The sequence below is a fragment of the Rhodococcus sp. Ni2 genome (assembly GCF_021352185.1).
Lineage (GTDB): Bacteria > Actinomycetota > Actinomycetes > Mycobacteriales > Mycobacteriaceae > Rhodococcus_F > Rhodococcus_F qingshengii.
Window position 1 is genome coordinate 1,935,428 of sequence record NZ_WOXZ01000001.1, and the last position, 113,088, is coordinate 2,048,515.

At 62.3% G+C, this 113,088-nt stretch carries 118 protein-coding genes and 2 pseudogenes (2 of these 120 only partly in view); 74 read left to right on the forward strand and 46 right to left on the reverse strand.

Annotated features, from left to right (window positions below; all coding sequences use genetic code 11):
- Positions 1 to 55 carry the 3' portion of an RNA polymerase recycling motor ATPase HelR gene (gene helR, locus GN300_RS09490; protein ID WP_082845709.1) on the forward strand. 2,168 nt of this gene lie to the left of the window's left edge, so 55 of the gene's 2,223 nt are visible here — the last part of the coding sequence; its start codon lies off the left edge, out of view; its stop codon occupies positions 53 to 55.
- On the opposite strand, the gene GN300_RS09495 is transcribed toward helR, so the two are convergent.
- Positions 17 to 778 carry an IclR family transcriptional regulator gene (locus GN300_RS09495; RefSeq protein ID WP_003942865.1) on the reverse strand — a complete coding sequence of 254 codons (762 nt, stop codon included), beginning with the start codon at positions 776 to 778 and terminating at the stop codon, positions 17 to 19. The two genes, helR and GN300_RS09495, sit on opposite strands and share 39 nt — an antisense overlap.
- 69 nt (positions 779 to 847) lie before the next feature.
- Here GN300_RS09495 and GN300_RS09500 point away from each other — a divergent pair, with 69 nt between their 5' ends.
- The 5 genes from GN300_RS09500 to GN300_RS09520 all read left to right on the forward strand — a co-directional run bounded on the left by GN300_RS09500 (position 848) and on the right by GN300_RS09520 (position 4,989).
- Positions 848 to 1,675 (forward strand): 2-keto-4-pentenoate hydratase, encoded by an 828-nt coding sequence (locus tag GN300_RS09500; RefSeq protein ID WP_007735684.1) that lies wholly within the window; start codon positions 848 to 850, stop codon positions 1,673 to 1,675.
- A complete protein-coding gene (locus tag GN300_RS09505; protein WP_003943168.1) occupies positions 1,672 to 2,616 on the forward strand; it encodes an acetaldehyde dehydrogenase (acetylating) in 945 nt (314 codons plus the stop codon). Before GN300_RS09500 ends, GN300_RS09505 begins: the two co-directional genes overlap by 4 nt.
- Positions 2,613 to 3,641, forward strand: a complete 1,029-nt coding sequence (dmpG, locus tag GN300_RS09510) for a 4-hydroxy-2-oxovalerate aldolase (RefSeq protein ID WP_020909650.1) — start codon at positions 2,613 to 2,615, stop codon at positions 3,639 to 3,641. Before GN300_RS09505 ends, dmpG begins: the two co-directional genes overlap by 4 nt.
- Before the next feature lie 159 nt (positions 3,642 to 3,800).
- A complete protein-coding gene (locus GN300_RS09515; protein WP_063315997.1) occupies positions 3,801 to 4,517 on the forward strand; it encodes an NUDIX domain-containing protein in 717 nt (238 codons plus the stop codon).
- 19 nt (positions 4,518 to 4,536) lie between these two features.
- Entirely contained in the window at positions 4,537 to 4,989 is a 453-nt protein-coding gene (locus tag GN300_RS09520) for a DUF6389 family protein (protein WP_063315456.1), read from the forward strand.
- Positions 4,990 to 5,086: 97 nt separating this feature from the next.
- On the opposite strand, the gene GN300_RS09525 is transcribed toward GN300_RS09520, so the two are convergent.
- Both GN300_RS09525 and GN300_RS09530 read right to left on the reverse strand, forming a co-directional pair.
- On the reverse strand, positions 5,087 to 5,581 hold the full coding sequence (locus tag GN300_RS09525; RefSeq protein WP_063315996.1) for a DinB family protein: 495 nt from the start codon (positions 5,579 to 5,581) through the stop codon (positions 5,087 to 5,089).
- A gap of 133 nt (positions 5,582 to 5,714) precedes the next feature.
- Positions 5,715 to 6,209: a hypothetical protein gene (locus tag GN300_RS09530; protein WP_063315455.1), complete on the reverse strand. Its 495-nt coding sequence runs from the start codon at positions 6,207 to 6,209 to the stop codon at positions 5,715 to 5,717.
- Between the two features lie 123 nt (positions 6,210 to 6,332).
- On the opposite strand from GN300_RS09530, the gene GN300_RS09535 reads away from it, so the two are divergent.
- The gene (locus GN300_RS09535; RefSeq protein ID WP_197487712.1) at positions 6,333 to 6,674 is read left to right on the forward strand and encodes a VOC family protein; all 342 of its coding nucleotides are present in this window, start codon (positions 6,333 to 6,335) and stop codon (positions 6,672 to 6,674) included.
- Positions 6,675 to 6,847: 173 nt separating this feature from the next.
- Entirely contained in the window at positions 6,848 to 7,219 is a 372-nt protein-coding gene (locus tag GN300_RS09540; protein ID WP_063315453.1) for an SdpI family protein, read from the forward strand.
- Between the two features lie 44 nt (positions 7,220 to 7,263).
- Here GN300_RS09540 and GN300_RS09545 read toward each other — a convergent pair whose 3' ends face one another.
- The 4 genes from GN300_RS09545 to GN300_RS09560 all read right to left on the reverse strand — a co-directional run bounded on the left by GN300_RS09545 (position 7,264) and on the right by GN300_RS09560 (position 10,239).
- Complete coding sequence (locus tag GN300_RS09545; protein WP_063315452.1) at positions 7,264 to 8,298, reverse strand: HEAT repeat domain-containing protein; 1,035 nt, start codon at positions 8,296 to 8,298, stop codon at positions 7,264 to 7,266.
- A 13-nt stretch (positions 8,299 to 8,311) separates the two neighbouring features.
- The gene (locus tag GN300_RS09550; RefSeq protein ID WP_197487711.1) at positions 8,312 to 8,977 is read right to left on the reverse strand and encodes a HEAT repeat domain-containing protein; all 666 of its coding nucleotides are present in this window, start codon (positions 8,975 to 8,977) and stop codon (positions 8,312 to 8,314) included.
- Between the two features lie 82 nt (positions 8,978 to 9,059).
- Positions 9,060 to 9,530 (reverse strand): DUF2269 family protein, encoded by a 471-nt coding sequence (locus GN300_RS09555; RefSeq protein WP_063315451.1) that lies wholly within the window; start codon positions 9,528 to 9,530, stop codon positions 9,060 to 9,062.
- 34 nt (positions 9,531 to 9,564) lie between these two features.
- On the reverse strand, positions 9,565 to 10,239 hold the full coding sequence (locus tag GN300_RS09560; protein ID WP_063315450.1) for a DJ-1/PfpI family protein: 675 nt from the start codon (positions 10,237 to 10,239) through the stop codon (positions 9,565 to 9,567).
- Between the two features lie 205 nt (positions 10,240 to 10,444).
- Between GN300_RS09560 and GN300_RS09565 the strand changes: the two genes are divergently transcribed.
- Positions 10,445 to 11,389, forward strand: coding sequence for a GlxA family transcriptional regulator (locus GN300_RS09565; RefSeq protein WP_063315994.1), 945 nt, complete (start codon positions 10,445 to 10,447; stop codon positions 11,387 to 11,389).
- A gap of 5 nt (positions 11,390 to 11,394) precedes the next feature.
- Here GN300_RS09565 and GN300_RS09570 read toward each other — a convergent pair whose 3' ends face one another.
- The gene (locus tag GN300_RS09570; RefSeq protein WP_063315449.1) at positions 11,395 to 12,066 is read right to left on the reverse strand and encodes a DNA alkylation repair protein; all 672 of its coding nucleotides are present in this window, start codon (positions 12,064 to 12,066) and stop codon (positions 11,395 to 11,397) included.
- Positions 12,067 to 12,188: 122 nt separating this feature from the next.
- On the opposite strand from GN300_RS09570, the gene GN300_RS09575 reads away from it, so the two are divergent.
- Together GN300_RS09575 and GN300_RS09580 are read left to right on the forward strand one after the other, a co-directional pair.
- Positions 12,189 to 13,559 (forward strand): APC family permease, encoded by a 1,371-nt coding sequence (locus tag GN300_RS09575; RefSeq protein WP_233405609.1) that lies wholly within the window; start codon positions 12,189 to 12,191, stop codon positions 13,557 to 13,559.
- A gap of 25 nt (positions 13,560 to 13,584) precedes the next feature.
- Positions 13,585 to 13,953 carry a hypothetical protein gene (locus tag GN300_RS09580; protein WP_007735659.1) on the forward strand — a complete coding sequence of 123 codons (369 nt, stop codon included), beginning with the start codon at positions 13,585 to 13,587 and terminating at the stop codon, positions 13,951 to 13,953.
- A gap of 50 nt (positions 13,954 to 14,003) precedes the next feature.
- Here GN300_RS09580 and GN300_RS09585 read toward each other — a convergent pair whose 3' ends face one another.
- Together GN300_RS09585 and GN300_RS09590 are read right to left on the reverse strand one after the other, a co-directional pair.
- Complete coding sequence (locus GN300_RS09585) at positions 14,004 to 14,708, reverse strand: SDR family oxidoreductase (RefSeq protein WP_003943023.1); 705 nt, start codon at positions 14,706 to 14,708, stop codon at positions 14,004 to 14,006.
- Positions 14,709 to 14,816: 108 nt separating this feature from the next.
- The gene (locus GN300_RS09590; RefSeq protein WP_223257969.1) at positions 14,817 to 16,151 is read right to left on the reverse strand and encodes an aminotransferase class I/II-fold pyridoxal phosphate-dependent enzyme; all 1,335 of its coding nucleotides are present in this window, start codon (positions 16,149 to 16,151) and stop codon (positions 14,817 to 14,819) included.
- A gap of 79 nt (positions 16,152 to 16,230) precedes the next feature.
- Between GN300_RS09590 and GN300_RS09595 the strand changes: the two genes are divergently transcribed.
- On the forward strand, positions 16,231 to 16,857 hold the full coding sequence (locus tag GN300_RS09595) for an FMN-binding negative transcriptional regulator (RefSeq protein ID WP_030537447.1): 627 nt from the start codon (positions 16,231 to 16,233) through the stop codon (positions 16,855 to 16,857).
- Positions 16,858 to 16,896: 39 nt separating this feature from the next.
- Here GN300_RS09595 and GN300_RS09600 read toward each other — a convergent pair whose 3' ends face one another.
- A complete protein-coding gene (locus tag GN300_RS09600) occupies positions 16,897 to 17,793 on the reverse strand; it encodes an SDR family oxidoreductase (protein ID WP_007735622.1) in 897 nt (298 codons plus the stop codon).
- A 283-nt stretch (positions 17,794 to 18,076) separates the two neighbouring features.
- On the opposite strand from GN300_RS09600, the gene GN300_RS09605 reads away from it, so the two are divergent.
- Positions 18,077 to 19,042, forward strand: coding sequence for a hypothetical protein (locus GN300_RS09605; protein ID WP_063315448.1), 966 nt, complete (start codon positions 18,077 to 18,079; stop codon positions 19,040 to 19,042).
- Positions 19,043 to 19,136: 94 nt separating this feature from the next.
- Here GN300_RS09605 and GN300_RS09610 read toward each other — a convergent pair whose 3' ends face one another.
- Positions 19,137 to 19,745 carry a TetR/AcrR family transcriptional regulator gene (locus GN300_RS09610; RefSeq protein ID WP_007735618.1) on the reverse strand — a complete coding sequence of 203 codons (609 nt, stop codon included), beginning with the start codon at positions 19,743 to 19,745 and terminating at the stop codon, positions 19,137 to 19,139.
- Between the two features lie 77 nt (positions 19,746 to 19,822).
- Between GN300_RS09610 and GN300_RS09615 the strand changes: the two genes are divergently transcribed.
- Complete coding sequence (locus GN300_RS09615) at positions 19,823 to 20,506, forward strand: SDR family oxidoreductase (RefSeq protein WP_007735616.1); 684 nt, start codon at positions 19,823 to 19,825, stop codon at positions 20,504 to 20,506.
- Between the two features lie 25 nt (positions 20,507 to 20,531).
- Here GN300_RS09615 and GN300_RS09620 read toward each other — a convergent pair whose 3' ends face one another.
- Positions 20,532 to 20,936 carry a DUF4259 domain-containing protein gene (locus GN300_RS09620; protein WP_003942974.1) on the reverse strand — a complete coding sequence of 135 codons (405 nt, stop codon included), beginning with the start codon at positions 20,934 to 20,936 and terminating at the stop codon, positions 20,532 to 20,534.
- Positions 20,937 to 21,045: 109 nt separating this feature from the next.
- Positions 21,046 to 22,131: a sorbosone dehydrogenase family protein gene (locus GN300_RS09625; RefSeq protein ID WP_063315447.1), complete on the reverse strand. Its 1,086-nt coding sequence runs from the start codon at positions 22,129 to 22,131 to the stop codon at positions 21,046 to 21,048.
- A gap of 178 nt (positions 22,132 to 22,309) precedes the next feature.
- On the opposite strand from GN300_RS09625, the gene GN300_RS09630 reads away from it, so the two are divergent.
- The gene (locus GN300_RS09630; RefSeq protein WP_063315992.1) at positions 22,310 to 23,518 is read left to right on the forward strand and encodes an MFS transporter; all 1,209 of its coding nucleotides are present in this window, start codon (positions 22,310 to 22,312) and stop codon (positions 23,516 to 23,518) included.
- A gap of 27 nt (positions 23,519 to 23,545) precedes the next feature.
- Here the strand turns inward: GN300_RS09630 and GN300_RS09635 are convergent, their stop codons facing one another.
- Entirely contained in the window at positions 23,546 to 24,442 is an 897-nt protein-coding gene (locus GN300_RS09635; RefSeq protein WP_063315446.1) for a helix-turn-helix transcriptional regulator, read from the reverse strand.
- Between the two features lie 134 nt (positions 24,443 to 24,576).
- Here GN300_RS09635 and GN300_RS09640 point away from each other — a divergent pair, with 134 nt between their 5' ends.
- The 3 genes from GN300_RS09640 to GN300_RS09650 all read left to right on the forward strand — a co-directional run bounded on the left by GN300_RS09640 (position 24,577) and on the right by GN300_RS09650 (position 28,338).
- The gene (locus GN300_RS09640) at positions 24,577 to 25,599 is read left to right on the forward strand and encodes a zinc-dependent alcohol dehydrogenase family protein (RefSeq protein WP_063315445.1); all 1,023 of its coding nucleotides are present in this window, start codon (positions 24,577 to 24,579) and stop codon (positions 25,597 to 25,599) included.
- Positions 25,600 to 25,996: 397 nt separating this feature from the next.
- Positions 25,997 to 27,832, forward strand: a complete 1,836-nt coding sequence (locus GN300_RS09645; RefSeq protein WP_063315444.1) for an acyl-CoA dehydrogenase — start codon at positions 25,997 to 25,999, stop codon at positions 27,830 to 27,832.
- A 20-nt stretch (positions 27,833 to 27,852) separates the two neighbouring features.
- A complete protein-coding gene (locus GN300_RS09650) occupies positions 27,853 to 28,338 on the forward strand; it encodes a hypothetical protein (RefSeq protein WP_063315443.1) in 486 nt (161 codons plus the stop codon).
- An 18-nt stretch (positions 28,339 to 28,356) separates the two neighbouring features.
- Here GN300_RS09650 and GN300_RS09655 read toward each other — a convergent pair whose 3' ends face one another.
- The 3 genes from GN300_RS09655 to GN300_RS09665 are packed head-to-tail and all read right to left on the reverse strand — an operon-like array spanning position 28,357 to position 31,334.
- Positions 28,357 to 29,061 (reverse strand): hypothetical protein, encoded by a 705-nt coding sequence (locus tag GN300_RS09655; protein ID WP_063315442.1) that lies wholly within the window; start codon positions 29,059 to 29,061, stop codon positions 28,357 to 28,359.
- Entirely contained in the window at positions 29,058 to 30,086 is a 1,029-nt protein-coding gene (locus GN300_RS09660; protein ID WP_063315441.1) for a nitronate monooxygenase family protein, read from the reverse strand. Before GN300_RS09660 ends, GN300_RS09655 begins: the two co-directional genes overlap by 4 nt.
- Positions 30,087 to 30,131: 45 nt before the next feature.
- The gene (locus GN300_RS09665; RefSeq protein WP_042448243.1) at positions 30,132 to 31,334 is read right to left on the reverse strand and encodes a YbfB/YjiJ family MFS transporter; all 1,203 of its coding nucleotides are present in this window, start codon (positions 31,332 to 31,334) and stop codon (positions 30,132 to 30,134) included.
- 95 nt (positions 31,335 to 31,429) lie between these two features.
- Here GN300_RS09665 and GN300_RS09670 point away from each other — a divergent pair, with 95 nt between their 5' ends.
- The 3 genes from GN300_RS09670 (at position 31,430) to GN300_RS09680 (ending at position 33,567) form a co-directional block, all read left to right on the forward strand.
- Positions 31,430 to 32,350 carry a LysR family transcriptional regulator gene (locus GN300_RS09670; protein ID WP_063315440.1) on the forward strand — a complete coding sequence of 307 codons (921 nt, stop codon included), beginning with the start codon at positions 31,430 to 31,432 and terminating at the stop codon, positions 32,348 to 32,350.
- Entirely contained in the window at positions 32,347 to 33,033 is a 687-nt protein-coding gene (locus GN300_RS09675; RefSeq protein WP_063315439.1) for a hypothetical protein, read from the forward strand. The genes GN300_RS09670 and GN300_RS09675 overlap by 4 nt, the downstream gene beginning before the upstream one ends.
- Positions 33,034 to 33,129: 96 nt before the next feature.
- On the forward strand, positions 33,130 to 33,567 hold the full coding sequence (locus GN300_RS09680) for an SRPBCC family protein (RefSeq protein WP_046379623.1): 438 nt from the start codon (positions 33,130 to 33,132) through the stop codon (positions 33,565 to 33,567).
- A gap of 19 nt (positions 33,568 to 33,586) precedes the next feature.
- Here GN300_RS09680 and GN300_RS09685 read toward each other — a convergent pair whose 3' ends face one another.
- Positions 33,587 to 34,054, reverse strand: coding sequence for a hypothetical protein (locus GN300_RS09685; RefSeq protein ID WP_020971317.1), 468 nt, complete (start codon positions 34,052 to 34,054; stop codon positions 33,587 to 33,589).
- Between the two features lie 128 nt (positions 34,055 to 34,182).
- Positions 34,183 to 34,809 (reverse strand): class I SAM-dependent methyltransferase, encoded by a 627-nt coding sequence (locus GN300_RS09690; RefSeq protein ID WP_197487710.1) that lies wholly within the window; start codon positions 34,807 to 34,809, stop codon positions 34,183 to 34,185.
- 105 nt (positions 34,810 to 34,914) lie between these two features.
- Here GN300_RS09690 and GN300_RS09695 point away from each other — a divergent pair, with 105 nt between their 5' ends.
- Positions 34,915 to 35,163, forward strand: coding sequence for a DUF3253 domain-containing protein (locus GN300_RS09695; RefSeq protein WP_063315438.1), 249 nt, complete (start codon positions 34,915 to 34,917; stop codon positions 35,161 to 35,163).
- Positions 35,164 to 35,205: 42 nt separating this feature from the next.
- On the opposite strand, the gene GN300_RS09700 is transcribed toward GN300_RS09695, so the two are convergent.
- From GN300_RS09700 to GN300_RS09720, 5 genes are all read right to left on the reverse strand, one after another.
- Positions 35,206 to 36,072, reverse strand: coding sequence for an NmrA family NAD(P)-binding protein (locus GN300_RS09700; RefSeq protein WP_063315991.1), 867 nt, complete (start codon positions 36,070 to 36,072; stop codon positions 35,206 to 35,208).
- Positions 36,073 to 36,127: 55 nt separating this feature from the next.
- On the reverse strand, positions 36,128 to 36,628 hold the full coding sequence (locus GN300_RS09705; RefSeq protein WP_063315437.1) for a hypothetical protein: 501 nt from the start codon (positions 36,626 to 36,628) through the stop codon (positions 36,128 to 36,130).
- A 121-nt stretch (positions 36,629 to 36,749) separates the two neighbouring features.
- The gene (locus GN300_RS09710; RefSeq protein ID WP_003943230.1) at positions 36,750 to 37,268 is read right to left on the reverse strand and encodes a MarR family winged helix-turn-helix transcriptional regulator; all 519 of its coding nucleotides are present in this window, start codon (positions 37,266 to 37,268) and stop codon (positions 36,750 to 36,752) included.
- A 54-nt stretch (positions 37,269 to 37,322) separates the two neighbouring features.
- Positions 37,323 to 38,783, reverse strand: coding sequence for an amidase (locus tag GN300_RS09715; protein WP_063315436.1), 1,461 nt, complete (start codon positions 38,781 to 38,783; stop codon positions 37,323 to 37,325).
- Positions 38,784 to 38,821: 38 nt separating this feature from the next.
- Positions 38,822 to 40,048: an MFS transporter gene (locus GN300_RS09720; RefSeq protein ID WP_063315435.1), complete on the reverse strand. Its 1,227-nt coding sequence runs from the start codon at positions 40,046 to 40,048 to the stop codon at positions 38,822 to 38,824.
- Positions 40,049 to 40,167: 119 nt separating this feature from the next.
- Between GN300_RS09720 and GN300_RS09725 the strand changes: the two genes are divergently transcribed.
- Together GN300_RS09725 and GN300_RS09730 are read left to right on the forward strand one after the other, a co-directional pair.
- Positions 40,168 to 41,067, forward strand: a complete 900-nt coding sequence (locus GN300_RS09725) for a LysR family transcriptional regulator (RefSeq protein WP_063315990.1) — start codon at positions 40,168 to 40,170, stop codon at positions 41,065 to 41,067.
- 67 nt (positions 41,068 to 41,134) lie between these two features.
- Positions 41,135 to 41,623 (forward strand): hypothetical protein, encoded by a 489-nt coding sequence (locus GN300_RS09730; protein WP_063315434.1) that lies wholly within the window; start codon positions 41,135 to 41,137, stop codon positions 41,621 to 41,623.
- A 60-nt stretch (positions 41,624 to 41,683) separates the two neighbouring features.
- On the opposite strand, the gene GN300_RS09735 is transcribed toward GN300_RS09730, so the two are convergent.
- From GN300_RS09735 to GN300_RS09745, 3 genes are all read right to left on the reverse strand, one after another.
- Complete coding sequence (locus tag GN300_RS09735) at positions 41,684 to 42,544, reverse strand: acetylxylan esterase (protein WP_047272388.1); 861 nt, start codon at positions 42,542 to 42,544, stop codon at positions 41,684 to 41,686.
- Positions 42,545 to 42,730: 186 nt separating this feature from the next.
- Complete coding sequence (locus tag GN300_RS09740) at positions 42,731 to 43,657, reverse strand: LysR family transcriptional regulator (RefSeq protein WP_063315433.1); 927 nt, start codon at positions 43,655 to 43,657, stop codon at positions 42,731 to 42,733.
- Positions 43,654 to 44,544 carry a LysR family transcriptional regulator gene (locus GN300_RS09745; protein WP_003942975.1) on the reverse strand — a complete coding sequence of 297 codons (891 nt, stop codon included), beginning with the start codon at positions 44,542 to 44,544 and terminating at the stop codon, positions 43,654 to 43,656. The genes GN300_RS09740 and GN300_RS09745 overlap by 4 nt, the downstream gene beginning before the upstream one ends.
- A 234-nt stretch (positions 44,545 to 44,778) precedes the next feature.
- On the opposite strand from GN300_RS09745, the gene GN300_RS09750 reads away from it, so the two are divergent.
- The 6 genes from GN300_RS09750 to GN300_RS09775 all read left to right on the forward strand — a co-directional run bounded on the left by GN300_RS09750 (position 44,779) and on the right by GN300_RS09775 (position 50,830).
- Positions 44,779 to 45,651 (forward strand): ABC transporter permease, encoded by an 873-nt coding sequence (locus GN300_RS09750; RefSeq protein WP_063315432.1) that lies wholly within the window; start codon positions 44,779 to 44,781, stop codon positions 45,649 to 45,651.
- Positions 45,652 to 45,662: 11 nt separating this feature from the next.
- Positions 45,663 to 46,436 (forward strand): ABC transporter ATP-binding protein, encoded by a 774-nt coding sequence (locus GN300_RS09755; RefSeq protein WP_233405610.1) that lies wholly within the window; start codon positions 45,663 to 45,665, stop codon positions 46,434 to 46,436.
- 90 nt (positions 46,437 to 46,526) lie between these two features.
- A complete protein-coding gene (locus GN300_RS09760; RefSeq protein ID WP_030537154.1) occupies positions 46,527 to 47,483 on the forward strand; it encodes an ABC transporter substrate-binding protein in 957 nt (318 codons plus the stop codon).
- Between the two features lie 52 nt (positions 47,484 to 47,535).
- A complete protein-coding gene (locus tag GN300_RS09765; protein WP_063315430.1) occupies positions 47,536 to 48,633 on the forward strand; it encodes a hypothetical protein in 1,098 nt (365 codons plus the stop codon).
- Entirely contained in the window at positions 48,630 to 49,766 is a 1,137-nt protein-coding gene (locus GN300_RS09770; RefSeq protein ID WP_063315429.1) for a CaiB/BaiF CoA-transferase family protein, read from the forward strand. The genes GN300_RS09765 and GN300_RS09770 overlap by 4 nt, the downstream gene beginning before the upstream one ends.
- 80 nt (positions 49,767 to 49,846) lie before the next feature.
- Positions 49,847 to 50,830 (forward strand): nitronate monooxygenase family protein, encoded by a 984-nt coding sequence (locus GN300_RS09775; protein ID WP_063315428.1) that lies wholly within the window; start codon positions 49,847 to 49,849, stop codon positions 50,828 to 50,830.
- Here GN300_RS09775 and GN300_RS09780 read toward each other — a convergent pair whose 3' ends face one another.
- The gene (locus GN300_RS09780; RefSeq protein ID WP_156511704.1) at positions 50,831 to 51,007 is read right to left on the reverse strand and encodes a hypothetical protein; all 177 of its coding nucleotides are present in this window, start codon (positions 51,005 to 51,007) and stop codon (positions 50,831 to 50,833) included.
- Between the two features lie 418 nt (positions 51,008 to 51,425).
- Here GN300_RS09780 and GN300_RS09785 point away from each other — a divergent pair, with 418 nt between their 5' ends.
- Both GN300_RS09785 and GN300_RS09790 read left to right on the forward strand, forming a co-directional pair.
- Positions 51,426 to 52,442 carry a hypothetical protein gene (locus tag GN300_RS09785; protein WP_050654928.1) on the forward strand — a complete coding sequence of 339 codons (1,017 nt, stop codon included), beginning with the start codon at positions 51,426 to 51,428 and terminating at the stop codon, positions 52,440 to 52,442.
- Between the two features lie 1,002 nt (positions 52,443 to 53,444).
- Complete coding sequence (locus GN300_RS09790; RefSeq protein ID WP_063315427.1) at positions 53,445 to 54,614, forward strand: iron-containing alcohol dehydrogenase; 1,170 nt, start codon at positions 53,445 to 53,447, stop codon at positions 54,612 to 54,614.
- 79 nt (positions 54,615 to 54,693) lie between these two features.
- Here the strand turns inward: GN300_RS09790 and GN300_RS09795 are convergent, their stop codons facing one another.
- Complete coding sequence (locus GN300_RS09795) at positions 54,694 to 55,356, reverse strand: TetR/AcrR family transcriptional regulator (RefSeq protein ID WP_063315426.1); 663 nt, start codon at positions 55,354 to 55,356, stop codon at positions 54,694 to 54,696.
- Positions 55,357 to 55,360: 4 nt separating this feature from the next.
- Complete coding sequence (locus GN300_RS09800; RefSeq protein WP_233405611.1) at positions 55,361 to 57,007, reverse strand: class I adenylate-forming enzyme family protein; 1,647 nt, start codon at positions 57,005 to 57,007, stop codon at positions 55,361 to 55,363.
- Positions 57,008 to 57,160: 153 nt separating this feature from the next.
- Between GN300_RS09800 and GN300_RS09805 the strand changes: the two genes are divergently transcribed.
- From GN300_RS09805 to GN300_RS09880, 16 genes are all read left to right on the forward strand, one after another.
- Positions 57,161 to 59,110, forward strand: coding sequence for an NAD(P)/FAD-dependent oxidoreductase (locus GN300_RS09805; protein ID WP_063315425.1), 1,950 nt, complete (start codon positions 57,161 to 57,163; stop codon positions 59,108 to 59,110).
- Positions 59,111 to 59,112: 2 nt separating this feature from the next.
- Positions 59,113 to 60,303, forward strand: a complete 1,191-nt coding sequence (locus GN300_RS09810; protein ID WP_063315424.1) for a CaiB/BaiF CoA-transferase family protein — start codon at positions 59,113 to 59,115, stop codon at positions 60,301 to 60,303.
- Between the two features lie 40 nt (positions 60,304 to 60,343).
- On the forward strand, positions 60,344 to 60,997 hold the full coding sequence (locus GN300_RS09815; protein WP_050654926.1) for a TetR/AcrR family transcriptional regulator: 654 nt from the start codon (positions 60,344 to 60,346) through the stop codon (positions 60,995 to 60,997).
- Positions 60,998 to 61,075: 78 nt separating this feature from the next.
- Positions 61,076 to 61,981 carry a metal-dependent hydrolase gene (locus GN300_RS09820; RefSeq protein WP_063315423.1) on the forward strand — a complete coding sequence of 302 codons (906 nt, stop codon included), beginning with the start codon at positions 61,076 to 61,078 and terminating at the stop codon, positions 61,979 to 61,981.
- Positions 61,978 to 63,114 carry a PDR/VanB family oxidoreductase gene (locus GN300_RS09825; protein ID WP_063315422.1) on the forward strand — a complete coding sequence of 379 codons (1,137 nt, stop codon included), beginning with the start codon at positions 61,978 to 61,980 and terminating at the stop codon, positions 63,112 to 63,114. The genes GN300_RS09820 and GN300_RS09825 overlap by 4 nt, the downstream gene beginning before the upstream one ends.
- Positions 63,115 to 63,158: 44 nt before the next feature.
- Positions 63,159 to 63,551 (forward strand): limonene-1,2-epoxide hydrolase family protein, encoded by a 393-nt coding sequence (locus tag GN300_RS09830; protein ID WP_223257862.1) that lies wholly within the window; start codon positions 63,159 to 63,161, stop codon positions 63,549 to 63,551.
- 191 nt (positions 63,552 to 63,742) lie between these two features.
- Complete coding sequence (locus GN300_RS09835; RefSeq protein WP_054188352.1) at positions 63,743 to 63,922, forward strand: hypothetical protein; 180 nt, start codon at positions 63,743 to 63,745, stop codon at positions 63,920 to 63,922.
- Between the two features lie 54 nt (positions 63,923 to 63,976).
- The gene (locus GN300_RS09840; RefSeq protein WP_139799842.1) at positions 63,977 to 64,405 is read left to right on the forward strand and encodes a hypothetical protein; all 429 of its coding nucleotides are present in this window, start codon (positions 63,977 to 63,979) and stop codon (positions 64,403 to 64,405) included.
- A gap of 57 nt (positions 64,406 to 64,462) precedes the next feature.
- On the forward strand, positions 64,463 to 64,963 hold the full coding sequence (locus tag GN300_RS09845; RefSeq protein WP_063315420.1) for a helix-turn-helix domain-containing protein: 501 nt from the start codon (positions 64,463 to 64,465) through the stop codon (positions 64,961 to 64,963).
- Positions 64,964 to 65,099: 136 nt separating this feature from the next.
- On the forward strand, positions 65,100 to 65,477 hold the full coding sequence (locus GN300_RS09850) for a hypothetical protein (protein ID WP_063315419.1): 378 nt from the start codon (positions 65,100 to 65,102) through the stop codon (positions 65,475 to 65,477).
- Between the two features lie 30 nt (positions 65,478 to 65,507).
- Positions 65,508 to 65,987 carry a hypothetical protein gene (locus tag GN300_RS09855; protein ID WP_143542718.1) on the forward strand — a complete coding sequence of 160 codons (480 nt, stop codon included), beginning with the start codon at positions 65,508 to 65,510 and terminating at the stop codon, positions 65,985 to 65,987.
- Positions 65,988 to 66,717: 730 nt separating this feature from the next.
- Positions 66,718 to 67,413 (forward strand): MspA family porin, encoded by a 696-nt coding sequence (locus GN300_RS09860; protein WP_156511703.1) that lies wholly within the window; start codon positions 66,718 to 66,720, stop codon positions 67,411 to 67,413.
- Between the two features lie 120 nt (positions 67,414 to 67,533).
- Positions 67,534 to 67,938 carry a hypothetical protein gene (locus GN300_RS09865; RefSeq protein WP_063315417.1) on the forward strand — a complete coding sequence of 135 codons (405 nt, stop codon included), beginning with the start codon at positions 67,534 to 67,536 and terminating at the stop codon, positions 67,936 to 67,938.
- A 119-nt stretch (positions 67,939 to 68,057) separates the two neighbouring features.
- Positions 68,058 to 68,462 carry a hypothetical protein gene (locus tag GN300_RS09870; RefSeq protein ID WP_233405612.1) on the forward strand — a complete coding sequence of 135 codons (405 nt, stop codon included), beginning with the start codon at positions 68,058 to 68,060 and terminating at the stop codon, positions 68,460 to 68,462.
- Positions 68,459 to 70,693: a hypothetical protein gene (locus GN300_RS09875; protein ID WP_197487708.1), complete on the forward strand. Its 2,235-nt coding sequence runs from the start codon at positions 68,459 to 68,461 to the stop codon at positions 70,691 to 70,693. Before GN300_RS09870 ends, GN300_RS09875 begins: the two co-directional genes overlap by 4 nt.
- The gene (locus GN300_RS09880; RefSeq protein WP_139799841.1) at positions 70,690 to 71,211 is read left to right on the forward strand and encodes a hypothetical protein; all 522 of its coding nucleotides are present in this window, start codon (positions 70,690 to 70,692) and stop codon (positions 71,209 to 71,211) included. Before GN300_RS09875 ends, GN300_RS09880 begins: the two co-directional genes overlap by 4 nt.
- A 196-nt stretch (positions 71,212 to 71,407) precedes the next feature.
- On the opposite strand, the gene GN300_RS09885 is transcribed toward GN300_RS09880, so the two are convergent.
- Positions 71,408 to 71,593: a toxin gene (locus GN300_RS09885; protein WP_374229161.1), complete on the reverse strand. Its 186-nt coding sequence runs from the start codon at positions 71,591 to 71,593 to the stop codon at positions 71,408 to 71,410.
- Between the two features lie 50 nt (positions 71,594 to 71,643).
- Positions 71,644 to 71,785: pseudogene (locus GN300_RS09890) on the reverse strand (ribbon-helix-helix protein, CopG family); the annotation flags it as partial.
- A gap of 285 nt (positions 71,786 to 72,070) precedes the next feature.
- Between GN300_RS09890 and GN300_RS09895 the strand changes: the two are divergent.
- The gene (locus tag GN300_RS09895) at positions 72,071 to 72,598 is read left to right on the forward strand and encodes an AAA family ATPase (protein ID WP_063315415.1); all 528 of its coding nucleotides are present in this window, start codon (positions 72,071 to 72,073) and stop codon (positions 72,596 to 72,598) included.
- 1,936 nt (positions 72,599 to 74,534) lie between these two features.
- On the opposite strand, the gene GN300_RS09900 is transcribed toward GN300_RS09895, so the two are convergent.
- Positions 74,535 to 74,831, reverse strand: coding sequence for a putative quinol monooxygenase (locus tag GN300_RS09900; RefSeq protein ID WP_020971354.1), 297 nt, complete (start codon positions 74,829 to 74,831; stop codon positions 74,535 to 74,537).
- Between the two features lie 350 nt (positions 74,832 to 75,181).
- Between GN300_RS09900 and GN300_RS09905 the strand changes: the two genes are divergently transcribed.
- The 14 genes and pseudogenes from GN300_RS09905 to GN300_RS09970 all read left to right on the forward strand — a co-directional run bounded on the left by GN300_RS09905 (position 75,182) and on the right by GN300_RS09970 (position 89,404).
- Complete coding sequence (locus tag GN300_RS09905; protein WP_063315413.1) at positions 75,182 to 76,321, forward strand: glutathione-independent formaldehyde dehydrogenase; 1,140 nt, start codon at positions 75,182 to 75,184, stop codon at positions 76,319 to 76,321.
- Positions 76,322 to 76,406: 85 nt separating this feature from the next.
- A pseudogene (locus GN300_RS09910) lies at positions 76,407 to 76,538 on the forward strand (DJ-1/PfpI family protein); the annotation flags it as partial.
- Complete coding sequence (locus GN300_RS09915; RefSeq protein WP_063315412.1) at positions 76,535 to 76,948, forward strand: heme-binding protein; 414 nt, start codon at positions 76,535 to 76,537, stop codon at positions 76,946 to 76,948. The pseudogene GN300_RS09910 and the gene GN300_RS09915, both read left to right, overlap by 4 nt.
- Positions 76,949 to 78,020: 1,072 nt before the next feature.
- Positions 78,021 to 79,895: a molecular chaperone DnaK gene (gene dnaK, locus GN300_RS09920; protein ID WP_007735554.1), complete on the forward strand. Its 1,875-nt coding sequence runs from the start codon at positions 78,021 to 78,023 to the stop codon at positions 79,893 to 79,895.
- Between the two features lie 8 nt (positions 79,896 to 79,903).
- Positions 79,904 to 80,428, forward strand: a complete 525-nt coding sequence (locus GN300_RS09925; RefSeq protein WP_063315411.1) for a nucleotide exchange factor GrpE — start codon at positions 79,904 to 79,906, stop codon at positions 80,426 to 80,428.
- Between the two features lie 6 nt (positions 80,429 to 80,434).
- Positions 80,435 to 81,340, forward strand: a complete 906-nt coding sequence (locus GN300_RS09930; protein ID WP_007735552.1) for a DnaJ C-terminal domain-containing protein — start codon at positions 80,435 to 80,437, stop codon at positions 81,338 to 81,340.
- Positions 81,337 to 81,666 (forward strand): chaperone modulator CbpM, encoded by a 330-nt coding sequence (locus tag GN300_RS09935; RefSeq protein WP_054781457.1) that lies wholly within the window; start codon positions 81,337 to 81,339, stop codon positions 81,664 to 81,666. The genes GN300_RS09930 and GN300_RS09935 overlap by 4 nt, the downstream gene beginning before the upstream one ends.
- Entirely contained in the window at positions 81,648 to 84,281 is a 2,634-nt protein-coding gene (gene clpB / locus GN300_RS09940) for an ATP-dependent chaperone ClpB (protein WP_063315410.1), read from the forward strand. The genes GN300_RS09935 and clpB overlap by 19 nt, the downstream gene beginning before the upstream one ends.
- Before the next feature lie 16 nt (positions 84,282 to 84,297).
- The gene (gene trxA / locus GN300_RS09945; RefSeq protein ID WP_063315409.1) at positions 84,298 to 84,750 is read left to right on the forward strand and encodes a thioredoxin; all 453 of its coding nucleotides are present in this window, start codon (positions 84,298 to 84,300) and stop codon (positions 84,748 to 84,750) included.
- Complete coding sequence (locus GN300_RS09950; protein WP_007735548.1) at positions 84,747 to 85,013, forward strand: UBP-type zinc finger domain-containing protein; 267 nt, start codon at positions 84,747 to 84,749, stop codon at positions 85,011 to 85,013. The genes trxA and GN300_RS09950 overlap by 4 nt, the downstream gene beginning before the upstream one ends.
- Positions 84,991 to 86,718: an FAD-dependent oxidoreductase gene (locus GN300_RS09955; RefSeq protein WP_063315408.1), complete on the forward strand. Its 1,728-nt coding sequence runs from the start codon at positions 84,991 to 84,993 to the stop codon at positions 86,716 to 86,718. Before GN300_RS09950 ends, GN300_RS09955 begins: the two co-directional genes overlap by 23 nt.
- Before the next feature lie 13 nt (positions 86,719 to 86,731).
- Positions 86,732 to 87,172: a DUF1931 family protein gene (locus tag GN300_RS09960; protein WP_024487875.1), complete on the forward strand. Its 441-nt coding sequence runs from the start codon at positions 86,732 to 86,734 to the stop codon at positions 87,170 to 87,172.
- A 1,255-nt stretch (positions 87,173 to 88,427) separates the two neighbouring features.
- Positions 88,428 to 88,889: an Hsp20/alpha crystallin family protein gene (locus GN300_RS09965; protein WP_047272442.1), complete on the forward strand. Its 462-nt coding sequence runs from the start codon at positions 88,428 to 88,430 to the stop codon at positions 88,887 to 88,889.
- 164 nt (positions 88,890 to 89,053) lie between these two features.
- A complete protein-coding gene (locus tag GN300_RS09970; RefSeq protein WP_039973505.1) occupies positions 89,054 to 89,404 on the forward strand; it encodes a hypothetical protein in 351 nt (116 codons plus the stop codon).
- Between the two features lie 98 nt (positions 89,405 to 89,502).
- Here the strand turns inward: GN300_RS09970 and dnaB are convergent, their stop codons facing one another.
- The 5 genes from dnaB to rpsF all read right to left on the reverse strand — a co-directional run bounded on the left by dnaB (position 89,503) and on the right by rpsF (position 94,301).
- The gene (gene dnaB / locus GN300_RS09975) at positions 89,503 to 92,160 is read right to left on the reverse strand and encodes a replicative DNA helicase (protein ID WP_063315407.1); all 2,658 of its coding nucleotides are present in this window, start codon (positions 92,158 to 92,160) and stop codon (positions 89,503 to 89,505) included.
- A 508-nt stretch (positions 92,161 to 92,668) separates the two neighbouring features.
- Complete coding sequence (gene rplI, locus GN300_RS09980) at positions 92,669 to 93,124, reverse strand: 50S ribosomal protein L9 (RefSeq protein WP_007735531.1); 456 nt, start codon at positions 93,122 to 93,124, stop codon at positions 92,669 to 92,671.
- A gap of 18 nt (positions 93,125 to 93,142) precedes the next feature.
- On the reverse strand, positions 93,143 to 93,385 hold the full coding sequence (rpsR, locus tag GN300_RS09985; protein WP_003941245.1) for a 30S ribosomal protein S18: 243 nt from the start codon (positions 93,383 to 93,385) through the stop codon (positions 93,143 to 93,145).
- A gap of 39 nt (positions 93,386 to 93,424) precedes the next feature.
- On the reverse strand, positions 93,425 to 93,949 hold the full coding sequence (locus GN300_RS09990; protein ID WP_003941248.1) for a single-stranded DNA-binding protein: 525 nt from the start codon (positions 93,947 to 93,949) through the stop codon (positions 93,425 to 93,427).
- Positions 93,950 to 94,013: 64 nt separating this feature from the next.
- Positions 94,014 to 94,301: a 30S ribosomal protein S6 gene (gene rpsF, locus GN300_RS09995; protein WP_003941237.1), complete on the reverse strand. Its 288-nt coding sequence runs from the start codon at positions 94,299 to 94,301 to the stop codon at positions 94,014 to 94,016.
- Positions 94,302 to 94,511: 210 nt separating this feature from the next.
- On the opposite strand from rpsF, the gene GN300_RS10000 reads away from it, so the two are divergent.
- The 3 genes from GN300_RS10000 to GN300_RS10010 are packed head-to-tail and all read left to right on the forward strand — an operon-like array spanning position 94,512 to position 97,276.
- The gene (locus GN300_RS10000) at positions 94,512 to 95,867 is read left to right on the forward strand and encodes a glycosyltransferase family 87 protein (protein WP_007735530.1); all 1,356 of its coding nucleotides are present in this window, start codon (positions 94,512 to 94,514) and stop codon (positions 95,865 to 95,867) included.
- On the forward strand, positions 95,867 to 96,451 hold the full coding sequence (locus GN300_RS10005) for a GNAT family N-acetyltransferase (protein ID WP_063315406.1): 585 nt from the start codon (positions 95,867 to 95,869) through the stop codon (positions 96,449 to 96,451). Before GN300_RS10000 ends, GN300_RS10005 begins: the two co-directional genes overlap by 1 nt.
- Positions 96,452 to 96,496: 45 nt before the next feature.
- Positions 96,497 to 97,276, forward strand: coding sequence for a DUF4190 domain-containing protein (locus GN300_RS10010; RefSeq protein ID WP_030537127.1), 780 nt, complete (start codon positions 96,497 to 96,499; stop codon positions 97,274 to 97,276).
- 6 nt (positions 97,277 to 97,282) lie between these two features.
- Here the strand turns inward: GN300_RS10010 and GN300_RS10015 are convergent, their stop codons facing one another.
- From GN300_RS10015 to GN300_RS10025, 3 genes are read right to left on the reverse strand one after another with little or no spacing between them, the layout of a single operon-like run.
- Positions 97,283 to 100,399, reverse strand: coding sequence for a WD40 repeat domain-containing protein (locus tag GN300_RS10015; protein ID WP_233405613.1), 3,117 nt, complete (start codon positions 100,397 to 100,399; stop codon positions 97,283 to 97,285).
- Positions 100,400 to 100,420: 21 nt separating this feature from the next.
- Positions 100,421 to 100,723 (reverse strand): hypothetical protein, encoded by a 303-nt coding sequence (locus tag GN300_RS10020; protein WP_353505261.1) that lies wholly within the window; start codon positions 100,721 to 100,723, stop codon positions 100,421 to 100,423.
- On the reverse strand, positions 100,666 to 101,124 hold the full coding sequence (locus GN300_RS10025) for a helix-turn-helix transcriptional regulator (protein WP_233405615.1): 459 nt from the start codon (positions 101,122 to 101,124) through the stop codon (positions 100,666 to 100,668). Before GN300_RS10025 ends, GN300_RS10020 begins: the two co-directional genes overlap by 58 nt.
- 186 nt (positions 101,125 to 101,310) lie before the next feature.
- On the opposite strand from GN300_RS10025, the gene GN300_RS10030 reads away from it, so the two are divergent.
- The gene (locus tag GN300_RS10030) at positions 101,311 to 101,610 is read left to right on the forward strand and encodes a LuxR C-terminal-related transcriptional regulator (RefSeq protein WP_082845708.1); all 300 of its coding nucleotides are present in this window, start codon (positions 101,311 to 101,313) and stop codon (positions 101,608 to 101,610) included.
- Between the two features lie 2 nt (positions 101,611 to 101,612).
- On the opposite strand, the gene GN300_RS10035 is transcribed toward GN300_RS10030, so the two are convergent.
- The gene (locus GN300_RS10035) at positions 101,613 to 103,190 is read right to left on the reverse strand and encodes a glycosyltransferase family 87 protein (protein WP_054826678.1); all 1,578 of its coding nucleotides are present in this window, start codon (positions 103,188 to 103,190) and stop codon (positions 101,613 to 101,615) included.
- 39 nt (positions 103,191 to 103,229) lie between these two features.
- Entirely contained in the window at positions 103,230 to 105,377 is a 2,148-nt protein-coding gene (locus GN300_RS10040) for a transglycosylase domain-containing protein (RefSeq protein ID WP_007735524.1), read from the reverse strand.
- Between GN300_RS10040 and GN300_RS10045 the strand changes: the two genes are divergently transcribed.
- Positions 105,361 to 105,540: a hypothetical protein gene (locus GN300_RS10045; protein WP_156511702.1), complete on the forward strand. Its 180-nt coding sequence runs from the start codon at positions 105,361 to 105,363 to the stop codon at positions 105,538 to 105,540. The two genes, GN300_RS10040 and GN300_RS10045, sit on opposite strands and share 17 nt — an antisense overlap.
- Positions 105,541 to 105,963: 423 nt before the next feature.
- Here the strand turns inward: GN300_RS10045 and GN300_RS10050 are convergent, their stop codons facing one another.
- Positions 105,964 to 106,383, reverse strand: a complete 420-nt coding sequence (locus GN300_RS10050) for a DUF5318 family protein (RefSeq protein WP_042448217.1) — start codon at positions 106,381 to 106,383, stop codon at positions 105,964 to 105,966.
- Positions 106,384 to 106,511: 128 nt separating this feature from the next.
- Between GN300_RS10050 and GN300_RS10055 the strand changes: the two genes are divergently transcribed.
- The 6 genes from GN300_RS10055 to GN300_RS10080 all read left to right on the forward strand — a co-directional run bounded on the left by GN300_RS10055 (position 106,512) and on the right by GN300_RS10080 (position 111,941).
- On the forward strand, positions 106,512 to 107,351 hold the full coding sequence (locus tag GN300_RS10055; RefSeq protein ID WP_007735521.1) for a DUF1707 domain-containing protein: 840 nt from the start codon (positions 106,512 to 106,514) through the stop codon (positions 107,349 to 107,351).
- 9 nt (positions 107,352 to 107,360) lie between these two features.
- Positions 107,361 to 108,182: a DUF1707 domain-containing protein gene (locus GN300_RS10060; RefSeq protein WP_063315405.1), complete on the forward strand. Its 822-nt coding sequence runs from the start codon at positions 107,361 to 107,363 to the stop codon at positions 108,180 to 108,182.
- Between the two features lie 9 nt (positions 108,183 to 108,191).
- The gene (locus GN300_RS10065; protein WP_054827438.1) at positions 108,192 to 108,962 is read left to right on the forward strand and encodes a DUF1707 domain-containing protein; all 771 of its coding nucleotides are present in this window, start codon (positions 108,192 to 108,194) and stop codon (positions 108,960 to 108,962) included.
- A gap of 116 nt (positions 108,963 to 109,078) precedes the next feature.
- Complete coding sequence (locus tag GN300_RS10070; protein ID WP_003946014.1) at positions 109,079 to 109,642, forward strand: PadR family transcriptional regulator; 564 nt, start codon at positions 109,079 to 109,081, stop codon at positions 109,640 to 109,642.
- Entirely contained in the window at positions 109,635 to 110,738 is a 1,104-nt protein-coding gene (locus GN300_RS10075; protein ID WP_003945979.1) for an inositol-3-phosphate synthase, read from the forward strand. The genes GN300_RS10070 and GN300_RS10075 overlap by 8 nt, the downstream gene beginning before the upstream one ends.
- 144 nt (positions 110,739 to 110,882) lie before the next feature.
- Entirely contained in the window at positions 110,883 to 111,941 is a 1,059-nt protein-coding gene (locus GN300_RS10080; protein WP_223304565.1) for an isopenicillin N synthase family oxygenase, read from the forward strand.
- A 7-nt stretch (positions 111,942 to 111,948) separates the two neighbouring features.
- Here GN300_RS10080 and GN300_RS10085 read toward each other — a convergent pair whose 3' ends face one another.
- Positions 111,949 to 113,088 carry the 3' portion of an FAD-dependent oxidoreductase gene (locus GN300_RS10085; protein ID WP_063315404.1) on the reverse strand. It continues 978 nt past the right edge of the window, so only the last 1,140 of its 2,118 coding nucleotides appear in the window; the start codon falls outside the window, past its right edge; the stop codon is at positions 111,949 to 111,951.

A 113,088-nucleotide genomic window follows, 5' to 3' on the forward strand; every position in this document is an offset into this window, starting at 1 on the left:
GGTCGGGACGGCCAGATCACCGCAGTCGTTCGCGGCGAGCGATGGTGCTGTGTAGGCCTTCGGCAGCGGCGCGAACGTAGGACACCTGGCTCTCGGGGACGAAGCGACTGGTGGGACCGGTGACACTGATGGCCGCGACGGGTTTGTCATTGGTTCCGAATACCGGCGCCGCAACGCATGCGAGACCCGGCGCTGATTCCTCGCGCTCGAACGCAATACCGGTCTCGACCACTCGGTTCAGTTGGGTGTTGAGAATGCCGGGCGCAACAATTGTGTGCGGGGTCCGGCGCGTCATCGGCTCCGACAGCACCTCGCGGCGAAACTCGTTGTCGGAGAATGCCAGGAGCGCCTTGCCGATTGCGGTGCAATACAGCGGTATCCGGCCACCGGTCCGGGACGGCGAGTTGGCTTGCCGGTGTCCGCCGATCTTCGCGACGTATACGACGTCGTGGCCGTCACGGACCCCCAGGTGGACTGTCTCGTGGGTCCGCTCGTACAGGTCCTGGAGGAACGGCATCGCCATCTCCAGGAGGCTACGTTCGAGAGAGGCGAGCATGCCGAGTTCGAAGAGGCCGCCGCTGAGCCGGTAGCCACCGTCGATACGGTCGAGTAGCCGGTTCGCGACCAGTTCGTTGGCCAGGCGGTGCACCGTCGCCTTGTGCAGGCCCGTCCGCTGGACCAGGGTGGCCAGAGGCAACACGTGGTCGTCGGCCCGGAAGGCGCGCAGGATCGTCACCGCCTTGCCGAGCACGGTGTCGAGGTTTGCGCTGCCAGTCACCTCCCCAGCGTATCGCTGAGTGAGACAGTTCCCTGGCGCAATCTCGGTGCCGCGGCGAAAGTAGTGGCCATGAGCCAGCCCACGAATACCAGTACAGCTAGCGAGACCGACATCGCAGCTGCTGCGGACCGCCTCGCAGCCGCCATCGCGAGCGGCACTCCCTGCGCGCCCGTGCGCGATCTGATCGGCGCCGACGACCTCGTCGCCGCCTATGCCGTCCAGCGCCGCGTCGACGAAATCCGTCGGCAGGCGGGGGCCGTGGTCGTAGGCCGCAAGATCGGCCTGACCTCGGTGGCAGTCCAGCAGCAGCTCGGTGTCGACCAGCCCGACCTCGGCGTGCTGTACGCCGACATGGAGTTCCCCGCCGGCGGCGCCATCCCCATGAGCCGTTTGATCCAGCCCAAGGTCGAAGCGGAAGTTGCCTTCGTGCTCGGTGCCGACCTCGTGGACGGACCGCTGGACAGTGCGCAGGTGCGCGGTGCGATCGACTACGCCGTCGCCGCGATCGAGATCTGCGACAGCCGCATCGAGTCGTGGGACATCAAGTTCGGTGACACCGTCGCCGACAATGCGTCCTCGGGCGTGTACGTCCTGGGAACCGAACGACGCACCCTCGACGAGGTGGAACCCGCCGGCGTCGTCATGTCGATGTCCGTCGACGGCACCGAGGTGTCCACCGGCGTCGGAACCGCCTGCCTGGGCGATCCGATCGAAGCCGTCGTCTGGCTCGCCCGCACTGCACGTGAGTTGGGGCAGCCGCTGACCGCAGGGCAGGTGATCCTGTCCGGCGCTCTCGGCCCCATGGCACCGGTCACCGCAGGCAACGTAGTCACCGTGACCGTCTCCGGGCTCGGTTCCGTCACCACCAGTTTCTCCAGCGAAGAGGACAACGCATGAGCAAGGTCAAGGTCGCGATCATCGGATCGGGCAACATCGGCACGGATCTGATGATCAAGGTGCTGCGCAACTCCGACTACCTGGAGATGGGCGCGATGGTCGGTATCGACCCCGCGTCCGACGGCCTCGCTCGCGCCGCGCGTCTGAACGTGCCGATCACGGCAGAAGGCGTCGAAGGCCTTGTCGGTCTGCCGAACTTCGACGAGATCGAGATCGTCTTCGACGCCACCTCGGCAAAGGCTCACGTGGCCAACAACGCGCGGCTGGCTCCCCTCGGCAAGCGCATGATCGACCTGACGCCTGCCGCGATCGGACCGTACGTCGTACCGGCTGTCAACGCGGACGAGCACTTGGACGCACCCAACGTCAACATGGTGACGTGTGGCGGCCAGGCCACCATCCCGATGGTTGCCGCTGTTTCTCGGGTCGTCCCGGTGGCGTATGCGGAGATCGTCGCGTCCATCGCCTCCAAGTCGGCCGGTCCCGGAACGCGCGCCAACATCGACGAGTTCACCGAGACCACGTCCGAGGCGATCGTGGCAGTCGGCGGCGCTCGTCGCGGCAAGGCCATCATCATCCTCAACCCCGCTGAGCCGCCGCTCATCATGCGCGACACGGTCTTCTGCCTCGTCGACGCACCGGACCCGGCTGTTCACGACGAGATCCGTCAGTCGATCGAGAAGATGGTCGGCGACGTCTCCGCGTATGTCCCCGGCTACCGGCTCAAGCAGGAAGTCCAGATCACCGAGATCCCGGCCGACCAGCCCGTCGAGACGTTGCTCGTCGACGGCAATCGCCCCACCCACCAGGTGTCGGTGTTCCTCGAGGTCGAGGGCGCGGCACACTACCTGCCTGCGTACGCCGGCAATCTCGACATCATGACGTCCGCCGGAATGCAGATCGCGGAGCGCATCGCCCAGCAGAAGGAAGCAACCAAGTGAGCAACCGCAAGATCTTCGTCCAGGACGTCACCCTTCGTGACGGCATGCACGCTGTCCGCCACCGCATTTCGCCCACCGACGTCAAGCGGATCGTCACAGCTCTCGACGCTGCCGGCGTCGACGCGATCGAAGTAGCACACGGTGACGGCCTCGCCGGCGGCTCGCTCAACTACGGCCCCGGCTCGAACACCGACTGGGAATGGATCGAAGCAGCGGCCGAGGTACTCGAGCACGCTCGTCTCACCACGCTGCTACTTCCGGGTGTCGGCACGATCAGTGAACTCAAGCATGCCTACGACCTCGGTGTGCGCTCGGTTCGCGTTGCCACGCACTGCACCGAGGCCGACGTCTCCGCGCAGCACATCGAAACCGCCCGCGAGATCGGCATGGACGTCTCGGGCTTCCTGATGATGAGCCACATGGCGCCTGCCGAGGAACTGGCCAAGCAGGCCAAGTTGATGGAATCGTATGGCGCGCACTGCGTCTACGTCACCGACTCGGGTGGACGTCTGGTGATGAACGACGTCGCGGATCGTGTTCGTGCATATCGCGACATCCTCGACGAGGGCACCGAAATCGGTATCCACGCCCATGAGAATCTCTCACTCTCGGTTGCCAATTCTGTTGTGGCCGTGCAGAACGGCGTCACCCGCGTCGATGCTTCGCTTGCCGGTCACGGCGCCGGTGCCGGCAACTGCCCCCTCGAGGCCTTCATCGCCGTCGCCAACATCGAGGAGTGGGAGCACGGCTGCGACCTGTTCGCCCTGCAGGATGCCGCCGACGACATCGTCCGACCGCTGCAGGACCGGCCGGTCCGCGTCGATCGCGAAACCCTCACTCTCGGCTACGCCGGCGTGTACTCGAGCTTCCTGCGCCACGCCGAAGCTGCGTCGGAGCGCTACGGAATCGACGTTCGCACACTGCTGCTCGAAGCTGGACGCCGCCGTCTGGTGGGTGGTCAGGAGGACATGATCGTCGACATCGCGCTCACCCTCGCAGCGCAGGCGACAAAGGAAGCAGTCTGACGCGCTGCCGAGTTCGCTGACACCCGAGTCCCGCTCCCGTCTCCGGACGGGGGCGGGACTTCTCAGTTGGACTGAGAGTTTCCGCCGCGACGCCGCTCAACTCTGAAGCTGTTGTTGCCCAATAACGGCGAGGTGCCGATCTTCGCTACGGTGGATGACATGACCGAACCTGACAGCGACAGGCAGATACACCCGTCTGCAACGGCGGGATGTGCCGGCGTCGACATTCCGGACAGCCGGGGTCGCACCGGCCTCGACCGAACAGGTCTCGGGCTGCACGGTAATCCGAACGTCGAGGTCGAACGAGTCGAGGTCACCTCAGACGGTTGGCATGTGTTGCGTCGCAGCACCTTCACGTACCGGCGACGGGACGGCACTGTCGAGACACAGCAACGAGAAACCTACGACCGTGGGAACGGCGCGACGATCTTGCTGTACGACCCCGAACGGCGCACCGTCCTGTTGACGAAGCAATTCCGCTTTCCCGCTTACGTCAACGCACACCCCGACGGAATGCTGATCGAGACCGCAGCCGGTTTGCTCGATGCCGACACGCCGGAAGTACCCATTCGGCGAGAGACTAGCGAAGAGCTCGGCGTCGCGATCGGCGAGGTGCAGCATCTGTTCGATCTGTACATGAGCCCCGGATCCGTCACCGAGAGAGTGCATTTCTACGCCGGCCGATACAGCCCGGCGGACAGAACCGGCAGTGGTGGCGGGGTGCCAGACGAAGGCGAGGACATCGAAGTCCTGGAGTTGCAGTTCGACACGGCACTCGACATGATCTCCGGCGGAGAAATCGTCGACGGTAAGACGGTTATTCTTCTTCAATGGGCGGCCATGTCGGGGGCACTGACTTCGAAGTCGATTGCCTGAATTTCTATATCCTGTGCCGATGGAACCTGCTGAGTACAGCGACGCGCTGAGGTCTGTCCTCGATACCGTGTCGGCGGTAGTGAGCGATCGACTGGCTGCGATTCACCACGCGGCAACCCCGCGCACCGAAGGGATCGTCATCGATGTCTCGGTCGATCAGGACGGCGAGGGAACATTCGGCGTCTGGGCACGATTCGAGGGTCCTGACGCATTCAGCCTGAATCAGCAAATCGGTGACGAGAGGGAGCTATTCGGCGTGATCTGGGGCGAGGAAGGCTGGGAACCGCCGGTTCCGCATCGACCGCGAAAGTGGTCACGTGTGGAACTCGAGAAAGCTGTCGTCGGTGTCGTGGCCAAATGGATCGACGGGCTCATTCCCTCGGCCGCCACCGGACTAGCTTGGGAAGTAACGACTCCCGACGGAACTGTCGACGCTGTACCAGTGGGCGGTCGTGGACATCTGCCTCGATGAAGCGCGGAAGCTGTGGGCGGGATGGAAGACCTCACCGCCACGGTTGTCGTCCAGGATCTGCCACTTGTACCGACGGATTCTATCCATTGTTGCGATGTCACCGACCGGTCGCACCGTCGATCAGTTCGCGGAGGATGTCAGCGTGCCCGGCATGGCGCCCGGTCTCTTCGATCATGTGCACGAGCGCCCAGCGGACACTGGGAGCGGGTCGTTTCGCCCCCGGTCGCGGGATGGGCGCGGCAAGATCTGTGCATCCGTCGAGAACTGCGTTGGCACGCTCGACCGTCTCGCGATAGCGACTGACGACACCGTCCACGCTGTCTTCCGATGACGGCTGAAACGTCGCTTTCCAATCCGTCACGTTTTCTGCGAGAAACATCGATCGTTCGACAAAGATCAAGTGATTGACCAGCCCGAGCAAGGTTGTCCCCGACGGAACAATTGTGGTGCGCACCTGAGGTTCCGGAGCACCCTCGACCTTGGCAGCGATCGAATCACGCAAGTAGTCGAGAAACGCGCGTAGCGTATCGACCTCGCTGTTTCCGGCCCGGGGCGGTGGGGCATCACGGCGGCTGCGACGCGACGCTGCCATGGTGGTTCTCCTTCCTCGGTGAAGAACGACATAGAGGCTTCGTTCCTGGGTGGGCAGAAGCGATCCTTCCGAATTCACTCCGATCCCGCATCAAATTTTGCCGTTGCGGCAAAGGCAGGCTTCATCGCCGGTATCACCGCGCCGAATGCAGGTCGTGCACAAGTTGGGGCCTCCGCAACTTGCCGACCTCGAAAGGCCACCGCCGCAGCGGGTAGGCGAGACGAGCCACGAAGTAGTTGGCGTACTCGGCGACGCCGAAAGCCCACACCGCCACCACGCCCACAGCCCCGCCGGAGTGATCTGGTAGCCAGATGACAACGCCGAGAAGAGCTATCGCCAACAAGAGAACATCGAGGACCCGAAACACGCGGTAGAGCGCTGCGAGGCGGGCCGGCATCGGTGCCTGCTCGACCCAGCCTCGGGCAAGCAGCCAGTAGACACCTGCTTGCACGAGTATCACAAGCAGTGGGGCCAGCGCCGACCACAACGCAGCGGAGTCTTTCGGACCTTCGAGCCGAGGCATCACGACGCCGACAGCCACAGCGGCAAATACGACCGCGGCCGCCAGTTCGCCGAGGCCGAGGCTCAGGTACCTGCGTCGCAAACTCTTTCGCCGTTGATCTACCACGCAAGAAACCCTATCCGCCGATCACTCCGCAGCGGGTGCGCAGCAGCTGCAGGGCTTTGCCTAAGATCGATCGAAAGGCAGTCACGTGTAAAGAGGTTGTGGAGTGTGATGGTGCGATTGGCCATGGTTACGTTCGATGCAACGGATGCCCGATCACTTGCCACCTGGTGGTCGGAGCGATTCGGCGAGGCGAGTACCGATGGCGACGAAGATTTCCTGACGGTGACGGCCCCGGATCTCCCACTCACTCTCGGTTTCCAACGGGTCGATCAGGCTCGCAGCCAAAGGAATACGGTTCACCTCGACTTCGACCTCGAACCGCAGGATCCTCCGCGGGACGAGGTCGTCGCGACGTTTGTCGCGGCAGGAGCAGCCCACATCGAGCGCCATGAGTCGGGCGGATCAATTGGGGACGTGTTGGCGGATCCGGCGGGAAACCTTTTCTGCGTAGGTGATCCGCATTAGGGTCTGTCCGACAACCAGTCCGAGATCGAGTCCACTGCTCATTCGGCAAAGCTTGAAAGTGCGTCACCCGCACAGCCGTACATGCATTCGTTCGCATACGGTCGGGTGTGTCCCAGCGGCAACCCAGACTGGAATGTCCGCTGTGTCAAATCTGCCGATAGGGGGCTGGACGGGTGGGATCGCCTGATTTGCTGGGTCTGACGGCCTCGATGTCGTCGTCGACGCTTGTCCTCGCGTTCGTTGCCGGGATTCTTCCGCGAGTCGTCGGTGATGAACCGAATCCCGTTGTCGGCATACGCACGAAGGCGACGATCTCGAGCCCCGAGGCGTGGCAATTGGCCCATCGGATTGCGTGGCCCCTTCTACGCCGGACGGTGTGGACAGCCGTAGTGGGACTGTGCATGCAGGTCACCATCGGTGTCGTGACAGGTTTCGGATCTGTGGTGTCGGCTGTCGCCTCAACAGTCGTGTTTCTAGCGGTGCTCCTTGTCCTGCTCTGTGCAGCGTTGAAGGGCAACGCTGCGGCAAAATCGTTGCGGCGCTGACCGCCCGGGCCCGCAGTTGTCAGAGGTGCCCTAGTTCTCCGATTTCAGTTCCCGATACGCGGTCGTTCGCGCCGGCGTGGTCCACGGTCCCGCATCGCGAGGATCGCCGCTGCCGTGGACGCGACCGTCTTGTCGTCGTCGCGTGTCAGCCGGGCGAGCGCTTCCCGGGCCGCCGCGCCGGGAATCTCAGCGAGTGCCTGCGTGATTCGCAACCTCGTCGGGGCGTCGTCAGTGCCGTCGAGCCTTGCCTGCACGGCATCGACGACCTCACCGCTTGTCGGTGAGTGCTCCGCGAGAAGACCGAGCACCTCTCCGGCCTCGACGTCGCGTCGCCCGTCGGCGACCATCTCGAGGAGAGCGGGCATCGAGACGGCCTCTCCGCGAGATCCGAGGGTGAGAGCGGCATCAGCGCGGACTATCGCGTCCGAATCATCGAGAGCTCGCTTCAGCGCCCGAGTTGCTTCCTCGGTGTGGATCCCGGAGATGGCCGACGTCGCGCGGCGTCGAACCTCGACGTCCTCCGATTCGAGCCCCTTCGTGAGACCTGCAAGGCCCGCACCTTCGGTCCTCGCCAACGCCCACTGCAACGCTCCGGCCACGTTGGCATCCTTCTCCGACAGGATGGCCTCGACGAGTGCGTCGACGGGCAACGCCGCATTCAGCTCCTGCGACAGGATCGCTTGCTGACGGTGGGCAGCGAACTCGGATTCGAGTGCACGCAACAGCGAGACCATGCGCAGGACGTCGTCCCACTCCGAAGGGGCGCTGGCATCGACCCTTTCGAGTTTGGTCAGCAATTCCTCCTCCGCCGCGATCCGTTGCCGAGTGTGTTGCATGAGTTCACCCACCAAATCGGCCGGCGCGAAGTCGGGTTCGTCCAGTGCACGCTTGGCCTCGTTCAACGAGAGCCCCAACGTCCTCAAGCTCTCGACGTGGAAGAGTCGACGGATGTCGTCGGCGGAGTACTCCCGGTAACCGCCGGACGTGCGGCCCGTCGGCTTCACCAGTCCCAAGGTGTCGTAGTGACGCAGCATCCGTGTGCTGACACCACAACGCCGCGAGACCTCGCCGATCAACATCCGTCTCCCCTTCCTACGCGTCCGGGCCGATTGCCGCGACGCGCTTCGCCAACTCGTGAGAGAGTGCGAACCCACCGTCGGGGTCGTGCCAGAGTTGCTTTGTAGCATCAGCATGCGCCCGGACACGCGGATTCGGGCTCATACCGGCCGCGTCGAGCACCGGGAGTACAGCCTCGCCGAGTCCTGTCAGAGCTCGACTGAGACTGAGCTGCATCTGCAGTTCACCCCGCCCGAGTTCGGTCGCCAGATCCGCTGCGAGTGCACCCTCGACTCCTGCCGGCACGAGTGCCACTGCGGCGCGCCACGCACTGCGCACGACCTCGTCGTCCTGGTCGTGAACCAGCGCAGAGACCGCGGGCCAAGCGGTCGGATCGCCGATCTTGGACAAGGTGTGGAGCGCCTGACTGCGGGCTTGCGAACCATCGGACCCGAGCTCACGGATCAGCTTCGGTACCGTGATTTCGGCCGGCAGGCGGCACAACGCCCAGGTCAGCATGTCGCGGACGAAGAAATCCGGCTCGACGGCACACCGATCGACCAGGGCAACCGTCAGCTCAGGGTCCGGGCGTGTGCCGGCGGCTAGCGCGGCGCGCAGCCTAACCGAGGGATCAGCTGCGGCCAATGCGTCGACGAGGTGAGCATTCTGCCCATCGTGGTTGGTTGTGTTCACGACAACCACCTCCTTCGTCGACCATTGGAGTCCTTGTCACTGTGTCAAGGTCAAGCGTCGCTGTCTCCGACACGGGAAATATCGCCTCGGATCACACGCCGGTTGTCGATCCTGGCCGAAAGATCATCAGCACGACGACAACGACCCAGAGCAGATTGAAGATCCCCGTCGCTGTGCCCAGTCGACGGGTGAGCCGCGTTGCGACATCCACAACGGACCCGGTTCCTTCGATCGCCGCCATTGTCAGCCGTTGGGCGGGAAGCACGACCGCGGTGAGTATCACGGCGGCAACGAGGGTGAGTGCGATCGAGGTGAGGATCCACAGGTCACCGAGCACTCCGAGATTGACGGCGGTGGCGACACCGAGCATCGGAACGACAACGCCGATCGTGGCATACACCCGAACGATGCGATGCAGCATGCCCGTCGTCGCAACACTGGCGCTGTCCGGATCGGCGAGCGCGGCGCGGCTCGCCACCGGGAACATACTCGCCGCCACAGCGACGGGGCCGATGGCAAGAATGGCCGCAATCACGTGGAGGGACAGCAGGATTCCGGTCATGGGATTTCTCGCGTTTCGGTACGCACAAGCGTATTCACGCAGCGTCCGGGGCGAAGGTGATTACAGGCTCGGCGCCCTTGGCCGACCACACCGTTCCACGACGCTCGTAGTCGAAGAGCGCTTCGACCTCGAGACTTATCCGGGGCCCGAGGCATCGTTCCAACAGGTACAGGCCAAGGTCGAGACCGGATGTCACACCGCCGGCGGTGATCAGGTCACCGTCGTCGACGATTCGCGCCTGGATCGGAATAACGCCGCCGGCCGCCAGTGCGTCCACGGCAAGATGGTGTGTTACGGCGCGGCGCCCTTCGAGAAGCCCCGCCATCGCCAGCGCCAAAGATCCTCCACAGACGGTCGCAACAAGAACACCAGGATCGTCGAGTGCACGCCGCATCATGACAGGCAGTTCGGTTTCCGTTGTGGCCGCGAGTCTTTCCGGCAAACTGGTGCCCGGCTGGTCCGCATCGGGTTCGAAGAGACCCGATGCTCCGGGAACGATAATCAGATCCGCGTGTTCGACATCGAGGGTTGCAGTGGCGGTCATAGCGAGTTCACCACTTCCGCTCAGGACGGTCCCAGGCTTCTCCGCACTGACGAGTTCGACACTCAACGCCCCACCGCTGGCGAGACCCCCGGCGTAGAGCACCTCGTACGGACCCACGACATCCATGGGATCGAATCCGTCGAACAACACGATCTGCGCGTGCACTGCAACCTCCGATTTTGTGCGACGCGCTCCTGTGCGCGTCGCTGTTCCTACGACAGTAGGAGGAAGTTGACCCCTGCGGCGACGGCTGAAAGCCAACCTTCGACGGCTTTCAGCCAACCTCACATATTCTGTGAAATACCAGTTGAGAGGATATTTCACGACACGAGATCACAGAATCTCGCGCCACATACGCTACGTTTCAGACATGCATGACGTTGCAGTTCTCGCGTTGCCCGGAGTGGTGCCGATGGACCTGGCAGCACCCCTCGAAGTCTTCGGACGATGCAGGCTTCCCTCAGGCGCACCGGGCTACCGCACCGCCGTGTGCGCGCTCACCGAGGAGGTGGAGACCGGAACGTTCACGATGCGCGTACCGCACGGACTGTCACGTCTCGCCCAGGCCAGCACGATCATCATCCCGGGCACCGCCGATCTCGATGTGCCGATCGACCCCGAGATCATCGAAGCCCTCAGATCAGCCGCAGATCGCGGCACACGCATCGCATCACTGTGCGTCGGCGCATTCACGCTCGCCGACACCGGCTTGCTCGACGGACTTCGCGCGACGACGCACTGGGCGGCCGCCGCAGAGTTGGCGCGTCGGCACCCGGCTGTCGACGTCGATGCTGCCGTTCTCTACGTCGACAACGGGCACATCTTGACTTCGGCGGGCGCTGCGGCCGCACTCGACCTCTGTCTGTACATGGTGCGTCAGGACTACGGGTCTGCCGTCGCCGCCGACACGGCACGTCTGAGCGTGATGCCGCTCGAACGTGCCGGAGGGCAAGCACAATTCATCGTTCACGAGCCTCCCGTACCCAGCGGGACAACCCTCAGGCCGCTACTGAACTGGATGGAAGAGAACCTCGGGGAGCAACTCGACATCACGACAATCGCGGCCAAGGCAACGATGAGCACTCGCACGCTCAACCGCCGATTCCAGGAACAAATCGGTACGACGCCGTTGCAGTGGCTCCATCACGCGCGGCTCCGCCAAGCGCAATTTCTGCTCGAGACTACCGACCACTCGATCGAACGTGTTGCGGGACAAGTCGGATTCAATGCCGTCACGACATTCCGCGAACGCTTCCGAGACCTGGTCGGTACCAGTCCACAGCGATACCGGACGCAGTTTCGAACGTCGCGGTAGTCGACCTACTTCTCACTCTGTCTGCTCACCATCTCCGAGATCCAGATCGGCGCAAACGGCGAGGTACAGTTCGGCGGAGTCGGGTAATCCTCGAGCACTCGCAGACGCTCACCGATGTCGATTGCGCGGGCCCGGAACTCGGCATGTTCGATCCCGATCTGAGCCAGGCAGTGGTTCATCGCCCATTGCAGGCGATCAGGAGCATCCTTCATCTCCGTCTCGATGACGTCGAGCAATCCTGAAAGATCAAGTCCCTCAGGCTTCTTCGCTGCGCGCTCGGTAGTCAGGGCCCAGCCGGCGCTCGCAACCACAGGATCGGAGTCTGCGGTCCAGGCCACCCGCAATTCCTCCGCGTGCGGGTTCTTCTTCACCACGTAGTTGACGAGCCAGTCCTGCACCTTGGGAGTACGGGCCTCACGCAACATGACGTCCAACTGGTCACGCTCGAACACCTTCGGGCGGCAGATCAGAAGGGCAAGCAGTCTCGCTGCGGTGTCGCCCGTTGCCCAAAGCTGTTGTGCGAGTTCTTGCTGAGTCTTCAATCGCTTCGCAACAGCGCGCAGCTTTGAAAGGTTCACACCGTGATCGTCACCGTGTTTCTCGTTCACCGCGCGCGCCTTCGGATCCTCGAGCGCAGCCAGCTCGTCCATCACCGCCGCAACCGTCGTTTCAGCCACATCGTCCTCCAGTCACTATTTCTGCGATTCACCTACAAGCAAAGCACGAGAAAGCGAGCGACCCACGTTTGAAACTTCGACCACTGGGTACATGTCTGCTCCTGAGGTGGCGGCACGCCACCATGAAGACAGGACGAACCTTGCATATGCGACGCGCCGCGGGTGCTGAGAACGTGGACGAAACCGCACGCGGAGATGAAGGCGGCGGTAAGAACGTTCTCACTCGGGCCATAACCGGCCCACTCCTTTTCGTGTTCATCCTCGGAGATGTTCTGGGCGCCGGTATCTACGCGTTGGTGGGCGTCACCGCCGGTGAAGTTGGTGGAGCCGTCTGGGTACCACTGCTCGTAGCGCTCGTCATGGCATTGCTGACAGCAACGTCGTATGCCGAACTGGTCACCAAATATCCGCGAGCGGGCGGCGCAGCAGTATTCGCCCAACGGGCGTATCGGAAACCACTGATCTCGTTCCTTGTCGGCTTCTCGATGCTGGCGGCCGGCGTAACCAGTGCGGCGGGACTCGCCCTCGCATTCTCGGGCGACTATCTCAAAGCCTTCATCGACGTCCCAACCGTTCCAGCGGCGCTCGTCTTCCTGCTCCTGGTGGGACTTCTCAATGCCAGAGGCATCAAGGAGTCGATGCGCGCCAACGTCGTCATGACAGTCGTGGAGGTCACCGGGCTCGTCCTCGTTGTCGTCCTCGCTTGCATAGTTCTCGGGCGCGGCGACGGAACCCTGAGCCGCGTCGTGGAGTTCGACGACAGCCGATCGCCTGCACTCGCGGTGCTGGCTGCGGCACTCCTCGCGTACTACTCTTTTGTCGGCTTCGAAACGTCCGCGAACGTCGCCGAAGAAGTGAAGAACGTGAGCAAGGTCTACCCACGCGCACTGTTCGGAGCATTACTGACAGCCGGCGCCGCCTATGTCCTTGTCGGCCTGGCTGTCTCGGTGGTCCTGCCCGCCGACGAACTTGCCGCATCCTCCGGGCCACTGCTGGAAGTTGTGTCAGCTGCCGACGTCGGCGTTCCGCCTCGCCTGTTCAGCCTGATCGCGTTGGTCGCCGTCGCCAACGGCGCACTGCTGACAATGATCATGGCGAGCAGGCTGACATACGGGATGGCATCGGAAGGCTTGCTCCCGAGCGTCTTCGCTCGGGTACTGCCGCAGCGACGGACCCCCTGGGTGGCGATTATCGCGACCACAGCAGTTGCCATGGCTCTCTGCGTCACCGGATCGCTGTCAGCCCTGGCGGAGACGGTGGTACTCCTGCTGCTTTTCGTATTCATCAGCACCAACATCGCCGTCCTGGTTCTGCGCCGTGACGCAGTGCAACACAAACACTTCCGAACGCCGATCATCTTCCCGATCCTCGCTCTCGGTACGTGCGTTGCGTTGCTCACCCAGCAGAGCGCTGCGACGTGGTTACGCGCATCATTACTCTTGGCCGTCGGAGTAGTGCTGTACGCCATCTCCCACCGCCGATCCACGAAGTGAGGTGCGATGTACAGGAGCCGGTGTGATGACCGACAGTTCTGACGCGTCAGATGTAATTCAGCGTCGAGAGCGAAAGATCAACAGGCGAACCCTGACGTACGGCGTGTCAGTCGTTCTGGCTACCGCGGTTTTGGTTATCGCGATCGTGTGGTTGGGCTCCCGGCGGGGCGAATGCTTCGGTACCGACACCTTGCTGTGCTCACAGAAGGATCGCCGACTGGCGGTCTTCGTCCCGAGCCTGATGTTGCTGCTCGGGACCGTGGGCGCGTTCTTGCGAGCCTCCCTGCGATTGCACCGCCTGCGGCGCCTCTACATCCGGCCGTACATGGCGTGGGCCTTGGCGGGCCTCACCCTGACGTATCTGACCGGAGCTTACTTCTTGATCGGGGTTTAGATTCTCTGAATACGTCTGTTCAGCAACCAGATTGAGTCGACAGCCGCAAATCAGAATCGCGGATCGTCGATCGCAGTGAGGACTACTTCCCGCACTGACGTCGAAGACGACAAACTCGAGATCGAGCGCACCGTATCCACAACGTCATGTACCGGGACCAGAGATCCCTCTCCCCTGGCGGCAGCGACGTCTCGGGGCACGTCGAGTCCGTCTTCTGTATTGAGATATCCGAGATGAAGGACAGTCACGGCGAGTCTGTCCTTCCGGTAGCCCTCTCTCAACGCGTCGGCAATGCCGTTGATCGCGAACTTCGATGCACCGAACGCAACCTCCGGCCTACCGCTTCGCGGGAGTCCCGAGGTGGACCCGGTCAAGATGATCCGAGGTCGAGGACGGCCGATCATTCTCGGGATCAGGCGCTTGAGCAGGAGAATTGTGGCCGTGATGTTGGCGTTGATCATTTCGAGCATTTCCATGTCCGATTGTTCTGCGAATGCATAGTCAGTGGTGAAGGCGTCCCCTTCCCAAATCCCGACGTTGCAAATCAGGGTGTCTACACCTCCGACAAGCTCCTGATCGATCGAGTTCGCCGCCGTAACAGGGTCGGTCAGGTCTACTTCGATCCACTCGGAGACGTCGAACCCGTCAGGGCGCCGCCGAGAGATGCCGAGAACTTCGTGGCCGTCGCTCCTCAGTCCCTCGATCAAAGCACGACCGAGACCTCGGCTCGCACCGACAACAACCGCCCTCGCCACAATTACACCCTTCGTCGTCGCTCGAACCGATCCTATCGATCCAGCCGTCGCCGGTAGTTTCGTCGAGAAGCGAGAGACTCAGATTCGCACCGTAGTGCAGCTGGACAACTACGGGCTCGCCAATATTTCAGCCAGGGCACTGGCGAACTCGCGTGCTTGGTCAGAGGTGATGGTGGAGGCGGTCACACGAAGTGCCCGGTGGCACTGACCCGGCGTCGCCGAGAACTGACTTCCGTCCCGCACGAGCCAGCCAGACTCGGCGAGTCGCTCGACAATCGGTTCGGAATCCCGATCCAGCGGAACCCAGACATTGAGTCCGTCGAAAGTGTCAGGAACCTCGATATCATGTTCTGACAGTGCAGATTTCAGAAGGGTTCGGCGGCGCTCGTAGACAGCGCGAGCATTGGCGAGGCCGTCGATCACCGTCGGATCACTCAGCAGTTCAGCACTCAAGCGCTGCTGCAGGTGACTGACCCAGTTGGCGCCCGACCGGAGATGAGTGCTCAGCCGAATGCCGGTGTCGAGGTCCGAGGCGACCACTGCCACGCGCAGGTCGGGCCCGAGAAATTTCGACACGGAACGAACAAGCGCCCACCGCGTCGTGCTCATCGGAGCGAGCCGACAGTACCGATTGCTGGACACGGCAGAGAAGTGATCGTCCTCGATTACCAGAACGTGAGGGAACTCGGCCAGGATGCTTCCGAGAATCGCCGCTCGGTCGGCGCTCATGCTGACCCCGGTGGGGTTGTGCGCACGAGGGGTGCAAATAATCGCGCGCACACCACTTTCGAGAGCACGCAGCAGCCCTTGCGGGGTAATACCCGAAGTGTCGATGTCCATCGGTACCGCTCGGAAGCTGTTGGCTTTGAGCGTTCCGATGCTCGCCAGGAAGCACGGATCCTCGATCGCGACGGCGTCACCTCGGGTCAAATGAGCGGTCAACAGTCGCTCGACCGCGTCAACGGCACCGTTGGTGATGGTGATCGAGCACGGCCTTGGAACCTCGTCCTCGATCGAGGAACGTGCCCAGGAATCGAGTAGAGGCTCGGTGGCTGCGGCGCCGTACAACCGGGGCGTGTAAGTGGTCCGGTCCAACGAGGCTCTGAGATCAGGCAGCAATGCCGGATCAGGATTTCCGCTGGCGAGATCCACGCTGCCAGGAAGAGCGATACCGCCTTCTCCTTCCAGGAACGGTATGGCTCGCACGAAGCTGCCGCGCCGGCCCTGTGTCTCCACAACTCCCGCCGCCACGAGCAAGCGATAGGCTCCGGCAACTGTGTTCCGGTGAACCTCGAGATCGTCGGCCAAGGCCCGTATGGGCGGCAACGCATCCCCTGGAGCCAGTACCCCAGCACTGATGAGATTGCGGATGCCCTCGGAAATCTCGCCCGCTGTCCCGCGGACGACATAGAGCCTCACCTGGTCCGCCACAGTGCTGGTCACAGGCTCACTCTATTAGCACATGACAAAACCTCCACGCTGTGACACATTGTCACATGACAAAAAATCTGTGAGGAGACACATGATTCTGCCCGGACAATTCCGCCTCTCCGACGACGCGGTCGCCGACTCTCTCCACGCCGGTGGATTCGGACACCTGGTCACACCGGGCCCCGAGACCCTCGAAGTCACGTCGATGCCACTGCTGTACAACGCCGAAGGAAACGTGTTGGAGGGGCATCTCGCCCGGACGAATCCGCATTGGCGATACACCGGGACATCGGAGTCTCTAGTGATCCTCCCCGGCGCCGACGCCTACGTGAGCCCCGAGTTCTACCCGAGCAAGAGCGTCCACGGGAAGGTCGTCCCGACGTGGAACTACGAAGTTCTCTACGTCTACGGCCAACTGGTTGCGCACGACGACGAGCAGTGGCTGCGTGCGCACGTCACCGCACTGACAGCTCGACATGAATCCGGCCGTGAGAACGAATGGAAGGTCACCGACGCGCCGCCGCAGTTCGTCGATGCGCAGCTGCGAGGGATTGTGGGGATCGAACTGCACGTGGCCCGTGTCTACGGAAAAGCGAAGTTGAATCAAAACCGTTCCCCCGCTGATCGCTCCGGCGTCATCCGGGGTCTGGAGAAGGGCTCATTCTCCGAACGAGAGACCGCCGCAGCGATGGTCGCCGCGGGCCTCGACAACGGTTGACCGTTACGCCGTCGTCGTACGCCTTGTCTAGTCGCACATTCAGGTGAGCGGTTTTCCACCCGTCACGCCGATGACTTCCCCAGTGGTGTAACTGGATTCGCCAGAGGCGAGAAATACATAGGCGGGAGCAAGCTCGGCCGGCTGACCTGCCCGCCCGAGCGGAACGTCGTCCCCGAACGTCTCGAACTTCTCCTTGGGCATCGTCGCCGGAATCAGTGGCGTCCAAATCGGTCCAGGTGCAACGGCATTGACCCTGATTCCCTTCCGTGCGACATCGGCGGCCAGCCCCTTGGTGAAGTCGATGATGCCCGCCTTTGTCGTGGCGTAATCGAGCAGCTCGGGCGACGGGGACGCACCTTGGATGGACGAGGTATTCACGATCGTCGATCCGGGCTCCATCTGCGCGATCGCTGCTTTGGAGAGCCAAAATAGTGCGTAGAGGTTGGTTTTCATCACACGGTCGAATTGTTCGGTGGTGATATCGGCGATGCCGCCCATCTGCACCATCTGAAACGCGGCGTTGTTCACCAAGATGTCGAGTCCGCCGAGTTCACGCACCGCGGTTTCGACCAAAGCAGAACAATGTTCCTCGCTTCGGAGATCTCCCGGCACCGAGACGGCTTTGCGACCTGCCTCCTCGACCCAGCGAGCGGTTTCCCGAGCGTCCTGTTCTTCCTCGTCGAGATAACTCAGGACAACGTCCGCGCCTTCTCTGGCAAATGCAATCGCGACCGCACGTCCGATGCCCGAATCCGCTCCGGTGACAATCGCACGCCTTCCTTCGAGTCGACCACTTCCTCGATAGGTGTTTTCACCGTGGTCGGGAGGAGAAATCATGTCTGCGGTGAGACCGGGGTGTGCGATCTCCGCCTGCCGCTCACGCACAGGAGCGGGGAACCGCGTGGTCGGGTCCTGCATTGCGTACTGGTCCGGCATATCGATACTCCTCGGGTGACGCAGTTTCTCGCGGGCTTCTGGATGGATGCACTGCACATGCCTCCTTCCCGCCGAATAGAAATCGAAACCTCGGGGTGGCCGGGGTCTCACTCATCCTGGTGCCGACGATCTCGATGCGTCGACCCCACTTGTTCGTTGTGGTTACTACGCGGTAGGTCGGGGTAGCCCGCGTAGCGGCGGTGGCTCCGCGACCCGCGGAGCACTCGTCGAGCAGAAGCTGAACATCACGTAAAGCACGCACCGACGAAGGGACGACCCCGATATGAGCAACTCCGAAACCACGTCCGCCTTGATCACCCAGTTACGCATCCTCCTCGGTCTGACGCACACCGAGATCCAGGTCGCCGAAACGCGCGTCGCACAGGCCAGAACCGAGGCTGTTCGACGCGAATTGACGGAAAACGCAGAGAACGGCCGTGAAAGGGCGAGTTCCATAGAGTCCACTGTTCGCGATCTGGGGGGCGTGCCGGAATTGGTCGGTCCGTTCATCGGACGCGCGACAGCCGGAGTGAAAGCGATGGTCGAACAGGCTCAGCTCTTCGACGAAGCGGTATTGGGAGACCTTGCGCTCGAACATCAACTCCTCGACCGCTCCCGCTACCTCAAGGCCCTGGCCACTGCCGGCGGCGATCAGACCGTCGCGGCGTTGGCCGACCGCCTCATCGCTGCACACTCCGCGACCGTGGACTGGCTCACGACTGTCTTGGCCGAAGAGGCACTCGGTGGACCGGCAGCTTTGCGCCGCACACCGATGCAAGCTGCCACCGGCGCGGCGATACGGCTGGTCAACGTTCCGGTCTCCTGGTCCACCCGCAGTCTCGACCGTGCCATCGACGCTGTTCGCACCTCACCGCCGGTACTGGGTGAGCTGATCAGCTGGGGCGCATATGCCGGTGACGTGACTGTGAAAACACTCTCGGCCAGTAGGGATGCGGCCATCGCCACGGCTGAGAAGGTCACTCGCCGAGAAGGTGCTGACGGTGCCGCCGACGTCTTCCGTTCGGTACGGAAGTCGAGTGGGCTACTCGACCCCACTGAACTTCCCATCGAAGACTTCGACGAACTCAACGTCACCCAAGCCGTCTCCGCTGTGAAGGAACTGACCGACGCCGCACAGGTGCGGGACATCGTTGCGTACGAGGAAGCGCACAAGAACCGCCACGGCGTCGTATCCGCTGCCCAGGCAAGACTCGCAGCGATCGCCCAGGAAGTCGTCGGAATCAACTAGAGCGTTCAATCGACATATCGAGAGTCCGACTCTCGGAACCGCGAGCACTGGACCTCGTGAAAACGGGATTCGCGGCCAGGGGCACCCGAGACCGTCAAGAAGATGACAGCGGCTCTCGAAGCCCTCTGATCAGTTCGACGCGCGCGGAATCGAGAATTTCCTCGGAGAGCGGGGAACCCTTGGTAGCTCGCGAAAGAACCAGTGCACCGAGCATGGTGGAGAGCCGGAGGAGACCGACAGCTTCGTCGTCGGCAAGAGCTGCGGCAAAATCCCCCACTCCCTCCGTGTAAACCCGACGGGCCTCGCTGTCTGCAGGCTCGCGCGCCATGTCGGCGGCGAGCGCAGCAGCGGGGCATCCGTCTGCCGGGTTGTCGCGATGCGCCACCGAGAGATAGGTATCGATCAAAGCTTTTCGGGCGGAGTCACGTTGCCCTGCATGCTCTTCGAGTCCCGCAGAGTGCAGCTGAGCCAGTTCCTTGAAGGCGTGGGTGGTCGCTTCGTCGATGAGAGCGTCCTTGGACGCGAACTGCTTGTAGAAGCCACCGTGGGTCAGCCCCGACGCCTTCATCAGGTCGGCGACGCTGAGGTGAGTGCCCTTCTCTCGGAACAGTCGGGCTGCGGTTTCCACGACGCGCCGACGGTTCTCTTCCGCTTGTTGCTGCGATACGCGGCCCATCACAACGCCTTCCAGTTTGGATTTCACTTGACATCTATCCTAGCCGACACTTAGATTTGATTCATAATCTAAACGTCACGAGCAATCACAACACTGGGAGAATCATGGACCTGAACAAGACGGTTGCGGTCGTCACAGGAGCCAATCGCGGGCTCGGACGCCATCTGGCTGCGGGACTCGTCGAGCGCGGCGCAAAGGTGTACGCGGCTGCGCGCAATCCGGAAACTGTCGATCTACCCGGCGTCATCCCCCTGAGGTTGGACGTGACGGACGCCGAATCGATAACCGCCGCCGCGCAAATCGCATCGGATGTGACCTTGCTGGTCAACAACGCAGGTATCTCTACCTCGGCGCCCTTGATCGGGGGCGACATCGATGACATTCGACGAGAGATGGACGTCAACTTCTACGGCCCGCTCGCCGTGACCCGGGCGTTTGCTCCCGTCATCGAAAACAACGACGGCGGAACAATACTCAACGTTCTGTCGGTGCTGTCCTGGTTCCATCCAGCCGCGCTCGGGTCTTACGCGTCGTCGAAGGCAGCGGCCTGGGCGATGACCGACGCCGTTCGAGAAGAACTTGCGCCGCGCAAAATCTCCGTATCGGCACTGCATGTCGCATACATGGATACCGACATGGCCGCTGGCGTACCCGCCGAACAGAAGATCGATCCTGCCGACGTCGCCGCGCAAGCACTGGACGGTATCGAAAGCGGGCTCGCCGAGATCCTCGCTGACGACACCACCCGGTACGTCAAGGGGAGTCTGTCCTCGTCGAACTCCGAGTAAGCAAGGGACTGCAGACGAGTGACGCTTACCCCACCGTTTTGAGGCTGGCCAATCTGCTCAGGATCGGTGCCCGCCAAGCTGCGAGGTCTTCCGGACCGTTCTCTTCCCACAACTCGTACAACTCCGAAGTGTCGCTGTCGGAAACTGCACGCTCGAGTGCGGAGAGGACCCAACTCTTCTGCTCCGGGCTCAAGGTGCTGACGTACCCGGCGGCGTCAATTCCATCCAGCTGCACAGGCTTCGGCGCAACGCCGTGCGCAACCGCAAGAATCTCGGCGACGGCGATTGCTGTTTGAGCATCATCGGCATCGAGATAACCGCCATCGGGGTGGCTAGCGTAATCGTCGATGTCGTAGTCACCCGCCTGTACTGCGCTGAGCAGGTCGCCCGCTACGTCGTTGTCGAAAGGTCCTGAACCCCAAGTCCCCATGCTGTCTCTCCGATCCGTACCCGGCGCACCTGTCGTAAAGATATTAGTGAATCACAGGCTTCGGCCAGGACCCTCGGGCTGGAAGTACTGCGTTCGCCGGAAATCGACATCAGCGCAACGGCACGCGAAGGATGCGGTCATCACCGGGGTTGGGGTCGCCACGACCGTCGGTGTTGTTCGTCAGTATCCACAGCGACCCGTCCGGTGCGACTACAACATCACGGAGGCGCCCGTATTCGTCGACGAATTGCTCGTCGGCGGTCGCGGGATCGGTCAAGGGCACCGTGCGGAGTCGCTCACCACGAAGATTGGCGATGTAGATCGTGCCGTCGTGGATGGCGATTCCGCTGGGGCTGGCGTCGTCAGGTGACCATTGTTGGAGCGGGTCGATGAATCCGTCTTCACCCACAATCCCTTCGACCTCGGGCCACCCGTAGTTTCCGCCTGCTTCGATCCGGTTGAGTTCGTCCCAGGTGTCCTGCCCGAACTCGCTGGCGTACATCGTGCCGTCCTCGGTCCAGGCAATGCCCTGGGAGTTGCGGTGGCCGTAGCTGTAGACAAACGAGTTCGGAAATGGATTATCTAGCGGCACATCGCCATCCGGAGTCATTCGAAGGATTTTCCCGGACATCGAGTCGAGGTCCTGAGCTCTGTCTCGACTACCGGCATCACCGACGGTCACGTACAGCATCCCGTCCGGGCCGAACGCGATGCGACCACCGTTGTGGTAGTTGGCCGAAGCGAGCCCGTCGAGAATCGTCTCGGCCGGCCCGAGCGCGAATTCCCCCGGAGCACCGATGATGTCGAAGCGTTCGATCCGGTTCTCCCCGTTCGCGGTGAAGTACGCGTACAGGCGGTTTTCACGTACTGCGATCCCTAGTAAACCGCCCTCACCTCTTGGGCTGACGCCGTCGACGACTCCCACCTCGCGGCTGTTTCCGCCGGCGTCGAGTTCGAGGATTCGCGCGCTGTCGCGCTCACTGACAAGTGGTGTATCGCCGTGGAATGCGATCGACCAGGGCGCGTCCAAGCCGTCGGCGACGGTCTCGGGTTCGCCGAAGGCCGCGGCGGGCGCCGATCGTGTTGTCGTGCTTGCCTGCGGACCGGGCCCTTCAGGATCCTCGCTACCGCAGGCAGTCAGGAAGGCCGAAAGGAGCACTGCGGCGCCAAGCCCTCGGATCTGTCGTCGTGTCATGGGCGCGCCTCCCGGGTTCAGGCAGTCTTTGCGCCGACGGTAGCGCGCAATCGGTCACATCGGGAGTCCCTTCGAGTACCCCCAACGACCGGGACTCCCTCGCAGGCGACGGGCGTGATGCCCTGGACGGGTGCGCCACGACATGCGCGTCGTCAACAGAAAGAGAACTGACCACCTCATGATTTCCGCCCCGACCGTCGAAGAAACCGGCCGCCTGCCGCTCGTGATCTACGTGCTGGCCGTCGGAGTTTTCTTGATGGGCACAACCGAATTCGTCGTCGCCGGCATTCTTCCCGAGATTGCGGGTGACCTCGGGACGTCGATCGCGAACGTCGGCTTGATGATCACCGTCTTCGCGATCGGGATGATCGTCGGCACGCCGGCGATGGCGATCTTGACACTCAGGGTTCCCCGACGCGTGACCTTGAGCTCGGCCCTGATTGTTTTCGCGATCGGACACGTCATCGTCGCGCTCTCGTCCAACTTCGGACTCATTCTCGGCGCCCGCTTCCTCACAGCCGTGGCGACGGGCGCCTTCTGGGCAGTCGCTGCAGTGGTCGGAGCAAAAGCGGCAGGCCCGGCGTCTTCCTCGCGCGCGCTCGGCATCGTCTTGGGCGGAGGCATGCTCGCGAACGTCATCGGTGTTCCGCTCGGCGCTCTGGCCGGTCAGAGCATCGGGTGGCGTGGTCCTTTCTGGGCCCTCGCCGCCCTCGCACTCGTCGCCGCGGCCGTCGTCCACCGATTGGTACCCGCCGACACCGAATCCGGTGCGGTGCCGTCCTGGCGAGCGGAGATCGCGAGCCTACGGGACGGACGCATCTGGCTCGTTCTGTCCGGTTGCGCCGTCGTGTGCGGGTCGTCGCTGGCGGCGTACAGCTTCATCTCTCCGCTGTTGACCGAGAACACGGGACTTGCTGCGTCGGCAGTGCCGCTAGTGCTTGTCGGCTACGGACTCGGTGCGTTCGTCGGCTCCAATCTCGGCGGTCGACTCGGTGCGAAGCATCAGTACGGGGTCTTGTTCGTCTCGGCAGCGATGACGTTTCTCGTGCTCGGGGCGCTCTGCCTCTTCTCGCACAACGTGATCGTGACGGTGTTTCTCGTAGTCATGCTGGGACTATTCGGCATGTCGACCAATCCCATCCTGATCGGGATGGCTGTGCGTTATGCCGATCAGGCGCCGACGATGGCTTCTGCTCTCAGCACCTCGTCGTTCAATCTGGGCACCGCGGTCGGCTCCTGGATCGCCGGGTTTGCGTTCGCCTCGAGTCTCGGTGCCACTGGGCCGGTGTTGGTAGGCACCGGCGTTGCCGCTCTCTACTTTCCGCCGCTGATGATCCTGTTGCGCAAGGAACGCACGAAGCGCACCACCGTCGAAGTCGTCAACTGACGACCCGATCAACCGTCGCGCAGTTCGTCAGCCGTCCGTCAGCGACCGCTCCGACACGTGAGGCGAAGAGTCCGCATTCTCACTGGCTGCCAACGAGGCGAGTAACTGCATCCGTTCCGCGGACGGCGATCCCGGCTCTGCGGTGTAGATCGTGAGCGTCAACCCCGGCTCGGCGGCCATCTCCAAACCTTCGAAGGCAAGCGTCAGCTCCCCCACGGCGGAGTGGTGAAATGTCTTGAATCCGGTGCCGTGATGGCGGACGTCGTGCGCGCCCCACCGACGCCGGAATTCCTCACTCCGAGTGCTGAGTTCACCGATCAGATCGTGCAATTCCTTGTTGTGAGGATCTCGCCCAGCCTCGGTTCGCAGAATCGAGACAGTCACCTCGGCAAACGCGTTCCAGTCCGGATAAAACTCGAAAGCCCTTTCGTCGAGGAACGTAAAGCGCGCGATGTTCGGGGGCTGCCCCGGCATGTCGTACAGGTCCTTGTAAAACGCACGCGCGAGTGGGTTGACCGCAAGAAGATCCATGCGACCGTTCCGCACGAAAGCGGGTCCTGCGGTGACTGCATCGAGCGCCCACTGCAGGCTCTGATGGGGCTTCCAGCCCTTCGCATTTCGCCGACGCGGGGGCCTGGCCACCGGGCTTGCCGCGTGCGCGAGATCAAATAGGTGGGCGCGCTCGGCGTCGTCGAGTCGTAAGGCCTTCGCGATACTGTCGAGTACACCCGGCGATGCGCCGCTGATCGCTCCGCGCTCGAGCCTCGTGTAGTACTCGACGCTCACGCCGGCGAGGGTTGCCACTTCACTTCGACGTAGACCGTCCACGCGGCGGTTCGATCCGGCCGGAAGTCCAACTTGTTCGGGCGTGACTCGGGCGCGCCGCGAGGTCAGGAATTCGCGTACTTGCGCTCGATCGTCCATGCCATCGAGCGTAAGTCAGTGACCGGTAGCGAGGGAGTCCCTCGCAGTACCACTATCGCGCGGGACTCCCGCACGCCGCCAAATCGTGATCAGGTTGAAGTGACACGAGAAAACCGATGGTGAGGAGACACGTCATGCGCGCTGTCGTCATGCATGCCCCCGGCGACGTCCGGGTCGAAGAGATCGAAGCGCCGGTGATCGTCGAACCGACCGACGCGATCATTCGCGTTACAGCCACCTGCGTCTGCGGTTCCGACCTCTGGCCGTACCGCGGCATCGAAGAGCTGAATGGCCCGACGCCGATGGGACACGAATACGTGGGCGTCGTCGAACAGGTCGGCCCCGACGTCAACGACATCGAAGTTGGGGACTTCGTCGTGGGCTCGTTCGTCGCGTCGGACAACACCTGCGAAATCTGCGAGGCCGGCTTTCAGTCTCGCTGTATCCACCAGGTCATGATGGGCTCGGTCGGCACCCAATCCGAATACGCTCGCATCCCGCTCGCGGACGGCACCCTCGTCCCTGTCCACGGAGAGCCGACCGAGCGGCAGGCCCGCAGCCTCCTTGCAGCCTCCGACGTGCTCGGCACCGGTTGGTTCGCCGCAGTAGCTGCGGAAGCCGGACCTGGCAAAACGGTCGCCGTCGTCGGCGACGGCGCAGTCGGACTTTTGGCGATCCTCGCTGCCAGACAACTCGGCGCCGAGCGGATCATCGCCATGTCACGTCACGCCGACCGGCAGGCACTCGCCACACAATTCGGCGCCACCGACATCGTCGAAGAGCGGGGCGACGCGGGCATCGCGAAGATCAAGGAACTCACCGGCGGCTACGGCACCCACTCGACCGTCGAAGCCGTAGGTACCCAAGAATCGATGATGCAGGCTATCGGAGCTACCCGCCCCGGCGGACATGTCGGCTACGTCGGGGTATCCCACGGCGTCGAACTCGACGGCATGAACCTGTTCTTCGCGACGGTGAGCCTGCTCGGCGGTCCCGCGCCGGTCAGGCGATTCCTACCCGAACTGATCGAGCTCATCATGACCGACCAGATCGACCCAGGCATCGTCTTCGACCTCACTCTCCCGTTGGAGGACGCCGCCGCCGGCTACCGGGCGATGGACGAGCGGCGCGCCACCAAAGTGCTACTCACCCTCTGACCGATACCAAAGGCTCACGAGACAGAACTGGGCTCTACACGCCGGCCGAGGAACGTCTCGGCTACCAACGAGAGGCGCTCTTGGTCGACCGATCAGCATGTTCACTGATCACACCGAATGCGTATGATGCCGAAGGTGAGGACGGGCACTTCAATTGGTGCGCAGCTGCTTTGATCGTAGAGGACGCTACGCGACTGATATGCGCCCCCACCAGCGGAAACCAATTGTACGAGTGAATGTTTCATTGAGAGCGACTCGGCGCTACTTTGTAGCAACGGCACTCGTCTCTACCTACGGTTGCGTACTGAATTCCTTGTGGGGCAGGCTTTCTTGTGTACTGCTGACGAGCCGTATCTGCTGACGAATCGTATTGCTGACGAACCAAGGTCGGAGAACAATGGGTCACTACAAAAGCAACGTGCGTGATATCGAGTTCAATCTGTTCGAGGTGCTCGGGATCGGCGAACTGTTGGATGCCGGCGCTTACGGGGACCTCGACACCGACACTGTGCGCAACATTCTTGCGGAAGTAGCGAGACTGGCAGAAGGCCCGGTCGCCGCGTCCTTCGCCGACGTGGATCGGAACCCTGTCGAATTCGACGCACCCAATCACGCAGTTGTGGTCCCGGAACCTCTACGCAAGACGGTCGAGGCGGTGAACGAGGCCGGTTGGTCGCGACTCGGCCTACCAGAAGGCATGGGTGGTGTTCCTGCTCCTGCACCGTTGGTCTGGGCGATCGGCGAAATGTTGGTCGCGGCAAACGGATCCGCAAGCTTTTTCAACATGGGTCCACTGATGGCGAGCGTGCTCTACACCATCGGGAACGAACAGCAAAAACATTGGGCCAAAGAAGGATTCGAGCGCGGATGGGCCGGGACGATGGTGCTCACCGAACCAGACGCGGGATCCGATGTAGGCGCAGGCCGAACAAAGGCAATCGCGCAGGACGACGGCACGTGGCACATCGAGGGCGTCAAGCGATTCATCTCGGGCGGCGATGTCGGAGACACGGCCGAGAACCTCTTCCACTTGGTGCTTGCCCGACCCGAGGGAGCCGGTCCAGGAACCAAAGGTTTGAGCCTGTTCTACGTTCCGAAGTCCCATTTCGACTCGGAGACACTTGAACTGGGAGAGCGCAACGGCGTGTACGTCACCGGCGTCGAGCACAAGATGGGCCTCAAGTCTTCCCCAACTTGCGAGCTCACCTTCGGAGCGACGGACGTTCCTGCCGTCGGCTGGCTCGTGGGTGATGTTCACAACGGTATCGCCCAGATGTTCCAGGTCATCGAGAACGCTCGAATGATGGTGGGCACCAAGGCGACCGGAACACTGTCCACCGGCTATCTCAACGCCCTCGAGTACGCGAAAGAACGAATTCAAGGCGCAGACCTCACCGAGCTGACCAACAAGACCGCGCCCCGTGTGGCCATTACGCATCACCCCGACGTCCGACGCAGCCTGGCGATGCAGAAGGCCTACGCCGAAGGCCTCCGAGCGGTCTACCTCTACACCGCTGCACACCAGAATGCCGATGTCGCCGAGTTGGTTTCGGGTGCGGATGCCGAATTGGCGGCGCGGGTCAACGATCTGCTGCTGCCGATCGTCAAAGGCGTCGGCTCCGAGAAGGCCTACGAACTGCTCACCGAGAGCCTGCAGACCCTGGGCGGCTCCGGTTATCTTCAGGACTACCCCATCGAGCAGTACATCCGCGATGCCAAGATCGACACCCTGTACGAGGGCACCACGGCAATCCAGGCGCAGGACTTCTTCTTTCGAAAGATCGCACGCGACCGCGGCGTTGCACTCGCTCACGTAGCCGGTCGCATACGAGAGTTCATCGACAGTGAGGCCGGGAACGGTCGACTCAAGGCCGAGCGAGTCCTACTCGAGACCGCCTTGACCGACGTGCAGGAGATGGCCGGGACGCTCACCGGGTATCTGATGGCTTCCCAGGACCAACCCTCCGAGTTGTACAAGATAGGCCTCGGCTCGGTGCGCTTTCTGTACGCGGTAGGCGACCTGCTCATCGGATGGCGCCTGTTGGTGCAAGCGGAAGTCGCGTTGGCAGCCTTGGACCGTGACGCGTCGGCAAAGGACCGGTCGTTCTATCGGGGCAAGGTGGTGATCGCGTCGTACTTCGCCAAGAACATCCTGCCTATCCTGGCGTCGACCAAAGAAATCCTGGGTTCCCTGGACAACGAGATCATGGAACTCGAGGAAGACGCATTCTGACAACGTGCCACAGTGAAGGCATGTATCTGCCCGACATCGAGTACGTAGGGGTCTGGGGCTTTCCGATCATGGGGCCGGATGCACCAGACGACGCTCCCGCCAACGTCGTCGAGGCGTGCCAGGCTGTCGGCAAGGATCTGCAATGCCGCTGGCACGGCCCCGATACGTACATGGAGAACTGTCTGTGGACGGTCTCGTTGCTCGATGACGGTCACTGCCACCTCGCGCTCGACGCTGGACCACGGCCAAAGGGCAAGAGTGCAGGAACCAGTCCCCTGATCGGCGTCAGGGTCGTCGGGCCGCACATCGAACAGCCTGTACAGGAGTTGACGGCCCTGATCGCCGGCGAAGTCCAGGACGAGCTGGCCGGCGGATTTCCCTTTGTGCACTGGCCCATCGAGAAGGACCGACTCTTGATGCCGACATTGCGTGGCGGACGCGCGGTATGGGTGGTTCGCAGCGCTGATCGCATTGTCTCCGAGATCGGCGAACTCTGCCCGAGATGAAAATGCTTGCTGCGTGATTCAAACGTGGTCGTGAACCGGCGACGGAATCTTGTTGGAACGATAAGAGTCTGCGCTCCGGTTCGGCCGCCAGAGACGCCAGTGTTTCGCGGACAACCGGAACGGGAGATGGTCTTGTAGGTGACGAGCACCGGACGACAACCGTTCGTCTGCAGGCAGGTTGAGCCACAGGGACAGTGAGGATGTCGCGTTGCCGAGGGTTGCGCGTATGCCTGACTCGCCGAGAATCCGGCCGTATCCATCCACGGCAAAACGGCCGAACGCGTCGGGGGTGATGTCGGGGTACGGCGCGCGGGTGTTGGGGTCGATCAGGCGTACGGGCGCGCTGCAGGTCAGCGCCGCCACAGAACGTCCGTGGGTTGTGACCGCATCGCAACCAACGAGGGCATCGAGCGCTTCGTTGACAGAACCAGGTGGGACGTTCCATTCGGTATGGGTTTGCGCTTTGTAGCGGGGCCCACCGAAGAGCTCGGTAGCGAACGATGACAACTGCGCGGTCGGCTCGGATGGCCCCCTCTGGTAGATCTCGAACGTCCACGACGGCAACGACACTGGTTCGGTGCAGGATTCCAGGAATGTCTGCAGCCGCTGAAATGCAACATCGGGACGCTTGACTCGAAGCGAGTGTGCACCACCGGCGGACCCGGGCAACCCGTCGTATGTCACTACCTCGGGCAATGCGGCTTCCGGTGTCCGCGCCGTCACAGGTTAGCCAATCGCGAAAGCACTACCCCGGCTGGTTCCTCCGTCGCGTGGCGATAGCCAGTACCGGCCCACAGGTGCATTCGCTCGGGATCTGCCTGCGCAACAGCGGCTTTGCGCATCGGGTTGGTCAGGTGATGGATGGCCGGGTACCCGATGGGCGCTTGTGCGTCGTAGCGATCGATGAACTCGTTCCGAAGCGCCCGTGCAGGACGTCCCGTGAAAGCTCTTGTGACGACCGTGTTCCCGCGGGACGTGTCGGCCAGAGCTGCCTTGTGCGGAGCCGAGGCACCACTCTCCTCGGTGCGCAGCAGTACGGTACCGACCACTGCCGCGTCCGCTCCGGCACGTAAGGCAGCAGCGACGTCGGCGGAGGTCGCCAGTCCACCGGCCGCCAATAGCGGAACAGAGGTGCGATGACGGATTTGTGCGATCAGTTCGGTGATCGGTGTTTCTGCCGGAACCTGCAGGGGAGTGAGCGTTCCGGAGTGGCCGCCGGCAGCCGACGATTGCACCACAAGCAGATCGGCACCGGCGTCGACGGCAAGGAGCGCCTCTGCCTCCGAAGTCACAGTGAGGACGACAAGTGAACCGGCAGCGCGCAGCGCCTTGATGACGCCGGGTGCGGGAAAGCCGAAGGTGAAGCTGACCACCGGAACCGGGCTGGCCAGGAGCAGATCGATCTTGTCCTCGAAGTAGTCGTCGTCTTCGACCGGCTCACCGTCAGCCAGTGTGATGCCATAGCGATCCGCCTCGACCTGAATCGCCCTGGTATAGGCACGGTAGGCATCGACGTCGACAGGCACCGGGTTGGGTGCAAAGACGTTGACACCGAACGACACTCCCTCGGCGCGCACGGCGTCGATCTGGTCGGACAGAGCCTGAGGCGTCTTGTACCCGGCGGCGAGGAATCCGAGACCGCCTGCGCGAGAGGCAGCAGCAACAAGTGCCGGTGTGGAAGCGCCGCCGGCCATGGGGGCTGCGATGACAGGGACCTTCAGGTCGAGATCGGTTGTGAGTGCGCTCATTCGAACATCTCCAGTCCTACGTCGGGTAGTGCTCCGGCGGTTTCGTCATCTGACATCAAAAACTACCTCCTCAGTCGAGGTGGCCGTCCGAGGGTCCGCATCGAGATCGGAAGGGAATCGGAACCGCAAAACCGCGGCGGCAACTGCTGCGCCCAGAACGACGGCCGCACCCAACAGCAGAGCGTCGCGATACCCGTCTCGCAGCAACGGAGTGACAACGAGTGGGCCGAGAATCTGACCGACGCTGTATCCAGCGGTCAGCAACGCCACGGCGCGTGGGAACTGCAGGTGCGCGCCGATTGCCAACACAATTGACCCGATACCGAGGAAGGTGACACCGAACAGAAAAGCTGAAATCAGTGCGGGGCCGACGCCTCCGATCACAGCAGGAAGCGCTATGCCCACCGCCTGAATCAACAGGGCAACGAGAAGCAGAGTCGGCCTCGACCAACGCAGGCTGAGCCAAGCCCACAGGGCGCACGAGGGAAATGCGGCCAGACCGACCACTATCCAAGCGCCGCTGCCCACCCATTCTGGAGCGGCGAGATCGATTGCGGCAACAAGGAACGTGCCCGCGATGATGTAGCCGATGCCTTCCAGGAAATAGCTGATGAACAAGGCAGTGAACCCGCGTTGGGGAGTGGGAGTTCCCGGCGCGTCCGGTGTGATGGCCGGACGCGGTTCCGGCGTCAATCCCCAGGCTGCGACCGCACACACCACTGCAAGGGCCGCAGATGCCAGCCAGGCTGTACTCCAGGTACCGATGAAGCGGACGACCAACACGAGGACCCCGGACAGGGCGATACCCAACCCAACTCCGCCGAATCCCCATCCGGCCAGAAATTGGGATTGCCCCCGAAGGTGCGCGTGCAAAGCGCTGACGGCGATCATGAAGACGAGGGCACTGGCAATGCCTGCGACGAGCCGCAGGGCGAACCAGATGGATCCGTCGTGGGTAGTGGGCATGAGCGCCAAAGTCGCGATGAGGACCACCAACGACGTACGCATCACCGCTGCCGAGCGCACCACGCCGGGAATGAGGATTCCCGCGAGCGCGCCGATCAGGTACCCAACGTAGTTCGCTGTCGCCAGGGTGGCGCCGAGCGAGGCGGACAGACCGGACTGCGTGTGCATCAACGGCAGAATCGGTGTGTAGACGAATCGACCGATTCCCATGCTCGCCGCCAGCGCAGCGGCAGCTTGGACAGCGTGCGCTCGCGGGGAGACGCCGTTGTGGATTGTGGTCATGGTCTTATCGTGTGCCCCGGCCGCGCCGAACCGCCACGACCGCTTTGCTCCTGACTGATAGGCACAACCTCCCACCGCACGTAGCATGAAGGATCGTGGAGCTGCGTCAGCTGAGATATTTCGAGGTCGTCGCCGAGGAATTGCACTTCGGCCGAGCCGCGGCGCGGCTACTGATAGCCGGGCCGTCATTGTCGCAGCAGATCATGGCACTCGAGCGCGACCTCGGCGTCAAGCTGTTCGTCCGCGACCGCCGTTCCGTCGCTCTGACGCCAGCCGGCGCGGCCTTGCTCCCTGATGTCCGTGCGCTACTCGAGAGTGCCGAGAATCTGCGACGCCGCGCGGAGCGTCTGTCCGGAGCGGAGCCCGTCCGGATCGGCTACGTCAATTGGCTCCCCACGGATCTGATCGCGCGCACTTCAGGGGTCGCGCAACTGCACGTCGACGCCTGGGTGGTGCCTTCGCACGCGCAGGCCGCGCGGGTAGCGGACGGCAGCCTCGACCTGGCGATCGCCTGGGTGCGGAAAACCGATGTCGCCCAACATGCTCTGAGCGCAAGACTGCTCGGTGCGGATCGGCTGTACGCGGTCTCCACCGGAGAGGACACCACACCGGTGCGGGCACGCGACGTCGTCGTACTCGTCGACGACGACACCACCTCCTGGTATTCGTGGAACGTCTACGCCGAAGAATTCGCTCGCGATACCGGCGCACAGATCATGCGCATCAACGACGGTGGTATCACCGGCCCGGCATTCTTCGATCACGTCCGTGCCGTCGGCCGTCCGGTCGTCAACTCGCCCAAAGGGCAGACCATCACGCTGCCGAGCGATCTCACGGCACGCCCGATGATCGACCCGGCGACAATCTGGACGTGGTCACTCCTGTGTCGTGAGAACGAAACGCGCCCTGCCGTTCTCGCGGCCGTCGACGCTCTCACCCGCGGCGTCACTGATCTCGGAATCCACGAGGACGGGAGATGGCTACCCATGGACGATCCTTACCGGAGGACTCGATGACACGACGCGCTATTCGAGTTTTCTGGGGACGACGGCCGGAATCGGTGCAGGCCGTGGCCTCCCGGTGGCGTCGGACGTTGGAGCAAGTCGAATTCCTGTTGCCCGAGGTGGTCGACGGGTCGTGGCAACAGATCCATTCCGCTGGACCTGCTACTGCCGTGACCGTCGACCAGTTGGCACAGGCCCTCGAGAACGCGCAGGCCGCCGAAGACTGGTCGGATCGTCTGGGAATCGGATTGAGGCTCGTAGCCAGTGGAGGGTCCGAATGGGGGCTCGAACTCTCCGGCTTGGCGGGCGGCGAACCGGAAATCGTCCTACAGTCGATGATTCTCGCTGTCAGCGCGCCGGACGCCGCCGAAGTTCCTGAGACAGAACTACTTCGGATGCTCGCCGCGGTGTGGGAACCGGACTTCGGAGACGTCACCGACGACAACATCCTCGATGCTCTCGAAGACGAGTCCGACTATCGCGTCGGAGATCCCGTGATCGGCCGCTTCGGCTACCTCTCGGCCGCTCGCGCTGACGCGATCCCGGATGACCTGGCCGTAGAGGTTACCGCGTTACCCGGCGGCGTGTTGCTGCAGATCAGGGCCGGCGATGGGGTCGTTTTGGCTTACGAGCGCCTGCGCGAGACCGGCGCACTCGATCCGCTTCCACGTCCACTGGACCGCGCAGTCTTCTGAAGGCGGTTACCGTTCGTCGAGTTTGGGTAGCCCGGGCGTCGGAACGAACTCTCACCGCGGCACTACCGCCGAAAAATGAACCGAAAGGCCCACCGCATGGTTGACGTCACCCGCAAATTCACCGCCGAGGTACCGATCGAAAAGGCTGCGGCGTTTCTCCGCGACTTCGCCAATGCGCCGACGTGGGATCCGGGCACCGAGAGCTGCACGCAGATCTCCGACGGCCCTGTCGGCGTCGGAACCCAGTGGCACAACGTGTCCAAGCTGTTCGGCGTCACCACGGAACTGACGTACACGCTGGTGACCGACGAGCTGAATCACGTTGTTCTCGAAGGAAAGAACAAGACTGCCACCAGTACCGACGACATCACCTTGACTTCAGTGAGTCCGAACTCGACCGAGATCGAATATCACGCGAACGTCGAGTTCAACGGTGCCGCCAAGATTGCGTCGCCTCTCCTGAAGGCGGGATTCGAAGCCAAAGTGGCACCAGAGACGGTGAAGAAGATGACGGAAGCCCTCGAAGCGCTCTGACAAGTCCGTCAGGTTCTTGTCACTGTGTGTTGCCGCCGCTCGCGCCACCGTTGCGAGCTTCGATGGCATCGATGGACTTCGTGAACGACTTTCCCAGCACTTGGGTGCCGACGAGTCCGAGTACCGACGCCAGGAGCTTTCCCTTGAGGTTCTTGCCGTCCCGGACCACGACGGCATCGACATCGGTCAGGCCCGTCGGCTGCCGGGTCAGCGTGTAGGTATGGCTCGACGCCCCGCCCCACAGGTTGGAGTCGGTGGTTGTCATCACGACGCGGTGCGGGTCGGTCCAGTCGTAGTGCAGACGCTCCCAGATACCACTGGAGCCCTCGGTGACATCAGCATCGTGGGGTCCTTGTTGGTGCACTTTCAGGTAGCTGTCCGCACTGCGGCCGAAGATTTCCTCACGGCCCGGGCCGAAGTCGGTCAGGCCGGCAAGGACCTGTTCGGGCGTCGCAGTGGTCGTCTTGTGAAGATGGATCGTGGTCATGGCGCCTTCTTTCAACTGTGGATGATCCGGTGCTGAAAAAGCCGGGGAGTGACTCATCCAGCACACCACTCACACGAAATGAATGAAAGAGAATTGCTCGCCCTGTCTCGATCCGCTGTCTCGATCCGCTATTCGACGCCGCGCCGGCTGGCAGTGATTGCGCCGTGCGGCCTGTAGCCGCTCCCCGTCCGGGTATGGGTCTCGATCACGTCGAAACCCGCTGTGACCAGCACCTCGGCAAGTTCGGTCACCGGCCATCGATAACCAGTCGTCGCGGCATGATCAAAAGGCTCTACCGTTGTGCCTTCGAAGAAGCCCACCAGCAACCCACCACCTGGGCGGATCACGCGCGCGAATTCAGCGAGCGGTGCCTCGATATCTTGCGGGTGATGGTGAATGAGCGAGTACCAGGACAGCACGCCGCCCAGTGAATTCGTTTTCGCGTCCAACGCCTCGAAGCCCCCGACCTCGAAGGAAAGATCCGGGTATTGGTTGCGTGCTCGTTCGACGAACTCGGGCACGAGATCGATCCCGCTCACAGCCAGCCCGGCCTGGGCCAGGAAGTCTGTCCACTGCCCCGGCCCGCACCCGGCGTCGAGCACGGGGCCGGTCAAAGTGGCAGCCCAGCTGGTCACCAGGGCCCGATCAGATACGTGCGTCGAATCCATCGAGCCGAAGAGGTCCGTGTACTCCTGGGATCTGGCCGAATACGACTCTCGGACTACGTCGCGGCGCGTTGCACTCGAATTCTCCACGCCGTCAATGATTATCGATGTGCACCATTCCTTCGCCACAACTCGCCGAACCGAAGGTTCATACTCTGTTGAAGGCCTACGGTCACGTCCGGAAACTGAGGTCATATGGTGGAAGAGAAAGAACTGGCGGCGAAGATCCGCGAACTACTCAATGCCCGATCGGCCGAGTCGAGCATCTGCCCCTCCGACGTGGCCCGCGCAGCAGCACCCGACAATTGGCGTCCGCTGATGGAACCCGTCCGAGAGGCTGCCCGCCACATGGTGGCCCACGGCGAAGTGCAGATCACCCAAGGCGGCGAAGTCGTCGACCCGGAATCCGTACGAGGTCCGATCAGGATTCGGTGGACTCGTTGATCAACCGCGTGACTTCTGGCGGCACTGCTCTCGCAGCGTGTATCAGCGGAAACGGTCCAGATGCTCACGCAGGAACGCATCCAGGCTTCGTGGCTCACGCCCCAGGACACGTGCCACCGTGTCGGTGGGTGACTCCGGGCGCGAGACGGCAAGTTGCTGGATCTCCAGAATGTGCTCGGCCAGCCACGGAGGCATGTGGGCATGATCGACGAGGTTTTGCCGAAGTTCGTGCGGTGGCAGGTCGATATATTGGACGGGGCGATCGAGCATGCGGGTCAGAGAATCGGCGATGCCGCCGTAGCCGACTGCCTCGCTGCCCGTCAGGACGTAGGTACCGCCGGCGAGGTCGGCGCGTGTGAGCACGGCCGCGGCGACGTCACCGATGTCTCGGCAGTCGATCCAGTTGCACGGCGCATCCCGCATCGCGCCCAGAATCACCCCTTGCGCAGCCACCGCCGGAGCCAGGAGCAACAGATTCTGCATGAACGCATAAGGGCGGAGCAGAGTGTGGCGGATCCCGGATGCACGCAGGTGTTCGCCGACGGCGTGGTGGCCGCGGGAGAGAGCGATGGGGGAGTCGGCCGCGGCGGCGGGGTCGGAGATCTTGACGATGTGTTCGACGCCGCTCTCGGCGGCGATGTCGATCACACGCGTCTCGAGCTCGACCTGTTCGAGGCCGTTGGCCATGGCGAGGAAAAGTTGTTCAGCCCCTTCGAAAGCCGTGCGTAGCGAAGTTGAGTCTGCGGCATCGGCCGGCACTACTTCGACCAAACCGTCGGCCAAATCGCCGAGGTGGGCGCTCAGCCTGTCCGGGTCGCGGGACAGCGCTCGGCTCGGCACACCCGAGGATGCGAGACTGTGTAGCAACGCGCCGCCTGTGGTTCCGGACGCTCCCATGATGACGATCATCGTGTTCCTTTCGGTCTTCCCCGGGAAGCCGGGGATCGTTGACATATGTTGTCGGTCAGGGATTCTGACGGCGCCATCGCCAGCTGACGATGACGGCAGCCACAGCGGCAGATATCGGTAGATCGAGTTGCAGGCGAGCAAGCCGAGCGGTGTCGACCACGCTCGTGTGAGCTGGTAGCCAACGGGAGGCGAACCACCCGACGAGGCCTGCACTTGCAGCGGCTCCGACGGCAAGAATTGCCGCCACCATGATGCGAGGCAGGGCCGTGGTCCACGGCCGTGACCTCCCGCGACGCTGCAGCCAGGAGCCGATCAGCAACGCCACCACTGCCGACGTGCCAGCGATGGACGTAAATGCCGCCATCGTGAGGCCCGATTGGCCGGATGCGACTCCGCCAGCACCCGCCATCAGCGCAGGGGCAAGGTAGGCGACCAGCACCTCTCTCCACAGGGTGAAAGGTCGTGCGGCGCGACGATCGGCAACCGGGACGCGTCGATTGGAATCGGTTATCTCCCTTTTGTTTTCGCGACGGATCGGCGGGGTGAGTCCGGACATGAAGGAGACCAACTTTCCGATTATAATTAGGTGGCTAACTATTTGGGCATGAAGAGAGAAGCCTTTGTCGAGAATTGACGACGATTCGAATCGCTACACGAATGCCTGGAATCCCAGCCGACTACTCCGCAGTCAGCGCACCGATACCGCGAACGACCCGCGAGAGCAGATCCAAAAAAACCGCACGCTCGTCGACAGTGAGCTCGTCGACCATTTCCTCGAGACGAGCAAAGTGTTCGGGCGCCATGTCACGTAACCGCTGAGCGCCACGAGCAGTCAGGACGACCACCGCACCACGCCCGTCCTCCGCGGACGGACGTCGAGCGACCAAACCCTCCTGCTCGAGCCCATCGACCAAGCCGGTGACCGTGGCTCGCGAGACGCCGAGATCAGCGGCCAGTCGCGAGGGAGATTTCTCCCCGTCGTGGTCTTCCAGATCCGCAAGCAGTCGGTAACGGCCGGTCGACAGTCCATACCTCGCGAAGTGAACCTCGGTTGCTCGACCGAGCCGCGCGCCCGCCGAGATCAGCCGCACCGCAACCAGCACAGCCTGCGGATCGGACCCGAGGCCGTAGTGCTCCAACTGCCGCCGCGCCTGATCCAACGTGGGTGAGTCGTGATCGGTTCCGTCCACTGCCATGCAACTAATATGGCACCTAACTACATTCTGGTCAACCCTCCACCAGAGCTAGCTTCAAACGCCGAACAATACCTGCGGGGCCGCATGACAGTCCGGGTGATTGCCGGGATACGGCAGGACCTTCTCGAGGGCGAGCCCAATCGCAAAGGCCGTCTGGTCGTCGTACGGTCGCGTAACTATCTGTGTGCCCGTGGGGATTCCGTTCCGAGCGAAACCGGTGGGGGTTGTCAGCACCGGGCAGCTACTCAGGATGTTGAAGGTGATGGCCGGCACAGCCTCGAGGTAGAACTCCAATTCTGTTCCAGCCACATTGATTCCGTGCCCCACGTAGTCGTCGCCGGCAAGAAAGCCATCGGTCACCACTGCCGGAGTGATCAACGCGTCATAGGTATCGAACAGGGATCCGATCGACGAATACAGTTCGGCTTCGATCGCGAGCCCGTCGAGGAAAGTCGCATCACCACGAGTGCGACGTGCCCATCGCGCGAATTCCTTCGCGTACTCCGTGACCTTGTCGGGGTGCGCGGACGCTTCGGCGGAGATCGAAGCACCGAACACGTGATCGTAGTGAATGGCGGCCGCACGCATAATTGCAGCGCGTGACAAGTCGACTTCGATGATCTCCGCGCGTGCGCCCAGCGCAGTGAGGATGTCCACCAACTTGGCGGTGTTGGCGGCAACGTCCGGATCAACCGGCCAGTCACCCAACGCGGGGATCACGGCGATACGCATTCCTGTCAACGAATGCGTTGCGAGGCCGGGCAGCGGCGATGCCGGCACATGCGAGGCAATGTCAGTGGAGCTCGGTCCCGCGATGACCGACTGCAGTGTGAGGCAATCACTTACGGTGCGCGCCATCGGACCGCAGTGGCAGTAGCGATCGAGATTGAAGGGCGGATCAACGGGGACACGGCCATGCGGTGGCTTGAACCCGACAATTCCGTTGAGTGACGACGGAGTTCGGATCGAACCTGCAACATCGGAACCGGTAGCCAAGTGCGTCATACCGGTGGCAAGTGCGACTGCCGATCCACCGGAAGACCCGCCGGAGGAGTATTTCGTGTTCCACGGATTGCGAGTGACGCCCCACAACTCGGACTGTGTGAACGCGGCCGAGGAGAATTCGGGTGCCGTCGATCGCGCGTGGACGATGGCACCGGCGTCGACGATTCGCTGCACGAAAGTGGAAGTGTGAGTGGCGATCACATCCTCATAGACCTTGGACCCTTGAGTCCAAGGTTGTCCTTGCACCGGTTCATCCTCTTTCACCACAACGGGAACACCGGCGAGCGGAAGGCTGACATCCGAGCCGCGGGCGTAGTGGCGTTCCGCTGACTTCGCTTGTGCCCGCGCAGTATCGAAGAAAGTGTGTCCCACTGCGTTCAAGGTTGGGTTGAGCGCCTCGATACGTTCGATGGTGGACTCGAGCACCTCCACCGGAGAAAGCGATTTGTCCCGGTAGCGTTCGAGCAACTCGGCCACATCCATGAATGCCGAAGCGGGTGTCTGGTGCATATCTGTTGTCCTGCCTCTATGAAGGTTTGTGTAGGCGACTAGGTTGTCAGTTCGCGCTTTGCCACGACGGGATTGCGGAATGTCGCGAGCAGCATTGCCAGAGTTGCGATTCCCGCGGCTATCCAGAAGACCGTTCCGGAACCGGAGTGGTCGTGAATGCGTCCGCCCGAAAACGCACCGAGCGCGATGCTTGCATTGAAGACTGCAACCCACAGAGCAGAAGCGGCCTCGCGGTGAACGGGAGCTGCTTGTGCAATCCATGTTTGAGTACTCACCGATACACCACCGTAGAAGAGGCCCCAAGCCGCCATGAGCAGAGCAGCTGCGATCAAAGAGGTAGCCGAGATCGGAAACAGGGCGAGTGTGACCGCTATTCCCACGCTGAGGATGACGACCACCGCCTTCGGGGACTTTGCAGCGGACGGCCCGGCAATGAAGTTGCCGACGACACCGAATGCACCGTAGATCAAGAGCATCGTGCCGATCTGTGCAGGGCTCAACCCTGCGAAGAACTCCAGCCCCGGACGCACATAGGTGTACGCCGCGAAATGAGCGGTGACGATGAGCGCGGTAATCGCGATTCCGACCCGGACTCCTGGGTTCCGAAAGGCCGCCACGAGACTCCCGAGCGACAAGGCCCGATCAGCTGGCATCGTGGGTAGGACAGCGATCATGGCGATCGCGATCAGCGTCGCCGCGCAGCTGAGAGTCCAGAACGCCACGCTCCATCCGGCGACTGCCCCGATATACGTCCCAGCAGGGACACCGAGAACTGAGGCAACAGCGATTCCGCTGAAGATGATCGTGGTCGCCAACCCGACGGATCTGGTCTCCACCAACCTGGGAGCCAGGCTTGCGGCGAGTGCCCAGACTCCGCCCATGCTCACGCCTAGAAGGACGCGAGCCACAGCGAGGACAACGAAGCTCGGAGCAAGGGCCGTGAGGGCGTTCGCCGCTGCGACTACAAGCATCAGAACGATAAGCGTCGACCGACGATCGAAGCGCCGGGTCACGATGGGCACAAACGGGGCAGTGGCCGCTGCCACCAATCCGGTAATGGCCAGTGAGAGCCCGATGGTCCCTTCACTTTCCACCAGAGCAGCACCGATCGGGGTGAGTAGCCCGACCGGCATCATCTCTGCCGCGACAACGATGAAGGTGGACGCTGCGATCAGCGCGACCGCAGCCCAGTGGTTCTCGATGGCGTGTGCGTGGGTTGAGGACGTGGACGCAGGGCTGTTCTGTACAGATGCGGAGTGGGGCATGTAACCAGAGAAGCTCCTGCACGCCGAAGGATCAACGGCGAATCGCTCATCCAACCATTAGCTCAATTCATCGATGAGCCATGATGGAGTGGTCGAATGAGTCGAAGGTCGGAGTGAAAATGTCGGAGCCTCCGATGCGTGAGATCGAGTGCTTCCTCGTTCTCGCTGAAGAACTGCACTTCGGTCGCACCGGCGAGCGGCTGTTCATCTCCCAGAGCCGAGTGAGTCAGCTGATCAGCGCATTGGAGCGTCGTATCGGCACAAGCCTGGTAGCGCGCACCAGTCGCCGCGTTCACCTGACTGAATTCGGCGCCGATTTTCTTGCGTCGTTGGCTCCCGCCCATCGTGCGCTCGTCGGAGTAATCGAGGACGCTCAATCGAGAGCAAGCAACACGCCGACGCCGTTTCGGGTGGGTTTCCAAGGAGCAATTTACGATTCGATCGCGGCTGCTGTCTCTCGTTTCGAGATACAACATCCGCAAACATGCGTGACCATCAAAGAATTACCCCTGGGTGATCCGTTCAGTGATGTACTCGCCGGGCGAATCGATGCGGCAGTGGCACTTCTCCCCGTAGATGAGCCCGAGCTGACAACCGGGCTCGTCTTTTCTCGACAGCCCCAGACCCTGGCTGTCTCAGTCCATCACCCGTTCAGCGAACTGGGCGTGATCGACGCCGAGCAGTTGGCGCAGATCTGTCTCGTACCCATCACCGGCCCCGCCCCCGACTATTGGCAGCGTGTGAATTCCCCGAGCACGACGCCGGGCGGAGCCACGATTCCCACGCAGGGTGGGGCGAGCACCGTTCAGGAAGGCCTGTCGCAGGTCGCATTCAGTCAGGTCGGCCTCATCCTCTGCGCTGCAACCGCTGCATACAGCCAGCGCTCGGACATCACATTCGTATCGATCAACGGATTACCCGAATCTGCTTTGGGTCTCGTGTGGCGTACCGATCTCGAAAGCCCACGACTTCGCGCTTTCGCGAAAGCGATCGAGGAAGCACACACATGCCCCTCCTGACGTCGATCAGTAAGTCGCGGAAGGAGTCCGGGGCATTGAGATGCATCGTGTGTGAGATGATCGCGCCATGTCTGCGATCACCGACTACTTCACCGCGCGCACGGATGAGCATGCCACCTCTGCCCTCGCGGGACTCGTCGACTTGGAACCAGAGGTGATGGAGGCGAACGCAGCTTCTCGTCCGCGGGTCCAGTTGGCTGCGAGTGGGACTCCAGTTCTGCAGGCGAAAGGCGTCGATCCAGTTGTCGCGCTCGGCCGACTGGAAGCAGCCCTCACCGCTCGCCCCTACGACGAAGTTGCAAAAGGTCCACGCTGCGGGAAACTCGTCGCGATGAGCGACGACGGCGACACCCTCGTGCTCACGGTTACCGACGAATTACGTGATGCACTAGCGGAATTGAACGCAGAAGGCGTCGCGGCCGCTGCGGCCGCCTGGGCGATCGACGAGACCAGTGAACCGTCGGAGGACTCAGTGCCGTTCCTGACCGCCTTCGCCGAACTAGCGACCAGAGCTGTGGCTCAGGGTGAACGAATGTACGGCTACGTCGTCATTTGAGCTTCGCAACTCCGCCGATCTGAACAGACAGGTCGTTCGTCTTCGACTCCCGACTTACCGTCAGCCCGGGATCTGCCGGGCCAGATCGTTGCGGTCGAAGTCGGAGAACTGCTGGGTGTCAGTGCAGTATCCACAGCTCGCTCCGAAGAACTCGGTGCGAGCGTTCGGATCGTCGAGTAGCCAGTACCGCAGCCACGCCGTGCTCGGCCCGCGCATATCGCCGCCGTTGATCGCCGTACCGAAGTGCGTGGCGCCGCGCAGTTCCAGATACTCGGCAGGCACGTGGTCGGCGTCCTCGTACATCGCCCGCACGATCGCCGGCCAAACGATTGCGTCGGCCTGGCCGGCCAGATAGAGAACGGGCTCGTCGATGAGATCGACATCATTGAGCGGGCCTGGTTGGATCGCGACGGCGGTGTCGACGCGGTCGTCGATCGCCGCGTTGATCGCCGCAGACCCGCCCTGCGAGTGCCCCACCGCACCAATGTGTTCCAGGTCGACTTTGCCGAAGAAGACGCTCGACGGGCTGGCCGCCTTGTCCGCGATGAGGTCGATTCCCGACCGCATGGTGATGGCGAAATTGCTTGCCGGGGTATTGGCGGCGACCACGATGAATCCGTGGCTGGCGTAGTGGCGCAGCAAAGAGGTGTACGCACCGGGGAGCACACCGGTCCCGTTCCCCCAGATCACAACAGGGTGCTTCTCGCCGCGCGCGCCGAGCTGGCGCGGGTAGTACAGAGTGTGCACCAGCCCGATCGAGACGTTCGGCGTGTACGGCCCTGCACTCGCCCAATCGTGCCCGACGCTCGGGATGCCGGGCGCATCGGCAGCCGCTGTTCCGGTTGCGCCCGTGAGTCCTAGCGTCGCGCACAACGCAACCGCCGCTGCAGCATTCACGAAATGTTTCAGAGACTTTCGCATGAAAGTCAACCTTTCAAAGTTGATCCGGAGTGACGTGTATTACATATTCACGGGAAGGCAACCCGTCGGCTTTGTTTCAGGAAACGGACTATCCCAGAAGTGTTGTGTCTGTGGACAAAATCATCGTTCTCGGTGGATGCCCGGGCGACGCGAATACCCAGAGCGCAAGGTCCAGTTCGCCTCGGCCTACGGCTTCCGCGCGGATTGCTCGGCACACAGCCGTAGGAAATGTTCGACGATCTGCGTGTTCGGGCCGTCCCTTGCCACGGCTGCGATCTTCCGTGGGGGCAGTTCGAATATCTCGCCCACAGTGCACCCGCGTTCGGATGCTCGCTCGGCACTGGAGAGTTCGAGGATGACAGCACCGATCCCTTCGTACGCGAAATCCGCGAAGGCATCGCGGTGCTGTGACCTCATCACGAATGCGTGGTCGATTCGCGGTTCGATCGACCGCAGATGGCGATAGACATCGGAAGTTTCGAACCGTGGTGCGACAACCAAGCCGATGCGCATGAGATCTTCGCCGATGAATACCCCGTCCACCGGTGGCGGGGTACCGGGCGGGCAGACGAGCCGCAACTTGTGGTCCGGAAGGCGCACCGTGCGCGTCCCGGGAACACCGGTGGGCGGCGACTCCATTATTGCCACGTCAGCGGTGCCTGCCATGACCGGGTGAATCGCATCGGCCACGGATGACCCAGGTGGATCCGAGATAGTGATCCTCAGGTTCGGCACCTCCGTGCGCAGCGCTCCGAGCAGTACCGCTGCGGGATCGTCCGCAAGGCTCGCTGTCGTGGCAACACTGAGGCGGGGGACTGCTGGCAGTAAGGACTCGCGCTCGACCACTAATCGGTCGAGCGCGGCCAGCGCTTCGCGTGCTGGATCGATGAGATTCCGTCCGCGCGCCGTCAGCGTCGCGCCGGTCCGGCCTCGATTGAAAAGCCGTCCTCCGACGCGTCTTTCGAGCCGCGCAATTGATTGAGAGACGCTCGATGTTCCCGTGAACTGATTTGCCGCTGCCGCCGTGATACTGCCGTGTTCGACGACGGCAAGGAAGTCTTGTAGCTGCCGCGGATCGATTCGCGGGGTTGCGGACTCTCCGAAGTTGCTCATCCAGCGTTCCCCATCCCACCTTCGTCACGTAATCGGCTGGTCGTCTCGATAAACGCTTGTGCCGCAGGCGATGGCGTCGAACCGTGGAACATCCAAATATCACGAGTGAGTGGGGGCCGAGTACGACACAGCACCACACCTTCTCCGACTGTATCGGCGACAGATTCGGGAAGGAAGGCGACGCCGACTCCCGCGCGTACCAGTGGGATCATCGAGGCCACAGAGATAGTCTCCGCAACCACCGCCTCGTCCACAGTGCCTTCGCCCAGGCGTTCCGCCAACAGTCGCCGAGTGACATCGTCACGCGGGCTGGTGATCAATCCGATTCGCAACAGATCCGTCAACGCCGCTACCCCCTCGCCTTCACTTCGTGCGGCGGGCACCAGCGCAACGATTTGTTGCCTGCCGAGAAGGATACGTTCAACACCCTCGTCGAACACCTCGTCCACCCCGAGGCCGATATCAGCCTGACCCGAGGCGACCACCGTTCCGATTCCGTCGGTGTCGTTGCTGAGCATCGTCACCGCAACGTTCGGAAACTTGCTTTTGAACGCACCCAGGGCCGTGGCCGCTGGATCACGCGCCAGTGTTCGCGGACACACGACCGTCAGCCGACCCCGCTGCACGACGTTCAATGGATGCAAAGCGTGATCCAAATCCCGGTATGCCCGAAGTACTTGGGCCGCCGGACCTGTGAGATCGCGTCCAGCGTCGGTCAGGGTGACTCCCCGCGAGCCACGGCGGACGAGCGTCAGGCCGCACTCTTTCTCCATCCTGGCCAGAGCCTCCGAGATCGTCGGCTGGCTGACCCCCAGTCCGCGAGCCGCAGCGGAAATGCTGCCCCGATCAGCAAGGGCGAGAAAGTATTCCAGATGACGCCGGTCCATTCGGGGTTCCCTTCTCCTGGCAGTCCTCGCGCGCGCCCGATTTTGCGCCCGTCAGACATAGGGAAACCCTATGGCATACCTCTCGAATGTGGCGTAGACGGGAAGAAGAATCCCGTGATCTGCTTCACATATGAACGCAGTGAGCAACAACCCGGGGAGCTTCGACCAGAGGCACCCGTCTGCTTTTGTCGAGCACCTATCGCCGCCTGCGAGCACTACGGAGGAGGCGCCGAAATGACCGAAACCTTCACCGCAAGTTCGCCATCCGGTGCTACGTCACCCCGTTCCGTGAGGCGGGCGCGCTCTGAGCCGAAGCCCGCTCGACAGCGTCGATCCGGTACGCGACTCACCATCGGGGTACGACTGGCCCAGGTCGCGCTGCTTCTGGTCCTACTCGGAGCGTGGCAGCTCGTCGCATCGCACGGTTGGATCGAGCCAGTTCTGGCCAAAACGCCAGGCGAGGCCTGGGCCTACTTCACCGCAGCGGTGCAGTCGGGCGAGATTTCGTCGAACTTGCGTGCCACGATGACTGCCGTCGTGATCGCGTGGATCCTCGCTAGCGCAGTCGGGGTGGCGGTCGGACTCTCTCTCGGACTGCTTCCGACCCTCGAACGCATCATGAGTCCGTTCCTGGATGCGGCGAATGCCATGCCACGTCTTGCGCTGGCGCCTCTGCTTATCGTCATCTTCGGGATCACGATGACGGCGAAGGTCGCTCTCGCGTTCACACTCGTCTTCTTCATCGTCTGCTCGAGTGCACGAGCCGGTGTGAAGTCGGTGGACGACGAATGGCTCCGACTATCCACTGTCCTGAATGCCAGTAAGACACAGGTGTTCTGGCACATCCTCCTCCCCGTCGCAACACCTGGCATTTTTGCCGGTCTTCGGTTGGGGCTGATCTATTCGCTACTTGGCGTTGTCGGTTCGGAACTGATCTCGTCACGGGACGGGCTGGGCCAGCTTGTGTCGATCTACTCGGCCCAGTTCCGGATGGAAGCGGTCTACGCGATCCTCATACTTCTCGCAATCGTCGCAGTCGTCCTCAACCAGGCCATGAACTTCGCCGAGCGCTACCTCCTTCGGTGGCAGCCGCCGGCTCGACGATGACAGGAATCATCATGGATACCAAAGTGATTACACCCGCAGTCCAACTCGACGGACTGACGATATCCTTCCCCTCGCCCGACGGGTCGGCGAAAACTGTGGTCGACAATCTCGACCTCACCATCCCTCGCGGACAGTTCGTCAGCCTGGTCGGCAGGAGCGGTTGCGGAAAGACCACTCTGCTCAACGCGCTCGCTGGATTGGTGGACGCGACGGAAGGCAAAACCGAGGTCCTCGGCACAACACCATTCGACGCTCGTTCCCGGATGGGCTTCATGATGGCCCGAGATGCGCTGTTCCCGTGGCGAACAGCGCAGAAGAACGTCGAGTACGGTCTCGAATTAAGGGGAGTACCCAAGGCGGAGAGACGAACTCAATCAGCGCGCTGGCTTGCGGCCGTTCAAATGTCCGAGGCGTCACGGCTGTGGACTTGGCAACTCTCCCAAGGGATGCGCCAGCGTGTCGCGTTGGCCCGAACGTGGGCACTGGATCCGGACATCTTGTTGATGGACGAACCCTTTGCCGCCCTCGATGCGCAAACCCGAGTCGAAGTACAGCGAGAATTCCTCGAGCTTTGGCAATCCCAGGTAGGCCGGACGGTCATCTTCGTAACCCACGACCTCGGCGAAGCCATCTGTCTGTCCGACCGCGTTCTGCTGCTCGGGGCCGGCCGGGTGATCGACGACGTCAGCATTGACATCGAACGCCCCCGCGAACTCGAAACCCTCACCGCCGAACCTCGATACATCGAAATCTTCAACCGGCTGCGTGGTCAGCTCGACCACTGATGTGCCCAGCCAACTCAGCTTGATTTCTGATGCGCCCACCCAACTCAGCTTGATTTCTGATGCGCCCAGCCATCAAGGAACAGGAATCCCATGAAACTTCGACCTTTTGTCGGCACAGTCATTGCAGCGGCCCTACTGCTTTCCGCGTGTGGAGGGGGAGGGCGTCCGAACGACGGTAGCGTCGCCATCGGGGTCTACCCTGCGAGTGCTTTGTCCCTGCCTGTCTACGTCGCTGTCCAACAAGGAATGTTCGACAAGGAAGGCCTCCACGTCGAGCTCATCGACGGAAAGAACGGGCCCGAACTCATCAGCGGTCTCATCGGCGGTACAACCGATCTCGCGGTCGGTGCACCCGGAACCGTCGTGCCGGCCATAGAGCAAGGGCAGAGCCTGCGGCCACTGTCCCCCTACGGGTCGATCGATCTTGCCATCGCCGTGACGAAAGACAGCGGCATCACCACCATCGAGGATTTGCCCGGCAAGCGGATCGCCATACCGTCACGTGGCGGCGCGGCCGAGCAATTCGTCAATCAGCTTCTCGCAGAGAGAAACATCGACGCCTCCACGGTGCAATTCATCGCAGCGGCACCCACCGCGAGTCAGATACCACTCGCACGAAAGGGCGACATAGATGCCGCCGTTCTCACCGCTGCCAGCCAGGCCGTATTCGATGCTCAAGGAATTCCGATGACGGCGATTACAGAAGTAGACCCGGTGGGCTCTGACGGCGTGAGTTCATACGGCCTGGGCACGGTGCTCGTCACGACAGCCACATTCGCTGAATCCGATGCTGCTGCCCCCGTGTGTGCTGCGCTCGAGGCCGCAGCAGGGTGGATAGCCGATCCCGCGAACGAGCAAGCAGGAGCTCAACTTCTCACCGAGCGAATGAATGTTCCTGCTGACAAAGCCAACCAGGTGTGGGCTTCGCAGAAGACCCTCTGGCCGGTCGAGATTTCAGCCGACCGATGGACCCAGAACGTCGCATGGGTGAACAACCAGACCTCGGGCAAGTCCGACGCAGACGTCCCTTTCGACCCCCTCTGCTGACCAACGCCTCCCATACACAATCCAGTTCGTCTACCACGAGAGAGAAGAAACGATGACACAACTCGCTGACCAGTCAACACAATCCGAATCCCAGCACGATCGCCGGCAGCTCACCGAGGCTTGGTCTGCAGTCACCGACAGCCTTGCGACATTCGGTTCGACCGCTGCCGCTACCGGATCGCCGCTGGACAGCGCCGAAGGTGTACGGCACGCACTTCGTCTGTTCGGATACCTCGCCGAGATGAACATCGAGCGCCAAGACGTACTCCGGCCTGAACTCTTCACCCTGATGTCACCGATGCGAAAGTTCTGGGGAGACGGCATCGACGTCGACTACTGGACTGCGATGATCGACCCCAACGAGACATACCGTATTCACGGTAACCGTGGCACAGTGCCGTACGTCGCCGTCCTCGCCAATCGTGTCGGCGCGTCTGGGACCGACCGGGTCGCCGACAACATCGTCATCGACGACAAGGTGTGTGACGCGGACGGCAACTTCGAGATCTTCGTCGCACAAGAACTTAAGGGGCGCAGCGGCATTCGGCTGGATGAGCGCTGCTTCGACGTAGTAGTGCGTGTGTATCACAAGACGCGTAACACGGAGATCGATCCTGTTCTCCACATCGAGCGCCTCGGTCCGCCGCCTGGTGCACGCCCCGATCTCGACACGGCGTGGCTGGTCCAGCGCCTGACGAAACTTGCGCGTGGCATGGACGTGAGCCTTCGACGCAGTCTTCAGCTCATCGAAACACTCAGTCAGTCTCCCAACGAGATTCGCGTGACCTCGGAGCAGCGAGGGTGGGGAGACTTCTACGGCACCAGCTCCAACCAATACGTTGCCGGCTGGTGGTCACTGAAAGACGCTACTGCCGTGGATATTACATTCACTCTCCCGGACTGCACCTACTTCGGAGTGATGCTGTACAACCACTGGTTCGAGTCCTTCGAGTACCGCGACCACACCGTCAACCTCAACGACGCACACTTCGAACGCAATGACGATGGAACGGTGACGATCCGAATCGGGGGAGCAGAAGGTGACAGAAACCGACTGAACCCCTGCAACCACACCGAAGGAATTCTGTTGGCGCGCTGCCTGGAGCCCGCTGAGGATGTCACTTCGCCTCATGTGGAGATCATTCGATGACCGACGAAGTAGACCTGCCGTTGGCAGGTGTCCGAGTAGTGGAGATCGGTCAGCTGATCGCAATACCCAGCGCCGGGCAGCAGTTGTCCGACCTCGGTGCGGAGGTCATCAAGCTCGAGCCCCCCGGCGGTGAACCGGCCCGACAAATCGACGCCGACTACGCGCGCGGCATCTTCTACGGGTACAACCGTGGAAAGCGTTCAATCTGCCTCGACCTCAAAGACTCCGCCGAACTGCAGCGAGCTCGGGATCTGATCGCATCGAGCGACATCTTGCTGCACAATCTTCGCCCGGGAACCCTCGATCGATTGGGATTCTCCTCTACCGAACTCCAACGCCTGCGACCGGAAATCATCGCCGTCTCGGTGAGCGGGTACGGGGCGGAAGGCCCGTCCGCCACCCGCGCGGGGCTCGACATCGCTGCGCAAGCAGAGAGCGGACTGATGTCGGTGACGGGTGAGGCGGATAGCCCACCACAACGTGTGGGCGCACCGGTCATAGACCATGCAACGAGCTATGTCGTCGCGCAGGCGGCACTAGCAGCGCTACTTCGACGTGAGCGCACCGGCAAAGGATCGTCCGTCCGAGTCTCCCTGCTGGACGTCGCAATCCACTTGCAGACCGCCAACTGGATCGAGTGGCAGGTATCCGGAAAGCCCATGAGTCGCAAAGGGAACGGACAACCAAGCGTCGCACCGGCGGCAGACGTCTTTCGCGCCGCCGACGGCGAGCTGGTGATCAGCGGATACCAACCGCGCGCATGGATCGAACTGTGCAAGGCGATCGACCTACCCGAGTTGGCCGACGACCCGAGGTTCACCACCAACGCGCTGCGCGTGGAAAACCGTGTTGACCTCGTCGCCACGATCGAGAAGCAGCTGTGCTACCGCAGCGCCGCTGAGGCAGTAGAGCATCTCACTGCGGCCGGAGTGGTTGCCGCAGTTGTGCGTGACTACGACCAGGTAATTTGCGCCGACGATGTGATTGCGAACCGTACCTTCATCCCCGGCACCAACGAACATGGCGAACAGTATTTGACGCCTGCCATGCCCTATCGCGCCGAACCTCCGATGGCACGAACTGAACTTTCACAGGTTCCGGCCTTGAACGAGTGGACAACATCGACGCGCTGAATGCGCCGTTCGGGTCGAAATTGACTTTGCACCAACGTAACTGACAAACAGATAGCCATGCACCATCGAGGAGATGTCCAGTGCTGACCACCGCATTTACCGAGACATTCGGAGTTCGCCACCCAATCGTGCAGGGCGGCATGCAATGGGTGGGGAGAGCAGAACTCGTAGCGGCAGTTGCAAACGCCGGCGCGCTCGGCATGCTCACTGCCCTGACACAGCCGACACCTGACGATCTTGCCCGAGAAATATCCCGAACGCGCGAGCTCACCGATCAACCTTTCGGGGTCAACCTCACAATCCTCCCGACGATCACACCTCCGCCCTACGATGAGTATCGCAACGTGATCATCGACTGCGGAGTGAAAGTCGTCGAGACAGCTGGATCGTCTCCCGCGCCCCATCTGCCGCACTTTCACGGCGCAGGCATCAAGGTTCTCCACAAGTGCACCAGCGTCCGCCACGCGGTCAAAGCCCAAGTCCTCGGCGTCGACGGCATCAGCATCGACGGGTTCGAATGTGCCGGGCATCCAGGGGAAGACGACGTACCGGGTCTCGTCCTCATCGCTGCAGCAGCAGAGCGGATCAGCATTCCCATGATCGCGTCCGGTGGATTTGCCGATGGGCGAGGATTAGTGGCGGCCCTCGCGCTCGGCGCCGACGGCATCAACATGGGCACTCGGTTCATGTGTACCGAGGAGTCCCCGATTCACCACAACATCAAGCAGGCGATAGTCGCTGCCTCGGAGGTCGACACGGAACTGATTTTCAGGTCACTGCGCAATACCGCTCGCGTAGCACGCAACAGCATCAGCCAAGAAGTTGTCGAAATCCTCTCCAGTGGTGGCAAATTCGAAGACGTTCGACATCTTGTTGCCGGTGCGCGGGGCAGAGCGGTGTTCGACAGCGGCGACCAGGAGGCTGGCATCTGGACGGCTGGGACTGTGCAAGGATTGATTCGCGACGTCCCCACTGTGGGTGAATTGGTGGAACGTATTGTCGCAGAGTCCGAAGCACTGATTGCCGGACGGCTTGCCGGCCTCCTGGACCCGGTCAGCGCCTGACTACGTCCGAACCCGCTGAGCGCTACAGTCGGCCAGTCCTTCGCGCATGACCCCTGCCGTTGCGCTCGTCGACCCGCATGCCGCCGATACCTCGTCCTCGATGCGTCGTGCGGTGACGGTGAGCTCTTCGCGATCGCCTCGCGGCTTGTCATCGCCGTTCGATCGTTTCGGGTGCATCCGGACGATCATTGACGCCAGGACGAGGAAAGGAGGTGTACTCCGAATTGCTTGGGGTCATCAGAGTGACGACCGCAAGGATTTCGATCGGCACCAACACGATCTACTCGACGTTGTGGCCATGGGGCTACCAAAACATCACCGTCGGCCCGCAGCAGCTCCCCCATTACGTCCCCCGACATTTCTTGGCTTCGACTGCATACAGCAAGGACGAGAGCCCGGCGCGCCCGTCCCGACTGTGCGATCGTCGAAGTCGTCTGACAACCCTTTCAAGGCACCTACTCCCTATGGCGCCCCGATCCCCGCAACAATCTTGCGCTTGACCGAACACCGAAGTCTCACGCGCCCGATAGCGTTCGCGATAGAATCCGATATTTCGCTCGCATCGTCCGGGGCACACCGAAGGGGAATCAAGAGCATGCATGCGGTACCGACCCGGAGGGCGAAATTCGTTGCAGCGGGATTGATCATCGCTGTGGCTACTGCTGGTGCTATCGGTGTATCGAAGATCTTCGCTGCACGCCCATCCTCTGCGAATATCGAAGAGACCATCACGAAAGCGGAACGTGGACGGCACAATCCAGCGTGTGAACCCATCCCGTCGAGGCCCGATGCAGCTACGTTGCGTCGCTCTTCTGACGCGTCGGTTCGTTTGACGAACGTGGTACAGACTGCTGCGCAGCTCTTGCGAGTCAACGGAGCGGCTTGGGGACCCCAAGTCGCTGTCGGTACTGAGCTATCCATTGATGAAGCTTTCGAGAACGCCGGTTCGATTCCCGGAGATGCGATAGTCGCAGAAGCGGAGTGGCTTCGTCAGGCGCAACGAGATGGACTCTACGACGACGCAGATCGTTCGCTCGATTCGCTTGTCCGGCACATCGAGTCGACAACCATCACGGACGTCGACCTCGCCAGCCATCTGGGGCCGAATTGGCCCGCAGTAATCGATGTCGTCGGGACTGTCGCCGTGATCGGGTTCGAGGAGTACGTGAGCAAGGTGCGCGCGTCACCCCCGATGAGAGCAGCTGACGCGCTCGACCTTCGATCCGCGTTGCGGGAGAACACGGTAGCCCTCGGCCTGGAGGCGGAGTGGGACGGCGCTCAGGAGTTGGTCGCTCTCTACTTTCAAGGATGCACTTCGGCCGCGCTGAGCCGGCGAGAAGCGAACCTTTCGGTCGAGGATTACATCCATGATTGGGACCTGGCGGAGGCTCTGGCACGCGACGCCGTAGCTGCTGCTTTCGCAGCAGATCTCACGAGCAACGAGAACCGTGGACGAGTCGAGATCTTGGCACGAGGTCTTCAGATCATCCAGGCGCCAGACGAATTGGGTCCAAACGACCGGTTGACCCGATCCGTGGATCCGAACGAAAACTTGCATCCGGACGAGGTCGCGCTTCTCGAACTGGAAGATCCATTGATCGAGGGCGAGTGACACGACCAGAGCCTCCGGCGAGTGTGGCGCGGCAAGCAGAAGGGTGGTTGCCGATGTGGCACCGCGCTCTCAGAACCGAAGTGACGCAACATCATCGTGCTCTCCTCTTCGGTGCCCCCTTGCTCACGCAGACAACGCAGCACCTCCTTTCGATACGTACGTAATCGAACCCCGAAAATCATGTCCTCTAGCTGACGGTCCATCCAGTCGAAGAAACAGTTCGCGTCGTGCGGCGGCAGCGGATTAACCGTGGGTATGCCCAGTCTCGAAGCCCCAGCAGAAGCCGAGGGTCTCGACTAACTTTGCCGGACCGACTGCAATGGTCAGCTTCGGCGGAGTGAATCTCGGAAGAAGAAACCTTCGTCCCCGATATGCCAAGTCCCTTTGCAGCCGGATCGACCCGCGGCACGCCTCGCGATAATTGTTCACCTCAGTGCCGCTGTTCCGACCAAGGAAAGTTCGAGGCGCTTCTCCACGGCGAAGTCGATGCATGTCGCGCCGTCGACACCATTCACCTGAGTGTCGGGAAGGGTGCCGCACTGGATTCGGCGTCCGTCACCAGAGTGTCAGTGATGGCTACATCATCCCAGTACGCAACCCTCGCGCCATCACGCAATTGGTTCCAGAAACAGACAACCAACGGTTAGGTAGTTCGATAATTTGCGGATCGAATCCACCGTAACCGATCCTTGTCTGGCGCTGGAGATGCAACGGCGCTCTTCATCTAAGCCGTGAGGATTGATAGATAGATGCAGATCAAGCCTGCAATGTCGTCCATGAACTCACCTCGCCCCGTGGTTTCGCCAGCCAAGCACACAATCGATTGTGGCGTGCGCCACAAATCTCCTATAGGGTAACCACTGTTAGCCTGCGACGGGGTGCGAGACATTTCCCAGCGCCGGATCCACGCTCTATCCCACTCCTGAACAGACCGAGCGAGAGCTGAGCGCTCTTGACGACGTCGTGGTGGATTGAGGATCAAGAAAGAAAGATGGTATTGCCGTGCAGTCATCACTTGTCTCTCTGCCGTCCATGGAGAGAGTCCGCATCGGCGCTCCGGTCGCGGAGGCCGCGGCCCAGGAAGCAGAGTTGCTCGGGGCGAACCGAGTCTTCGTCGTATGTAGCGGGACGCTCAACTCGCAGACCGACGAGATCGCTCGGGTGATCGAGGCATTGGGTGATCGATTCGTGGGACTGTTCGATGCGGTTCGACCTCATGTACCGCGCGAAGACGTCATTGCTGCCACCCGAGTTGCTGCCGACGCCGATCCGGACATGCTGTTGTGCGTGGGCGGCGGATCGGCGACGGACCTGGCGAAGATCCTTGCAATCACTCTGGAGAACGGAGTTCGCGAGGCATCGCAAATGGACGCCTACCACCTGCAGGTCAATCCCGACACATCGGTGACCGCCCCCACCTTCTCCGCCCCGAAGATCCCGGTAGTGGTGGCGCCCACGACCCTGGCGGGAGGTGAGTTCAACGCGTTGGCCGGGTCGACGGATGAGACGAGCAACGTCAAAGAGGGTTACTTGCATCCGGCGATGACCCCGAAGGCTGTCATCCTCGATCCTGCACTCACGCTGCACACTCCGGAGTGGCTGTGGCTGTCGACCGGGGTTCGCGCACTGGACCACGCCTTCGAGACCCTGGGCTCACTCGAATCGAACGGGTACTACGACGGGATGGCGATGAATGCCATACGACTGCTCTCCGAAGGACTCGTCCGAGTGAAGGAGAACACCGACGACGTGGATGCGCGGCTGATGTGCCAGGTCGGTGCGTGGTCGTCAATGGTCGCGATCGTCGCAGGCCTCGACATGGGCGTCAGCCATGCCGTCGGGCATGCACTCGGCGGTTCGTTCAACGTCCCACACGGGTACACCTCCTGCGTCATGGCGCCCTTCGCGCTCGAGTACAACCGCGAAGTCAACGAGCATCGCCAGGCGCTGATCAGTGCGTCCTTGGGTGCGCCGCAAACGCCCGCACACGAGTTGGCGGACTCGCTCATCCGGCGGCTCGGCATGCCGAGATCGCTGGGAGAAGTCGGGCTGACCGAAAACGACCTCCCCAGTCTGGCTACGTACACGTTCAAGGACATCTGGTGCGGGACCAACCCGAACCCCATCGCGAATCCGGATGCTTTGGTTCCTTTGTTGCGGCGGGCACTCTGATCGAGCTCGAAAACAAGTGATCCCCCTCCACGTCGGGTGGAGGGGGATCACTTGTTTTCGGGCCGAACGGGCGTAACCGTCAGCTGGGCGTACCGCCGTTACCACTCTGCGTTCCGGGACGGTGACGGAGAATTCCGACGACGATGTAATCCACGTAGGTTGCCACCAGCGCCTCGATATCGTGGTCGTCTCGAAGCCACCAGCTCACGCCATTCATGAGGTCGAGCACCGCAACAGCCGCACGCTGTGGGTCGGCGATCTCGAACTCTCCGGCGCGGACCCCGGCAGCAATCACATCGCGCACACGCCTCTGGTAGTACTTGCGGTACTCGAGCACCCTCATACGGTGTTCGTCGGTAAGCGCCGAGATCTCTCGTAGGCTTACCAGATGCTCGACCCTGTTCATCGCCAAATACCGCAGATGAACATCGATCAGCGAGGTGAGTCGCTCGACCGGAGTTCCAGTCTCGTCGAGGACAAGTAGATGCTCCTCGACCGGGTCCCGGGTCATCTTGAGCGCGATCGCGTAGAGGATCTCCTCTTTCGAGGTGAAGTGGTTGTAGAGGCTCGCGCCCTTGATTCCCACCGAATCTGCGATGCCACGCATGCCTGCCGAGTGGTAGCCCTGATCAGCGAAGTATTCGGCCGCCGCGGCCAGTATGTCGTCACGTCTGCTTGGAAGCCCTTCAAGCCGTGGTCGACCGGATCCGGGTGTCGCGCTGCTGGCAGGATCGATGTTCAGCGTTTCAGTCCTTTACATACAGGCGGCGTAGTTCTCTCTTGAGCAGCTTCCCCTGAGGGTCCGTGGGCAGCTCATCCACAATCTTGATCGCCTTTGGAACCTTATAGCCTGCGAGCACGGTCTTGCAGTGGTCTCGCAACTCCTGGCCGGTGAGGTCGCTGCCGTCTATGACGATGACGAAGCCTGTGACCGCCTCGGACCAGTATTCGTCCGGAAGTCCCACGACGGCGGCGCGCGACACCTCGGGGTGGGCTTGTAGTACGCGCTCGACCTCCTGCGAGGACACGTTGTAGCCGCCCGTCTTGATCATGTCCTTGCTGCGATCGAGGAAGAACATGTTGCCCTCCGAATCGCGACGTACGATGTCGCCGGTGTGGACCCAACCACCGTCGAGGACAGCGGCGGTCTTCTCGGGATCCTTGTAGTAACCCAGCATCACCGACGGCGTGCGACAGAGGAGTTCACCTCGCTCTGCTTCATTTCCGTCGGCATCGACCACCTTGACCTCGAGATGGCCTACAGGCTTGCCGATCCAGGTCGGATCCTGATCGGGAATGTCCTCGAGTCGCTTGAACCAGCCGACGGAGCCCAACTGCGTCAACTCGGACTGACCCCAATAAGTGCCCCACACCGATGCGGGCGCCGCGTGGTGCCATGCGTCCACCGTTCGCGGCGAGACCTGACCTCCATAGGTCAGGCAGCGCTGGATGGTCCCGACAGTCTCAGGACCGAAGTCAGGATGATCTGCGAGCGAGATGAAGAACGTCGGGGTTTGAGCCAGGACGGTGATCTGCTCCGCTTTGATCATGTGCAAAGCGTCGGCAGGCGCGAGGCTGGCCGGGAGCACGAGCGTCGCTCCCAATAGCAGGAGCGAGGTCAGGGAGCCGATTCCGGCAATAGTGTGGAATGGCATGACGTAGAGCCAGACGTCATCGTCCAGGCATCGCAGTCCCCATGTGTACGCAGGTGCGGTGGAGACCAGGTAGTTGCGATGCGGCAGCATGACGCCCTTCGGAGCCGCCTCGGTTCCACTGGTGTACACGATCATTGCGAGATCGTGCTCGTCGACATCGCAATCCGGCTCTGTCGGCGACGAGGACTCGAGGAGTTGATCGAAGCAGTGGCCGCCGAACTCGTCCGTGCTGTCGAGAACAATGATTTCGGGGCGGGTACCGAGTCCCGCCAGCGCTTCTTCCAGTACCGGCAGGAATTCCGCGGCCACGACCACAACCGCGGGCTCGAGGTGCCCGATTTGTTGAGCCACTTCGTTCGGCCCGAAAAGGACATTGATGCCGGAGTACACCGCCCCTATTTTGAGAGCACCGTAGTAGGCGACTATCGACTCCACGCGATTGCGGGCCATCACGGCGACCCGGTCACCGCGGGAAACACCGAGTCCGAGGAACATGTGGGATGCCCGGTTGGCATCCTGATTGAGCGCACCGTAGGTGGTCACGGTGCGTCGGCCACCTGGGGCATACGACACGATCGCCGGCTTCGAGTATCGACTCTGCGAGTGGCGGCGTAGCTGGTCGCCCAACGTCGCTCGCCCTAGCGGTGACGACTGGGTCGCTGTGAGGGATCGGACAAGCGGACCTGAACTCCGTCGCACATCAGTGGCATCCGATTCGACACTTGTCGACAGATCCATGGTTCCTCAACTTCCTGAATGCTTACCGCGGTTAGTATGATGTGGCTCATACTGTCATCGGCATCCACGCGGGCCAAGCAGAGTTTCCAAGCAACAATGGGAATATCGAAATCACACTTGGTTGTGTCGCTAACGGCTGTTAGCCTGCATGACATGACTATCGTCACTGACCTGGACCGTGACCACCTGCGTTCGGCGGTGTTACGGGGCAACGTTCCGACCATGCTCGCCGTGTTGCTGGAGCTGACCGCCGATGAGCGGTGGGTGGCACCCCGCTATCAACCCACGCGCAGTCGGGGCATGGATGACAACTCCACGGGAGGACTTCCGGAGGACGTTCAGTCCGAAATCCGGAGCGCGTTGATCGACGCAGTGGAACGCTGGTGGACGCTGGACGAGCCGTCCCGGCGGACGCTGGACAGCTCGGAAGTCGAGCGAATCCTCAACTTCACCTGCAGCGAGACCGTGCCGCCGGACTTCGCGCCGATGATGGCGGAGATAGTCAATGGTCCGCAGATCAAGCCTGCCACCACCAAGTGCGACGAGCGACTCCACGCCATCGTGATCGGAGCCGGCATCGCGGGGATGCTGGCCTCCGTCGAGCTCACCCGCGCTGGAATCCCTCACGTGATCCTGGAGAAGAACGACGACGTCGGCGGATCATGGTGGGAGAACCGCTATCCGGGCGCCGGAGTTGATACACCGAGCCACCTTTACTCGATCTCGTCGTTCCCTCGTAACTGGTCGACCCACTTCGGCAAGCGCGACGAGGTTCAGGGATATCTCGAGGACTTTGCGGAGGCCAACGACATCCGGCGCAATGTCCGCTTCCGCCATGAGGTGACGCGCGCCGAGTTCGAGGAGTCGAAACAGAGTTGGCGTGTGTCCGTCCAGCGACCAGGTGAGGCGCCGGAGACCCTCGAGGCTCCCATCCTGATCAGCGCGGTCGGTCTGCTCAATCGTCCCAAGATCCCGCATCTACCGGGAATCGAGACCTTCCGTGGTCGCCTCTTCCACTCCGCCGAGTGGCCGAACGAGCTCGACGATCCCGAGTCGCTCCGTGGAAAGCGAGTGGGCATCGTCGGTACCGGAGCCAGTGCTATGCAGATCGGCCCGGCCATCGCGGATCGTGTCGGATCGCTGACGATCTTCCAGCGCTCACCACAGTGGATCGCACCGAACGACGACTACTTCACGACCATCGACGACGGCGTCCACTGGCTGATGGACAACATCCCCGGCTATCGCGAGTGGTACCGGGCGCGTCTGTCGTGGATCTTCAACGACAAGGTGTACTCGTCCCTCCAGGTCGACCCCGACTGGCCAGAGCCGAGCGCCTCGATCAATGCGACCAACCATGGTCATCGCAAGTTCTACGAACGCTATCTCCGCGATCAGCTGGGTGATCGAACAGATCTGATCGAGGCATCTCTTCCGGACTATCCGCCCTTTGGTAAGCGAATGCTGCTGGACAATGGCTGGTTCACGATGCTTCGTAAGCCCGACGTCACACTGGTGCCCCACGGAGTCGACGCCCTGACACCTTCTGGACTCGTCGACACGAACGGCGTCGAGCACCAGCTGGACGTCATTGTCATGGCGACGGGTTTCCACAGTGTGCGCGTTCTTTACCCGATGGACATCGTCGGTCGATCCGGCCGGTCCACCGGAGAAATCTGGGGCGAGCACGACGCGCGCGCCTATCTGGGGATCACAGTTCCTGACTTCCCCAATTTCTTCGTCATGACCGGACCGAACACCGGCCTGGGACATGGGGGGAGCTTCATCACGATCCTGGAATGTCAGGTCCGCTACATCATGGATGCCTTGAAGTTGATGCAATCGGAAAACCTCGGCGCGATGGAGTGCCGGGCCGAGGTCAACGATCGATACAACGAGGCCGTCGACCGACAGCACGCACAGATGGTCTGGACCCATCCGGCAATGGAGAACTGGTACCGAAACCCGGACGGTCGCGTCGTGTCGGTCCTTCCGTGGCGGATCAACGACTACTGGGCCATGACCTACCGAGTCGACCCGGCAGATTTTCGTACCGAGCCGGCACGCTCCGAGTCGGTCCCGACTCCGACCGCGCGAGGGTGATCATGCAGGACGAAGCCACCGGCGGAGTGCACGGCGGGCCGCTGTCGGGTATCCGGGTCATTGAAATGGAGGCCATAGGGCCGCTACTGCACGCCGGTCTGATGTTGGCAGATCTTGGCGCCGATGTCGTGCGCATCGTGCGCCCCATCTCGATGGGAGCAGATGACGGAATCGACGATGCGAATGCGGGGATGCTCCGAGGGCGGACCGAACTCACTGCAGATCTGACCAAGACCGAAGATCTCGCAAAGGTGCGCAGGCTGATCGGCCGAGCGGACGTCCTGATGGAGGGCTCTCGGCCCGGCACGATGGAGAAGCTCGGCCTGGGCTCCGAGATCTGCGTGCAGGACAATCCGGGGCTGATCTACGGCCGAATGAGTGGCTGGGGCCAGAAGGGACCGATGGCCCGAGAAGCCGGGCACGACCTGAACTACCTTGCGCTTTCGGGCGCGCTCGAACAGCTCGGACCGGCTTCCGGGCCGCCGTCACCGCCGCTGAACTACGTCGGGAACTTCGGCGGCGGATCGATGTTCCTGCTCGTAGGAGTACTTGCCGCGCTGCACGAAAGAGAACGCACTGGCCGAGGCCAGGTGGTGGATACAGCGATGGTCGACGGCGCCAGTTCGTTGACTGCGCTCGTCCGGTCGTGGCAGCATGCCGGCCGCTGGTCAGCCCGTCGTGGAACCAACCTCCTCGACGGATCTGCCCCGTTCTACCGCGCGTACGAGTGCGCAGACCACAGGTACATGGCGGTAGGGGCCCTCGAAGACGTGTACTACGACCGCTTCGTGTTCGGACTCGGATTGGATCCCGCCTCGTTGCCGAATCGCTGGGACCAATCGAACTGGGACGACTTGTCCGAACGCTTCGGCAGAACCTTCGCCACACACGATCGAGACGCCTGGGTCGAGGTCTTCGACGGCCTGAACGCTTGTGTCACACCCGTGCTCACACTCCACGAGGCAACACTCCACGACCATGCAATACAGCGGACGGCCTTCGTCGATGCAGGAGGCTTTTCGATGCCCTCCGCCGCACCACGGATGGACTCGTCACAGGGAGCAGCCCCACCACGGAGAAACGACGAACTGGACGCAACCGTGTCGCGATGGGAAATTGCCTCAGAGCACCACGGGGGCAATTCCACTCGACATCGGTCCACTCGCATGGCGGTTGGTCCACAGACGTGGTGAGCGAGAGAACCGATGGCGCCAGGCGGGCTACGATTTCGGTATGCGCAGGCTGGCTGGATCGTTCGATCGTGACCTCCCCGGGTTGCCGCGTGGCCGCGGCCGACTGGCTGTGGACGAGGTCCAAGACGCGCAACGCGATCGCATTCTGCGTGCGGTGATCTCGTCGACGGCGGAGAAGGGGATCGCCTCGACCACGATCGCCGATGTCGTCGGGCGTGCCAGGGTGTCTCGTCAAGCTTTCTACAAGCAGTTCGAGAGCAAAGAAGCGTGCTTGATCGCGGCGATCGACGCCGGCATCGAGGTGATCGTCTCCAACATCACCTCGACACAAAGCTCGACCGCCAATTTATCTCTACACGAACAGCTTTCGGCTGTCATCGAGAAGTATCTCGAGACGTGTTCGTCCGAACCGGAGTTCGTGCGAGCCTGGGTGGTGGACCTACCTGTGGCCGGCCCGGCCGGGGTGGCGAAGCGCAACGAGTACGTGGAACTGCTCGCCGATGCATTGCTCGTCGGCTACTCGTCCAAGTCTTCAGAAGCCCCGGGGCGTGAAGTGTTTCTCGCGGCGATCGGCGGTTGCAACGAGTTGTTCTACCGCCAGGTGGTTGACGGGTCGAATTCGTACATGAATCTTCATGCGCCGATCATGTCCTTCCTTGAACGGGTACTGGATCTCTCGTCCGACCCTTCGTAGTCCGGTGTTGACAAGCCAAGGGTAGATCGCCATGCTCATTCATAAGTACTGCTGCGTACTTATGAATGAGGAGTGGTCATGCGAATTACGAGTGGACTGACACAGAGTCCGATCGCACCGCCCGGCCGGGTAGCGATCCGTCCGCGGCGAGTCGATTTCGACTGGGAGAAAGCGCCTTTGGTGTGGTTGCCGAACGAGCCGATCGCCTCATACCTCCTCAGCTCGATGAACCTCGTCATCCCGGAGGGCGAACGGATGATGATCCAGGCCTTCGAGCAGGCCCTCCCGGACGTGCACGACGAGAAGCTTCGCGAGGACATGCTCGGTTTCATGGGTCAAGAACTGCTGCACGCAGAGGCGCATGACGAGGTCATGAATCAGGTGTTCACACGGCACGGGATCGACCCGGCCCCGTTCAACCGCCAGATGCAGTATTTCTTCCGTAGAACTTTGGGCATCGGTGACGACTCCGATCCGCAGGCCGTCCGGCAGCGTCTGATCGAGCGTCTCGGGATTTGCGCGTCTTCGGAGCATATGTTCGCGTTCGTGGGCGACTGGGCGTTGAACGCGGACTTGGAGAAATTCGGCGCGGATCCGCAGATGCTTGACCTCTATCGGTGGCATGGGGCCGAAGAGGTCGAGCATCGTGCCGTGGCACACGAGGTCGCCACGTACTTCGGAGTCGGCTACTTTCGCCGCTGTATCTCCATGATCATCACGTGGCCAATCTTTTTGGGGTGGTTGCTCCGTGCTGCGATGTATCTGAGCCGCAACGACCCCAACACGCCGAACATCGGTTATCCACGATTGCTACTGGAATTCGTCCGCGCCGGACGCCGCGGACTGGTGCCTGGTGTATCGAAATGGTTCTGGAGCGGTGTGTCGACGTTCGTGCCGGGATTTCACCCCGACAGTGTGGGGTCCACCGCCCAGGCCCTCGCCTACGTCGCGCAATCGCCAGCGGCCAAGCGGGTCAACACATGACACCCAACGCGCCCGAACTCACACAGCGGTGGCCGGCCCCCCGCGAGATCCCGGTCGACCTACGTCGCGGCAAGCGCCGCGACTCGATTCTGCGCATTCTGGACGTCCTGGTCTCCACGCAGGTCAAGTTGGCGGTCTTGATTCATCGCGACGAGCCACCGGAAAACCGGATCGACGAGTACAAGACAACGCTCACGGTGTCGGAGCGCACGACGGTGGCCACCGACAACGACGTGGTCAGTCTCGAACTGCGAGCACCTGACGGCAGCGACCTCGAACGGTGGTATCCCGGGGCACACCTCGACCTGTACCTGCCCTCGGGACGGATACGTCAGTACTCGCTGTGCGGCGATCCCGCCGATCGACGCTGCTACCGGATCGCGGTACGCCGGATTCCTGATGGTGGCGGCGGATCGAACGAGGTGCACGACGAGTTGCCAGTCGGTACCGTCGTCGGCGTTCGCGGTCCACGCAACGCATTCGGGTTCGTCGAACCCGGGCGAATCGAGCGCGCGAAGCGCGTTCACTTCGTGGCGGGTGGCATCGGCATCACACCGATACTGCCGATGGTCCGCGAGGCGGAGCGCATGGGCCTGGATTGGTCGCTGATGTACGTCGGTCGCGAGCGCCGCACACTACCGTTCCTCGAGGAATTGTCGCCGTTTGGTGATCGGGTCACCATCCGCACCGACGACGAATACGGCCTACCCGCAGCGAATGATCTTCTCCCGCCGAATGTCCGCAGCGGCGACGCGATCTACTGTTGCGGTCCGGTCCCGATGCTGGACCTGATCACAGCTAGTGTGCGCAACGAGCCCGGTGTGGAAGTGCACGCCGAACGCTTCTCCGCCGCACCGGTCGTCGATGGACGACCCTTCCGCATCCAACTGGCTCGCACCGGTCAGGTCATCGATGTCGCCGCCGACCAGACCGCACTGGACGCGGTGCTGCGTGTGAACCCGAAAGCCCCCTATTCATGTCGTCAGGGCTTCTGCGGCACCTGCATGGTCCACGTCAGCGACGGCGACGTCGATCATCGTGACAATTCGTTGAGCCCAGCCGAGCGCGCCGCCGGCAAGATGCTCCTGTGCGTTTCGCGGAGCAACAGTCCCTGCCTGACGGTCACCACATGAATCCACCGATGAGAAAACACAATTCCAGACGACCGGAGTACCTGTTGAACGACGATCAACTGACATCGCGGGTGGTGGACCTGCTGATCGCACTGGAGGAAATGGACGCCGATGCCGTGCGCGCACTCGTCGATCCCGACATCGAATGGCGCAACACCGGCCTGCCCAGCGTGCGTGGAAGCAAACGCGTCGAACGGGCGCTCACGATCGTCTCTCGCCTGATCACCAGGTACGAGGTCGTGGAAGTGCTCACGATGACCACCGACCACAACACCGTGTCCTCCCGGCGACGAGAGATCATCCGCATCGGATGGTTTGCCATGCACCTCGACGTAGACGGCCACTACACATTCGCAAACGGCCTGCTTCGCATTTGGGACGACCGCTTCTCCTACCGCCGACTGCTCCGCGGATTGCGATTCGGCCCAACCACCTGAAGTAGCGACGTTTTGTGTCGCATTTTGCCGGGGAGTCCTCACCAGATGCTGAAATCTCCCCCTGCAGCTTCTCGACTGCATCCTCGGTTCAGGAGTTCGGCCGCTGGTACGGAGAACTCTCGCCGAGTCTACGTTCGCGCATGTGACCAGCTCGTTGTTCCTTTGGACTGCAACGGGATTGGATACCGCTGATGGATGCTCGACAATTGTTCGCTCTCGGTGCACACGACACCGGGATGTTGTCTCTGGCCTTGCAGCTGACCCCGCTGTGTCTCGGCGCCGAGGATGCGGAGCAGTACGTCTTTGTTCGCGCCGCCAATGCCACCGCGGTCCTCAGCCTTGCTCTGCTGTCCGCCGCGTTTGTCTTCTGACCGACGGCTGGATGACTTTCCGGGCGCAACATGTTCACGAATGAAGGAGTTTCGGTGAATCCACCCATAAACCACTACCGCCGGCGATCGGTGGAATCGATCCTCCTCGGCGGAGCCCTTGCAGCACTGCTGCTCTCGGGATGCACGATCGGTTCAGCAGATCCCACTACCGAGGGCAGGCAGTCGTCGAAGATGCCCACCGACTCCGAGCAGATCACCACGGTGATCCGATCTCACCTCGATGCCCTCCGTACCGGTTCGTCCGAGGGTGTTGCTGCCACCGTCTGCGCCGAGAAGCAGGTATCAACCACGACCACTGGAAAGGTGCTGCCGGCAATCACGCTCGATGCAGTCGAGTATCTCACCCTCCAAGGATCTGCAGCCACAGCGACCGTACGCGGACATCTGGATGACGCTCCGGAGACCTCGATCGGCAAGGTCGTGTCGTTGACCTCGACCAGTGGCCACTGGCTCATCTGCTAAGCCTGCACCGCTTCGGCAAGCACAGGATAGGAACGAGAGAATTGAGGTGGCGGCGCGATGGTAGGCCGTGTGACGGACGAGAACGTCTTTCAACTCCGCTTGAACGAGCTCTTCTCCGGCTCCGATCGGCGCCTGACGAACGTCGCTGTGGCTCAAGGCCTTCTCGCACGCGGCTGCCGAATCTCGACAGCGTATCTCTCCCAGCTTCGACACGGCGCTCGGTCGAACCCATCGGATGAGGTGGTGTCGGCGTTGGCCGACTACTTCGATGTCCCTCTCGGCTATTTCTTCACCATCCCCTGGTCCGGCGATCGCGCGCGCGTTCACGACGAGGACGCGGAGATAGTCGATCATCTCGCCGACCAGGAACTGAGACAGTTGCTCCGGGCCGCGAAAGGACTCCCGGCGACCTCACTGGAACTGTTGTCGAATCTGGCTGCCGCACTATGCATCTCCGAAAACCACCGGAAGACGCCCACACGGACTCAACGTCCTACACCTGGTCGACCGAAACCGGCACCACGACCGCGGCGAAACAATCCCACCGATGTGATCTGACTCCCAAGTGCGCCCTTAGGGTTGCCGATTATTTGCCATATGGCGTTCACTGGAGGCACGGGCCCCTCCACCTATTTTGGTTTCGAGACCCCGGATTCGACCCCTGACTAGATCCGAACGAAGAAAGGCCCTTTCGATGACACGTGCACTCAAGATCGTTGCCGCTCTGGCCATCCCAGCGGCTGCTGGAGCTGTGGCGATTGCCGGCGCAGGCTCTGCCTCGGCGGCGACTCCGGTATCGGGAAACGGCTACGTCGGAGTCATTCTCGATCACCACGAGACGGTCGTCGCGAGCCAGATCAACGCGGGCAATCTGATCAACGCCGCATTCGGCGACGCCTGGACTGTCGGGTTGCCGCACGACTCCGTCTGGTACACCGGAGCATGGACCCCGGTCACCGGCGATCAGTTCGTCGACGAGGCGGCCTCACACCCCGGCGGTCGTGTCGGGTTGTATCTCGTCGACCCCGCAATCAATCAGGGGAACATCTTCAACGCCGAAAGCGCCTGGTAGAGAACAGCTGAACCCGGTATGCAGGAAACCGTGCATCACCGTGTCGGTATCACCGTTGTTCGCCGATGTGCGATCGGCGTTCTCGCTGTCGCGGCGATCATGTCAGCGGGTTGCTCGCCAGGAGCCGGCTCCGTCGACAGCCTGAGTGCCGGCGCGGGTGAGCGGTGCGCATCCGGGTGCGCCGACTTCGGTACCGAAGTCGAATTCTCGTGCCGTTTCCAGGCATCGTTGTGCGCGGACTCCCTGAGTCGCAAGTCCGCGTTGGTGCGAAGTATCGACGAATCGTCGGTGTCTCGTCTGGCGCGGGCGTGGACAGGTCAGAGTTCCTCACCGATCGAGATATTCAACCGCAGCGTCGACCGGTTCATCTCCCTCGACTGCGCCGTCCCAGCCGACAAAGACACGCACGCTGCGGATTCGGGCATGAGCGCGGATCGGTGTGCATTTCTCGCAGCCAGTGCCGAACAACAATTCCGCACCATGACACTGCTACTCACCCCTGCTCGTTGACTACCACGAGCATCCCTTGTGCGAGCGTCGCCGCCCTTCGTGCGTCGCCTGCCCAGGATCTGCCTGCCTCGCCGGCAACCTGACCTCGACGACGGGAGCAGACGGAAGGAAGTCAGTGTGTGGTGGCCGGCCAGGATCTTCTGGGCGCGTGGCTGCCGAGTCTCGACACCGTATCTCGCAGTTGCGCAACGGCGTTCGTACGAGCCCGTCCGATGAGGTCGTGGGTGCGCCCGCCGACTACTTCGGCGTCTCTCCCGGCCACTTCTTCACCATCCCCTGGACCGGCGACCTCGCTGGAACTGTTGCTGAAACTCGCTGCGAGACTGCGTATCTCCGATCAACGCCGGAAGGTTCCCGCGGACTCACCGGGCTACAGCCGATTTGCCGAAGCAGCAGTCGGACCACGCCGCTCCACCCGACGAGATAAGCCTCGCATCGAGCGTCACCAGTCTTCCAGGGCCGGGTTGCCGAACAATCACTGAGCCTGAACAGCGGTCACCATTTCGTGATCATGAGGCTCGTCACACCCTTCGCGTGAACAAACCGCCTGGTCCGAGTGTTCGGGAAATGTTTCCGTAACTTCGAGTACGACTTTCGGCGGATGGATTCGGGCATTGGAGGCTAGTCGGACATGGGGACGGTGTCGTAGCGTCCCGGTCAGACGTAACAGTTAAGTTTTGGCAATCGCTCAGGTTGCTGAATTATCTACTCATCCCCCGGGAGACCGACCATGGCCACCAGCACCCCCGAGACCCGCATGTTGTCAGGACAGCGGCGCATCGGGAAGGCGGCGAGTGTGGGTGCTGCAGTGTCGTCAGTTTTGATGGCTGGCTCTCTCGCGTTCGCCGGCAGTGCGTCGGCGACCCCGACGGCGCTGCCGGACAAGTTTGCTAGCACGGTCACCGACGACGGTTGGACGTTGGATCTGGCGGCTACCAAACTTTCGGCGAACCCGGTCCCGAACCTGGCGACAACAGCGTTCACTCGCGAGGGGTTCGTGTCGGCGAAGGTCACCGGCACCATCTCTGGAGCCGGCAATTCTGCGGTGAAGACGGGCTATGTCGAGCAGGGGTTGCAGATCGGTTGCCAGATCGATGTGTCCTCCGGCCTCGGCGTGGGACTTGGTTTTTCCCTCGGCCCGTCCGTCGGGGTCAGCATTTCGGGGGTTCCGTCGGCGAACATCGGCGTGAACGCCTCGGTGAACCCGAGCATCCAGACCACCATCGCCCCCGGCACGATCACCACGATCCCGCTCGGCAAGAAGGACCTCGAAGCCGCGAAAGCCTCGATCACGGCGGAGAACGTGCACGTCAAGGTCGATGCGTGCATGGGTCCGGTCACGATCCGTTCGTACGCGCAGTTCGCGGTGTCGACGGCGACGGCCGATAACAGTGTGTTCGTGTACTCCGATCCCACCTGGCTCTGACGCAGGGACTGTCGTCAACGGCATTCCGCGCCCGCAATCGCCTATCTCGGTTGCCGTGCTGGTCCGCCGTTGGCGCTGTTACCCAACACTTTCCACTTTTCCATCCATCAAAGGAGCATCATGTCTTTGACTCGCACGAAGAAAATCGCAGCCACGACCGCGGCTGCATCACTCGCTGTCGGCGGGATTCTGCTCGCTACCGCCCCAGCCGCAATGGCTGCTCCCGTGATGTTCGAGGGGCCGGTTCCGGCGCAGTACGGTGCACCGGTGGTGCAGGTTCCCCTGGGCCACGCCTTGACCGTCGCGGCCCGCGACAGTGGAATCGTGACGGCACTCTCGAACGCGAACGTCATGATCCCCGTTCCCGGGTGGGAGACCGTGATCGACGTGTCGGCTGATGTCCTGGCGCGCCGGACGGCAATTGCTGCCCAGTATCCGAACGGGTGCGCCTCGTACCAGTTCTATCTCCCGCCGGCAGGAGGGTGGCTCGCCGGAGCTACCTCGTACGTCAACTGCCCCTGGTAGAGCGCACCCTCTTCCTGTCCACTGCTGCATCTCCTCCCGGTGACCGCCCGTTCTTTTGGTCGGTGTCGGGTATCTCAAGTCCCGCGTTTTTAGTTGGCGGGGAAAGGCATTCACCTCCGATGACCACCTCACCGAACGCCCCGATGACTTCACCCACCCGCCGCGACGTCACAGCTGAGCGTGCGTTGCCGTACGTGCCGCCAGGAACCATTGCAGCTCCGGCATCGGTGTATTCCGACCTACCCCGCGATGCAGTCGGTGCGGGTGATCAGGGATGGGATCGCGACAGTGAACTGAGTCAGATGTCGAAAGCTGTGATCGCGACCGTATTCGGGCTCGCGTTGTTGATCGCGGCGTTTGCGGTGATCGGACGCCTCGGAGGATGGGCCACCGATTACGGGACGATTCTGGTGTATCTGGCATTCTTTCTGTGGATGTCGATCGCAGGACGGGTGTTCTGTTGGGGCGCAGACACACTCATCGCCGAATTCCGGAAGAAGTCGAACACGGGTGATCGCCGGTGAAGGCTGCGCGCCGGTTCGACCGCACCTCACCGACCACGGTGATCTCCACCGTGGTGGTGCTCGCGGCAATGGTGATCGCACTGCTGGCGCTGCTGATCTTCGCCCCGACCTCCTCCGCAGGACCGGCAGAAGACTGCGCAGCGGTGCGGGCACGTGATCATCAGATCTACCTGAATCTCATTGCGTCGCTGCCACCTGGTGCACCCATCCTGCCGGAGTACATCAACCCGTGCTTGACCGCTCCCACCACGACCCCGACGGCCGCCCCGACAACAACGGTCGGACTTCCCGGTGCGCAAGCACCGGGCGGCGGCCCCAACGTCGGAGCCAACGCTCCGACGAACTTCCCCACCTACAACGGAACCCCCATCGTCCCCGTCCCCAGCGCCGCGCTGCCTGGACAGCCGAATACGCCGACACCACCAGGTATCGAGAACCCTGCAGGAGTCCCGGTTCCGACGACCACCAGCGAACCTGCACCGACCACGCCGCAACCCGCTGGATCGACCGCACCGGCATCGACCACTGATCGTGGTCCCGGACCCGTTCCTGCCTTGACGCCGAATACTGCTCCCGGACAGCAGGAATCGACCCAGTCTGTGACGCCCTCCGTGCTCGACGAAGACGACGGACGCGACCGCTACCTCGAACTCGTGTTGGTCGGCGCCGCGGCGTTCACCGCTGCGGGTATGGGAGTGAGGGGGCGGCCGGGACCGTTCAGTGCGCGTGTGAGCGCACGCCCGTGGGAGTCGGTTCTCTCCCAGGTAGTCGGTACGGTCGCGAAACCGTTCATGCCGTATTTCGTCGGCGGTCAGGACGTCGTGGTCATCCCCGACCCAGGTGGCGGACAACGCACCATCTTCCTCATTCACGACGAAACCTCCTCGCATGAAGCTCAAATGGTGGTCGACGTACCACCCGGCGGACACATGAGCATCAACGACGACGGGTCCGTCGGTGTCTACGACGCGAACGGAGACTTGCAGGGCACCGTTGCCGCTGCGTGGGCGTACGACGTCAACGGCGATCCGGTTCCCACCTACTACGAGATCCGTGACGGCAAGCTCTACCAAATCGTGGTCCCCACCCCGGGCGTGATCTACCCGGTCCTCGCGGACGGCCCCTACGGCGGAGAAAACATCGCCACCGGGCGGCCGTTGACGGCGACCCCGCTGCCGAACGGGCAGGAAGCGATCTCGGGGCAGCCGGACGGCGTCGCGGTGGTGGGCACGCCGGATCCTGGCTATACGGCGTACGTACCAAACCAGGACACGATGAAACCTGGCTCCGAAGTGACAGTCGATCAGGGTGACGGCACCACCGCCAGCTACACCAACCCTGTCGATTCGGGTGATGCCGAGTTGGAGGTCACTATCGTGCCCACCGGCGAGGCCCGCGACACGATGGCGGCCGCGCAGGAGGACGCCAACCGCGAATCCGCAGCTGCGGCCGTGCAGGCCGTAAACGACCGCGAGGAGTTGCAACGTCAGACCGATGAAGAACGCGCGACCAGAGATTGGCTGAGCGAGATGGGTTCCGATCTCGGATCCTTACTCCGTTTCAGTCAAAACGTGACTGGTGGCAACGGGATTAGCGGACTGGCCGAGGCCGGTTCGGATCTTCTCGGTCTCGGGATGTCCGTCGGTCAGGGGATGGTCAGTTACAACCGTGATCCCTCCGGTGCTCTGACCGATGCAGGAAGATCGCTCTTACGAATTGAGGCCCTGGAACAGAATGGGCCCCGGTACTGGATGCGGCAGCTCCAATTAGATGCAGCTCTCGGTGTGGTCACTGGTGTGGCCGGTGAAGTCGGCGCCACGTCCCGTGCTGCTGCCGGCGCCACTCGGATCGACACGCAAGTCGCGCAGGCTGCGGAGAGATCGCAAGGAGTGCCTACCTCGCAAGCTCACGGCATCGCCGAGGTCATCGATCCGAAGACGCAGTTCGCACCGTACGAGCAGCAAGGCGCCCCGACAGAGGCACTTGCCAGAGGTGGCACCGCCTTCAGAAACTTCGGCGACCGCATCGAGCAATCGATGCCCGGATATGTCAATCCGTCCCAGACACAAACGACGATGGGCACTGCACCTGGACCCTTCACTGCAATTCAGCCCATTCCGCCGTCAAGTCCCGGTTTGGCTCCGCTGATCCCGGCCACGATCTTCGCGGTAGACGTCGGACAGCGCGTCGCCCGGATAATATTCAGATTCCTCAAGCCGAAGGGACAATGACCATGGGTTACGCGCGTGTCGGGGAAATTGGTCTGTCAGGGGACGGCGTGTACGAAGACGCTTGGGATTTGACGAAGCGACTGCTCCACGAAACCCACGACCGAAATGTTCGGCCGGAGTACAAGAACATACTCGACGAGATGGACAACCTTGTCGAGCGCAGCCCCCGGGAGAACACCGTGGGAGTGTACGTCTCGTATCTGTTATCTCTGGAGATCGAACGGATATCTCCACATGGTATTGATTTCGAGCGAATATCAGAGCTGTCCAAGGATCTCTACCCAAAGGTCGTTTCGTTTATCAAGATAACCGAAGAAGAAGTCGAGCAGACCATGCTTTTCGCATTCGGCAAATCCGATATCGCGACGCGTGTGCCCGGAGGAATCCTGACACTGTACTCGGCAGCGATACTCGGACAGCTCATGGTGGATGTCGAGGAAGAGACCGAGTATCTCAGGCCGCGACTGGCCGCGTGGCTTGTCCGAACCCAGCACCACACCAAACCTGCGAACGACTGAGGAGTTCTTCCATAGGGTTTCGATAGCAGGTGAGCCCGATTTTGCTGACGATGGAATCCATATCGAAGGATGTGATTTCGTGACGAAGTTGGTGACGGCGGCACATGAATCCGACATGGCTCACTTCGGGGAAATTCTGCGTCGAACCGGCGAGCAGATCGACTTTCCCTGCATCGCGCGCGGCGAACGAGGTCGATTACAGGAGATCAACGTCTTGAGATCGGGCCTTCATGGCGTGTATGAGTAGCTCGTTTCCGCTGTCGTAGCGCAGCACAACCAGCTCTAAGAGACGCCCGTTCGGGTCGACGCCCAGCCGGAACTGGCGGGCAGGATTGTCGTGGTCCAGGTCGGCGACATAGACGTGGTGCTGTGCGGCGTAGATGCCGGCGTCTCCGCTGATTCCGTGTTTGAGTGTGGACTTATGTGCTTACAAGCGGCCTGGGTCCAGGCACGCACTGCTTCTCGGATCGCTTCGGACCGGGAGACGTTCTTGTTCTGCGCGCGCGTTCAACGCCGCGAGTAACGCGGCGTCCATCTGTACGGGCACTACGGCGCCGGGACCGACGCCAAGGGTCTGCCCGTCGCGGTCGAGTGAGATGTCCATCAGAGCAAATGCACGCCCGAACGGGGCGATCACGACGCCGGGTTCGCCATCTACGAGCGCCACTGATCTTCCCGCACGTGGTGAACTGTCGGGTATCGTCCGCAACCTCGGCGGCCCCACTTATGACTGTCGACGCTCCAGGCGCAACGAGAATTGGTGGCGGGTCCGGGCATCCAGGGGTCGGTATCGAGCCGGCGGTCGACGGGTGCTCAACTGACGGGTAGTTCCGTAACTTTCTTCGAGAGGGCCCCACTAATGCGTATTGGAGTATCCGGCCCGCACGGGACCGGCAAGAGCACGCTGGTCGACGAGTTGTGTGGCCGCCTCGCGGGACACATTCGGGTCGATGAACCGTATTTCGTGCTCGAAGAGGAGGGCCGCGAGTTCGAGTTTCCACCCTCGGCTGATGATTACCGTGCGCAGCTTCGTCGTTCACTGCGCTTGCTGACTACACCTTCTTCTGGTGTTGTATTCGATCGCACGCCGCTCGACTTCCTGGCGTACTTGTCGGCGTGTGGTGTCGATCCGGAGGCAGAAATTGAGGCGGCGATTGTGAGGTCCGCGCTACGTACTCTCGACGTGCTGGTCGTGGTGCCGATTACCGTCGAAACAGTGCAGAAGTTGCCTGCGGTGGGGATGCCGGAGCTGCAGCGCGCGGTGAACGCCGCGTTGCTGGATTTGGTGTACGCCGATCCGATGCAGGTGTGTGACTCCCTGGTAGTTGTCGAGCTTGACGGCCCACTCCGTGGTCGGGTCGACACGGTTCTCTCGGCTTTGCAGTGACACCGGAATCGTCGAGCTGGGTGCGTTCGAAAGATGCTGGCACTGATCGTTACTCGTGGTGATCGACCTGGCGAAACTTCGATTTGTGGGCTGGCCGGTCTCTAAAATCGCAAGGGATGTACGTCTTCTCGGGTGAGCTGGTGCTGACGCCCCTTCAGTTTGCCGCCCCGCAGAGCGCTGCTCACCAACGCGCGTTCCCGGGCTCACTCTCTGGCGGAAGGTATCGAAAACAGGCATCTCGTGGCTCAGAGTGAATTCTGAGAGCCGGTTGTCCTGGCAATTTTCGCGAAACCGAGGAAACGGAAGTCCAGCGTGACAGTCGCCGCGTACCCATCCTTTCTGTTGCGATTCTCGCTACGGTCGCACTTGTCGTGGCCGGATGTTCGTCGGGCTCCGAGACTGATTCGACGAACACCGTAACCGCTCGGCAGCCGCCCAACATCGACATAATCGCTGGTGCTCGCCCCGAATCCCACCACGACCGATTCTTGTCCAACCTTCAGGCGATGGCGGCTGTAGATTCCGATCTATTTGTCAGATCAACCTGCGACTTTCGAAAAACTACGCGACAGTTGGCGCTCAAATTCCGGGCAAAGATGGCCTTTTCGACAGCTAGAACAATCCACCAGCAGTCGGTCAACACTGCCCCTCTCCCTGGACTCGACGGGATGAAACCGTTAGCAACGGAGCTACGAACGAGGCACGGGGTGTCAGGATTCACCAGTGTGTCGAGGACCGGGAGTGACTGCCGACGGAAACTGTTGACTAGGTTCGAACCTTTCCAGCACCAGGCCCCGACCCGACAGGTGACCTATCGCCATGGTTCTGTGGCAACAGGTGTGGCCGCGACTTCCCACGAGCATTCCGAGCGCTCCAAGGGGCACCCACCACCCCTTACATAATTTGCCAGCGGAGATCGTCCATGTCGTTTCCAACCTCAGCCGTCGTTGATGCCAACAAACACCTACTGGCGCTTTGCAACAACGGCAACATGATATGGTCGGCAACCAACAAAACCGCACACAACGAGATCGCATCAAACGGCGAACAGCTAACGACTGCAACAATATTCAGTCCACGGCAATCCGGACTCACACCGCTCCGACGCCAACCACACGGGGACGCGGCATCACCGCTTTTCAATCCTGAAACAGCCACCCGAAAACCACCCCCTCACTTAGGGTGTCGGTTTGTCCAACAAGAACACGGACAAACCGCGGCAGGTCGAACTCATCGGTTTCGCCGCCGGGATGATGACGTACTCGATCGACCGGCCGTGTAGTGGGGAGTCTTTACCTTCCCGATCGGAATCGGGCTTGCAGTCAGTACCTATGGATGGCGCTGGGAGGAAAGCGATTCCGGGCCGTCGGTATTGCAGCGACTGCAGAAATTTTCGCCGTCAACCGCATCCGGGACCTCAACGAGGGCCAAGACACCGCCGAACTGACCGTCCGTATCAGCGGCCCGGGTTTGGACACGTTCGACGCTGACTGCGAGGCACCCAAAGGTAACGTGCTACCCCAGGTCGGTGACCGGCGCACGGTGATGGTGAATCCATCCGACCTCACCTTTGCCATCGTCTATGACCATCTTTCCAACAGGACTAGCACCAATCGTCCTTGCTCGATGATCCGTGGTGCTCCACTAAGCCCTCCTCCAAGAACAAGGAGTCCTACTTCACTCCAGGCAGGTCACCTCAAACTCGAAACACTTTGCAATGAAACGAGTTTGAAATGCTCTTCCTACACGGGTAGCGAGTTGGCTCGACTGAGTGCCCTGCTCGTGATCTACCGATACCTGGGCGGAAGCGAGCGACGGACAGTACGCCACAGCCGCGCACGCCGGCAAAGCTACCGTGATTCGGGTATGGCTGTGGCACAACTGTATTCACAACCGAATGTGACCGCCATCGACAAGACATTTTCCAGTCGGTTGTTCAGACTTTTTCAGCGAGAACGTCGAGGTAGCTGATTTCGGGCGGCGCAGCGAAGAGTTCGTCGGCGCGTTCGCCGAGGGCCTTGCCGACCGGACCATTGAGATGTGTCTCGCGGGCAGCTTGGTCCGGGAATGCGTCGATGATGCCGAACGACGAGGGCCCGAACCGCACCGCGAACCAGGGTTTCGTGCCGGGCTCCTGCTCGACGAGCGGCAGTGCCGATCGGAGGAATTCCTCGACCGCTTCTTCCTTGCCGGGCTTCGCTTCAAGTCGGACCAGCAGCGCCTTGGTGGCCATATCGGATCTCCTCTTCGAGGTGGTGAACACTGTCAAGCATCACACCATCCATCGGTTAATGGAAGGTACCCAAACCCACCGTTCGAGGAAACCGATCCCAACCCCCTAGCGATCGTGGAGCCGAAGGAGGAGACTCCATGGTAAGGGAATGCGATGCCTGGATGCAGCCGCAGTTGCGTCGATGGCAGGAAAAATGTTGGTGCGCCGACATTTTGGTGCGGTCTTCACTTCTGCGCGCCGTGGACCTTCCCCGAACAGCACGATTCATTCGGTCGGTCGCTCACGCGTGGACGCCTGCGGCCGACGAGATAAACCGGAAAGCCGCAGCTACAAGACAAGGGAGTGCCGCGATGAAAGCGCTTGTATACGACGGGCCTCGAGAGGTCCACGTCAAGGACGTGCCCGATGCGCGGATCGAGAATCCGACAGATGTGCTGGTGAAGATCACGAGCACCAACATCTGCGGGTCGGATCTACACATGTACGAAGGCCGCACCGATCTGGAGCCCGGAATGGTCCTCGGTCACGAAAACTTGGGCATCGTCGCCGAAGTCGGCAATGCAGTGGTCAAAGTATCGCCAGGGGATCGAGTGTGCTTGCCGTTCAACATCGGCTGCGGCTTCTGCCGAAACTGTGAGGAAGGGTTGACCGCATTCTGCCTGACGGTGCACCCCGATCCGAAGATGGCCGGCGCTGCATTCGGTTTCGCGGGGATGGGCCCGTTCTGGGGCGGACAGGCGGAATATCTGCGAGTGCCGTTCGGCGACTTCAACTGTCTGCGACTGCCCGAGGATGCCCAGGACAAGGAAACCGACTACGTGATGCTGTCGGACATCTTTCCCACCGGATGGCATTGCACCCGCCTGGCCGACATGCAACCCGGCGATTCGATGGTGGTCTACGGCGCTGGCCCAGTCGGTTTGATGGCCGCGTATTCGGCGATGATCCAGGGAGCGAGCAAGGTGATGATCGTCGACCGCCACCCCGACCGGCTACGCCTGGCCGAAGAGATCGGCGTCGTCCCCATCGACGACTCGAAGGGCGACCCCGTCGAGCAGGTCCTCGAGCAAACCAACGGGAAAGGCGCAGACAAGGGGTGCGAGTGCGTCGGCTATCAGGCACACGACCCGCAAGGCCACGAGGACGCCGCCATGACGATGAACCGGCTCGTGGATTCGGTGCGCTTCACCGGCCACATCGGGGTGGTCGGCATCTTCCTTCCCCAGGACCAGAACGGCCCCGACGAACTCGAGCGCAACGGCAAGATCGCCTTCGACATGGGCAAATTCTGGTTCAAGGGCCAGAAGATCGGCACCGGACAAGCGAACGTCAAACACTACAACCGGCAACTGCGCGACCTCATCCACCAAGACCGGGCAAAGCCCTCCTGGATCATCTCCCACGAACTCCCGCTCGCCGAAGCCGAATCCGGCTACCAGCACTTCGACGCTCGCGACGACGGCTGGACCAAGGTCGTCCTGCATCCCTGACACGGCCAGAACCGAGAGGAGCACAACGATGCCAATGCCACTGCAGGGAAAGCAGATAGCGAGATCGACTGCCGACGGGGCCGGAGGAGTAGAAGTCGTAGACGAACAGGTCGCGATCGACGGGAACCTGATCTCGAGCCGCTCGCCCGACGACCTTCCTGCGTTCCGTCAGGCCATCGTCGAGCAGTTCGCGAAGTTCGGGGCAGGTGCGTCATGACCGTGAACCAGACCTCGGTGTCCCTCGACGATGCGCAGCGGGTCATCGCCGCAGGACAGGCCAAAGCCACCGAGATCGAGTCGCCGTCGAACATTGCGGTGGTCGATGCCGGCGGCAACCTCGTGGCTCACGTGCGAATGGACGGTGCCTGGATCGCCAGCATCGACATCTCGATCAACAAGGCGTTCACCGCGCGGGCATTAGACGTCTCGACCGAGGACCTCGCGGCCAACGCGGGCCCGGGCGAGCAGTTCTACGGGATACACGCCTCCAACGGCGGACACATCATGATCTTCACAGGCGGTGTGCCTCTGCGGCACAACGGCCAGGTCGTGGGCGCTGTCGGCGTCAGCGGCGGCACCGGGGAGCAGGACAAGACCGTCGCCGAGGCGGTCGTGGCGGCGCTGTGAGCTCTGTTTCATCCGCGCGTCAGGTGAATTGACGCCGGCCAGGCCCGCTCGGCGAAACCGAATCCGGCGACCAGCATTTCGACGCTCACGACGACGGTTGGACCAAAGTCGTACTGCATCCCTGAGGCGGCTCCGAGCCGAGACGAACACAACCACGGCCAGACCTGGCACACCTGCGCCACCACGGGGGCGAGAGCAAACCGACCCCTTGATCGAAATCCTGCCAAAGGATGTAGCACAGGAATAGACGAGAACCACGTAAGTCCCGTAGTGACGGTGGCCGACACATGTTGAATTGCAATAGCTCCCGCCTGAGCGGTCTGTTGACCAGCCACAGAACGGGACGTTGAACCGTGCAGCACGCGGGTGTGCGCCACCTACTCGCAACCAATTGGAACCGACCAGTAGTGGCTCATTACCTTTCTGTCACAAGGAGATTCGATAGAACTACAATGAATCTCGTCCGGGTTCAACGGAGCTGCTGTTCACTGACTGTGACGATCTTTCGCAAAGGGAGTTCTCCTTTTGCATGCGCCGCGGTAGTGTGGACGTACCGCAGTAGCGGCCGACACTCGAGTTTTCGTGTCGAAGCCGATACTCGGAGTTTCATGCGATGGCCGCTTCGATCGGGTTCCGGCGGGCATCTTCGATCAAGGGCAGGTGTGGTCGCCACTGCCCCGTTGCGCCCCGCCCATCAGGCGAATGTTGTTGACGCCCTTTAGGTGGACGAAAAGACTCATCATGGCTGGGTGGTTCGTGAGCTCAACCGGTTGACCGGCGGTCGGGCCCTGTCAGTACACACAGGCCCGGCGAACCCCACAACATCAACGCTGAGGGGCGTGATGTCAAAGCACAGTGGCGGAAACCCTTACCCTCGGCCGCTCTCGAGCCTCACGCCCGCCATCCACGGATTGGTGTCGGGCGCCGTTATCGGCGCCCTGCTCGGTCTCCGTGACTTCACCCAATCCACTCGCCAAAACCAGGGAACTACGAAGTCCTTGCCGACATCGAGCGAAGTTGCGGGCGGAATCGCACTTGCTCAACGGCCGGGCCGATCGAAAGGAATTGAGTCATGACAACTGCTGTAGGCATCGACTTGGGCACAACCAACTCGGTCATCGCAAGCTGGCAAGGCGGCGAGCCGGTGGTCATCTCCAATGTGGAGGGAGCACGGACGACGCCTTCGGTGGTGGCGTTCACCGAGAACGGTGAGCGTCTGGTGGGCCAGCTTGCCCGACGGCAGGCGATCTTGAATCCGAAGGGCACGATCTACTCGGCGAAACGCTTCATCGGACGCCACTACGACGAGATCTCCGAGGAAGCCAAAGCGGTCAGCTTCGACGTCGTAGCGGGTGACAACGGTGAGGCCCGCTTCGACGTGCGCGGCAAGAAATACGCACCAGAGGAGATCAGCGCTCTCGTGCTGCGCAAGCTCGTCGACGACGCGAGCAAGTTCCTCGGTGAGAAGGTGAAGGAAGCGGTCATCACTGTTCCTGCCTACTTCAACGACGCGCAACGAAACGCCACCAAGGACGCCGGCCGTATCGCAGGCCTCGAGGTTTTGCGGATTATCAACGAACCGACCGCTGCGGCACTCGCGTACGGCATGGACAAACAGACCCACGAAACCGTACTGGTCTTCGACCTCGGCGGCGGAACCTTCGATGTGAGCCTGCTGGACGTCGGAGAGGGGGTAGTCGAGGTTCGTTCCACGGCCGGCGACTCCCACTTGGGCGGCGACGACTTCGATCGACGCGTGGTGGACTACCTCGCCGACGAATTCCAGCGCGCGGAGAACATCGATCTGCGTAAGGATGCGCAGGCGTTGCAACGACTGTTCGAAGCCGCGGAGAAGGCAAAGGTTGAGCTGTCCTCGGTGACCCAGGCCCAGGTAAACCTGCCTTTCGTTACCGCTGACGCGAATGGTCCCAAACATCTCACCACTACGATCATGCGATCGAAGTTCGATGATTTGACTGCCGATCTGGTGGAACGGTGCCTCGGCCCGGTGAAGCAGGCCATGAGTGACGCCAAGGTCGCCGCCAACGACATCGACGAAGTGATACTGGTCGGCGGTTCGACACGTATCCCGGCTGTACAGGCGCTGGTTCGCCGGCTGACCGGCGGCAAGGACCCCCACATGGGCGTCAACCCGGACGAGGTCGTTGCCCTCGGAGCCGCAGTCCAGGCAGGCGTGCTCAAAGGCGAGGTTTCCGATGTGTTGTTACTCGATGTCACCCCACTGTCCCTCGGCGTCGAGACGCAGGGCGGGGTGATGACGAAGATCATCGAGCGGAACACGACGATCCCGGCACGGCGCAGCGAAGTGTTCTCCACGGCGGAAGACAATCAGTCCGCCGTAGACGTCGTGGTGTTGCAGGGCGAACGCGAACGTGCGGCCGACAACCGGGTGCTGGGCCGGTTCCGGCTGGAAGACATCCGCCCCGCGCCACGTGGCGAGGCCCAGGTGGAAGTCATTTTCGACATCGACGCCAACGGCATCCTGAACGTCACCGCTCGCGACAAGGATACCGGCAAGGAACAGAGCATCACGATCAGTGAACAGGGCAACCTTGATCAGGGTGAGGTCGAGCGCATGTTGGCGGAGGCCGAACGGAACCGGGGTGAGGACGAGGCGCTGCGCAAGGCGGTCGACGCGCGCAACGGGCTCGATTCGGTTGCGTATCAAGTGGAGCGGCGACTCGCCGAACTCGGTGACAGTGCCCCGCCGCATGAGAAGGCGCGGGCCGAGATGCTGGTTGCCGACGCCCGAAAGGCCGTGCAGGACGGCGCTTCACCCGCGGAGGTTCAGCCACTCACCTCGGAGCTGCAACAGTTGCTCTACGGACTTGTGCCGGACCAGTCGGACGACGGCCAAGCAGGCGGCGCTGATGCTGCGTCGTCGGATGACGGCGACGTGATCGACGCCGAATTCGATCGAAGCTGAGGCGCACGATGGAAATGTCTGCAGATCATTCGACGACTGAGCCGACTACCAACAGCGCCGACACGGATCAAAGCAAGACCGAGTCCGATCGCGCCGAGACGGCAGACGAGCTGTCTCAACTCGAGGACCGTTGGCGCAGGGCCGTCGCAGATCTGGACAACCTGCGCAAGCGATACGCCAAAGATCTGGACCGTGAACGCGCCGCGGAAGTAGCGAAGGTTTCGGCGGCGTGGCTGCCGATACTGGACAACTTGGAGCTTGCGCTTGCACACGCAGGCAGCGATCCGCAGGCCGTCGTCGAAGGTGTGAAGGCGATCCGGGACCAGGCGGTACAGGTGCTCTCACGACTCGGCTTCGAGCGCCACGACGAGGCCGGTGTGCCGTTCTCCCCGAAACTCCACGAAGTGGTCAGTGTGGTAACCCGACCCGACCTTCCATCCGGGACCGTGGTCGAGGTCTTGCGCCCGGGTTATGGAGAGGACGGGCGACAGTTGCGGCCCGCCGCGGTGGTCGTCAGCCGCCCAGAGGGGTGAGCACCGATGGCCCGTGACTACTACGAAGTACTCGGCGTACCGAAGGGCGCCGGCACCGACGAAATTCAGCAGGCGTACCGCAAGCTGGCCCGCAAGTACCACCCCGATGTGAACAAGGATCCCACTGCGGAGGACAGGTTCAAGGAGGTCAACGAGGCCTATCAGGTGTTGTCCGACCCGGACACCCGGAAACGCTATGACCGATTCGGTGACGACTTCCGGCATGTACCCGAGGATTACGACGAACGGGTGCGGGCAAACGCCGCCGGGTACGGCGGTGGCGGGAGACGGGTGCACTTCGGCCACGGTGTCGGTGGTGAGGGTGCCGTCGACTTCGAAGACCTCTTCGGGCAGATGTTCGGCGGAGGCGGTGGGTTCGGACCGATTCCCGGCGCCGATCAGGAGGCCGAACTGGAACTGGCTCTGGAAGAGGCCTATCAGGGCGGAAAACGCACTCTCAGACTGGACGGACGGCAGTATGACGTCGACATTCCAGCCGGCGTCCTGGACGGCCAGCGAATCCGGTTGGCCGGGCAAGGAGGCCGAGGCAACGGTGACGCGCCGCCTGGGGATCTGTACCTCGTGGTGCGGATCAAACCGCATTCACGGTTCCGCGTGCAGGGTCGGGACATCTACGTCGATCTGCCCGTATCGCCATGGGAGGCGGTTCTCGGGTCGACAGTCGTCGTTCCCACACCGGGCGGAGAGGCGAAAGTCAAAGTGGTGCCAGGCTCTTCGACTGGTAGGAAGCTGCGCTTGCGCGGAGAGGGAATGCCGAATCCGCGCGGTGCCAACGGCAACCTCTACGCCGAAATCAAGGTGATGGTTCCGTCGAAACCGACAGCACGTGAACGCGAACTGTTCGAGCAGTTGGGCGCCGAATCGAACTTCAATCCGAGGAAAGAGACATGAGCACCTCAACGCCGATCACTCAGTACGTATTGGTTCGCCGTACCGGATTGTCGCCGGACGCCTTCGCCGAACGTACTGGCCTGCACCCGGATCTGGCACGAAAACTCGTGACTCTCGGACTGCTCGACGCCCACCGCTACGCCGGCGGAGAGATGTCGTTCGACCCATCCGAAGTGACCCACGCCGCACGCATCCAACGACTGCGGACGGGTCTGGGTCTCAACTACTCGGCAATCGGGCTCGTGCTCGATCTGCTGGATCGAATCGAAAGACTCGAAACAGCGGCCCGCAGAAGGAGGACATCCTCATGGACACCGGCAGCTTGACCGAAAAGTCACGAGAAGCCTTGCAGGAAGCCCAGAATGTTGCGACCAGAATGGGCCACACCGAAGTCGACGGAGAGCACCTGCTGCTCGCATTGGTCGATCAGCAGGATGGGTTGGTGCCCCGACTGCTCGAACAGGCCGGCGCGAATGTCGAAGCACTTCGATCCGATCTGGATCGTGAACTGTCGCGTAGGCCGAAGGTCAGCGGCCCCGGCGCGACCCCCGGTCAGGTGATGATCACCCAGCGTCTAGCCAAGCTGCTCGATGCCGCAGAGCGGGAGGCGAAGAGACTCAAGGATTCCTACGTGTCGGTGGAGCATCTTGTGATGGCCCTCTCCGAGGAAGGATCGGCCAGCGCGGCCGGGCGGGTCCTCGCCAGTCACGGGGTCACACGGGACGCCTTCCTCACAGCGCTGACGAAGGTGCGCGGCAATCAGCGTGTCACGTCGGCAACCCCGGAGGGGGCGTACGAGGCATTGGAGAAGTACGGGCGCGACCTCGTCTCCGAGGGGCGGGCAGGCAAACTCGATCCGGTCATCGGCCGGGATGCCGAGATACGCAGGGTAACTCAGATCTTGAGCCGGAAAACGAAGAACAACCCGGTGCTGATCGGCGACCCCGGTGTAGGTAAGACTGCGATTGTCGAGGGTCTCGCCCAGCGGATCGTCCGCGGCGACGTGCCCGAGGGCCTACGCGACAAGACGATCTTCTCGCTCGACATGGGTTCTCTGGTGGCCGGTGCGAAGTACCGCGGCGAGTTCGAGGAGCGACTGCAGGCCGTGCTGTCCGAGGTGAAGGCTGCCGAGGGGCGCATCCTGTTGTTCGTCGACGAGTTGCATACCGTGGTCGGAGCGGGCTCGGTCGGCGGCGAGGGGTCTCTCGATGCCGGCAACATGCTCAAACCGATGCTCGCACGCGGCGAACTGCACATGATCGGTGCCACCACTCTCGACGAGTATCGCAAGCACATCGAATCCGATGCGGCACTGGAGCGTCGATTCCAGACCGTTCTCGTCGACGAGCCCAGTGCCGAGGATGCGATCTCGATTCTGCGCGGACTTCGAGAACGCCTCGAGGTGTTCCATGGCGTGAAAATTCAAGACGGTGCATTGGTGGCCGCCGTGACCCTCTCGCACCGGTACATCACCGACCGCTTCCTTCCGGACAAGGCGATCGATCTCGTAGACGAGGCATGCGCTCGGCTCCGCACCGAAATCGATTCGATGCCTGCCGAACTCGACGAGCTCACCCGGAAGGTGACCCGTCTGGAGATCGAAGAGGCCGCACTGTCCAAGGAAACGGACGCGGCCAGCAAAGCGCGCCTCGAAGAATTGCGCAAGGAGCTGGCCGACCTGCGGGCCGAGGCAGACGCCCGGCACGCTCAATGGGAGGCGGAGCGGCAGGCGATCCGGCGGGTGCAAGAACTGCGAGGAGATTTGGAACGGTTGCGCGTCGAGGCCGAGGCCGCCGAACGCAACTACGACCTCAATCGGGCAGCCGAGTTGCGATACGGCGAGATCACCGAGCTCGAACGCCGGCTCGAGGCGGCGGAGGAGCAACTGGCCACCAGACAAGGCCGAAATCCGTTGCTGCGTGAAGTGGTCACCGAAGACGAGATCGCAGAGATCGTGGCCGCATGGACGGGTATCCCGGTCGCCCGGCTGCAAGAAGGTGAGCGGGAGAAGTTGTTGAAGCTCGACGAGATCCTGCACGAGCGGGTCGTCGGTCAGGACGAGGCGGTGCAACTGGTCGCGGACGCTGTGATCCGGGCGAGGTCCGGTATCCGTGATCCTCGTCGACCGATCGGTTCGTTCATTTTCCTGGGCCCGACGGGCGTCGGAAAGACCGAGCTTGCAAAGACATTGGCCAGCGCCCTATTCGACAGTGAAGACAACATGGTGCGCCTCGATATGAGCGAGTACCAGGAACGACACACGGTGAGTCGGCTCATCGGTGCACCTCCCGGATACGTCGGGTACGACGAAGGTGGCCAGCTCACCGAGGCGGTGCGGCGTAAGCCGTACTCCGTGGTGCTCTTCGACGAGATCGAGAAGGCCCACGCCGACGTCTTCAATACCCTGCTGCAGGTGCTCGACGACGGCCGGATCACCGATTCTCAAGGGAGGCAAGTCGATTTCCGGAACACGGTGATCATCATGACCTCCAACATCGGATCCCAGCATCTCCTCGACGGGGTCACAGCCGACGGCGAAATCAAGCCGGACGCCAGGGAACGGGTGATGGCAGAACTGCGCGGGCATTTCCGCCCCGAATTCCTCAACCGGGTCGACGACATCGTGCTGTTCTCCCCACTCACCCTGCCCCAGATCGAGTACATAGTGGAACTGCAACTCACCGACCTTCGAAACAGGTTGTCGGAGAGACAGGTACACCTGGAAATCACGCCGGAGGCACGCCGACTGATCGCCGAACACGGGTTCGACCCTGTCTACGGTGCGCGGCCGCTGCGCCGATACATCGCACACGAGGTCGAAACCAAGATCGGCCGTGCACTGTTGCGCGGCGAGATCAAACCGGACGGCACCATCAGCGTCACGGTGGACGGCGGCGAGCTTGCCGTCGCGTATGCCGAACCCGCCTTCGCGGCGGCCTGAGAAGAGGTAACTGGTCATGGGATCCGAAAAGGTGAAGTGCCCGAACTGCGGCAAGACCAACAACATCCCGGCAGCAGGGGAAGGAAAACCTCGCTGCGGCAACTGCCACGAGCCGCTGCCCTGGATCGCCGCGGCGGGAGACGGTGACTTCGCGGAGATCGTCGAAGAATCCTCGGTGCCTGTGCTCGTGGATCTGTGGGCGACGTGGTGCGGCCCGTGTCGCATGGTCAGCCCCGCGCTCGAGCAGCTCGCCAGAGAACACGCCGGCCAGATCAAGCTGGTCAAGGTCGACGTCGATGCTGCACCCCGGACGGCTGAACGATTCACCGTCCGCGCCGTGCCGACTCTGCTGGTGATGGACCGGGGTGAGGTTCTCGCTCGCCAGTCGGGCGCAGCTCCGGTCCCCCAGCTGCGCACGTGGCTCGATCAGGCGCTCTCGGAAAATGCCGGCGAGGAGGCGAAGTCATGAGTCCTGTCCATGCGGACCCACATGTAACCGCGATCCGGGCCGTGGTGCCCCGTACCCCGCAGGGCTGCGAGGAATGTCTTCGCCTCGGCACCCCGTGGGTGCATCTGAGGCTGTGCCTGACGTGCGGACACGTCGGTTGCTGCGACTCTTCGCCGGGCAGGCACGCGAGTGCTCACGCTCACGCCATCGGGCATCCGATCGTCCAGTCGATGGAGCCCGGCGAGGATTGGCGGTGGTGTTATGTCGACCAGAACTTCGTCTGAGGGCGCCTCACCCATCGGGTACAGCCCGCCGGTCGACGACGAGACCCCGGACGAGGAGGGCGCCTTCCCGCGGCTGACGGACGACCAGGTCGCGAAGCTCGAGGTCGGTGGCTCGCGTCGACCGGTTCACGCCGGCGAGGTGCTGATCCGAGAAGGCGCGCCTGACAACGATTTCGTCGTCGTCCTTTCCGGAAAGATCGCAGTCGTCGACGAAGGCGACGCGGACGGCGAGCGCCGGATACTGCGCGTGCACGGTCCTGGGCGTTTCCTGGGCGAGCTCGGACTCCTGGAAGGTCAGGTGGCGTTCTTCACCGCCGAAGCGATCGAGGACGGCGAGATACTCGTCGTCCCGGCCGAGCAGGTACGCGAGCTGATTGCCCACGATCCCGTGCTCAGCGATTTGATCCTGCGCGCCTACCTTGTGCGTCGGCACTTGCTGATCGGGCTCGGCTCCGGATTCCGGATCATCGGCTCCTGCTTCTCCCCGGATACGTTGCGACTTCGTGAGTTCGCGATGCGAAACCGTCTGCCCCACAAGTGGTTCGACTTGGAACAGGACGAACGAGTGGAGCAGCTGCTACGCAGCCTGAACGTCGCACCCGAGGACACACCCGTCGTGATCTGGCACGGCGAGAAGGTGCTGCGCAATCCGACGAATGCGGAACTCGCACGCGTCGTCGGGCTTCCTGTCCCGGCACCCGTCGCGGACGCAGCCAAGGACGTCTACAACCTCGTCGTCGTGGGTGCCGGACCGGCCGGCCTGGCCGCATCGGTGTACGGCGCCTCGGACGGGTTGAACACGGTGACGTTGGAGCGGATCGCTGCGGGCGGCCAAGCCAGTACCTCATCCCGGATCGAGAATTATCTGGGATTCCCCGCCGGGGTCTCCGGCTCCGAATTGGCCGAACGAGCCGTGCTCCAGGCCGGGAAGTTCAGCGCCCGCATCCTGGTGTCGGCAGAAGTGACCGGTTTGGGATCCGAGGCCGGGAACCATGTGCTCCGACTGGCGGACGGCGGGTCGGTGCACGCCCGGGCCGTTGTGCTCGCCGCCGGGGCGCGGTACCGCAAGTTGGCCGTTCAGGGGATCGAGGCGCTGGAAGGAACAAGCGTGTACTACGCCGCAACGCATCAGGAAGCACGGATATGCGGCACCGACCCGATAGCCATCGTCGGTGGCGGCAACTCCGCCGGCCAGGCCGCCGTCTTCCTCGCCGAGCACGTCTCACAGGTGCACCTGCTCATCCGCGGCGATGACCTCGGGAAGAGCATGTCCCGATACCTGGTCGACCAGATCGAACACCATCCGCGGGTCACCGTGCACCGGCACACCGAGATTCGTGCGGTCCACGGCGAGAAATACCTCGAAGCAATTGCGGTCGAGGACAATCGCACCGGCGACCAGGACACGATTCGGGTGCGCGCCCTGTTCGTCTTCATCGGGGCAGTACCGCACACAGGGTGGCTTGCCGACGCGATCGCACTCGACGACCACGGCTTCGTCCTCACCGGTGTGGACGCGATCCACGCACGAGCGGACGGCAGCCTGCCAATCAACGGCGGCCTGTCCAGGACGCTCGAAACCAGCCTGCCCGGCCTGTTTGCGGCGGGCGACATCCGCCGCGGTTCGGTGAAACGAGTCGCATCCGCCGTCGGTGAAGGAGCGATGGCCGTACGCCAAATCCATGAATACTTCGAAAGGAGCTGACGACATGCCAGTAATGGGCACCGTGAAATTCCAGCGGTTCTTCAGGGCAGCGGCCGGACTGCAGGTCGACCGGAACGATCTCAAGCGCTATACCGATTTCATCGACGACAAGATCTACGACGTGATCCTGATCGGGAAAGCCTCCGCGAAAGCAAACTTGCGCGACGTGATCGAACCGTGGGACCTGCCGATCACCAAGGGATTACAGGAGAGCATCCACCGGTTCGAAAAACTCGACGAGGAGATCGAACTTCAACCGCTGCTCGATCAGCTCACGGCCCGCCCGCCCTTGGACGTGGCCCTCTCAGAGGAGACAGAGCAACGACTGCCGCTGATCGCAGGAGGGTTGAGCGTAGCGCTGGCGCAAACTTTCGCCACGGTCGAACCGGACCGCAAGAACCCCGGCACAGCCCAATGGACAGTCGCCTTCGACATCTTCCACCTACTTCTGTGATTACCACCCGTCCCGGCTGACAGCGCGTCTGAGTTCGAATATGCTGTCCGGCTGCGAAAATACCGGTGCGATTCAGAACTGCCTGTCAGTTGGCGTCGACGACGGAGGATTTCCGGCGAGAGGTGCGGTTTCCGCGCTCGATTCTCGAGCAGCGAGAACTCCAGTGAGGGACTCGATTACAGCCCTCAGATCTTCTGCCGTGAGCGAGTTCGGCTTACACGCCGAACCTCTGACACCGGTAATCCGCGTGGCCAGGCGGCGAGCAGAACTTGTCGATCGGCGATCACTCCTTCGGCTCATCTGAGAACCTTTCGTCTTCACTTTCTCGATCCCCGCATCGGGCGGGCCCTGAGCACTTCTGGGCGCGCACAGCTCAAGGCCCGGCAAGGAGACCAGCGAGGGTGATATGGCCTTGCCTTGACGAACACCCGCCCGATTGTTTGCCCCCTCGAACGGAACGGGTGCCCCCGACCCGACGAAGGTTATTGCGCACTGCTTGTAGACGACAGGGTCGAAAGTCCCAGTTCCATTGTGATGAGCAAGCTTTGACGGTGGCCGAAGTGTTCTCCCTTACAGCCGGTTCGGTGTGTGCACGAACACGGACATCGTTCGCAGCGACTCCGACGAACGAGCACCCGCGATGTTCGATGCCCGATCCACCCGCAAACATCGGGAAAAGACCTATTTTGCAAAAGCATTCGGAACAGACGTCTGCAAACCAAATACCAGGAACGGGCCCACCTTTCCAGGCACCGCGGCTACTGCGCCGCTAGCGTGACGACCAAGATGTTCACCTTGCCATGCAAACGGCCATGTCACTTCTTGGCATCGAAGGCGACTGAACATGATTTATACCGATCGCACTGTTTATGGTTGAAGATGTGCGGACGACATGAACGTCGACTTCGCACGGATAGTGGGTCATCGGTGTTGTGTGCTCAATGCCGACGTCGGTCATACGCCCCGACTCGCACACGCAGAGTCGGGGCTCCGGCGGATCCGTTGCCGCACCGCCGCTACTGACGAAGTGCCGTACCGCGCCGCCCGCTTCGAATCGAGGCCGAAGGCGGCCACCGCTTTTGTCGGGACCAGGCAAAGCAGCGATCTTCAGGGACCGGAACACTTCCCCAAAGCTTCTGGCACTCTCGGTTGCAGAGTGCTAATTCGTGTGGTTATCATGTTCTCGCACAGTAAGTTCGGTCAACCGCCACAGTGGCGGTGACCTTTCTTTTCACGACATGGGAGGTGTGTTGCTGTGCTTCGTTTCGATCCTTTCACCGACATCGACGCGATCACCAAGTCCGTACTCGCCGCGGGAACCGGCAACGGACGCAGTCCACGGTTCATGCCGATGGACCTCTACAAGGTCGAGGACCAGTACGTCCTGCACGCCGATCTTCCGGGCGTCGACCCAGGATCAGTGGGCGTCCACATCGACGGCTCGACCCTGACGTTGACCGCGCACCGCACCGCCCTCTCCGAAGAGGGTGTGAGCTGGCTGGCGAGTGAGCGTTTCGCTGGAACATACAAACGGCAGCTGTCCATCAGCGACGACATCGACGCCCAACAGATCGAGGCCTCGTACGACAACGGCGTGTTGACGGTGACGTTGCCGATCGCAGAGAAGGCGAAACCGCGGCGGATCGAGGTCTCCTCCGGACCACCCTCCCGAACCGATAACGCCGGATCGACAACACAGGTGCAGATCGAAGCCTGATCCGCCTGGCCCGAACACCGCTTTGATGGTGGGGTGACTCCCGAGGACACGCGATGGGTTCTCGGGCCTCACCCACCATCGTTTCGATCTCCCACTGCACACCCGTGGCGCACACCGGTACATCCACCACACGAAAGAATCAGCGCGAGAACCCTTTAGCTGCCATGACTGCATCCACTATCCCCCCGCACGAACAATCCGACAACACCGACAACACCGAATCCCGCGCGCACACTCCACCCGATTGGTGGGATCACCACCGTCCGATCACCAGCGATGAATACAGCGACATGGCGTTGATGCTCGGTGCACTCTCGATACTGACGTTCTGGATGTTCGGCCTCGGCATCCTCCTCGGTGCCGCCGCCATCGGAACCGCCCTGGCAGCGCGCCGACCCGACACCCCCGGACGCGATCTGGGCGACAACACCGCCGGCGTGGTCGGGATCCTCACCGGCATTGCCGGAATCGCCTTCGGCGCCGTCTTCCTCACTGCAGCACTACCCCACCTGTAGAAAAACCGAATTTTGCACTAGTGGAATCGAATTGGTGCTTGTAGCAGGATCTAACAAGATCTGAAATCCGTCCCACCTTCAGGCGATGGCGGCAGCCACTATCCCCGGGCCATGTCCACAAACTTGGACAGGTGAAGCTGGTGCGCCACAGTGATTGTCGCGGTCGGGCCGTTACGGTGCTTACCCAGAATCAGGTCGGCTTCACCGCCACGGGGATCGTCTCGCTCGGTCGCGTCGGGGCGGTACAGCAGAATCACCATGTCGGCGTCCTGCTCGAGCGATCCGGACTCACGAAGGTCGGCGACCTGCGGACGCTTGTCGGTTCGCTGCTCGGGACCACGGTTGAGCTGACAGATCGCGACAACCGGAACTTCGAGCTCCTTCGCCAAAAGCTTTAGGCTACGGGAGAATTCGGAGACTTCCTGCTGACGGGACTCGACCTTTTTACCCGAGCTCATCAGCTGGAGGTAGTCGATGACGATCAGGCGAATATCGTGTTTCTGCTTGAGCCGCCGCGCTTTTGCGCGGATTTCCATCATGGTGAGGTTGGGGGAGTCATCGATGAATAGCGGCGCCTCACTGATCTCACTCATGCGACGCGCGAGCTTGGTCCAGTCGTCGTCGGTCATCTTTCCGGAGCGCATGTCGCCGAGCTTGATCTTTGCCTCTGCGGACAGCAGACGCATGACGATCTCGGTTTTGCTCATTTCCAACGAGAACATGACGCTGGCCATGCCGTGCGTGATGGAGCAGGAACGCAGGAAATCCATTCCGAGCGTGGAATTGTGCGTCGGGACCATCGAATGACCGGCCAGGTACATGTGGTCGGCGTTGTCGACCTCGACGCAGCGAACCGGAACACTCGCAATTGGTCGAACATCGACAATGTAGCGCGATCCGCTGCGCGCAGTGCTTTTACTCGCTCGACACTCCTTGTGCAGCATCGCTTTCCGCGTAAGACCGAACACTTCGTCATCAGTCGAGAAGGTCAAGGTGAATGCAGTCGACGAAGCCTCGGTGCGACCGTTGACTCGCTTTGTGCTCATTTGGCAGCGATAGCCAAGACTGACCACTAATTCCTGGGCATCGCGGACGAGGCGCTCGTTGGTTACCGAAAACTGAACGGAGCCACCGGCAGTCACAGTTCCATCAGTGTCGAGAAGCCCCGCAAGAACCGCACGACGCTGCGCCTCGGACCCACGGAGATACTGGACAGGGATGTGCTTGTTGCCCAGAACACCGATCGTACGTAGGCGTCCTTGAACCGTGCCGTACTCATTGCGGCACTTCTGGCACAGTCGCAGCCCGATCGAAGGTCCACCACAGTGTGAACAGGTTGGCGCAGGTACAGGGTCAGACATGAAACGTGCTTTGCCGCCGCATGATTGACCGCATGTTCGCACCTGACTGGTGAACGGCACGAAGCTCTTTCCGCACACAACGCAATCGCGCGGAGCGACGGGATCTTCCGGGGCTAATTTAAGGCTGTAGCGCAAATGCGCCGACTTGGACGGAACTGCAACCAGGCCTTCGGCCTCGATCAACATGATGATCTCAGGATCAGCAGTGGTGAATTGTGCGCAGGCAGTAGAACCGTCACCTAGCCAAGCGCCAAGTGTGTAGGGCGGGACAAGGAGATCCTGCGTTGGTAGGTCGAGCGGCTTGGCATTCACGACAGAGTGATTAACGCGGTCATCCGCCGTTGCGCATCGCACCGTCGATGCGATCTCCGCCGTGGTTCGGACCTCGGCGAATGTCTTTTGATTCTTATAGCGGTTGTAACCTGTCTTGGTGTTCTGCGCTGAACGGCGCGAAGCACGCGTCTCCGTCAACCACTGATGCTGCTCGTCGGCCACCAACACTGTTCCATCGGAAAACTCGACCTCGTAGCAAGGACGGTCAACCATCACGTCGGTAGCGGCAACAACCCGCGTCGGCTTGCCGTGGTTGTCGATCAACAGATCGCCGACAGCAACGTCACCCATCGTGGTCCAGCCACTGGGCGTCGCGAGGGGAGTATCGAGGGCAAGCGCCTTGCCCACACCAGGACGGGCCGCGACGATAATCATCTGACCAGCGTGAAGGCCGTTGGTGATCTCGTCGAGATCCTTGAATCCGGTGGGCACACCGAGGGAAATTCCACCGCGGCTGGCGATGGAGTCGATCTCGTCCATCGTGGGCTGGAGGAGCTCGGTGAGGGGTACGAAGTCCTCGGTGGTTCGACGCTCGGTGACCTCGAAGATCTCGGCCTGCGCGCGGTCGACAACCTCGGCCACGTCCTGGCCCTCGGTGCCGGCGTAGCCGTACTGGACGATGCGAGTACCGGCGTCGACGAGACGACGCAGCACGGACTTCTCGGCGACGATCTCGGCATAGAAGGCAGCGTTGGCGGCAGTGGGCACTGTCTGGGTCAGCGTCACCAGGTAGGCAGCACCACCGATACGGCGGAGCTCACCTCGACGGTCGAGCTCGGCGGAGACCGTCACCGGGTCGGCGGGCTCGCCACGGCTGTAGAGGTCCAGGATCACGTCGTAGACGGACTGGTGAGCGGGCCGGTAGAAGTCACCCGGACGCAGTACCTCGAGGACGTCAGCGATGGCGTCCTTGCTCAGCAGCATGCCGCCGAGCACCGACTGCTCGGCAGTCATGTCCTGAGGTGGCTGGCGTCCGAACTCCTGGTCGGGCTCGGCCTCGGGAGGGCCCGGGTAGTCCGGCCCCGAGAAGTCGGAAGGTCCTCGATCATCTACAACAGCCACAAGCGAGACCTTCCCGTAAAACACTCGACGACACTGCCAGAAACCGCAGCGCCCTCATCATTTGTACCTGCCCCCACCGACATCCCCTAGCCGCATTCGGCCGGGCTGTAGATAGACGCCGAGATGACGTTAGGGACTAGTAGGTCCGCATACAAACCGGACTGTGGATAAACCTGTGGATGCTTTGTGGAAACTCCCGCCCCACGGTGTGCACCGCCTGTGGAGCATTTGGGGACTACTTTGCATAGTAACTACATAAGACCAGGTAGATGGCTATCCACAATTTCACAGGCCTGTTGATGAAAATAGTTTTTCCACAGTCGGCGCGTCGGTGTGTCGGGCGTGTTGCCTCGCCCGATTCGTCACTGATCACCAAGTCGAACATCACAGTGTGAGAGTTATCCCCAGGTCCGATTCGGGACGCTGTCAGGCGGCACACCGCACCCCGAAACAAAACGTCGGGCCCCGCACACCGAAGTGTGCGGGGCCCGGCGAGACGAACAGTCGACTATGCGCCGACGACGTTCAGGTTGAACTTGGCAACCACATCGGGGTGCAGGTTCACGACCACGGCGTGCTTGCCCGTGTTCTTGATGTGAGCCTTCGGCAACACGATGGAGCGCTTGTCGACAACCGGTCCACCGGCAGCCTTGATCGCAGCAGCGACGTCAGCGACGGTAACCGAACCGAAGAGCTTGCCCGAGCCACCGGCGGTCTTGACCGTCAGCGTTACGGACTCGAGGCCCTCGATAGCTGCCTTGAGCTCCTTGGCGTGATCCAGGCCGCGCACAGCGCGCGCTTCCTGTGCACGACGGATGCCCTCGACCTGCTTCTCGGCGCCACGGGTGGCGACGATTGCCAGTCCGCGGGGGAGCAGGTAGTTACGGCCGTAGCCGTCCTTGACCTCCACGGTGTCGCCAGGCGCACCGAGGTTGTCCACGTCAGCGGTGAGGATGAGCTTCATGTTCTTTCCTCCCTTTCCTTAGCGAGCCACGGTGGCGTAAGGCAGCAGTGCTACCTCACGTGAGTTCTTGACGGCAATGGCAACGTCGCGCTGGTGCTGGACGCAATTGCCGGTGACACGGCGAGCACGGATCTTTCCGCGATCGCTGACGTACTTACGAAGCAACGTCGTGTCCTTGTAGTTGATCTGCGTGTTCTTCTCTTTGCAGAAGGTGCAGACCTTCTTCTTCATAACCTTGTCGCGCAAGGGCGGCTTCGGCATGTCTTTGCTCTTTTCTGGATGTTCCTGATCAGGTACGGATCAGAAGGGCGGTTCGTCGCTGCCCGCACCACCGAAGGAGCCCGAAGCCTGAGGCGCACTGCCCCAAGGATCGTCTCCACCCGAAGGTGCAGCGCTCGGACGTCCGCCACCCGATCCGCCGGAGGAACCGCCGAAGTTGCCGCCTCCACCGCCGCCACCACGGTTGGCCTTGTTGACCTTAGCCGTGGCGTACTTCAGTGAAGGACCGATTTCATCGACTTCGAGCTCGACGACAGTTCGCTTTTCGCCCTCGCGAGTTTCGTACGAACGCTGCTTGAGCCGGCCGCTCACGATTACTCGTGAACCACGGGTCAAGCTCTCCGCGACGTTCTCGGCTGCTTCGCGCCAGATGTTGCAACGCATGAACAGCGCATCGCCGTCTTTCCATTCATTGGAATTACGGTCGAAGGTGCGGGGCGTGGAAGCAACCGTGAAGTTTGCAACCGCGGCACCCGCCGGGGTGAAACGAAGTTCAGGATCAGCCGTCAGGTTTCCGATGACGGTGATGATGGTGTCGCCAGCCATGTGGTTCCTCCTGCATTGATGTAAGACCGTTGGGCGCGAGAGTAGAGCTCGCTACCGACAGTAATTACTTGTTGTGGCGCAGAACCTTCGTGCGCAGAACCGACTCGTTCAGACCGAGCTGACGATCGAGCTCAGCGACGGTGGCGGGAGTGGCGTTGATGTCGATCACCGCGTAGATACCTTCAGCATGCTTCAGGATCTCGTAGGCGAGACGACGCTTACCCCAGACATCGACCTTGTCGATCGTGCCGCCGTGCTGGCGCACAACATTGAGGAACGTATCCAGTGAAGGAGCGACAGTGCGCTCGTCCAGGCTGGGGTCAAGGATGACCATCAATTCGTAATGACGCATAAGACCTCATCACCTCCTGTGGACTAAGTGAAAACGGCCACGGACTATCCGTGGCAGGAGGGTCGTTGCGTCAGCAACCCTCGTAGGTTACACGAGGGGCCTTGACCAGGGAAATCGTCCCGACCCTCCGGGAAGACCACCAGATCGATGCGCGACGCGTGGTGCAGACGCATCACCCCGCGAGCCACTGCGCCCCCTAGGGTGAGAATCATGCGAACAGACCGCAAGACCCCGGCGTCGATCCTGGCGTTGGTCGTCGGATTGTGCGGGCTGACGATGGCGCTGGGCTATTTCAACAAGGCCAGATGCGGCGGTGCACCGTTCGCGCCCGACGGACGAAGCCTGAACTTCGACGTCAACAAGAACATCGACGTCTGCTACTCCGACATTCAGTTGCTCTGGCTCGGACGAGGTATCGATCAGCATCTGTTCCCCTTCGTCACCGGAGGGATAACGCCCGAAGGATTCCTGACCGGCGGAACCGTCGAATACCCGGTGCTCAGCGGAATTCTGATGTGGCTGGGCGGTATCGGCTCACACACCGACACCGATTTCCTTCTGCACTCGGCCCTGATCCTGGCTCCTTTCGGACTGCTCACGGCGTGGATGCTCGGCAAGATGAGCGGCGCGTACGCGCTCGTGTGGTCGGCGACTCCGCCCCTGGTTCTGTACGCATTCCACAACTGGGAGCTCCCGGTGGTGGCCACCAGCGTCGGCGCGATCTTCCTGATGACGTTCGAGCGGATCCCGCTGCGAACTCGCGCGGTTCTGGCGGCCGTCATCCTGGCGATCGGTTTCTGTTTGAAGCTGTACCCGGGAATGTTCGTGCTGCCGCTCATGGCCTACGTGCTTCTACGCGGCACCGAAGGCAAGCGCTACGACGTTCGTGGAGCGCTGATGACGGCGGGCGCGGCGATCGTCACCGTCGTCCTCGTCAACCTGCCGTTCGCCCTCATTTCCTACGAAGGCTGGCGCGCGTCGTTCAGCTTCCAGGAGAAGCGAAGCGCGGACATCACCACCAACTCGGTGTGGTTCTGGGGTTTGCGCCCCTTCTACGGTTTCGGAGTTCGCGAACTCAACGCCGACTACGACGCACTGGTGAGCATCCTGTCTCCGGTGATGATCCTGTTGTCGTTCGCGCTCGCGATGTATCTGGGTTGGCGCCGCTACGTCCGCGACGGCTACTTTCCGTGGATTGCAGTCAGTGCCGCGATGCTGTGCGGATTCGTGTTGCTGCACAAGGTCAATTCACCGCAGTACACACTGTGGATCCTGCCTTTCCTCGTACTGTTCAAGATCCGGTGGTTCTGGATCGTCGCCTATCTGATCGCCGACGCAGCGTTGGGTATCGGCATCTTCCGGTACTTCTACCAACTGGACATGAATCTCGATCCGAGCAAGTACGAGGCCGTCGTCCAGGCGAGTGTGTGGGGCCACGTCATCCTGCTCGCCGTGTTCTTCTTCTTGTTCCTGCGAGTCCCGTTGCGGTATCCGCTTGCCGGTGGGACCGATCAGATTGCCAACTCCGACAACAACCTTCCGACTCACTCACGGGAGCACGCCTGATGACTGCATCATGGTTCGAATCACCGACGCTGACCGGTGATCGTGTCCGACTCGAACCCCTGGGCGTCGCGCACACCGACGCTCTGCTCGCTGCTGCCGACGACCCGGCGATCTTTCGTTGGACCGCATCGCCCATCACCGATCGGGAACAGGCACAGAAGTACATCGCTGCAGCAACCGACGACCCTAATCGGATCGCCTTTGCGCAGGTGAACATCGCGACGAACGCCGTGGTCGGCACTACGTCCATATACCAGATCGACCCGGTAAACCGCAGTCTTGCAATCGGGTACACGTGGTTGTCGCGATCGGTTCAGGGAACCGGGATCAATCCCGAATCGAAGCTGCTCCTGCTTCGTCACGCCTTCGACCAGCTCGAAGCCGTACGCGTCGAGTGGCACACGGACGAGTTCAACGAACAGTCCAGGGCAGCGATCGCAAAGCTCGGCGCTCAGTTCGAGGGCCTGCTGCGCAAGCACCGGCGCCGTGTCGACGGCAGCTGGCGTACAACAGCGCTGTTCGCGATGACCGACGACGACTGGCCGACCATCGCACCTCAGCTCGAGACACGTACCCGAAACTAGCCATCACCTGCACTCTTCGACGAAGTCCATGCCAAGATTCACCTCATGAGCGATCAGGGTGGGTACGGGTACCAGGGCAATCAGAATTGGCAACCGGCTCCGTACGGGCAGCCCGATCCGTACGGCAGGCGCCCGACGAACACACTCGCGGTACTCGCCCTCGTCTTCGCGTTCCTCATCGCGCCGTTGGGGATCGTCTTCGGGCACATCGCTCGCGGCCAGATCAAACGGACCGGCGAAGAAGGCGACGGACTCGCCCTTGCCGGACTGATCATCGGCTACATCTTCACCGCACTCGGCATCCTGGCCGTGATCGTGTGGATCGCGTTCTTCGGGCTGCTCGCCGCCGCTTTCGGCAACGCCGCCAATGAAGCGAGTTCGCGGAGTCTCACCTATACGACGCCGTACTCGTACTCCACGACCACGACTCGGGCGCCGAGTGCACCCACCACAGCGCCGAAAACGACGACGCCCCCACGCGTCACAACCTCGATCGGACCAGCGCCGACCGTCTCGGGCACCAACCGTCAGGGCTTCATCTCCGGCGGCCCCAGTTGCAACTCCACCAATCCTGCCGTCGCCATCGCCGTCACGACCGGATCACGAATCGTCATCTGCGAAACCGGAGTCGGGCGTTACTACTACAAGGGTCAACGGCTGAGCGACGGCGCCACCATCGAACTCGACGATCCGACGCCCACCGGCAACGGATTCACCGTCACCAACAAGGACGTGACGTACAAGCTCACCTCCGCCGGACTGGTGATCACCGGCAGCGGAGGCGAGCTGGGTCGGGAACCGGCGCTCGAGTTCTGGATGAACTGAAGCGCGTCAGCCGGCACACGGATCCTGATAGGGAACACCGGGCAGGTACCGCTCCCATTCGGCTTCCGTGATGGGAGATCCTGCGGTGCGGCACAATCGATCAACGACGCCGTCGGGGTCGATTCCCCACAAGCGAACGGTCTTGTCCGACCCGCTACCCGCGATCATGTCACTCTCGCCGGCGAACTGAGCGTCGTTGACGCGACCCGGGTAGGCGGACAGCGTCGCAAATCGTGTTGCCTGCGAGGGAGTCTCGATGTCCCAGAGCCAGACGGTTCCGTCGCCGACACCGGCAGCGAGCCGATCACCGGCGCGGTTCAACGAGATCGAATAGATTGCGCCCTCGGGGCCGACGAGACGAGCGAGTTCCTCGGGTGCCGACGGTGTGCGTACGTCCCACACGGCGACACCGTGATCCGCACTTCCAGCGGCCAACAGCGTTCCGTCGGCGCTGAAAGACACTGCTAATGCGTAGCTTTCGAATCCACCCACCGTCGCCGCCACCCGGGGCGACGCTGCGTTCGACACGTCCCACAGATCCACTTCGTTCTTGGCGTTCGCGATCGCCAAGATGTCGGCACCTGGCTGAAAGGCCATCATCTGCGGGTAGGAGCCGACATCGGTCGACGACAACAGTTTCGGAGCCGACGGGTCGGAAACGTCGACCAACGCAATACTGTTGTCGTCCTGCGAGGACACCGCCAGCAGATCTCCGGCGGGATTCAGCACGACAACCGCCACGATGCCCTTCACATATACCGCAGGCTCGCCGTAGATACGTGGCGACGCCGGATCACTCAGGTCCCAAAGATATGCACCGCCGCCGCCGGTGCCGCTCACAGCCAGGTTCCCGTCTGCCGACACCGCCGACGCACCGCTGAAAGAGTCGTCCCCTTGCGGTTTCAACTCCGGCATCACCGCGGGGCGATCGAGATCCTCGGTGTTCCACGCCAACATCGCGCCACCCCTGGCACCGACGCCGGCCACCAGACGCGAGCCGTCCGCGGCAAAGGGACTGGTGAAGATCGTGTCCCGAGCTCCCGCCCAGACCGGACCCGGAAGAGCCCACACGCGAGTCACACCGTTGAGTCCCCCGGTGACCAGATTGCGGCCGTCATCGCTGTAGTCGACTGTGGTCACCGCCCCACTGTCCGGAAGTGTTTCGATCAATGCCCCGGTTCGGGGGTCCCACACGCGCACGGAGTTGTCGGAACTTCCTGCGGCAAGACGTGTTCCGTCTTTGCCGTAGTTCAGTTCGTTGACGTAGCTGGAAAATCCCGTCAGTGCCTGCAGGGGAGAGGGGCGCGCCGGATCGCTCATGTCCCACCGAACCACCTCCCTGCCAGTGGTTCCCGCCGCGAGCTCACGTCCGTCCGGGCTGAAGGCAACGCCGAGGTAGTGGACGGTGGTGCCGTTGGGCTCGGTCGCGAAGATCGGCGCCGATTCCTCACCCCACTTCGCGACGTCCCACACGCGCAGAGTCGCTTGACGCCCGCCCGCCACGAGGAAACGTCCGTCGGGGCTGAACGTCGCGGTGACAATGCCGTCAGCTGGATGCGGAAGAGCAGGCAAAGCAACGGCATTCGTGGAGGTGTCGATGTTCCATCGCAGGACGTCGGGCGTCGAGGTACCGGCGACCAGCTTGGTTCCGTCTGGGCTGAACTCCATGTCCTGCACTACGCGTTCACCGTCGACGGGAAGTGTTCCACGGACCGGATTCTTCGGGTCCGACACATCCCAGAGTGCAGCGCCGCCGGCACCACCGGTCGCAAGGAGCCGTCCGTCCGGGCTGTAGGCGACGGCAAAGAGGGCCGTGCCCTCCGAGACTCCGAGGAACTCTGCCTGCGGAACGGCTGAGGCAACACCGTCCACCATCGGATAAAGCCTGACCTTCCCGTCCGAACCACCCACCGCCACAACAGTTCCAGCTGGGTTGATCCGGGCCTTCATCGCGCCGGGCGGTCCGATGATGCGAGTAGCCGAATGAACGCCCGACGCATCCAGCAATGCCGAGCGGGCTTCGGTTGTTTCGTTGACCGCAAATGCCGCCAGAGCAAGCTGCGACGCCAGCGACGGATCCCGCTCGCGCATCCTGATCGACTCGGTGGCCACCTGACGCGACATCGCCTCGTCGCGCGCGGTATCTGCTTGGACACGTTGACGATTGGCGCCGATACCGGCGACGGTGGCAACCACCGCCAACACCAGAGCGATCACCGACGCGGCTGCCAGCGCAGTCACGAGCCGTCGTAGCACGCGTGTACGTCGGCGATCGGCAAATTCCTGCTGATCACGATGCTCGATGCTCGCGGCGAGGTACTCCCGCTCGGTGGCATTGAGGTCGGCGGCGCGGGTCCGACTCGGTTCCAGTGGGAGCCCGAGTTCGCCCGAACGCAGCCATTCTTCCGTCAGATGAAGACGTGCGGGTCCGAGCAGCGCGCCGGGGTCGCGTCCACTGTCTTCCCACACCTGCGCCGCGTAGGTGAACCGGCGATGCACCGCCAGACCGGCGCGGTCCGAGTCGATCCAATCGCGAAGCCGACTCCACGCGGACAGCAAGACCTCGTGCGAAACCTCGACGGTCTCCTCGTCGACGGTGAGAAGGCGGCGTAAGGCGAACCGGTCGATGACGGTATTCACGTCGTCGACGTCGTCACCGAGGAAGAGTTCGGTGCGCGGTGCCCGCCGACGCGTCTGCGTCACTTCGTCGACGTTGACCAATCGCAGAAAGATCCTGCGCGCAAACTGCTGCTGCCTATCTGTGAGCTCGCCGTACACTTCCTCCGCGCTTTGCTGGACGGCTCCGGCAATCCCGTCGGTGGCGTAGTAATCCGAGACGGTCAGAGTTTTACGCGTCGACCGTTGCCAGGTCCCCAACAGTGCGTGTGACAGCAAGGGCAAAGCTCCGGGGTCGCTCGCCGTACGCGAGCCGCGTGGTGTCAGCTCGGAGACCAGAACCTGAACCAATTCGCTCTGCACGGTCATCCCGGCCTTGATCGCCGGCTCGACGATCACCTCGCGCAATTGTTCGTCGGTCAGTGGCCCGACCACCATCGGCGAATCGTCGAGCAGCGGCACCAAAAGCGGTTCCTCCGCCGCGAGCCCGTAGAAGTCGGCGCGCATTCCGATGACGGCGATGGTGTTCTAACCGAGTTCCGCGAGTGTCCGCAGTATTTCCTCGCGCCGATCACCGTCGCACTGCGTCCACAGTTCCTCGAACTGGTCGAGGATCAAGACCGTTGGTTCGTCGGAAATCGACGACGGGATTCCTCCTGTACCCGGCTGCAGGGTTTCCACCCGCCAACCGTCGAACCGTGGATCGTCCCCGGCAACCTTGGGGGCGAGCCCGGCCCGCAGCAAAGACGACTTACCCGATCCGGAAGCACCGATCACCATGAACTGACGGCGGCCGACACCCCGTATCGCCGACGCCGCCCGCTCGACCAAGTTGGCAGTGAGTTCGTCTCGACCGAAGAACCACTCGGCATCCTCCTGCCGAACGACTCGAGACCTCGATACGGAACGGTGGCGTCGCCGCGTCGTCTGGCCGTCAGCTGTCTCACTCGTTGCACCGCACTGATCCAGCGCTCCCGCTCATCCTCGGAATCGACGCCGCAGGCCTCGAGGAGCGCGAAAAACATCGGGGTACTCGCCGGCGTCGGCAGGTGTTGGCCGGCAAACCATCCGCTGACGGTTCCGTGCAAACCACCCGAACGCTCGACGGCTTCGCGGACCGTCAGTCCGGCTGCGTTCCGCAGTGCAGTGAGCGTCTCAGCAAACTGCCCACGCGACTCGATCCGGGCGGGATCGACCTGATTGTGCGTACCGGCTTCTGCCTTCGAGTTCATAGCGACGCACTCTATCGGAGCAGGTAGGGGATTTGTCCGTTGTATGGACTCTGTATCGAGAGAGTTGCACCCGTTCCACTGAGACACCTCGATCGAAATACTCGTCTCAGTCGCACCCTGAGCCAGCAGCCCTTCTGCAAATACGGCAGTCGACGCCCATCCCCTCCGTCGAAAGGCGCTACTCGCATGTCTTCAATCGGCATTTCTCCGAAGATCGAGGCAAACGTGTCCCGAGTCGGCAACCCCAAGCACGGCAAGCACAAGCCGAAGCTGAGCGTCCGTGAGATCGAAGTACTTCTTGCCTGGCTACGTTCGGATTCCAAGTCCGAGGTCGCCGAGACACTCGGCCTACGCGTCTGCACCGTCAACACACACATCACTCGGATCCGCACGAAGTACAGCGACATCGGGCGGCCGGCTCCCACGAAGGCAGCGTTGTTCGCCCGCGCGGTTCAGGACGGGTACACCACCCTCGACGAGTGGTGACCTCAGACCGCGACGGTTTCCGGTTCCTTCGCCTTGGACGGCTTCAACCAACCGGGTAGCCAGGCGGGTTGTTTGTCCGGTGCTTGATCGAGAACACCGCCCGCCGGATCGTCGATGAACCCGTACCGCACGAGATCCTCCGACGGCCGGTAGATCTGCCGGAGCACCAGCGCGCACAGAACGAGTACCGCGATGTCCCGGATCACGACGGTTCCGGTGAACCACTGCTCCGGCAGCCCCTTGTTGGACACACCGAGGTAATACATCATTCGTGGAACCCAGACCAGGGCGTCGATGGTCATCCACGCGAGCAGGAGTCTGCGGTGCGGCAAGGCCAACACGGCCAGCGGCACCAGCCACAGAGAATACTGCGGGCTCCACACCTTGTTCGTGAGCAGGAAGCCCGCCACCAACAGGAAGCACAGCTGCGCAACTCGCGGACGACGCTGCGCCGTCAGGGCGACGTATCCGACACCGATACAGACGGCGACAAACAGCAGCAGAGAGACGGCGTTGAGATTCGACGGCGACTCACCCTGTGCGAGAGGACCGTCGAGGCCCTTCCACGACGTGAACGACGCGATCACGTTGTAGAGCGAATCCGGATCGGCCCCGCGTTCGGAGTTGAGCCGGAAGAATTCGTACCAACCATGGGGGTACAGCGCGGCAATGGGCAGGTTCACCGCAAGCCATGCCGCGACCGCGCTGAGAGCGGTCACCAGCCAGTCCCTCGTCTTGCCCGCGCGCAGACACAGGACCAAGAGCGGTCCCAGTAGGAGGAGCGGGTAGAGCTTTGCGGCGCCGCCCAGGCCGAGCAGGATTCCCGCGAGCACGGGCCGCTTGCGTGCCCACGCCAACAACCCACCGGCCGCGAACGCGGTCGCCAGAGGATCGAAGTTCGTGAACACGTGCACGATCACCAACGGGGAACACGCGATGAGCGCGCCGTCCCACACTCGTCGTCCGGCCAGCAGGGTGCTCGCCCACACGGTGACCAGCCACGCCAACGCCAACCCGAACGCCACGACGTTGAAATAGAGCGCCACCTGAATAGCGCCCGGCAGCCAGGTGATCGAATCCCACGCCTTCGCGACTTTCATTGCGCCGTACTGGTAGAGCCCCGAGATGACCGGATACTCCATGTACCGCATCTGGATCGAACCGTCGCCGCGTACTTCTTCCCACGACGTCTTGTACGGGAATGCTCCCTGATCGAGGCGCTCGGCTCCGTACAGCGGAACGGTATCGGAGTAACACATCGCCACGTACTGACGGCTGCCACTCCAGTCGAGGCCGACCTGCCCGCTCTCGCCGACCGGCGCCTGTTGAATACAGCCCGCCTTGGCGAACCAGCCGAAAGCCAAGAACACCACGGCGAGCAGAAGGATCACTCGCATCGGTGTGAAGAAGCGAGTGCGCCCGATCAGTGCGTGACGACCTACCGGACCGCCGACGGTTCCCGACAGCGCAGACACCATCGCGTCGTTGCGACTGGGAACGTCCCGCCAATCCGCCGAACGAAGATCTTCGGCCAGCGGAGCGGGGGAGGTCGGTTCGGCATCATCAGCATTCGCGGCCACTCCGCGAGGTTACCGTCTTTCGAACCGACCACCCTCCAACTACTGGCCGGGGCTCACACCTGCCGGTTCTTCCTCGGTGGTCTCGCCTGCCCCTGGTACCTGTGGCGTGGTTGTCGTCGGCCGGGAGATGCCCGGAATCGGGATCGTGATGCCCGGCAGAACCTCGACCTGCGTCGTTGTCACCACGGGCGGCGGAGTGGTTTCCGTCGTCGTCGGTGCGGTGGTCGGCGGCGCCGACGTCTTGGGCGGTGCGGGAGCCGTGTACTCCGGAACACCACCGGCTTGACCGTTGATCTTGCCCGGCGTCGGGAACTTCTCGTTGTCGGTGCCCTCGAGGGCGCCGTCCATCGTGTCCTTCCAGATGTCCGAAGGCAGACCCGAGCCGTAGATCATCGCGCCACCGGAATTGGTGATCGCTTCACCGTCGGGAGTTCCGACCCAGACCGCGGTCGAAAGCGACGGCGTGTAGCCGACCATCCACGCGTCCTTGTTGGCTCCGGTGTCACCGAGTTGCGCGGTACCTGTCTTCGACGCCGACAGACGTCCGCCGGCCAGGTTGTGACCGCGCGAGTACGCCGCGATCGGCTGCATCGCAGCCGTCACGTTGTCCGCCACGGCAGCGTCGATGCGGTCTTCACCGGCGGGCGCGCCGCGGTCCAGCAGCACGGTGCCGTCGGCCGCGACGACCTTCTGCACGAAGTGCGGTGCGTGATACGTACCGGACGCGGCGAGTGTCGCGTACGACGACGCCATGTCGAGCACGCGGGCCTGGTACTGGCCGAGCACGATGCCGTTGTTAGGGCCGGAACCGTCGGCCTCGGTGAGCGACGGGCCGACGCCCGGGATGTCCTTCGGGATGCCTGCCTTGTGAGCGATGTCCGCGATTTCCTGCGGGCCGTTGCCGTCGAGGCTGAGCATCTGACGGTAGAAGCTGGTGTTCAGCGAACGCTTGAGCGCCTCTGCGATGGTGCAGGTGCCGCAGCTTTCACCTTCGACGTTGCCGATGGAGATGCCGTTGACGGTCAGCGGTGAGCTGTCGTACATCTGCGAGAGCGGGATTCCCTGATCCAGGGCGGCTGCGAGGCCGAACACCTTGAACGAGGAACCAGTCTGAAGTCCGGCATTCGCGAAGTCGTATCCCGCGCCGTCCTCACCGCCGTAGTACGCCTTGACGGCTCCGGTCTTCGGATCGACCGAGACAACTGCGGTACGCAGATTCTCCGGCTCACCCTCCATGTTGGAACGGGCTGCCTCGACCGCTGCGGCCTGAGCCTGCGGGTCGATGGTCGTGGTGATCTGCAAGCCCTCGGTGTTGAGCAACTGCTCGCTGATTCCAGCGTCGCCGATCTCCTTGAGCACCTGACGCTTGATCAGGCCTTCGGGTCCGGTCGAGCCCTGGCTGCTGTTGTCGACCTGGGCGAGCGGGATGTAGGCGGGGTACTGCATCGGCGTGCGCGCGGCCTGATCCAGCGTGCCGGCGGACACCATGCCGTCGAGCACGTAATCCCAACGGGACTTCGCGCCTGTCGGGTTGGTCTCGGGATCGAGGAGCGACGGAAGCTGGATCGACGACGCCAGGACGGCGCCTTCTTCGATGGACAGCTGGTCGACGGGCTTACCGAAGTAAGCCTTGGATGCTGCGCCGATGCCGTATGCGCCGCGACCGAAGTAAATGGTGTTCAGATACGCGGCGAGGATGTCGTCCTTGGACCACTCGTTGGCCATCTTCGAGGAGATGACGAGTTCCTTCATCTTTCGCGTCAGCGAACGCTCCGAGCCGACAAGCGCCTTCTTGACGTACTGCTGCGTGATGGTCGAGCCACCACCGGCGCTGTCGCGACCGAGGACGTTGTCTCGGGCCGCGCGTGCGAAACCGGAGATCGAGAAGCCCGGGTTCGAGTAGAAATCGCGGTCCTCTGCGGCCAGAACAGCGTTGCGAACGTGCGGCGGTACCTGATCGAGCGAGACCTCGACGCGGTTGCCATCTGGCGGGACGACAGTGCTGATCACCGTGGTGCCGTCGGCGGCAAAGACCGTCGCCACCTGATTGGTCTTGAGGTCACCGGGCTTGGGGACGTCCTGCACGATGTACGCCGCCATGAAGGCAAGGACGGGCAGAACAAGACCGAGCGCCACCAAGACGTAGGCCGAGCGGCGAACTGTGCGCCACTTGGACTTCTTCTTCACGGTGCTCTTTCTTCCCTTCGGGGGTTGTCCGTCGTTGCCACCGCCACCGGAGCCACCTGTCGGCGGCTTCGTCGGCGGAGGTCCGACCGGCGGGCGGGTGCCCGCGTTGCTACGGGTGGTCGCTGCTGCTGCCGCGACGCGCTGGGTCGGTTCGTTCGCCTGAGTGCTGGAGGCGCGATCTCCTTGAGCGCCTACGGCGCGATCTCGAGGCGGCGGGCCGGCAGGTCGGCCTTGCGGCGGACGACCCTGAGGAGGGGGACCGGCGGGGCGGCCCTGAGGAGGCGGGCCCGAAGGTCGGGCTTGCGGCGGACGACCCTGGGGCGGGGGTCCCATCGGACGACCTTGCGGCGGACGACCCTGAGGGGGCGGACCCATCGGAGGGCGTCCCTGCGGTGGTGGGCCCATGGGACGTCCCTGCGGCGGACGACCCTGAGGAGGTCCGGCGGGACGGTTGGGACCGACGGGACGGCCACCCGGGTTGTTGCCGCCCGGGTTGTTGTTGCTGGGGGAACTCACGAATCAAATCTCCAGTGGTCACGGACCGATCACGTGCAGACTTCGATCGGGCCCTTCTTCGGGTGTGGCGTTACTCGCTGGCGGTGCGCCGGCTTGGTGGGCGTGCTCGCCGCGGTCGCGGCGGCGCAGGTACTGCGCCGAGCACATAGGACTGCACCAAGTGGTTCCAACTGCAGGTACGGCACACCTCTACAACGTGCACCGTGAACTCCTCTGCTGTTTCCGCAAGCCGAGCGAGCTCGTCCGAGGTTCGGGCCGATCCCGAAACCTGACCGAGCTTGTCGCCGAACACCCAGGACACGAGCGTCAACTGTTCCTTGCGGCAAATGGGGCAGACGACGTCGCTGCCCCGGCCGTGGAACTTCGCGGCTCTGAGTAGGTACGGATCGGCGTCACACACCTGCTTGACGTCGGTCCGACCCGCAGACACTTCGGCCAGCACAGACCGACGCGCGAGCGCGTAGTCCACAACTTGCCGCTGTATCCGCACCTGACCAGCGTACGTGCGTCCGTGCCGCGACGGACGGTTCGGGAGGGTCACGATGAACACATTTCGGGGGCTGGGGGCATGGCGACCAGCCATTACGATCACTTCCTGTGAAGTCTTCTCGTTCTCCGATGACGCGTGCTCGTGATCTTGATCGCGTCGAAACGTGCAATGTGTTGGACGCCGCGTACGCCGAAGGGCAGTTGAGCGCGGAGGACTACTTCGACCGGACCGAGAAGGCGAAGTCCGCGAAGACCCTGCTCGCACTCGCACGCCTGGTCAACGATCTGCAGGTGCCGAAGATCGAGACCAAAACGGTGCCTCGGACGTCGACGGCACGAAAGGCCGTGTTCGTCGGTGCTGCTGCTCTGATCGTCGTCGGCGCGATCGCAGCAGTGGCGTGGAGTCGGTCACCGTTGACGCCCTCGGAAGACATCACAGCCAGTTATGCCAGCACTACTTCCCTCGCTCCGCCGTTGCCGACCACCACCCCGGTGCCGGAGCCGACCGTCGAACCGATCCTGATCGCACACATCGACACGTTGACGCCGGAAGGAATCGGCGCATTCATCGAGAGGTATCGAGAAGAGTTCGGTGACATGTTCGTAGACGACGCCAGCTTCCACGGCGACTACTCCTCAGTGAGCCGGGCGGTCCCCGATGCTCCCGCTCTCACCGAGTCCATCAGTTTTCGCGACGGCTTCGAGAGGGAAGTGACGTCCATTCCGCGGCGAACGGGCCAGCCGACCTTCGACCTCGGTTCCATCCAGATCGACAAGCTCGCGCCGTACATGGTGAACATAGGCGACTATGTCAACGTTTCGGACGCCGCGATCACCCACTTGATCGTGGACGCGAACTACGGCGTCCCGGAGATCGCGATCTATGCAGAGAACGGACTCGGCCACCAAGGACGCATCGAGGTCACGCCGTGGGGCGAGATCTCTCGTTCCTACCCGTACGGGAGCTAGGGTGAGCCGGTGAGTGGGTCCCCGACTACTACCTCTACGCGCACCCGCGCGCGCGACGTCGACCGTTCCGACACCTGCGCCGTTCTCGACTCCGCCCTGTCCGACGGACAGATCACGGTCGACGAGCATGCGAACCGAACGGCATCGGCCATGACCGCGACCACGCTCGGACAGCTCGATCTGCTGGTCCGCGATCTGCAGAAAGCAACGCTGCGCAACGCCGTCGCCAAAGTTCGCCGTATCGACAAGATCTGGTACCTCGCAGCCGCATCGACTATCTTCGCCGGCCTGATCGGGTACCTCACCTTGTCCGCCGACCCTTCACCCCCACCGCCTCCACCGGCGGCAGCCGAAAACGTCGAACCGCTTGCCCCCATTGTGAGTTCGACGTTGAACACGGTCACCGCAAGCGGGATCGGGGAATTCATCACCAGATACAGCGCCAAGTACGGCACGACGATAATCGATTCCGCCAACTTCTACGACGGCTATGCAAGCGTCACTCGCGCCGCCGCTGTCTCGCCGAACCTGGAGGAAGACATCGACTTTCGAGGCGGTTTCACACCACGCGACAGCACGTCGACTCGAGCAGCCAGCACCGTCACCTTCGACCTCGCTGCCGTCGACATCGACAAACTCGCCGGATATCTGGCAGGAGTGTCCGCAAATCTCAACGTCCCCGACGCCGAGATCACACACATCAGCATGAGTTCGTCGAGCGACGATCCACGCGTCTCCATCTACGCCAGCAACAACCTCGGCGCGAGCGGCTCAATGGATTTGACCCCGGATGGCCGCCCGATCCGCTTGTCTCCCTTCACTCCTCGATAGGCCCCGGACATGCCGAACGATCTGACCAGGACCACCCGCGCTCGCAATGCCGATCGCGAGGCTACCTGCGCAGTGCTGGACTCCGCCTTCGCCGACGGACAACTCACGGCGACCGAGCACGACGAATTGACCGAACTCGCCGCGGTGGCAGTCACTCTCGGCGATCTCGAAGATTTGACGTCCGATCTGCAGACCGAGGCGTCCCTACCCATTCTTCGGAAAGAACCTTCGCTGGACACGCGTTGGATCGCCGTTGTGATCATCGCGCTGTCACTGGTCTCGGCTGTCGGTTTCGGAATCAAATACGCCGCGTCCGACGTCACGATCTTCTCGAGCCCCGAGCCACAGTTACACACCGTCGACGGCCTGGGGGCGATGTTCCATGCCATCGAAACGGAGTACGGCAGCGGACTGGTCGACGAGATGACCATCTATCCCACTTATGCACGCGTAACGCGCGCCGATCCCGCCGCGCCGCGCAAGAGCCTGGACAGCTACTACCGAGGCGACCTCGAGGACACGACTTCAGGAGGATCACGCGAACCCGACGTGACACAGATCGACGTCAGACAGCTCGATCCTCGCATCGTGATCGCCCTTCTCGACGGCGCCGGAACAACGACGTCGGTGCAAAATCCGACCACTCGGTACGTCTCTGTCGACAGCACCGAAAATGTTCCGACCATCCAGATTCACGTCGGCAACGACCTCGACGAGAGCGGGTACCTGACCGCTGCCCTCGATGGCGAAATCATGTCGATCTACCCGTTCACCCCCTGATCTAGCCGTGACACCTTGGTACACGTATCGGGCCGCAGTGTGGTTTTATATATCGGCGCGATATAGTTGGTTATCGCATCAAGCGGTTAGGTTCAACGACTCGGGAGGTTTGTCAGTTGCTCGAACTCGCAATCCTCGGGCTGCTCCTCGAGTCACCGATGCACGGATACGAGCTGCGTAAGCGGCTCACTGGTCTGCTCGGCGCATTCCGCGCGTTCTCGTACGGATCGCTGTACCCGGCACTGCGGCGCATGCAAGCCGACGGATTGATCTCAGAAGACGTCGACACTGCCACCGGCACGCTCAAGCGTCGGGCGCGTCGCGTCTACCAGCTCACTCCGGAAGGTCGGCAACGGTTCACCGAACTGGTCGCCGACACCGGGCCGCAGAACTACACCGACGACGGTTTCGGCGTTCACCTCGCCTTCTTCAGCCGCACCCCCGCAGAAGCGCGGATGCGGATCCTCGAAGGCAGGCGACGCCAGGTCGAGGAGCGCCGTGAGGGGCTCCGCGAGGCCGTCGGTCGGGCCAGCGGATCGCTGGACCGCTATACCCGTCAGCTCCATCAGCTCGGACTCGAATCGAGTGAACGCGAAGTGCGTTGGCTCAACGAATTGATCGCAGCCGAGCAATCGACAACAGGAACATCCCGGAAAGAAGGAGAACCCGACCATGGGTGAGAACAGCACCGCGGTGCGCGTAGCCATTGTGGGCGTGGGTAACTGCGCCTCGTCCCTGGTTCAGGGCGTCCACTACTACAAGGATGCCGACGAGACCCAGACGGTCCCCGGCCTCATGCACGTCAAGTTCGGTAAGTACCACGTCCGCGACGTGCAGTTCGTCGCTGCGTTCGACGTCGACGCCAAGAAGGTCGGCTTCGACCTCTCCGAGGCGATCCTCGCGAGCGAGAACAACACCATCAAGATCGCCGACGTCCCGCCCCTGGACGTTCCCGTTCAGCGTGGCCCGACCCTCGACGGCATCGGCAAGTACTACGCCGAGACCATCGAGCTGTCCGACGCCGAGCCCGTCGACGTCGTCAAGGCACTCAAGGACGCTCAGGTCGACGTCCTCGTCTCCTACCTGCCCGTCGGTTCCGACGACGCTGACAAGTTCTACGCACAGTGCGCGATCGACGCAGGCGTTGCATTCGTCAACGCTCTGCCCGTCTTCATCGCTTCCGACCCGGAGTGGGCTGCCAAGTTCAAGGACGCCGGCGTCCCGATCGTCGGTGACGACATCAAGAGCCAGGTCGGCGCCACCATCACCCACCGCGTGATGGCGAAGCTGTTCGAAGACCGCGGCGTCGTGCTGGACCGCACCTACCAGCTCAACGTCGGTGGAAACATGGACTTCAAGAACATGCTCGAGCGTGATCGCCTGGAGTCGAAGAAGGTTTCCAAGACCCAGGCTGTGACGTCCAACCTGACCGGCGCACTTGCCGGCAAGGTTCACGACCGCAACGTCCACATCGGTCCCTCGGACTACGTGGAGTGGCTCGACGACCGCAAGTGGGCATACGTCCGCCTCGAAGGCCGCGCCTTCGGTGACGCTCCCCTGAACCTGGAGTACAAGCTCGAGGTCTGGGATTCGCCCAACTCTGCCGGCATCATCATCGACGCCGTCCGCGCAGCCAAGATCGCCAAGGACCGCGGCATCGGTGGACCGGTTTACCCGGCTTCCGCTTACCTGATGAAGTCCCCGCCGGTCCAGATGGCCGACGACAAGGCTCGCATCGAGCTCGAAGCCTTCATCATCGGAGCCGACGAGGCCTGATTTAGGTTCACGCTGATTCGGGGTCTTGCGCCAACGGCGCAAGGCCCCGATTCTGTTATCCGCAGGGTGTTTCCGCATCCGCGCGGGTAATCACGCCTGCGGCTGCCGAATTGCCGTGCGGGTCCGGGTGCCGCTCAGCGTGGAATGATGGACATCAGAACCATCACACGGATCGAGGACCCCATGTCGATTACGTCGCTGCCAGTGCTCGATCTGTCGCTTGCGCAGAACCCCGACACCGCCGAGCAGTTCCGCACTCAGCTGCGCGAGGCCACCCACGAGGTCGGATTCTTCTACCTGGTCGGCCACGGAATTCCCGACGAACTGCAGCGACGCCTCCTCGACGTCGCCCGCGAGTTCTTCGCGCTACCGACTGCCGAGAAGCTCGCGATCGAGAACGTCCGCAGCCCGCACTTCCGTGGGTACACCAGGCTCGGCGGCGAACTGACCGAAGGCAAGCAGGACTGGCGCGAGCAGATCGACATCGGGGCCGAACAGCCCGCGGCCGAGCGCACCGACACCTCACCGGCCTGGGAGATCCTGCAGGGCCCCAACCAGTGGCCCGACGCCCTTCCCGAACTTCGCGACGTCATCACCGAGTGGAACGACACGCTCACCTCGATCGCATTGAGCCTCTTACGCGAATGGGCGGTAGCCCTGGGCCAGGATGCGAACATCTTCGACGACGCGTTCGCTCACGATCCGTCGATCCTCATCAAGGTGGTGCGTTACCCGGGCCGCCCGAAAGGTGCCGGCTCCCAGGGCGTCGGCGGACACAAGGACGCGGGTGTGCTGACTCTGCTCTATGTCGAACCGGGCAAGGGCGGTCTGCAGGTCGAGCACGACGGCGACTGGATCGACGCGCCGCCGATCGACGGGGCGCTGGTGGTCAACATCGGCGAACTGCTCGAGGTCGCTACCGGCGGATACTTGAAAGCGACTGTGCACCGGGTAGTTTCACCCGAGGGCGACGGCGAACGTATCTCGGTGCCGTTCTTCTTCAACCCGAACTACGCAGCGCAGATCCCGGAGTTCGACCTACCGCCCGAGCTGGCGGCGCGCGCCACCGGCGTCACCGTGGACGCGAACAACCCGATACACGATTCCTACGGGGCGAATGCCCTCAAGAGTCGACTACGTGCGCACCCCGATGTCGCGGCCCGCTGGTGGCCGGACATCGTTGCGGCACAAAGCGCTACCTGATGCTGAACTACAGATCCATCGCGACTTTCCACGCCGTGTGCATCGCGCCCTCGATGTAGTCGACGTTCACCGCGTCACCGACCACATGTACGTCGGACACGACACCGATCAGAGAATCGGCCAGTGGCGCCTGCGCCGACACTCCCGACGCGACGACAACCATGTCGGCTGGAGCGGTCCGTGTCTTGTCACCGGAACGGAATTCGACGTGCTCCTTGGTGATTCGCTGCACCGTTGAATTGCGGTGAATGTCCACACCGACATGCTTGGCGTGGCGCACCGCCGTCCAGCGGCGCGGCATCGCCATCGGAATACCCAACTGCTGGCCTTCTTCGATCAGCGTCACATTGCGACCTCGCTCGGCCAGGAACTCCGCAAGCTCGAGTCCGACAAGCGAACCACCGATCACGACAACGTCTTTACCCATGGGCAGGAACTTGCGGGTCACAGCTCGGATCGCCGCGGGGCTCTTGGTGATACCGGACAGCTTACCCAACTTGGCCATCGTCCGCAGGAACGGCGGTACCTGTGAGACGTCTCCAGCTCCGGTCATCAACGCGCGCAACGAATCACCGGTGTGCACGTGCGGCAAGTCGCCGCCCGGAACACTAGGCCGCTCACGGACTGCACCGGTGGCCACGACTACGGCGTCGGGGTTCAGTGCCCGGATCGAAGCAACCGAGGCTTCGGTCTTCAGTCGAACATCGACACCGAGACGCTCGATTTCCACTTTCAACCAGCTGAGCAGACGCCCGTTGTCCGGGGTAGTGAGGCTCGAGAACCACAGGGTGCCACCGAGGCGATCGGACTTGTCCAACACCGTGACTCGGTGCCCACGTTCAGCGGCCACGCGGGCCGTCTCGAGACCACCGGGGCCCGCTCCGACCACAACAACGTGTTTCGGAGTGCTGGTCCGAACGAAGGGGAGAAGCGCTTCGTTGCCGAGCGCGGGATTGACAGCGCACAGCGGCGTCTCGTCCCAGAAGTTCTCCTGCACGCAGACGTAGCAATTGATGCAAGGCCGAACCCGCTCGGGTGCACCGTCTTTGAGTTTGTTCACCAACTGTGGATCGGCCAGGAGCTGACGGCCCATTGCGGCGAAGTCCGTGCGACCTTCCGCGATCATCTTCTCGCCAACCTCGGGGAG

Bases quoted from the DNA above. Each gene is read 5' to 3' on its own strand.
- GN300_RS09600 (WP_007735622.1), bottom strand. From the start codon at position 17,793: ATGCCGGACCAGTACGCAATGCAGGACCCGACCACGCGGTTCCCCGCT.
- GN300_RS09520 (WP_063315456.1), top strand. From the start codon at position 4,537: ATGGAACCTGCTGAGTACAGCGACGCGCTGAGGTCTGTCCTCGATACC.
- GN300_RS09640 (WP_063315445.1), top strand. From the start codon at position 24,577: ATGCGCGCTGTCGTCATGCATGCCCCCGGCGACGTCCGGGTCGAAGAG.
- GN300_RS09820 (WP_063315423.1), top strand. From the start codon at position 61,076: ATGCGAATTACGAGTGGACTGACACAGAGTCCGATCGCACCGCCCGGC.
- GN300_RS09695 (WP_063315438.1), top strand. From the start codon at position 34,915: ATGGTGGAAGAGAAAGAACTGGCGGCGAAGATCCGCGAACTACTCAAT.
- GN300_RS09565 (WP_063315994.1), top strand. From the start codon at position 10,445: ATGCATGACGTTGCAGTTCTCGCGTTGCCCGGAGTGGTGCCGATGGAC.
- GN300_RS09700 (WP_063315991.1), bottom strand. From the start codon at position 36,072: ATGATCGTCATCATGGGAGCGTCCGGAACCACAGGCGGCGCGTTGCTA.
- GN300_RS09880 (WP_139799841.1), top strand. From the start codon at position 70,690: ATGACCATGGGTTACGCGCGTGTCGGGGAAATTGGTCTGTCAGGGGAC.
- GN300_RS09705 (WP_063315437.1), bottom strand. From the start codon at position 36,628: ATGTCCGGACTCACCCCGCCGATCCGTCGCGAAAACAAAAGGGAGATA.
- GN300_RS10015 (WP_233405613.1), bottom strand. From the start codon at position 100,399: ATGCGCGCCGACTTCTACGGGCTCGCGGCGGAGGAACCGCTTTTGGTG.
- GN300_RS09535 (WP_197487712.1), top strand. From the start codon at position 6,333: ATGGTTACGTTCGATGCAACGGATGCCCGATCACTTGCCACCTGGTGG.
- GN300_RS09650 (WP_063315443.1), top strand. From the start codon at position 27,853: ATGTATCTGCCCGACATCGAGTACGTAGGGGTCTGGGGCTTTCCGATC.
- dnaK (WP_007735554.1), top strand. From the start codon at position 78,021: ATGACAACTGCTGTAGGCATCGACTTGGGCACAACCAACTCGGTCATC.
- GN300_RS09895 (WP_063315415.1), top strand. From the start codon at position 72,071: ATGCGTATTGGAGTATCCGGCCCGCACGGGACCGGCAAGAGCACGCTG.
- GN300_RS09555 (WP_063315451.1), bottom strand. From the start codon at position 9,530: ATGACCGGAATCCTGCTGTCCCTCCACGTGATTGCGGCCATTCTTGCC.
- GN300_RS09505 (WP_003943168.1), top strand. From the start codon at position 1,672: ATGAGCAAGGTCAAGGTCGCGATCATCGGATCGGGCAACATCGGCACG.
- GN300_RS09785 (WP_050654928.1), top strand. From the start codon at position 51,426: ATGCATGCGGTACCGACCCGGAGGGCGAAATTCGTTGCAGCGGGATTG.
- GN300_RS09730 (WP_063315434.1), top strand. From the start codon at position 41,135: ATGTCTGCGATCACCGACTACTTCACCGCGCGCACGGATGAGCATGCC.
- GN300_RS09805 (WP_063315425.1), top strand. From the start codon at position 57,161: ATGACTATCGTCACTGACCTGGACCGTGACCACCTGCGTTCGGCGGTG.
- GN300_RS10010 (WP_030537127.1), top strand. From the start codon at position 96,497: ATGAGCGATCAGGGTGGGTACGGGTACCAGGGCAATCAGAATTGGCAA.
- GN300_RS10000 (WP_007735530.1), top strand. From the start codon at position 94,512: ATGCGAACAGACCGCAAGACCCCGGCGTCGATCCTGGCGTTGGTCGTC.
- rpsF (WP_003941237.1), bottom strand. From the start codon at position 94,301: ATGCGTCATTACGAATTGATGGTCATCCTTGACCCCAGCCTGGACGAG.
- GN300_RS09685 (WP_020971317.1), bottom strand. From the start codon at position 34,054: ATGACCACGATCCATCTTCACAAGACGACCACTGCGACGCCCGAACAG.
- GN300_RS09765 (WP_063315430.1), top strand. From the start codon at position 47,536: ATGACACAACTCGCTGACCAGTCAACACAATCCGAATCCCAGCACGAT.
- GN300_RS09825 (WP_063315422.1), top strand. From the start codon at position 61,978: ATGACACCCAACGCGCCCGAACTCACACAGCGGTGGCCGGCCCCCCGC.
- GN300_RS09635 (WP_063315446.1), bottom strand. From the start codon at position 24,442: ATGGACGATCGAGCGCAAGTACGCGAATTCCTGACCTCGCGGCGCGCC.
- GN300_RS09760 (WP_030537154.1), top strand. From the start codon at position 46,527: ATGAAACTTCGACCTTTTGTCGGCACAGTCATTGCAGCGGCCCTACTG.
- GN300_RS09930 (WP_007735552.1), top strand. From the start codon at position 80,435: ATGGCCCGTGACTACTACGAAGTACTCGGCGTACCGAAGGGCGCCGGC.
- GN300_RS09935 (WP_054781457.1), top strand. From the start codon at position 81,337: ATGAGCACCTCAACGCCGATCACTCAGTACGTATTGGTTCGCCGTACC.
- GN300_RS09715 (WP_063315436.1), bottom strand. From the start codon at position 38,783: ATGCACCAGACACCCGCTTCGGCATTCATGGATGTGGCCGAGTTGCTC.
- GN300_RS09545 (WP_063315452.1), bottom strand. From the start codon at position 8,298: ATGTTGATCGGCGAGGTCTCGCGGCGTTGTGGTGTCAGCACACGGATG.
- GN300_RS09850 (WP_063315419.1), top strand. From the start codon at position 65,100: ATGACACGTGCACTCAAGATCGTTGCCGCTCTGGCCATCCCAGCGGCT.
- GN300_RS09750 (WP_063315432.1), top strand. From the start codon at position 44,779: ATGACCGAAACCTTCACCGCAAGTTCGCCATCCGGTGCTACGTCACCC.
- GN300_RS09970 (WP_039973505.1), top strand. From the start codon at position 89,054: ATGACTGCATCCACTATCCCCCCGCACGAACAATCCGACAACACCGAC.
- GN300_RS09515 (WP_063315997.1), top strand. From the start codon at position 3,801: ATGACCGAACCTGACAGCGACAGGCAGATACACCCGTCTGCAACGGCG.
- GN300_RS09615 (WP_007735616.1), top strand. From the start codon at position 19,823: ATGGACCTGAACAAGACGGTTGCGGTCGTCACAGGAGCCAATCGCGGG.
- GN300_RS09630 (WP_063315992.1), top strand. From the start codon at position 22,310: ATGATTTCCGCCCCGACCGTCGAAGAAACCGGCCGCCTGCCGCTCGTG.
- GN300_RS09950 (WP_007735548.1), top strand. From the start codon at position 84,747: ATGAGTCCTGTCCATGCGGACCCACATGTAACCGCGATCCGGGCCGTG.
- GN300_RS09735 (WP_047272388.1), bottom strand. From the start codon at position 42,544: ATGCGAAAGTCTCTGAAACATTTCGTGAATGCTGCAGCGGCGGTTGCG.
- GN300_RS09725 (WP_063315990.1), top strand. From the start codon at position 40,168: ATGTCGGAGCCTCCGATGCGTGAGATCGAGTGCTTCCTCGTTCTCGCT.
- GN300_RS09740 (WP_063315433.1), bottom strand. From the start codon at position 43,657: ATGAGCAACTTCGGAGAGTCCGCAACCCCGCGAATCGATCCGCGGCAG.
- rpsR (WP_003941245.1), bottom strand. From the start codon at position 93,385: ATGCCGAAGCCGCCCTTGCGCGACAAGGTTATGAAGAAGAAGGTCTGC.
- GN300_RS10055 (WP_007735521.1), top strand. From the start codon at position 106,512: ATGACGCGTGCTCGTGATCTTGATCGCGTCGAAACGTGCAATGTGTTG.
- GN300_RS09745 (WP_003942975.1), bottom strand. From the start codon at position 44,544: ATGGACCGGCGTCATCTGGAATACTTTCTCGCCCTTGCTGATCGGGGC.
- GN300_RS09845 (WP_063315420.1), top strand. From the start codon at position 64,463: ATGGTAGGCCGTGTGACGGACGAGAACGTCTTTCAACTCCGCTTGAAC.
- GN300_RS10005 (WP_063315406.1), top strand. From the start codon at position 95,867: ATGACTGCATCATGGTTCGAATCACCGACGCTGACCGGTGATCGTGTC.
- GN300_RS09915 (WP_063315412.1), top strand. From the start codon at position 76,535: ATGACCGTGAACCAGACCTCGGTGTCCCTCGACGATGCGCAGCGGGTC.
- GN300_RS10025 (WP_233405615.1), bottom strand. From the start codon at position 101,124: ATGAACTCGAAGGCAGAAGCCGGTACGCACAATCAGGTCGATCCCGCC.
- GN300_RS09865 (WP_063315417.1), top strand. From the start codon at position 67,534: ATGTCTTTGACTCGCACGAAGAAAATCGCAGCCACGACCGCGGCTGCA.
- GN300_RS09500 (WP_007735684.1), top strand. From the start codon at position 848: ATGAGCCAGCCCACGAATACCAGTACAGCTAGCGAGACCGACATCGCA.
- GN300_RS09815 (WP_050654926.1), top strand. From the start codon at position 60,344: ATGCGCAGGCTGGCTGGATCGTTCGATCGTGACCTCCCCGGGTTGCCG.
- GN300_RS09780 (WP_156511704.1), bottom strand. From the start codon at position 51,007: ATGCACCCGAAACGATCGAACGGCGATGACAAGCCGCGAGGCGATCGC.
- GN300_RS09720 (WP_063315435.1), bottom strand. From the start codon at position 40,048: ATGCCCCACTCCGCATCTGTACAGAACAGCCCTGCGTCCACGTCCTCA.
- clpB (WP_063315410.1), top strand. From the start codon at position 81,648: ATGGACACCGGCAGCTTGACCGAAAAGTCACGAGAAGCCTTGCAGGAA.
- GN300_RS09575 (WP_233405609.1), top strand. From the start codon at position 12,189: ATGAAGACAGGACGAACCTTGCATATGCGACGCGCCGCGGGTGCTGAG.
- GN300_RS09925 (WP_063315411.1), top strand. From the start codon at position 79,904: ATGGAAATGTCTGCAGATCATTCGACGACTGAGCCGACTACCAACAGC.
- GN300_RS10065 (WP_054827438.1), top strand. From the start codon at position 108,192: ATGCCGAACGATCTGACCAGGACCACCCGCGCTCGCAATGCCGATCGC.
- GN300_RS09955 (WP_063315408.1), top strand. From the start codon at position 84,991: ATGTCGACCAGAACTTCGTCTGAGGGCGCCTCACCCATCGGGTACAGC.
- GN300_RS09770 (WP_063315429.1), top strand. From the start codon at position 48,630: ATGACCGACGAAGTAGACCTGCCGTTGGCAGGTGTCCGAGTAGTGGAG.
- GN300_RS10030 (WP_082845708.1), top strand. From the start codon at position 101,311: ATGTCTTCAATCGGCATTTCTCCGAAGATCGAGGCAAACGTGTCCCGA.
- GN300_RS09755 (WP_233405610.1), top strand. From the start codon at position 45,663: ATGGATACCAAAGTGATTACACCCGCAGTCCAACTCGACGGACTGACG.
- GN300_RS09525 (WP_063315996.1), bottom strand. From the start codon at position 5,581: ATGGCAGCGTCGCGTCGCAGCCGCCGTGATGCCCCACCGCCCCGGGCC.
- GN300_RS09660 (WP_063315441.1), bottom strand. From the start codon at position 30,086: ATGAGCGCACTCACAACCGATCTCGACCTGAAGGTCCCTGTCATCGCA.
- GN300_RS09710 (WP_003943230.1), bottom strand. From the start codon at position 37,268: ATGGCAGTGGACGGAACCGATCACGACTCACCCACGTTGGATCAGGCG.
- GN300_RS09625 (WP_063315447.1), bottom strand. From the start codon at position 22,131: ATGACACGACGACAGATCCGAGGGCTTGGCGCCGCAGTGCTCCTTTCG.
- GN300_RS09680 (WP_046379623.1), top strand. From the start codon at position 33,130: ATGGTTGACGTCACCCGCAAATTCACCGCCGAGGTACCGATCGAAAAG.
- rplI (WP_007735531.1), bottom strand. From the start codon at position 93,124: ATGAAGCTCATCCTCACCGCTGACGTGGACAACCTCGGTGCGCCTGGC.
- GN300_RS09665 (WP_042448243.1), bottom strand. From the start codon at position 31,334: ATGACCACAATCCACAACGGCGTCTCCCCGCGAGCGCACGCTGTCCAA.
- GN300_RS09675 (WP_063315439.1), top strand. From the start codon at position 32,347: ATGACACGACGCGCTATTCGAGTTTTCTGGGGACGACGGCCGGAATCG.
- trxA (WP_063315409.1), top strand. From the start codon at position 84,298: ATGGGATCCGAAAAGGTGAAGTGCCCGAACTGCGGCAAGACCAACAAC.
- GN300_RS09580 (WP_007735659.1), top strand. From the start codon at position 13,585: ATGACCGACAGTTCTGACGCGTCAGATGTAATTCAGCGTCGAGAGCGA.
- GN300_RS09605 (WP_063315448.1), top strand. From the start codon at position 18,077: ATGAGCAACTCCGAAACCACGTCCGCCTTGATCACCCAGTTACGCATC.
- GN300_RS09990 (WP_003941248.1), bottom strand. From the start codon at position 93,949: ATGGCTGGCGACACCATCATCACCGTCATCGGAAACCTGACGGCTGAT.
- GN300_RS09960 (WP_024487875.1), top strand. From the start codon at position 86,732: ATGGGCACCGTGAAATTCCAGCGGTTCTTCAGGGCAGCGGCCGGACTG.
- GN300_RS09645 (WP_063315444.1), top strand. From the start codon at position 25,997: ATGGGTCACTACAAAAGCAACGTGCGTGATATCGAGTTCAATCTGTTC.
- GN300_RS09860 (WP_156511703.1), top strand. From the start codon at position 66,718: ATGGCCACCAGCACCCCCGAGACCCGCATGTTGTCAGGACAGCGGCGC.
- GN300_RS10080 (WP_223304565.1), top strand. From the start codon at position 110,883: ATGATGGACATCAGAACCATCACACGGATCGAGGACCCCATGTCGATT.
- GN300_RS09835 (WP_054188352.1), top strand. From the start codon at position 63,743: ATGGATGCTCGACAATTGTTCGCTCTCGGTGCACACGACACCGGGATG.
- GN300_RS10075 (WP_003945979.1), top strand. From the start codon at position 109,635: ATGGGTGAGAACAGCACCGCGGTGCGCGTAGCCATTGTGGGCGTGGGT.
- GN300_RS09900 (WP_020971354.1), bottom strand. From the start codon at position 74,831: ATGGCCACCAAGGCGCTGCTGGTCCGACTTGAAGCGAAGCCCGGCAAG.
- GN300_RS09595 (WP_030537447.1), top strand. From the start codon at position 16,231: ATGATTCTGCCCGGACAATTCCGCCTCTCCGACGACGCGGTCGCCGAC.
- GN300_RS09870 (WP_233405612.1), top strand. From the start codon at position 68,058: ATGACCACCTCACCGAACGCCCCGATGACTTCACCCACCCGCCGCGAC.
- GN300_RS09810 (WP_063315424.1), top strand. From the start codon at position 59,113: ATGCAGGACGAAGCCACCGGCGGAGTGCACGGCGGGCCGCTGTCGGGT.
- GN300_RS09800 (WP_233405611.1), bottom strand. From the start codon at position 57,007: ATGGATCTGTCGACAAGTGTCGAATCGGATGCCACTGATGTGCGACGG.
- GN300_RS09905 (WP_063315413.1), top strand. From the start codon at position 75,182: ATGAAAGCGCTTGTATACGACGGGCCTCGAGAGGTCCACGTCAAGGAC.
- GN300_RS09620 (WP_003942974.1), bottom strand. From the start codon at position 20,936: ATGGGGACTTGGGGTTCAGGACCTTTCGACAACGACGTAGCGGGCGAC.